The sequence below is a fragment of the Anabaena azotica FACHB-119 genome, from assembly GCF_014697625.1.
In the GTDB taxonomy this organism is placed as follows: domain Bacteria; phylum Cyanobacteriota; class Cyanobacteriia; order Cyanobacteriales; family Nostocaceae; genus Trichormus; species Trichormus azoticus_A.
In genome coordinates this window covers 1-115343 of sequence record NZ_JACJSG010000003.1, presented here as the reverse complement: position 1 = coordinate 115343, position 115343 = coordinate 1, and the positions used below count along the sequence as shown (strand labels likewise).

At 41.2% G+C, this 115343-nt stretch carries 88 protein-coding genes, 1 pseudogene and 1 riboswitch (1 of these 90 running past the window's edge); of the genes and pseudogenes, 39 read left to right on the top strand and 50 right to left on the bottom strand.

Features of this window, described 5'->3' with window-relative positions; translation table 11 throughout:
• The 6 genes from H6G83_RS03010 to H6G83_RS02985 form a co-directional block, all read right to left on the bottom strand.
• Window positions 1-2353 carry the 5' portion of a beta strand repeat-containing protein gene (locus H6G83_RS03010; RefSeq protein ID WP_190466745.1) on the bottom strand. Its footprint begins 143 nt before the window's first position, so the window shows 2353 of its 2496 coding nt (coding positions 1-2353); its start codon is at window positions 2351-2353; the stop codon falls past the left edge of the window.
• A gap of 156 nt (window positions 2354-2509) precedes the next feature.
• Window positions 2510-3811, bottom strand: a complete 1302-nt coding sequence (locus H6G83_RS03005; protein ID WP_190466742.1) for a hybrid sensor histidine kinase/response regulator — start codon at window positions 3809-3811, stop codon at window positions 2510-2512.
• Window positions 3808-6558, bottom strand: coding sequence for a CHASE2 domain-containing protein (locus H6G83_RS03000; RefSeq protein ID WP_190466740.1), 2751 nt, complete (start codon window positions 6556-6558; stop codon window positions 3808-3810). The genes H6G83_RS03005 and H6G83_RS03000 overlap by 4 nt, the downstream gene beginning before the upstream one ends.
• Window positions 6559-6805: 247 nt before the next feature.
• On the bottom strand, window positions 6806-7720 hold the full coding sequence (locus H6G83_RS02995; protein ID WP_190466737.1) for a DUF928 domain-containing protein: 915 nt from the start codon (window positions 7718-7720) through the stop codon (window positions 6806-6808).
• 303 nt (window positions 7721-8023) lie between these two features.
• On the bottom strand, window positions 8024-10573 hold the full coding sequence (locus tag H6G83_RS02990; RefSeq protein WP_190466734.1) for a CHAT domain-containing protein: 2550 nt from the start codon (window positions 10571-10573) through the stop codon (window positions 8024-8026).
• A 957-nt stretch (window positions 10574-11530) separates the two neighbouring features.
• Window positions 11531-12790: an alkaline phosphatase PhoX gene (locus H6G83_RS02985; protein ID WP_190466731.1), complete on the bottom strand. Its 1260-nt coding sequence runs from the start codon at window positions 12788-12790 to the stop codon at window positions 11531-11533.
• A 604-nt stretch (window positions 12791-13394) separates the two neighbouring features.
• On the opposite strand from H6G83_RS02985, the gene H6G83_RS02980 reads away from it, so the two are divergent.
• Window positions 13395-13700, top strand: coding sequence for a YkvA family protein (locus tag H6G83_RS02980; protein WP_190466726.1), 306 nt, complete (start codon window positions 13395-13397; stop codon window positions 13698-13700).
• A gap of 120 nt (window positions 13701-13820) precedes the next feature.
• The gene (locus H6G83_RS02975) at window positions 13821-15551 is read left to right on the top strand and encodes an ABC transporter ATP-binding protein (protein ID WP_190466723.1); all 1731 of its coding nucleotides are present in this window, start codon (window positions 13821-13823) and stop codon (window positions 15549-15551) included.
• Between the two features lie 419 nt (window positions 15552-15970).
• On the opposite strand, the gene H6G83_RS02970 is transcribed toward H6G83_RS02975, so the two are convergent.
• The 25 genes from H6G83_RS02970 to H6G83_RS02850 form a co-directional block, all read right to left on the bottom strand.
• Entirely contained in the window at window positions 15971-16354 is a 384-nt protein-coding gene (locus H6G83_RS02970; protein ID WP_190466720.1) for a hypothetical protein, read from the bottom strand.
• A gap of 405 nt (window positions 16355-16759) precedes the next feature.
• Complete coding sequence (locus H6G83_RS02965; RefSeq protein WP_199328298.1) at window positions 16760-18184, bottom strand: O-antigen ligase domain-containing protein; 1425 nt, start codon at window positions 18182-18184, stop codon at window positions 16760-16762.
• Window positions 18185-18420: 236 nt separating this feature from the next.
• Window positions 18421-19359, bottom strand: a complete 939-nt coding sequence (locus tag H6G83_RS02960) for a glycosyltransferase family 2 protein (RefSeq protein ID WP_190466716.1) — start codon at window positions 19357-19359, stop codon at window positions 18421-18423.
• 289 nt (window positions 19360-19648) lie between these two features.
• Window positions 19649-20656, bottom strand: a complete 1008-nt coding sequence (locus H6G83_RS02955) for a glycosyltransferase family 2 protein (RefSeq protein WP_190466713.1) — start codon at window positions 20654-20656, stop codon at window positions 19649-19651.
• A 230-nt stretch (window positions 20657-20886) separates the two neighbouring features.
• Window positions 20887-22032 carry a glycosyltransferase family 4 protein gene (locus tag H6G83_RS02950; protein ID WP_190466710.1) on the bottom strand — a complete coding sequence of 382 codons (1146 nt, stop codon included), beginning with the start codon at window positions 22030-22032 and terminating at the stop codon, window positions 20887-20889.
• 388 nt (window positions 22033-22420) lie between these two features.
• The gene (locus H6G83_RS02945) at window positions 22421-23395 is read right to left on the bottom strand and encodes a glycosyltransferase family 2 protein (protein WP_190466707.1); all 975 of its coding nucleotides are present in this window, start codon (window positions 23393-23395) and stop codon (window positions 22421-22423) included.
• Complete coding sequence (locus H6G83_RS02940; RefSeq protein ID WP_190466703.1) at window positions 23358-24377, bottom strand: glycosyltransferase family 2 protein; 1020 nt, start codon at window positions 24375-24377, stop codon at window positions 23358-23360. The genes H6G83_RS02945 and H6G83_RS02940 overlap by 38 nt, the downstream gene beginning before the upstream one ends.
• 52 nt (window positions 24378-24429) lie before the next feature.
• A complete protein-coding gene (locus tag H6G83_RS02935; RefSeq protein ID WP_190467033.1) occupies window positions 24430-25611 on the bottom strand; it encodes a glycosyltransferase family 4 protein in 1182 nt (393 codons plus the stop codon).
• A 268-nt stretch (window positions 25612-25879) separates the two neighbouring features.
• Window positions 25880-27046 carry a glycosyltransferase family 4 protein gene (locus H6G83_RS02930; protein ID WP_190466700.1) on the bottom strand — a complete coding sequence of 389 codons (1167 nt, stop codon included), beginning with the start codon at window positions 27044-27046 and terminating at the stop codon, window positions 25880-25882.
• A 4-nt stretch (window positions 27047-27050) separates the two neighbouring features.
• Complete coding sequence (locus tag H6G83_RS02925; RefSeq protein WP_190466697.1) at window positions 27051-28460, bottom strand: glycosyltransferase; 1410 nt, start codon at window positions 28458-28460, stop codon at window positions 27051-27053.
• A 20-nt stretch (window positions 28461-28480) separates the two neighbouring features.
• The gene (gene hepA, locus H6G83_RS02920; RefSeq protein WP_190466694.1) at window positions 28481-30301 is read right to left on the bottom strand and encodes a heterocyst formation ABC transporter subunit HepA; all 1821 of its coding nucleotides are present in this window, start codon (window positions 30299-30301) and stop codon (window positions 28481-28483) included.
• Window positions 30302-30606: 305 nt separating this feature from the next.
• Window positions 30607-31341, bottom strand: a complete 735-nt coding sequence (hepC, locus tag H6G83_RS02915; protein ID WP_190466691.1) for a heterocyst development glycosyltransferase HepC — start codon at window positions 31339-31341, stop codon at window positions 30607-30609.
• Window positions 31342-32519: 1178 nt separating this feature from the next.
• The gene (locus H6G83_RS02910; RefSeq protein WP_190466688.1) at window positions 32520-34745 is read right to left on the bottom strand and encodes a GumC family protein; all 2226 of its coding nucleotides are present in this window, start codon (window positions 34743-34745) and stop codon (window positions 32520-32522) included.
• Window positions 34746-34905: 160 nt separating this feature from the next.
• Window positions 34906-35994: a glycosyltransferase gene (locus tag H6G83_RS02905; protein WP_190466685.1), complete on the bottom strand. Its 1089-nt coding sequence runs from the start codon at window positions 35992-35994 to the stop codon at window positions 34906-34908.
• A 284-nt stretch (window positions 35995-36278) separates the two neighbouring features.
• The gene (locus H6G83_RS02900) at window positions 36279-37592 is read right to left on the bottom strand and encodes an NAD(P)H-dependent oxidoreductase (RefSeq protein WP_190466682.1); all 1314 of its coding nucleotides are present in this window, start codon (window positions 37590-37592) and stop codon (window positions 36279-36281) included.
• Window positions 37593-37783: 191 nt separating this feature from the next.
• Window positions 37784-38353: a dTDP-4-dehydrorhamnose 3,5-epimerase gene (gene rfbC, locus H6G83_RS02895; protein WP_190466679.1), complete on the bottom strand. Its 570-nt coding sequence runs from the start codon at window positions 38351-38353 to the stop codon at window positions 37784-37786.
• 161 nt (window positions 38354-38514) lie between these two features.
• Window positions 38515-39345: a phytanoyl-CoA dioxygenase family protein gene (locus H6G83_RS02890; protein WP_190466676.1), complete on the bottom strand. Its 831-nt coding sequence runs from the start codon at window positions 39343-39345 to the stop codon at window positions 38515-38517.
• A gap of 12 nt (window positions 39346-39357) precedes the next feature.
• Window positions 39358-40395, bottom strand: coding sequence for a glycosyltransferase family 2 protein (locus H6G83_RS02885; RefSeq protein WP_190466674.1), 1038 nt, complete (start codon window positions 40393-40395; stop codon window positions 39358-39360).
• A 37-nt stretch (window positions 40396-40432) separates the two neighbouring features.
• Window positions 40433-41386: a glycosyltransferase family 2 protein gene (locus H6G83_RS02880; RefSeq protein ID WP_190466671.1), complete on the bottom strand. Its 954-nt coding sequence runs from the start codon at window positions 41384-41386 to the stop codon at window positions 40433-40435.
• A 191-nt stretch (window positions 41387-41577) separates the two neighbouring features.
• Window positions 41578-42606 carry an NAD-dependent epimerase/dehydratase family protein gene (locus tag H6G83_RS02875; protein ID WP_190466668.1) on the bottom strand — a complete coding sequence of 343 codons (1029 nt, stop codon included), beginning with the start codon at window positions 42604-42606 and terminating at the stop codon, window positions 41578-41580.
• 496 nt (window positions 42607-43102) lie between these two features.
• Complete coding sequence (gene lhgO / locus H6G83_RS02870) at window positions 43103-44314, bottom strand: L-2-hydroxyglutarate oxidase (RefSeq protein ID WP_190466664.1); 1212 nt, start codon at window positions 44312-44314, stop codon at window positions 43103-43105.
• 111 nt (window positions 44315-44425) lie between these two features.
• Complete coding sequence (gene rfbF / locus H6G83_RS02865; protein WP_190466661.1) at window positions 44426-45199, bottom strand: glucose-1-phosphate cytidylyltransferase; 774 nt, start codon at window positions 45197-45199, stop codon at window positions 44426-44428.
• Window positions 45200-45606: 407 nt separating this feature from the next.
• On the bottom strand, window positions 45607-47793 hold the full coding sequence (locus H6G83_RS02860; protein ID WP_190466659.1) for a tetratricopeptide repeat protein: 2187 nt from the start codon (window positions 47791-47793) through the stop codon (window positions 45607-45609).
• A gap of 138 nt (window positions 47794-47931) precedes the next feature.
• Entirely contained in the window at window positions 47932-48711 is a 780-nt protein-coding gene (locus H6G83_RS02855; RefSeq protein ID WP_190466656.1) for a PP2C family serine/threonine-protein phosphatase, read from the bottom strand.
• Window positions 48712-48845: 134 nt separating this feature from the next.
• Window positions 48846-49520, bottom strand: a complete 675-nt coding sequence (locus tag H6G83_RS02850) for a vWA domain-containing protein (protein ID WP_190466653.1) — start codon at window positions 49518-49520, stop codon at window positions 48846-48848.
• A gap of 602 nt (window positions 49521-50122) precedes the next feature.
• Between H6G83_RS02850 and H6G83_RS02845 the strand changes: the two genes are divergently transcribed.
• The 12 genes from H6G83_RS02845 to H6G83_RS02790 all read left to right on the top strand — a co-directional run bounded on the left by H6G83_RS02845 (window position 50123) and on the right by H6G83_RS02790 (window position 62331).
• Window positions 50123-51499, top strand: a complete 1377-nt coding sequence (locus H6G83_RS02845; RefSeq protein WP_190466650.1) for a response regulator — start codon at window positions 50123-50125, stop codon at window positions 51497-51499.
• A 65-nt stretch (window positions 51500-51564) separates the two neighbouring features.
• Window positions 51565-51726 carry a hypothetical protein gene (locus tag H6G83_RS02840; RefSeq protein ID WP_190466648.1) on the top strand — a complete coding sequence of 54 codons (162 nt, stop codon included), beginning with the start codon at window positions 51565-51567 and terminating at the stop codon, window positions 51724-51726.
• Between the two features lie 109 nt (window positions 51727-51835).
• On the top strand, window positions 51836-53089 hold the full coding sequence (locus H6G83_RS02835; RefSeq protein ID WP_190466644.1) for a hypothetical protein: 1254 nt from the start codon (window positions 51836-51838) through the stop codon (window positions 53087-53089).
• 134 nt (window positions 53090-53223) lie between these two features.
• On the top strand, window positions 53224-54057 hold the full coding sequence (locus H6G83_RS02830) for a hypothetical protein (protein ID WP_190466641.1): 834 nt from the start codon (window positions 53224-53226) through the stop codon (window positions 54055-54057).
• 215 nt (window positions 54058-54272) lie between these two features.
• Window positions 54273-54986 (top strand): hypothetical protein, encoded by a 714-nt coding sequence (locus H6G83_RS02825; RefSeq protein ID WP_190466639.1) that lies wholly within the window; start codon window positions 54273-54275, stop codon window positions 54984-54986.
• A 263-nt stretch (window positions 54987-55249) separates the two neighbouring features.
• Window positions 55250-56830, top strand: coding sequence for a CPBP family intramembrane glutamic endopeptidase (locus H6G83_RS02820; protein WP_190466636.1), 1581 nt, complete (start codon window positions 55250-55252; stop codon window positions 56828-56830).
• 554 nt (window positions 56831-57384) lie between these two features.
• The gene (locus H6G83_RS02815; RefSeq protein WP_190466633.1) at window positions 57385-57609 is read left to right on the top strand and encodes a helix-turn-helix domain-containing protein; all 225 of its coding nucleotides are present in this window, start codon (window positions 57385-57387) and stop codon (window positions 57607-57609) included.
• A 3-nt stretch (window positions 57610-57612) separates the two neighbouring features.
• A complete protein-coding gene (locus H6G83_RS02810) occupies window positions 57613-58044 on the top strand; it encodes a helix-turn-helix domain-containing protein (protein WP_313934949.1) in 432 nt (143 codons plus the stop codon).
• A gap of 1 nt (window position 58045) precedes the next feature.
• Complete coding sequence (gene lpdA, locus H6G83_RS02805; protein WP_190466629.1) at window positions 58046-59473, top strand: dihydrolipoyl dehydrogenase; 1428 nt, start codon at window positions 58046-58048, stop codon at window positions 59471-59473.
• Window positions 59474-59576: 103 nt separating this feature from the next.
• On the top strand, window positions 59577-60464 hold the full coding sequence (gene trpC, locus H6G83_RS02800) for an indole-3-glycerol phosphate synthase TrpC (RefSeq protein WP_190466627.1): 888 nt from the start codon (window positions 59577-59579) through the stop codon (window positions 60462-60464).
• A gap of 320 nt (window positions 60465-60784) precedes the next feature.
• The gene (locus H6G83_RS02795; protein ID WP_190466624.1) at window positions 60785-61033 is read left to right on the top strand and encodes a DUF5340 domain-containing protein; all 249 of its coding nucleotides are present in this window, start codon (window positions 60785-60787) and stop codon (window positions 61031-61033) included.
• 155 nt (window positions 61034-61188) lie between these two features.
• Window positions 61189-62331: a pyridoxal-phosphate-dependent aminotransferase family protein gene (locus H6G83_RS02790; protein ID WP_190467029.1), complete on the top strand. Its 1143-nt coding sequence runs from the start codon at window positions 61189-61191 to the stop codon at window positions 62329-62331.
• Between the two features lie 279 nt (window positions 62332-62610).
• Here the strand turns inward: H6G83_RS02790 and H6G83_RS02785 are convergent, their stop codons facing one another.
• Together H6G83_RS02785 and H6G83_RS02780 are read right to left on the bottom strand one after the other, a co-directional pair.
• Complete coding sequence (locus H6G83_RS02785) at window positions 62611-62838, bottom strand: DUF2949 domain-containing protein (protein ID WP_190466622.1); 228 nt, start codon at window positions 62836-62838, stop codon at window positions 62611-62613.
• A gap of 505 nt (window positions 62839-63343) precedes the next feature.
• Window positions 63344-63865: a DUF192 domain-containing protein gene (locus H6G83_RS02780; RefSeq protein WP_190466617.1), complete on the bottom strand. Its 522-nt coding sequence runs from the start codon at window positions 63863-63865 to the stop codon at window positions 63344-63346.
• Window positions 63866-64233: 368 nt separating this feature from the next.
• Here H6G83_RS02780 and H6G83_RS02775 point away from each other — a divergent pair, with 368 nt between their 5' ends.
• Window positions 64234-64827 carry a PDDEXK family nuclease gene (locus H6G83_RS02775; protein WP_190466614.1) on the top strand — a complete coding sequence of 198 codons (594 nt, stop codon included), beginning with the start codon at window positions 64234-64236 and terminating at the stop codon, window positions 64825-64827.
• Between the two features lie 16 nt (window positions 64828-64843).
• Here the strand turns inward: H6G83_RS02775 and H6G83_RS02770 are convergent, their stop codons facing one another.
• Together H6G83_RS02770 and H6G83_RS02765 are read right to left on the bottom strand one after the other, a co-directional pair.
• A complete protein-coding gene (locus tag H6G83_RS02770; protein ID WP_242044391.1) occupies window positions 64844-65833 on the bottom strand; it encodes a DNA-methyltransferase in 990 nt (329 codons plus the stop codon).
• 36 nt (window positions 65834-65869) lie between these two features.
• A complete protein-coding gene (locus tag H6G83_RS02765; protein ID WP_190466611.1) occupies window positions 65870-66118 on the bottom strand; it encodes a helix-turn-helix domain-containing protein in 249 nt (82 codons plus the stop codon).
• A gap of 244 nt (window positions 66119-66362) precedes the next feature.
• Window positions 66363-66571: riboswitch (cyclic di-AMP (ydaO/yuaA leader) on the top strand.
• Between the two features lie 302 nt (window positions 66572-66873).
• On the opposite strand from H6G83_RS02765, the gene H6G83_RS02760 reads away from it, so the two are divergent.
• Window positions 66874-67116: a hypothetical protein gene (locus tag H6G83_RS02760; RefSeq protein WP_190466609.1), complete on the top strand. Its 243-nt coding sequence runs from the start codon at window positions 66874-66876 to the stop codon at window positions 67114-67116.
• Window positions 67117-67270: 154 nt separating this feature from the next.
• The gene (locus H6G83_RS02755; RefSeq protein WP_190466606.1) at window positions 67271-68422 is read left to right on the top strand and encodes a precorrin-8X methylmutase; all 1152 of its coding nucleotides are present in this window, start codon (window positions 67271-67273) and stop codon (window positions 68420-68422) included.
• A gap of 141 nt (window positions 68423-68563) precedes the next feature.
• On the opposite strand, the gene gloA2 is transcribed toward H6G83_RS02755, so the two are convergent.
• Window positions 68564-68950, bottom strand: a complete 387-nt coding sequence (gloA2, locus tag H6G83_RS02750) for an SMU1112c/YaeR family gloxylase I-like metalloprotein (protein ID WP_190466603.1) — start codon at window positions 68948-68950, stop codon at window positions 68564-68566.
• Between the two features lie 321 nt (window positions 68951-69271).
• On the opposite strand from gloA2, the gene H6G83_RS02745 reads away from it, so the two are divergent.
• Together H6G83_RS02745 and H6G83_RS02740 are read left to right on the top strand one after the other, a co-directional pair.
• Complete coding sequence (locus H6G83_RS02745; protein ID WP_190466600.1) at window positions 69272-69784, top strand: DUF3122 domain-containing protein; 513 nt, start codon at window positions 69272-69274, stop codon at window positions 69782-69784.
• A 141-nt stretch (window positions 69785-69925) separates the two neighbouring features.
• Window positions 69926-70165: pseudogene (locus H6G83_RS02740) on the top strand (type I restriction endonuclease subunit R); the annotation flags it as partial.
• A 95-nt stretch (window positions 70166-70260) separates the two neighbouring features.
• Here the strand turns inward: H6G83_RS02740 and H6G83_RS02735 are convergent.
• A complete protein-coding gene (locus H6G83_RS02735; RefSeq protein ID WP_190466595.1) occupies window positions 70261-70719 on the bottom strand; it encodes an avidin/streptavidin family protein in 459 nt (152 codons plus the stop codon).
• A gap of 692 nt (window positions 70720-71411) precedes the next feature.
• Between H6G83_RS02735 and H6G83_RS02730 the strand changes: the two genes are divergently transcribed.
• Genes H6G83_RS02730 through H6G83_RS02720 form a run of 3 tightly spaced genes read left to right on the top strand, consistent with a single transcriptional unit; the run spans window position 71412 to window position 79502 of the window.
• On the top strand, window positions 71412-72926 hold the full coding sequence (locus tag H6G83_RS02730) for a restriction endonuclease-related protein (RefSeq protein WP_190466592.1): 1515 nt from the start codon (window positions 71412-71414) through the stop codon (window positions 72924-72926).
• Window positions 72916-76341 (top strand): pPIWI_RE_Z domain-containing protein, encoded by a 3426-nt coding sequence (locus H6G83_RS02725; RefSeq protein WP_190466589.1) that lies wholly within the window; start codon window positions 72916-72918, stop codon window positions 76339-76341. The genes H6G83_RS02730 and H6G83_RS02725 overlap by 11 nt, the downstream gene beginning before the upstream one ends.
• 2 nt (window positions 76342-76343) lie before the next feature.
• Window positions 76344-79502: an RNaseH domain-containing protein gene (locus H6G83_RS02720; RefSeq protein WP_190466586.1), complete on the top strand. Its 3159-nt coding sequence runs from the start codon at window positions 76344-76346 to the stop codon at window positions 79500-79502.
• Between the two features lie 143 nt (window positions 79503-79645).
• Here H6G83_RS02720 and H6G83_RS02715 read toward each other — a convergent pair whose 3' ends face one another.
• Window positions 79646-80014: a hypothetical protein gene (locus H6G83_RS02715; protein ID WP_190466581.1), complete on the bottom strand. Its 369-nt coding sequence runs from the start codon at window positions 80012-80014 to the stop codon at window positions 79646-79648.
• Window positions 80015-80115: 101 nt separating this feature from the next.
• A complete protein-coding gene (locus H6G83_RS02710) occupies window positions 80116-80457 on the bottom strand; it encodes a hypothetical protein (RefSeq protein WP_190466578.1) in 342 nt (113 codons plus the stop codon).
• Between the two features lie 578 nt (window positions 80458-81035).
• On the opposite strand from H6G83_RS02710, the gene H6G83_RS02705 reads away from it, so the two are divergent.
• Together H6G83_RS02705 and nifH are read left to right on the top strand one after the other, a co-directional pair.
• Window positions 81036-82169: a substrate-binding domain-containing protein gene (locus H6G83_RS02705; protein ID WP_190466574.1), complete on the top strand. Its 1134-nt coding sequence runs from the start codon at window positions 81036-81038 to the stop codon at window positions 82167-82169.
• Window positions 82170-82502: 333 nt separating this feature from the next.
• A complete protein-coding gene (nifH, locus tag H6G83_RS02700; RefSeq protein WP_190466572.1) occupies window positions 82503-83477 on the top strand; it encodes a nitrogenase iron protein in 975 nt (324 codons plus the stop codon).
• Between the two features lie 656 nt (window positions 83478-84133).
• On the opposite strand, the gene H6G83_RS02695 is transcribed toward nifH, so the two are convergent.
• The gene (locus H6G83_RS02695) at window positions 84134-84298 is read right to left on the bottom strand and encodes a hypothetical protein (RefSeq protein WP_190466569.1); all 165 of its coding nucleotides are present in this window, start codon (window positions 84296-84298) and stop codon (window positions 84134-84136) included.
• Window positions 84299-84400: 102 nt separating this feature from the next.
• Here H6G83_RS02695 and H6G83_RS02690 point away from each other — a divergent pair, with 102 nt between their 5' ends.
• The 3 genes from H6G83_RS02690 to H6G83_RS02680 all read left to right on the top strand — a co-directional run bounded on the left by H6G83_RS02690 (window position 84401) and on the right by H6G83_RS02680 (window position 85915).
• Entirely contained in the window at window positions 84401-84946 is a 546-nt protein-coding gene (locus H6G83_RS02690; protein WP_190466566.1) for a GNAT family N-acetyltransferase, read from the top strand.
• Window positions 84939-85157, top strand: coding sequence for a hypothetical protein (locus tag H6G83_RS02685; protein ID WP_190466562.1), 219 nt, complete (start codon window positions 84939-84941; stop codon window positions 85155-85157). The genes H6G83_RS02690 and H6G83_RS02685 overlap by 8 nt, the downstream gene beginning before the upstream one ends.
• A 155-nt stretch (window positions 85158-85312) precedes the next feature.
• Window positions 85313-85915 (top strand): DUF411 domain-containing protein, encoded by a 603-nt coding sequence (locus H6G83_RS02680; RefSeq protein WP_190466559.1) that lies wholly within the window; start codon window positions 85313-85315, stop codon window positions 85913-85915.
• A 195-nt stretch (window positions 85916-86110) separates the two neighbouring features.
• Here H6G83_RS02680 and H6G83_RS02675 read toward each other — a convergent pair whose 3' ends face one another.
• The 5 genes from H6G83_RS02675 to H6G83_RS02655 all read right to left on the bottom strand — a co-directional run bounded on the left by H6G83_RS02675 (window position 86111) and on the right by H6G83_RS02655 (window position 91411).
• Window positions 86111-86272, bottom strand: coding sequence for a hypothetical protein (locus H6G83_RS02675; protein ID WP_190466557.1), 162 nt, complete (start codon window positions 86270-86272; stop codon window positions 86111-86113).
• Between the two features lie 721 nt (window positions 86273-86993).
• Window positions 86994-88094 carry an ABC transporter ATP-binding protein gene (locus H6G83_RS02670; protein WP_190466554.1) on the bottom strand — a complete coding sequence of 367 codons (1101 nt, stop codon included), beginning with the start codon at window positions 88092-88094 and terminating at the stop codon, window positions 86994-86996.
• Window positions 88095-88098: 4 nt separating this feature from the next.
• On the bottom strand, window positions 88099-88983 hold the full coding sequence (locus tag H6G83_RS02665; protein WP_190466550.1) for a carbohydrate ABC transporter permease: 885 nt from the start codon (window positions 88981-88983) through the stop codon (window positions 88099-88101).
• Between the two features lie 3 nt (window positions 88984-88986).
• Complete coding sequence (locus tag H6G83_RS02660) at window positions 88987-89898, bottom strand: carbohydrate ABC transporter permease (RefSeq protein ID WP_190466547.1); 912 nt, start codon at window positions 89896-89898, stop codon at window positions 88987-88989.
• A 202-nt stretch (window positions 89899-90100) separates the two neighbouring features.
• A complete protein-coding gene (locus tag H6G83_RS02655) occupies window positions 90101-91411 on the bottom strand; it encodes an ABC transporter substrate-binding protein (RefSeq protein WP_190466545.1) in 1311 nt (436 codons plus the stop codon).
• 16 nt (window positions 91412-91427) lie between these two features.
• Here H6G83_RS02655 and H6G83_RS02650 point away from each other — a divergent pair, with 16 nt between their 5' ends.
• From H6G83_RS02650 to H6G83_RS02630, 5 genes are all read left to right on the top strand, one after another.
• Window positions 91428-91604 carry a hypothetical protein gene (locus H6G83_RS02650; RefSeq protein WP_190466542.1) on the top strand — a complete coding sequence of 59 codons (177 nt, stop codon included), beginning with the start codon at window positions 91428-91430 and terminating at the stop codon, window positions 91602-91604.
• A 1238-nt stretch (window positions 91605-92842) separates the two neighbouring features.
• Window positions 92843-94036: an MFS transporter gene (locus H6G83_RS02645; protein ID WP_190466539.1), complete on the top strand. Its 1194-nt coding sequence runs from the start codon at window positions 92843-92845 to the stop codon at window positions 94034-94036.
• Between the two features lie 354 nt (window positions 94037-94390).
• Window positions 94391-96412, top strand: coding sequence for an ATP-binding protein (locus H6G83_RS02640; RefSeq protein ID WP_190466536.1), 2022 nt, complete (start codon window positions 94391-94393; stop codon window positions 96410-96412).
• 77 nt (window positions 96413-96489) lie between these two features.
• Window positions 96490-99876 carry a PAS domain S-box protein gene (locus tag H6G83_RS02635; protein WP_190466533.1) on the top strand — a complete coding sequence of 1129 codons (3387 nt, stop codon included), beginning with the start codon at window positions 96490-96492 and terminating at the stop codon, window positions 99874-99876.
• A 137-nt stretch (window positions 99877-100013) separates the two neighbouring features.
• The gene (locus tag H6G83_RS02630) at window positions 100014-100391 is read left to right on the top strand and encodes a response regulator transcription factor (protein ID WP_190466530.1); all 378 of its coding nucleotides are present in this window, start codon (window positions 100014-100016) and stop codon (window positions 100389-100391) included.
• Between the two features lie 75 nt (window positions 100392-100466).
• Here H6G83_RS02630 and H6G83_RS02625 read toward each other — a convergent pair whose 3' ends face one another.
• From H6G83_RS02625 to H6G83_RS02615, 3 genes are all read right to left on the bottom strand, one after another.
• On the bottom strand, window positions 100467-101015 hold the full coding sequence (locus H6G83_RS02625; RefSeq protein WP_190466528.1) for a hypothetical protein: 549 nt from the start codon (window positions 101013-101015) through the stop codon (window positions 100467-100469).
• Between the two features lie 607 nt (window positions 101016-101622).
• Complete coding sequence (locus H6G83_RS02620) at window positions 101623-103464, bottom strand: P-loop NTPase fold protein (RefSeq protein ID WP_190466525.1); 1842 nt, start codon at window positions 103462-103464, stop codon at window positions 101623-101625.
• 57 nt (window positions 103465-103521) lie between these two features.
• Entirely contained in the window at window positions 103522-103683 is a 162-nt protein-coding gene (locus H6G83_RS02615) for a hypothetical protein (protein ID WP_190466522.1), read from the bottom strand.
• Between H6G83_RS02615 and H6G83_RS02610 the strand changes: the two genes are divergently transcribed.
• A complete protein-coding gene (locus H6G83_RS02610; RefSeq protein ID WP_190466519.1) occupies window positions 103677-106202 on the top strand; it encodes a cyclic nucleotide-binding domain-containing protein in 2526 nt (841 codons plus the stop codon). The two genes, H6G83_RS02615 and H6G83_RS02610, sit on opposite strands and share 7 nt — an antisense overlap.
• Before the next feature lie 9 nt (window positions 106203-106211).
• On the top strand, window positions 106212-106334 hold the full coding sequence (locus H6G83_RS35775) for a hypothetical protein (protein ID WP_277876272.1): 123 nt from the start codon (window positions 106212-106214) through the stop codon (window positions 106332-106334).
• 7 nt (window positions 106335-106341) lie between these two features.
• On the opposite strand, the gene H6G83_RS02605 is transcribed toward H6G83_RS35775, so the two are convergent.
• Window positions 106342-107400 (bottom strand): hypothetical protein, encoded by a 1059-nt coding sequence (locus H6G83_RS02605; protein WP_199328297.1) that lies wholly within the window; start codon window positions 107398-107400, stop codon window positions 106342-106344.
• A 730-nt stretch (window positions 107401-108130) separates the two neighbouring features.
• Between H6G83_RS02605 and H6G83_RS02600 the strand changes: the two genes are divergently transcribed.
• The 4 genes from H6G83_RS02600 (at window position 108131) to H6G83_RS02585 (ending at window position 110601) form a co-directional block, all read left to right on the top strand.
• The gene (locus H6G83_RS02600; RefSeq protein WP_190466515.1) at window positions 108131-108571 is read left to right on the top strand and encodes a SufE family protein; all 441 of its coding nucleotides are present in this window, start codon (window positions 108131-108133) and stop codon (window positions 108569-108571) included.
• 12 nt (window positions 108572-108583) lie between these two features.
• The gene (locus tag H6G83_RS02595) at window positions 108584-109495 is read left to right on the top strand and encodes an alpha/beta fold hydrolase (protein ID WP_190466512.1); all 912 of its coding nucleotides are present in this window, start codon (window positions 108584-108586) and stop codon (window positions 109493-109495) included.
• 366 nt (window positions 109496-109861) lie between these two features.
• A complete protein-coding gene (locus H6G83_RS02590; protein WP_190466510.1) occupies window positions 109862-110278 on the top strand; it encodes a XisH family protein in 417 nt (138 codons plus the stop codon).
• On the top strand, window positions 110266-110601 hold the full coding sequence (locus tag H6G83_RS02585) for a XisI protein (protein WP_190466507.1): 336 nt from the start codon (window positions 110266-110268) through the stop codon (window positions 110599-110601). Before H6G83_RS02590 ends, H6G83_RS02585 begins: the two co-directional genes overlap by 13 nt.
• 444 nt (window positions 110602-111045) lie before the next feature.
• Here the strand turns inward: H6G83_RS02585 and H6G83_RS02580 are convergent, their stop codons facing one another.
• On the bottom strand, window positions 111046-111594 hold the full coding sequence (locus H6G83_RS02580) for a GNAT family N-acetyltransferase (protein ID WP_190466504.1): 549 nt from the start codon (window positions 111592-111594) through the stop codon (window positions 111046-111048).
• 611 nt (window positions 111595-112205) lie between these two features.
• Here H6G83_RS02580 and H6G83_RS02575 point away from each other — a divergent pair.
• The gene (locus H6G83_RS02575; protein ID WP_190466500.1) at window positions 112206-114989 is read left to right on the top strand and encodes a M16 family metallopeptidase; all 2784 of its coding nucleotides are present in this window, start codon (window positions 112206-112208) and stop codon (window positions 114987-114989) included.
• Window positions 114990-115343 lie beyond the last annotated feature (354 nt).

The following is a 115343-nucleotide window of genomic DNA, read 5'->3' as shown; positions in this document are numbered from 1 at the left end:
TCAAGTTGCCAGTCCTGCGGAATGTACTGATGTCGCGGGTATCAGACCAATGGCGATCGCTCCCCACCGACAGATAGGGATTTTGTGGGATTCCACCCCGTCCTGTAGCCACAAAACTACTACCTTGACTATCCGCGCAGCCTGTAGAAATTTGCTGCGATGGGTCTGTGACATTTGCTGGTAGTTCAACTAAACCAGAGTTAGGATCAAGACCAATATTATTGATTTGCACCTCACCACTTACCCCAAATTGGGAACTGGCGGTGATATCGTTTTCCGGGGTAAGTTGGGGACGATACTCCAGTCCAAAGATGCCTTTAGTAGTCAGTTGAATTTTCCCGCCATTGCCTTGGAAGGCATTAGCGATAATGTCACTATTTTCTAAACCAATGATGAAGGGTGCGTTGATATTCAAATTGCCGCCATTACCTGTCCCGCCTGCTTCGCTTGATATCTGGCTACCCTGTCGCATAATTATAGTATTTTGCACCTGCAAGTTGAGATCACCACCCTCACCAGACTGTGCCGAAGCTGTAATCCTACCACGATTGTTGAGAAAAATAGAATCAGCGTTGATGCGTAATACCCCAGCATTACCGCTTCCCTCATTCTGGACATTGATTAATGCACCATCGCTAACAGTTAATTTGTCTGTATTAATTGTGAGGCTACCAGAGTCTCCAGTGGGTGCATCTGGAAGTTTAAACTGTTGACGCAATGATTCATCTAAAATACTGGCAGAGGAACTAATGAGGCTGGGATTGCGGGAACCTGGCACATTACCCCTGACTTCAATTGAGTCAGTAGCATTAATTACTAAATTACCACCATTGCCACTCGCAAATGTAGAGGAATCAACTCTGCCTCCATTGCTGATGATGAGTCGAGTCGTATCTATTTGCACATTGCCAGCATTGCCTGTAGCAAAACTAATAGAACTAATTGAACTGGGGACAAATAATCCCGGTATAAATCCATCTAATTCTATTAACTCAGTTGCCTTGACAGCTACATTTCCCGCCGCACCAATACCCAAGCTGCCAGCACTAATTATTCCACTATTCACAACAGTTAACTGTCTAGTTGATATATTGATATCTCCAGCCGAGCCAACATTGTAGGTGGCAGTAGAAATGGAACTGGCAATGAGGTTAACTGGTGCAAAACCAATTAATTTCAATGAATCACTAACGTTTATGGTAATATTGCCGGATTTACCCGAATCATAGGTGGAAGTAATAATTCCTCCCCCCTGCTCCAATACTAACTGTCTAGTCGTAACTGTAATATCCCCATTATTACCAGCAGCCAAGGTTTCATTCCGCAAGCCGCTGATGATCAAACCATTAGCATCAGTTCCCATCGCCTCAAACAATTCAGCCGCTTTGATGTTAATACCTCCAGAAGATTGCGAACCCAAGTTTTGGATTAAAGCAACTGACCCATCAGTTAAACTGACTTGCGCTCCCTGCATTTGAATTGCTCCGCCACCAAAACCACTAGCATCAGCTAAGGCTTGTTGGGACAAGCGAATATCTCGAAAACTCTGCACATTGTCATAGTTAAATGTCCCACCCTCAAAGCTGACGGTTCCAGCACCAACGCTGCCTAACTCGATGCGTCCGCTTGTGGCTTTGAGATTACCTCCCACTAAACTGATATCCCCACCAATCAAGGCTAAGGTTTTTCCTGGTTTTACTCCTAGCTGTGTTGCGGTCAGATTGCTTTGTGGATCAATAGGTGAGTAAGTTGGATTGGCTGAATTAACTAGTTTTAAGTTATGTCCTGTACCCTCGACCTGAATCGGTTTTGGGGTTGTGCCAAACTGTAACCCCATCGGTACGGCTAGGGTGAGTATTGGTGCGCCAGAGGTGGGGGAAATACCAAATTCTGCACCATCGGCAAACTTGATGCTATTGGCTGTGCTACCCACAAATGAGCCACCGATATCTAACTTGGCATGGGAGCGAAACAGGATGCCTGCGGGATTGAGTAAAAATAGATTGGCACTGCCATTAGCTTGAATTAAGCCATCAATATCGGATATGTTACCGCCTGTGACACGGCTGAAGATGTTTTGGATATCTGTGGCGTTGTTGAAGACTGCCGAGCCTTGGCTCTTAATGGAGAATTGGCTGAAACTGTGGAAGAGATTGTTTCCGACACGAGTGCCATCGGTAATGGTGAAGCGATCGCCATTTTGGGTAACGGTAGTATTAACTGTGCGATCGGAAATAATATCGGCTTTAGCACCGTGACACCACAAGCATACCGTTCCTAACGATAGCAATAAGCAATGTCTCAATATGCCTACGCTGTTGAACCAACCCAATAAGGTAGAGGGTTTCTGCATCTCCCAATCTCCACATATACCTAATACTTAGTCTTCCCGCAAATCCCCTGATACCTAACATTAGGAATCATTAGCACTGAGAATTACATCTGGGTACTGGGTACTGGTTTAAAAGGCTTTTTTTATATGGCTTTGTTCTGAAAATTTGTACCTTCTTCAGCTGAAATCTGCTGTAATTGGCAAACTAATCATAAACTGCGTTCCCACGCCAGGGGTTGATGAACAGCTAATCTGTCCGGAATGTTTATTAACAATAATTTCGTAACTAATTGCTAATCCTAATCCTGTACCTTTACCTACAGGCTTTGTCGTAAAAGATTGCTCAAAAATTCGAGCTTGCACTTCTAACGGCATACCACAGCCGTTATCTTGAATACAAATTGTCACGTTTTCTCGTTGAGAATCTACTGATGTGGTGATATGGATAGTAGGTTGATTAGGTGCAATTATCTCCTGATAATTCTCGTATTTGGGTTCATCAAAAGCATCAATGGCATTAGCAACTATATTCATGAATACCTGGTTAAGTTGCCCTGGATAGCAACTGATTGGCGGTAAATTCCCATACTCTTTGACAACTTTGATTTCAGGGCTATTACCTTCCCCTTTCAGGCGATGCTTTAATAACATCAAAGTGCTATCAATTCCTTCATGAATTTGAAACTCTACCTGAGATGCGATATCGGCACGAGCAAAGGTTCTCAATGATAGGCTAATGTCCTTGAGTCGGTTAATTCCCTGGTTCATTGATTTAATTAATTTAGGTAAATCCTCATGGATATATTCTAAATCAATTTCGGCAATTAAATCCTCAATTTCTGGGTCTGATTCTGGTAATTTCTGCTGTTGTAAATCTATTAATTCCAGCAGACCCTTTGTATATTCTTCTATATGGGATAAACTACCAGCAATAAAGCCGATGGGGTTATTAATTTCATGCCCAATTCCTGCTACCAATTGTCCAAGGATCGACATTTTTTCACTTTGAATTAATTGGAGTTGCGTTTGTTTTAATTGTTGTAGAGACTGGGTTAATTCTGCGGTGCGTTTTTGTACAGATTCTTCTAATGTGCGGGTGAGATGGGAGATTTTTAAATGTAATTTTAATCGGGCAATTACTTCTTCTTGTTGGAAGGGTTTGGTAATATAATCAACTGCACCCATTTCCAATCCCCTTACCTTGTCTTTGGCTTCAGCTAAGGCAGTCATAAAAATAACTGGAATATTTTCTGTAATTGGATTTACTTTTAACCGCCGACAAGTTTCAAATCCATCGATACCCGGCATCATTACATCAAGCAGAATCAGATCGGGATTGGCATATTCTGTCTGCTCGATCGCTGATTCGCCATCTGTAGCCATCAGTGCTTTCCAGCCATATCCCTGAATCGCTTCTGATAGCACCTTGAGATTATTCGGATTATCATCTACCAAAAGGATATGCACTGGTCTAGTCATTTTTGTAACTCCTTTGTGATATGGGATTTTAGGAACTTACGGATTTTTGCTGTCTGGAAATTAGCAGTAAATTTGCTCAACTCGGCTGCAAAAGCAGTTAATTGAGTGTTTGTTTGAGTTAGCTCTTTTATAGTTCCCTCGATCGCCTGAATATCTCCCATCATGGCCAAGTGATATAGTTGTTGCAAAATTTCTTGGGATGGTATAACCCATTCACTCTCAGGTGTCTGAGTTTGAGGCGAGGATGGGGGTGGTGTGGATGGAGCATAAATCCAGTTCAATTTCAGTGCTGAACGTATAGCATTGAGTAGTTCTTCCCTATTCAGGGGTTTTGGGATAAATGCGGTTGCGCCTGCTTGCAAACTACGCTGACGATTTTCCTCAAAGACGTTAGCACTAGAAACAATGATGGGAATAGCATCGCTTAGTGGATGCTTTTGTAGATGAACCATAAACTCAAACCCATCCATATTAGACATAGCCAAATCTAGCAGGATGATATCTGGGTGGTTGGCGATCGCCATTTTCAATCCCTGTTCGCCATCGTTGGCTTCCAAGGTGCGACAACCAACTTCCTGCAACAGGCTACTCAAAATCGCACAATGGTGATCATCATCATCGACAATCAAAATTTGCGGCGCATTACCTTGAATACCGATGATTTTCTGGTGGGTTGGCAAGGGGGAAGCATCTACATTCTGCCAGTCATGAGAAAGTGGGATTGATAACTGTAAATCTAGCCAAAATAAACTACCTTCTCCAGGTTGACTCTGTACTTGAATTTCACTCCCCATCAAGGCGGCGATTCTTTGACTAATAGCCAAGCCTAAGCCAGTACCTTGAGAACGCTGTTGTGCTGAACCTACTTGTTCAAAGGGTAAAAATATCTTTTCTAGTTGCTGTCGGGACATTCCTATCCCGGTGTCTTCGATTTGGAAGCGGATTTTAGTGGACTGGGGATTGGGTTCGGTGTCTAGTAGTTCTACTTTGAGTGTGACGCTACCTTTGTCTGTGAACTTGATGGCGTTACCTAATAGGTTAATGAGGACTTGTCGGAGGCGCTTTTCGTCTACTTCAACGGCTGGTGGTAGGCGATCGCTTATATAAGTTTCAAACCTAATTCCTTTCTCTTCGGCTCGGATACCGCAAATTTCCGTAATTCCCTGGAGGAAGTTAGGTAAATATACAACCGTCGTCACCAAGTCTAATTTACGGGCTTCTATTTTTGACAAATCAAGAATGTCATTAATTAGCATCAGGAGATGGGAGCCGCTTTGGTGGATGATTTTCACTCTTTGCTGGTTTTTCTCACTCATTTTTGGTGATGCTTCTAACACCTGAGCAAAACCCAAGATGGCGTTAAGCGGTGTGCGTAGTTCATGACTCATATTAGCCAGAAACTCGCTTTTGGCTTGGTTAGCAGCATCAGCAGCTTGTTTGGCTTCCATCAGTTGCTGAGTTCGTTCTTGAACTTTTAACTCTAGGGTTTTGGAATAATCTAGTAGTTGGGCGTTGGCAACTTCTAACTTCTGCTGTTTATAGGCGTTGGTTGTGGCGATAACGCTACCCAAAAATGCAGCTAAGGCGGGTGTGACTGGTATCAAAACACCAGCTAAAAACAGCCCATAGCTAGCCCCAAGGAATCCCCCAGTTATCGCCATGCTAGCCCAGAGAATTTTACCGCCGGGAATCTGGCGTTGGTAACGGGTACTACCTAAGCACCAACTACCCACCGCACCAATTACACTCCACAAAATGATCCAGTATGAAGTCTGTAACCCAGAAATCCCCTGGAGGTTGGTTTTGCCAGTTTTTGCGCCTCGCACCAGTTGCAGGGCGATATTGGCATGAATTACTACACCTGGGGTAGGTCTTTGGGCGGATAGCCCAGCAGAAAAAGGGGTGCTGAAAAAATCGTTAGTGCTGGAGGCTGTTGAGCCGATAAATACCATGCGATCGCGCAGCAAATCTCTGGGCATTTTACCCGCCAACACATCGCGCATGGCAACTGTGCGAAAGGCTGCTTCTGAACCATGCCAATTGAGGAGAATTTGATAGCCGCCCAAATCAGCTTCTGTATAACCTGCATCCTCATGTTTAAGCGGAACGTAGGTTGCTTTACCCAAACGAAATTTCTGTTGCTTCTCATCAACAGATTCAAGGGTGATTTTTTCTGCTTCTAGATATTTGAGGGCTACTAAAGCCGCTAATCCCGCCTTGATTTTACCCTGGTCTTCCACATCTTCCGCCGTGAGTAAAGCGCGACGCACAAAGCGATCGCCATCTAACACCAAATCAGCTAAACCCACTTGTTCGCGTTTTTTTAGTTCTGGTGGAGGATTGACACGCTCACCAGTAATTTTCTCAACACCTATTAAATTAGGAGTAGTCCGAAAAACTTCTACCAGTTCCTCATATCCCCGGCTTTCTGGCAAATCCCGATACAAATCCAAACCGATAACACGGGGTTGCTGTTGTTTAATTTTAGTCAGTAACTTTGCTAACGACCAATCGGGAACAGGCCATTTACCCACCGATTGAATATCTTTTTCATCAATTGTGACAATGATCACTTCATCGGCGATCGCCTCAGATCCTCGCTGACGCACCCATTGATCGCGTAGTCTCCATTCCAGTAAATTAAAAAACCCCCATGATTGCCCAACAATCACTGTCACAGCCACAATGGGAGTAATAATTAAAATGCTGCGATTGCGTTTTATGAAAGCTTGGAGTTTGCGCCACATATTTGCTATGGGTGTAGGGGTATGGGGGTTTATGGGTATGGGGGTATGGGGGTTTATGGGTATGGGGGTATGGGGGTTTATGGGTATGGGGGTATGGGGGTATAGAAGTTTAGGAGTTTAGGTCTTCAAAACCCTTATACCCTTACACCCTTACACCCCTACACCCCTACACCCCTACACCCCTACACCCTTACACCCTTACACCCCTACACCCCTACACCCTTACACCCCTACCCCCCAGGGCTGTTTAATTTGCTACTACAGGAACGGTAGCAATATCCTTCAAGCTAACTGAGGAAAGTAGTTCTTGCCATTGCTTGACGATGGTTGCATTCTGAGGCTGGGCGGCTTGAACTGCTGCTAATGTAGCTACGCAGTCATACCACACCCCATTTTTACCCAAAGCAGTTGCTAGCTTGAGAGCATCTTTTTGCTGCATAGCCGTATTTACTTCCGCGTTAGGTTGGATACGCTGAATCCAACCGTCTACGTAAGGTGTACTGGGGCTGAGTTGTCCATCCACTTTCAAAGCTAAGAACCATTGGTAATTTTTGCCAACAGCTAAAGCAGGTGCATTGGCGGGCAATTCTACAGCCATTACTCCTGATTTCCCAGCTACCGGAATGGTCATTTGATGCTGCATATTACCAGCTTCATCCTTGATACTAAACACAGCTTCTTCTGCATTCGTAGCAGGGATATACGCCATAACTGTAGGACGTTCTAAAACTGTAGTGCCATAAAAACTTTGTGGCAAAAGGGCAATGAGGGCGGCTGGCCCTGTTGCAGCTACAGTCCCTGGATGTAATTCATAAGTTCCTGTGCGGGAAGCCCCGCCTGCGGCTTGTCTGGGGGCGCTATTGCCTTTAGCTGGGGTAAAGATATTGCCACGGGAAGCCCCGCCTGTGGCTTGTCTAGGGGCGCTATTGCCTTTAGCTGGGGTAAAGATATTGCCACGGGAAGCCCCGCCTGTGGCTTGTCTGGGGGCGCTATTGCCTTTAGCTGGGGTAAAGATATTGCCACGGGAAGCCCCGCCTGTGGCTTGTCTGGGCGCACCGTTATTGATAGGTGGCGTGAATGTGACTGCATAGGCAGTAGTCCAGATACTACTAGCCATCAGAGCTGCAACACTCAAGATACTAGCTAAGTAACGATGTTTCATTTCTGGTTAATGGTAATATCAAATACATTGTTGAAACTGTGTTCCAGAACTCTAATAAATCAGTTATCAGTTATCAGTTATCAGTTATCAGTTCTAACGGTGTATGGTGGGGGATAAACAAGCGTCAAAATACGCTTTCCACCAATTGGTGTTGTGTTTCACCAACCTATTTAACTGATAACTGTTTACTGTTCACTGTTCACTGTTAAAAGAGATGTATATTAGCATTTATAAACAACTTTTCACGTAAATACCATAAAGAAAATAACATTTTTAGGAATTGACCTACGCAATGTTACTGAATTAAAGCCAATTGCCAACCAAAACAAAGGCTGACCAAAAAAATGGGTCATAGAAATCAGTTTGACGAATCAGGTTGATTTGAGCTTGTCGTAATGCTTCGGCTTTAGTCTTGTTGGGTTGGCGTAATTGGTCGTAGAAGCGAATCATCAGCATTTCGGCTGCCTTATCTTTGACTGGCCAGAGGGTGGCGATGGTGGAACTTGCGCCGGATTTCACAGCTAAACCCGCTAATCCCAGGACGGCGCGGTCATCACCTGTGGCTGTATCGCAAGCACTCAGTACCAGCAGTTCTACAGGTTGTGAGGAATTACTCCCACGATTTTTTAGCAGTTCGGCTAGTTCCTTGACGTTGACTTGTCCATCCCAGGTAAGTAGGTATGTATCTTCGAGACGAGAGCTAAATTGTCCGTGGGTGGCTAGGTGGACGACATTGGCTTGAGTAGATTTTATGCGATCGCTCAACGCTTTATTAGTAAATTTCTGGTTGAGTAACATGGAAGATGGGACTTTTTGGGAAATCTGCTGCACTTCTGATTCCACCGCAGGTAAGGCACTAAACCCAGCACGAGATTGACTGATACCAGCAACGATCGCTTTAATTTTGTTTTGCTGCAATGATTGAGTAGCCATTAGTTGCAATCCAGGCGACAAAGCAATGGCATACTTTTCAATTAGATATTGCTTACCGTCATACAAAGCCGCCATTGGAATGTTACGTAACTTTCCATCCAAAACAAAAACTAAAGTTTTACTATCTTGAAAGGCTTGCTCAATTTCCCCTGGACGAATTAGCCAGTTGTAAATTTGTTGCGAAAATCGCTGTCTATCTTTGGCATCGGAGACGGGGTTGAAGGCTACCAGCAAATTGTCCAAAGTGCGGTTAATCTCAGCTGAAGATGTTTGGGTGGCATAATAACGCAGAGGTTTTCCGGCTTGGGAGAGAATCACCGCTAGGCGATCGCTTAAGATAATAGGATAGATAACTGTGGCGGTAGGGTCAACTTGGTCAATTTGTCTGGCTCTATCCAAACAGGCTTCACGAAAAAAGTTATCGAGTTCCGCGACTTGCAGCGATTCAATTAACTCACGCGCCTGGATCAATTCAGCCTGAGTTGGTTGATTATCAAGCAGTAAACCCACCAATTCCCGGTATACAGGTTCTACACTTTCCCGAAAAGAGAATTGCACATCGGAGTTCACCGCCACTAAATCAGAACGTAGCGCCTTTAAGGCTTTGACGGCTTCTGTGTAGGCGGCAATGGCTTTGGTGCGATCGCCTTGTTGTCGATACAATTGTCCTAAGAGCCATGCCGATTGTGCAATGATATCGTCTGCGGCAATTTCACGGGCAATATTTAGGGATTTCTTGGCTAATTCTTGAGCTTCTGCCCACTGTTTGGTGCGACGATAGAGTTGTCCCCATTGATGTAGAGCATAGGCTTCGGCGGCTGCATCTTGAATTTGTTGTGCAGACTTGACGGTGAGGGTCATGAGTTGCGCCTGTGCTTTGATAGGTAGGATTTGCCCAGAGTTAGGTTGTTTGTTGAGGGTAGAGACAAAATTTATAGCTGCGTAAAGAGAATCACGACTGGGGGGTAATTCTTGCAGTTGTTGCAGCAGTTGAGGCGCAAGGGATACAGCATAATCTGGTTTGTCGTAGTCGAGGAACAGTTGCCACCGAGCTAACCGCCCTTGTAAACTATCACCGGGATTGGTGGCTAGTTGTTCAGCCTGTTCAAAGTAATCTAAAGCTGCTTCTGGGTCTTGTAAATTACTAGCGTTTTTGCCCAAACCCAGTAAAATAGAACTTAATTGCGGTTTAGCATCAATTTTCTGGGCTATAGCTAAACTTTGCTCTAATACCTCTTGATTTTGACGATCGCCAATTTTTTGTAGCGCTAAACCTAGCGATCGCAAACTAATAACTTTAACTTCTGAATCTGGCATTGCTGCCAATTTCTGGGTTAGCGTCTGCAATTGTTGTTGAGAACGACGATAAAATCCCAGAGTTTGTAAAGCTTGTGCCTGATTAATCTGAGTCCCCAAACTACCAATTATATCACCCGCCTGTTCGTAGAATTTTTGCGCTTGTTGCCAATTGGCAAGGGCAGTTTCCCCATTGCCAAGATGTAGTTGTAACTTCGCTTGAGTATTGAGTACTTGCGCCCAAATAATCGCATCAGCAGGTTGAATTGTTTGCAAAAGCTGTAAACTACGTTCAATCGACTGCTTGGCAGTTTCCCATTGATTGAGTTCCTGTAGTGCCAGGCAAAGGTAGTTTAAACTCAGGGCTTCATTTATGCGATCGCCTTGGCTACGATAATATTGTACGGACGCTTGCCAAGCTGTAGCTGCTTGGGCAAATTGTCCCGAATGGTAGAAATTTCGTCCCTGTTCTAGTGAGTTGGTAGCTTGGGCAATTGTCACATTCCAGGTGCTTGTGGGTAATTGCACAGATGCTTTTACAGATGTCATCGTCACTGCTAGACACAAGCTGAAAATACTCAAGCACACATACAGCCAACGGTGTTGTTTGATGAGGAATTTCATAAATAATTAATCTTGCCCAGCTACTAAATTTGTTTTTTGTAGGATAGGTATATTGCTTCTTTTATTCATAGGGCGCTCATAATGCCCACCCCACAAGAGTCACCCCTTAATTTAGCAACGCCATCTCGCTATCTTCATTAATTAGAGTTCCCCGTATTCGATTTTTCCTAACATCAACCTGACTTTTCTGTTTCAGTTGTCAAACATCAAAAATAGTCATCTTACAACTTGCACCACTCTGTTATTGCGAAAATCGCAGCCCGAAACCCTTATGATTTCGTGGGGTGGGCATCGCCACTAGCTTATTTAGGACTTACGCAATTGTCATAATCAAACTAACTGTAGGGTGCGTCAGCCCCAATAATTTCGTACAGATTTAAGGATTTTCCACATCTGACGCACCCTACCCATGTGCCAGTTGCGTAAGTCCTGTTATTGAGAAGGTGCAAGATTTCAGATCCCCCTAAATCCCCGTTAAAAAGCAGGGTAGTTTCATACAATCAGAGAAAAAAACTCGTTTGTTTCAAAGCCTCTCCCCCCGTGGGGGAGCCAGTGCGTTGCGGGGGTTCCCCCCGTTGTAGCAACTGGCGTGAGAGGTTTGGAGAGAGGGCAAAATCTCTACTACAACACCAGAAATCAGAACTTATAAATTTTTCTTTTTCTGTATGAAACCACCCTGCTTTTTTACGGGGGGTTAGGGGGGATCAAAACGTTGTAGGACTAGGTTATCAGACTTGTGTGTACACCGTAGCCGCGTCGGGGAGAGGTTATCGAAAAATTGATTTTAATCCTGTTCCCTGTCCCCTCTATAGTTACCTGACTTTTCACGGGATCTGGAAGACCTCTCTCCTTGTAGGAGAGAGGCTTTGATTTCTCCCCCTTCCCTACAAGGGAAGGGGGCTGGGGGGTTAGGTCTGACGGAACGCTTTTCCACATAACGTGAAAAGTCAGCTATAGTTACCAAGGCCCCCAAATAGCAAAGGTTATTCCGGGACTTTGTATGTTGACAAACATTGTCTGACCATCGGGGGAGAAGCAAACCCCAGCGAACTCTGATGTGTTGAGGGCATTCTTAGCAAACTTGTAAAGACTACCACTAGAAGTAATGCCTAGAATGTAATCCGTTCCATCCCCATCTTCACACAGGAAAATGTCTCGGTTAGGAAAAATCACCAGATTATCTGGATTGTCTAGAATACCAGAATTGTTAGGTTCAATATACAGTTCAACGGTGTTATTGCTAGGCGAATAACGCCAGATTTGCCCATCTCCAGAACTACCCCCACTCTTGCAAGTAAAGTAGACATAATTATTGCCATAAAAGATGCCTTCCCCACCAGAAAATCTGGCAGCACCTTTGTTATACCCTTCTGTTCTGACGGTATCAGAAGTAGGATCAGGATTGTTAATTTGTACCCATTCCACCGCTTTTGGTGTATTTACTGGGAATCCTGTAGCTGTGTTAACTCCAGACGACCCAGTAATTTTTAAGGCGTATAACAAGCCACCAGCACTCAAGTTGTTGCTTTGGTTGGGAACAAAGCGGTAAAACAGCCCATCCCCCCGGTCTTCTGTCATGTAGATATAGCCCGTGTTGGGGTCTACAGCAGCAGCCTCATGATTAAAACGCCCCATTGCGGTTAAAGGGACGGGGTTAACAAAAGTAGTTGCACTACTGGGAACTTCAAACACGTAACCGTGCTTTTTCCCGTTATTGGTTTCAAAGGTTTCCTCGCAGCTTAACCAAGAATCTGAAGGTGTAGACCCACCAGCACAATTACGCAGGGTTCCTGCTAGAACTCCTCGATGGTCTACTAGGTTACGGGAAGAATTAACGACTAATTTAGTACAACCGCCCCTAGCAGCAGAGTTGTACTTACTGCTATTAGGAGCGCTCAAACCATTGCTAGAAGTGGAAGTGAGTTCATGATTGCGGATGAGAATTGTATTACCATTAGATCCGGCAAAAGCACCCATCCCATCGTGACCACCAGGAACTTTATAACCATCATTCATGGTTTGACCTGTTTCGGATAGTCGGCGATAAGTAAATCCAGATGGCAAATCTAAGACTCCGTTGGGGTCAGTTACTAAATTTCCGTAAGGCCCAGCAGCAATCACAGGTTTAGCATAGAATGCTTGCAAAGGAGATAGGAGGACAGCACCAGTAGCCGATGCTCCTGCCATTGTGAAAAATTTACGTCTCGATATATTCAATGTCTACTCCTCACGTTTTATCCAAAGTTTTATCTGTTACAAATAACCAGCTTCAATTATCTACAGCAATCATTTTCTTTAAATTAATAAGAGGTTAAAATCAGATTATTTAAGATAGTAAATACATCTGAATAATGTAGATATTTCTCCTATTTTTATAATGTGGAAGAACAAGATAATGAATTTACGGACTGAAGAAATCAAGGTTTGTAGTCAGGACTTTAGTCCTTAGAAAAGGACTGAAGTCCTTACTAAGAACTCAATTGTGATCACTTTACATTACTTATTAAGTAAACATCCAAGAGTCTGTCTCTTAAAAATAAATTTATTTAAAGTAATTAATAAAACATATACATTGCTGCTAGCAAAATTTGTTCAACCCATACAGGTCGAAAAGAAGTATATCTATTGGTGAAAATGCTGAGAACGCAAATATATCAACAGACTGACAAAATAATGCCAAAGCTTGTATATATTTAAAATTGATTAAAGGTAATTTCTGTATAAATCTCAGTAGTATCTTCCAGACTAAGTAGGACGGTTATTCCCACCGGAATTTTCTGGAGTAATTTGTCAGAATCAAAGGTAAATAGAGGGTTAAAGTATGAAGTTTTCCATCCAAGCTGTGTATAACTGGTATCGTGGTTTGTTGCGTAACCCCAAATATCGTTGGTGGGTCATTATAGGATCATTAGCTTATATTCTCAGCCCAATTGATATTGCTCCAGATTTTATTCCCTTTGTGGGAGAGATTGATGACTTTTTTGTGTTGTCAATTTTAGTTAGTGAAGTTTCTGGGCTGGTGCTGGAAGGTTGGAAAGCACGTAAGGGCGAACCTAATACCGATACCACAGTAGAGTCTACTGTTAGTGAAAAAACAGTTGATGTTGATGCTGTGTCTGTTAAGTAGTCAGTGGTCAGTTGTCAGTTATCAGTTGAATAAATAGTGAATGGGTATTTTTGTTAGGCTGAAACTACACAAAAGCTGGTAGCGTCAAACAAAGGACTATATTGTTGTGGATGTGACAGCTTGAAAACTCGTTCTAATTACTGGCAACTGCTACCCTATATTAGACCCCAGTGGCAGAATATCACTAAGGGGCTTGTCGGCATTGTGGGATATGTGCTGGCGACGTTGACTTTAATTAATTTTGCAGGTAAGTTAGCCAATCCTTTTGGACAAGGTAATGTAGTAGCGATCGCTCAATTAGCAGCCATTTTAGGCTTAGTGTTTCTTGTGCGGGGCTTTTTTCAGTCTGTACAAGACATTTATATGTCGAAAGCGGCTTTACGGGTGGCTTTTCGTCTCCGCCAGCAAGTTTACACCCATCTACAAAAATTAGATTTAAGCTACTTTGAAACAGCTAAAGCAGGTGATTTATCATACCGCCTCACCGAAGATATTGACCGCATTGGCGAAGTAGTCAACAAATTATTTCACGATTTTATTCCCTGCGTCTTGCAGTTGGTAGCCATCCCAATATACATGATATACCTCAACTGGCAACTCACCTTAGCCACCGTGATAGTTGCCCCGTTGATGGGAATTTTAATTGGCTGGTTTGGGGAAAGGTTACGTAAATATTCCCTGAGAAGTCAAAACCGTGTATCTGATTTGTCAGCAATTCTCACAGAAGTTTTCAGTGGAATTCGTTTAATTCGCGCATTCGCGGCGGAAAAGTACGAAATTGCCAGATTTAGCCGGGAAGCAGAACGCAGTTTTCAAGCCAAATACTCGACAGAACGTCTTAAGGCAATCCAAATTCCCATTGTGGGATTTTTGGAAGCTTTAAGTGCATTATCCTTGCTGATGGTGGGAGCTTGGCAAATTCAGCAAAATAATTTAACAGTAGGTGAATTTTTCAGTTATTTAGCCGCAGCCGGGTTGTTAATTGACCCCATCGGTCATGTCACGAACAATTACAACGAATTTAAGCAAGGGGAAGCTTCGGTTGACCGGATTTTTGAATTGATGGCGATGCAGCCTACGGTTGTAGAAAAGCCGAGTGCAATTACTCTCCCGGCGGTGAAGGGGAAAGTGGAATATCGCAGCGTGACATTTGCTTATAAGCCAGGGGAACCCGTCTTAAAAGATATTAGCTTATTAGCATTTCCAGGGGAAGCGATCGCACTTGTCGGTGCTTCCGGTGCAGGTAAAACCACTTTTGTCAACCTCCTCCCCCGTTTTTATGACCCCTCAACCGGACAAATCTTGATTGACGACATTGATATCCACGATGTCAAGCTAGAAAGTCTGCGTCAACAAATTGGCATTGTTCCCCAAGAAACCGTGATGTTTTCTGGCACAATTGCCCAAAATATCGCCTTTGGCAAAGAAATATATGATATGGAAGCCGTGGTGACTGCGGCGAAAATTGCTAACGCCCATCAATTTATTACCCAACTACCAGAAGGTTACAATACTTGGGTGGGTGAGAGGGGTGTAAATTTATCTGGTGGACAACGCCAAAGAATTGCGATCGCCCGTGCAGTGTTGCTGAACCCGCAAATTTTGATACTAGATGAGGCAACATCAGCCTTAGATTCTGAGTCAGAAGCCTTGGTACAGGAAGCTTTAGAAAGATTGATGGTAAATCGCACTGTGTTTATTATTGCTCACCGTCTAAGTACCGTGAGGAGGTGCGATCGGATTTTAGTTTTGGAACGAGGGCAAATAGTCGAATCAGGCAATCACGAGGAATTGTTAGCACTGGAAAATCGCTATGCTAGATTTTATGCCCAACAGTTTTCTTCTCTATGAAACGTTGAATTGACAAGCGTTGTTTTGACCTCACCCCCAACCCCTCTCCTACGAGGAGAGGGGAGTAAGAGGGTGAGGTTTTCGTTTCTCCTCCCTCTCCTCGTAGGAGAGGCAGGGTGGTTTCATACAATCAGAGAAAAAAGATTATTGTGTTTCAAAGCCTCTCCCCCCGTGGGGGAGCCAGTGCGTTGCGGGGGTTCCCCCCGTTGTAGCAACTGGCGTGAGAGGTTTGGAGAGGGGTCAAAATCTCTGCTACAAAACGAAAAATCAACACTTATAAATTTTTCTTTAGTTTGAAGCGAATAGTATATGAGCAATTATCAATCAATTGAAAGACTGGGATATATTTGGTTACAAAAAATGCTTTTTTTACTAAGACAAACAGCAGTATCACTTAAATTGAATAGTACGTTGTCAACCTAGTACACTAAGTTGCCAGTACCCCGTAATTGCCGCAAAGAGTTAATACAATACGGACAGTCACACTTAAATATTCTAATTGCTGCTTCGCTTTCTTCATCGGTGAAATCCAGTTCTGCAACTGTATTATCGGACGGACGCGATGAGACTATCATTGATTTAGGTGGAGGTGCAGCTTTGGGATCTCTTTCTGTGTCGCGAATACACACAAAATCTTTAAGACCGTGAGGATTGGTGATACAGGTACGACCATCATCAGTGTGTATTAATCGCTGTGTCAAGTTAACATTAGCATGAGCAGGATTGATTATCCCTAGCGTAGATATCAATGATGTGAAAATTGACGAACTAGCAAACAAACCAAGTATGAGTTTTTTGTTCATATCCTTCACAGGATGAATATAACTAAACGTCTAGGTTATGCGATTTATTATCAAAAATCAAGTCAATTACTAGAATAAATAATTTTGCGAAAGTCTTTCAATATAAAGATACGATTCATTCAGTATAGGTGTATATCCGCTTGCTTCAACAATCTTAAGAATGTTGCCAAAATGATTACAATCATTACGTCTTATATGTGTGGGGGTATAGGGGTGTAGGAGAAGAAAAAAGTGTTTCTTCTATATTTTGCGCTTTGCGTCGCCAGTAGGGTGGGCAGTGCAGCACCATATTATAGTTTTATAAGGTATAAATACACGGACTACACATACTTTGAAAATGTGCTTTGTACTGACGTACCCTACAGATAATGAATGTGTTGCTAAGATTTTTTAACTTGGTAAAATTCACGAATATAAATTGTTTGTTATTCGTTGATGTACATAATATTTATGTCCAGCTATAGCTAAGGCGATAAAGCACCAGAGTATTATCCCCGACAAGCCTAGCATGACACTACCTCCAGGGAGGGCTGCAAAACAACCGATGACAATAGAACGACAAGCAGCCATAAAAGAATCGAAGCGAAACTCAGTATATTGCAATATTTGATGTAAAACCAAAATTAGTCCACCCAGGTAAAAAATAGCGCCAAACCAACCCAAGGTGAAAAACATATCAAGGATACCACTGTCAATGACAATCGGTCTGAGGATGCCATCTTTATCGACAACAAAAGTATTTCCGATACCGTTACCTAGACCGTTGGTTAGTGCTTTGCCGATACCTTCTTCGTAAATCTTTTGCCTGACTTTAGCACTATCATCTTTTTCTAGATTAGTTAAAGTTTGCAGGCGAGAATTAATTGCATCCGCAAATGGTTCCATAGTTACTAATGGAATAACGCAAATTGCTATTACTAAAATAGTGACAATTAAGCGCATTTGTAAACGTGGTTTGAGTGAACTAAACATAGTCAGCAGTCCTACAAACCAGCAACCCCAGAGAGTACGTACCATTGTAAGAAGGAAGGATAAGTATCCTACCCCAGCAGCAGCAAAACTAAAAAGTCCGGTGGCATTCAAGAGTAATAATAAACCTGTCATCATTGTGACGGCAAACGGCCCAGGGGATGACTGAGTACCCCAAACGCGCAGACCAAGAGGTACAGGATCTCCGAAGCTAGTTAATTTTGTGCTGATTAGCCAGAATCGATCCCAATCAGGCGCAATCAAGTACTGTACAATTCCATAAGTTCCCATGACGAGTACACCCCAAAGGAATGTGCGCTGAATACTTTGTCGATATTGAGGATAATTTCGCCAATTGATAAATAAGTAAAAAGCAAAAGGAATAGGTGTAAACCAGTCCAACATTGACCTTGCCGCAGTCATGGGTGAGGTTTTTACCAAGCCAATCAGAAAACCATATAACACACCTAAAAAACCTAAAATAAAAGGTAAGCCACCTTGACGATAGGACTTAGGAAGGTCTCTAAAAAAGGTATATATAGGGACAAGACTAACTAGATATTGTGATAGAAGTATTAATCGAGACTCATCAAAACCGGAGCGATAATCAATTAAGCGAGAAATTAGCGGTGTTAAAAACCATATCCACCAAGTGAAACCTATATAAAATGTGGGATAGCGCAGATAGAAGAAAATAGCGATCGCCAAAGATAAAGCTATGTAACCTGGGCGAAAAATGCTACCAGCACCGATAGCAATACATAAGCTGGTAAATAATATAAAGACTGAAATTACTATCCATGCTAGTAGAGTGCTTGGCGTTTCTTGTATATAGGTTCTGCTAACAGAACTATTTGACATTATTTGCCTATTAATCACTAATAAATCTCCCAAATAAAATAATTCGTAATTTTTAATTAAGAAAGTTAGATATAGCCTGATTTGTGTGGTATAAATTACTGGATTTTAGGAAGTTAGTAAAAATTCTTAATTTTGAATTTTGAATTTTGCGTTCGCGGTAGCGTGTCGCAGACAAAAGTTCTGTTCGCGTAGCGTCTCCTTCGGGAGAAGGCGGGTTTCCCGCCGTAGGAAACTTTTCAAGACGAATTTTGAATTTTGAAAGTCTGCCAGCCTTGCCAACGTCCTTGGAGTGATGCTAGCCACCTGCGTCCTGCCAATAATCCTTCTTTTGGTAAACAACGAAACCACTGTATAAATCCCAGCGCTTCTTGTGTACCGACCAAAATAGCCCAGATGATGAAGACAGAACGCCGGATAGGTGGTAAGTGTTCTAGTAAAACTAGGGTTTCGTTGTGTACGGAATTAAGGATAGCGATCGCATTTAATCTGTCGCGTTTGTCTTCGTCAAAACGTTGTGCTGGATAATGATCTACTGCAATCATTGGATCGTAAATTAGCTTCCAACCGGCTCGTTTGAGTGTCAAGCATAAAGACATCTCGAAGTGAACTTGCGCTCCTGTACCCCGCATCCGCTCATCAAAACGCAGTTTGGCGATCGCACTACGGCGGAAACTCATATTCACACCCTTGAGGACATCTACCTCACGTCCTGCACCCACACCTATATGATGCTTACCAATTACACGTCCAAACCATTGGACTTGACCTACTAGTTCACTGCTACCATCATTCAGTAACTCATTGTTGAAATACACCCAGTCCCTACCACCAACACCACCAATACGACTATCCAGAAGGTAATAGCTTTCTATACGTTCTAGCCAATCAGTATGAGGTGCAGCATCATCATCGGTAACAGTAATAATATCCCCTTGGGCAGCATCAAGGGCAGCATTCAAAGCAGCCACTACTCCAGAACGTGTTACCGTCACTGTCCGTAATGATAAGGGGTCAGAGTTGTAATTTTCTAGTAGTTTCCAACTGTCCTTGTCAATGTCACGCACAACCACCAGCACTTCATTAGCAGGACGAGTTTGTTGTTTAAAAGCTTCTAAACAACGCATCAGGTCTTGAGGGCGACGGTAGGTAGGAATAATTGCAGTTATGGTCAACATAGAGTTATATACTGTATCTCTTGACTTCGGCCAGGATGATTTAGGGAGATGAGGGAGTGGGGGGAGATGGGGGAGATGAGGGAGTGGGGGGAGATGGGGGAGATGAGAGAGTGGGGGGAGATGAGGGAGTAACCCACCCCTAGCCCCTCCCAGGAGGGGAACAGGGAAAAACAACTGATAACTGATAACTGATAACTGATAACTGTCAACTGATAACTGATAACTGATAACTGATAACTGATAACTGTCAACTGATAACTGATAACTGATAACTGATAACTGATAACTGTCAACTGTCAACTCTCAACTGACTTATCCAACCTTTAACTATACCTTTTAGCCTTAATTCTGCGTGATGTTGCCATTCAAAAATAGGTGCGAGTCCCCAAGACAAAAGTAAAAGGCGCAATCTTAAAGCGGGTGAGTCGCCTAATTTTTTTAATAAATCAATTAGTTCTGCTCGTTCTGCCTGATTAAATATGGGAAGGAAACAATATGCGGAATGGATGATGGCAAATTTACGACGTTGTTGGTAAATAATTTTTGTATCCCAGCCACGGCTTTGAAAGGCTGGTAATAAACTTTCTTCAAAAATGCGAATATATCCTTTTAACTGCAAATGCTTGCGCTTGGAACGTGCTTTTTTCACATCTGTCCAAACTCGATAGCAAGCTAATATTTGGTCTGTATAGACATTGCCATAACCTGCATTAGCTATTCTGACAGATAAATCATAGTCTTCGACAAATTCCGGTCTGTCTTCGTAAAATCGTAGTTCTTGTAAGACTTTGCTGCGAAACATACAAATATTCGCTGCTACTCTATAGCCAGTAACTGAGGCTCGTAGTGCATCTTCAGCGTTTTGCATTTCTTGAGTTCTAGATACTCGTCTGATGGAACGATTTTCTCCAAACTCATTGATTTCCTGAACGGCGTTATGTGCATAACCAGCTTCAGGATATTTTTGTAGTAGTTTGACTAAAGTTTCTACATAATTTGGCATTAGCAAATCATCTGAATCTAATCGCACAATAAATTCAGTTTTGGGCTGATTCAAGAGCCAAGTATTGTTACCAGCTATACCAAGATTTTGAGGCTGTCGATAATAATGGAGTTGGGAAAACTTTTGACATAGTTGTGCCATTACTTCTGGTGTTTCATCGGTGCTGGCATCATCAGCAACCCACACTTCAACGTTGGGATAGGTTTGAGTGCAAGCACTATTAACTGAAGCTAGTAGATATTGAGCTTGATTAAATGTGGGGATACAGATAGCAACTGAGGGTAGTTGTGTCATAGTAATTAATTGTTTAATGTTATTTTTAATCTCATACAAAATTAATATGAAGCTGCAAATAATATGTTGAGAATAATGGAACGCAGATGAACGCAGCGAAAAGTTCTGTAGGAGGGTTTCCCTCCGTAGGAAACTTTTCAAGACAGATAAACGCAGATAAATCAATGGATTTTATAATTATGTGCAATCTCATATAAAATTGGTATCAAATATCGCAGTGAATGAGAGATTTAAGGCTGTAATTCTTCTAATAAATCAACATATTTTCTTGCCATTTGTTCCCAACTATGCTGTTGAGCGATCGCTCTGGCTATTTGACCCATTGTTTGTCTATGATGGCGATCGCTAGTTAGCAACATCATGGCTTTAGCTAAGGCTTCCACATCATCTGAGTCGGCTATAACTATCCCTGATTCCGGTGTGACTAAATCTGCTGCGCCTGTTGTAGCAGCCGTAATTACAGGTAAACCAGAAGCCATTGCTTCAATTACTACTAAGCCGAAAGGCTCGTAACGTGAAGGGAATACTAAGAAATCTACAGCTTTCATCAGTTCGGGGACATCATGGCGCAGTCCTAAAAAATGTACTCGTCCATGCAATCCCAAAGTTTCTGCTAATTTCAGATATGGGCTTCCTTCTGTAATTCCCGCAACTGCTAGATGTAAATCAGGCACTTGCACTAAGGCTTTGAGGACTGTATCTAAGTTCTTGCGCGATATTCTAATATCTCCAGCAAATAGGGCTAAGGGAACTCCTGTTGGTAGATTCCAGGTTGAGCGAGAGTTATTTCCTGGGGAAAATTCTTGCAAATCTACACCGTTAACAATCACCCGAATCTTCTGGGGTGGTACACCGATGGCTTGTAAATCTTCCGCCACTTTACTAGAAACAGCTACTACCACTCTTGCGCGGCGAAAAGCTTGTTTTTCCCAATGTGCATTTAATGCTGTGTATAACCACTGGTAAAAGTTGTATAAAAATCTGCGTGATTGTGTAGTTTTAGTGGATTTTGATTGCGTCTTTTGAGAAGTAAACTTCAACCAAGAACTATGGACAAAATGCACAGCATTCACATCACCAGAGGCGTGAGTAATTGCGCCATTAATTTTGATTACATCTAGCTGAGAACGATGTTTTTGTAACCAATTTGTACTAATAAAAGCAAAGACTATGTTACGCAGTAATTCTGTAGGCCATTGCTTAACAGAGATAGGAACCCAATTAACTTGTTCACTTTGTTGTAATTCCAAAGCTACTTGACTAGCTAATAAGGTGACATGATGACCACGGCGAATTGCTTCTTGGGCTATTTCATAATTAACCCGGCCTTGACCATCACCTTTAATTACATTGTGTGTAACGATAGTTAGTTTCACGGGATTGGGGAAGGGGGAAAGGGGAAGGGGGAAAGGGGAAGGGGGGATGAGGGGAAACCCACCCCTAACCCCTCCCAGGAGGGGAACAGGGAGCAGGGGAGCAGAGGAGCAGGGGAGAATAACAACTGACAACTGTCAACTGTCAACTGTCAACTGATAATGGGACTTAGACAAAAAGTAGCCAGAAAAACTACTCAAATGTATACACAGAAGGAATTTGACATCGTTTTGACTAATTTCTTGCTACATCTGGGTTTCAAGCATTTTTGAGCCTGTGGTGTATTTTCCTTTCCCTGTATGGGTTTGAGGTTTATTTCTGCCTCAAAAATGTTTAAGTCCCGATAACTGATAACTGTCAACTGATAACTGATAACTCTAGCCTTTAAAATCAAAATTTGGATGCTATTTTTGGGGGAGTAAAACTGAGCATTAACCCGGCTAGAGTCCGTAGTTTGATACTTTCTTTTAGGGAACTCCAAAAATAAGCACGTGCTTCTTTGAGGCGTTGACTACGCATTAAGCCGATGCCTAAAGTTGTACTGACGTGCGCCCATTGTTGCTGAAAGTATGGTTTCAAATCTGATAGACGTTCATCGGTCATAAACTGCTGATAGCAGAACATATCGGCTTGAGCTTTACGGATTTTTGCTTGGGGGTCTCGCTTACCACTTAGCATTGTGTCTGTTTGTTCATGGACACGATAACGAGTCAGTTTTTCTGGATAATAATAGGCTCCTAAACCAGAACGAGAACAAAGATAGTTTAAATATATATCCCATGAGCCTCCAACTTCAGCCGGAATGGCATTCCAATCAATTACATTTCGACGAATAACGGCGGCTGTGGCTGTGGATACGGATTTATCTACTAAGGCTATGCGAGAAAAGGGTTGATAGATACCTTCTTGGAGATGATTTCGTTTATAAAGTTGAGAACATTCTTGCGTTAATCTATCATCTATGTTTCCTTGCGCGTCCATGAGGTAATGATCGCAAAAAGCTAAAGCTAAATCGGGATTAGCTTCTAAGGGGGGAATTAGCTTGGCTAAAAAGTCTTTTTCCCACATATCATCATCTAGCAAGCTGGCGACGTATTTTCCTTGCGCCATCCTAAAGGCTTTGATGGTATTGGCAAACATCCCCAGGTTGCTAGAATTGCGTGAGAAGCGAATGCGTGAATCGTTAAAAGATTCAACTATTGCTTGGGGATTTTGTGGACTACAATTGTCGGAAACAATAATTTCAATATCGTCAAATGTCTGGTTGACTGCACTGGCGATCGCCTGTTTTAAATATTCTGGGCGATTGTATGTTGGGATAATCACACTAAGCAAGGGTTGCTTGTTTTCGTTCTTCTGTAACATATCCCTTTTCACCTAATAATTTACTAATAAATAAACTGCGGATGAAAGCAAACAATAATGCCGCGATCGCTCTCAGACTCAGCCTCTTTCTCTGCAAAACATATTTAAAATGAGCGATCGCTGCTTCTGGTTGTCCAGCTTTTAATAAATTCATGCCTAAATAGTGGTGAACTTCGATTAATCGCTGCTGGCAATGTGGATGTATATCTTTTATTCTTTCATCATTGATAAACTGTTCATAACAGAATAAATGATTTTTACCTTTGCGAATATTTATTTGCGGATTGTCTGTCATTGTATCTTTTATCTCATGTTCACGGTAACGAGTGAGTTTTTCGGGATGATAATAAGCTCCCATACCGGAACGAGAACATAGATAATTTATATACAAATCGTAGGAGCCACCAACCTCAAGCGGAATTACTTCCCAGTCTATAATATCTTTACGAATTACGGCAGCATTTGCTGAGGCTATGGACATATTTTCTACAGCAATTTGATAAAAAGGTTGATGAATTCCTGCTTTTAAATCTGCCCGTTTCCACACTCGCGAACATTCTTGTGTTAGTACATCATCTATTTGTCCATCAGTTGTGATCATGTAATGATCACAAAAAGCTACAGCTAAGTCAGAATTAGCTTCTAGAGGCGGAATCAGCTTTGCTAAAAAGTCTTCCTCCCACATATCATCGTCATGCAAACTGGCAACATATTTTCCTCTAGCGATGACGAAACCACTGATAATATTAGCAACCATACCGATGTTTTGGGGATGGCGAAAAAAATAGATGCGCTCATCTGCAAAAGCTTCGACTATTGGTAGAGGATTAACATCACTACAGTTATCACAAACGATAATTTCAATATTTTTAAATGTTTGGTTGACTGCACTTTGAAGTGCTTGCTGAAGATAATTTGGGCGATTATAAGTAGGAATAATTACACTAACTAATGGTGCTGATAATTGAGTATTTACTGACATAACCTTATACCAATTCAAAATTCAAAATTAAGAAAGTGAGACATAGCGTAGGTTAGGGGGTTAGGTTAAGGGTAGCTTTTTCTACATAACCTGAAAAGTCACCCTGATTTCTATCCCTAAATTCAGCGATCGCTTTGGCATAAATTTCTGCCAAACGCTGAACATGAACATCAATAGTAAATTCTTGTTGATACCAAGCTTGACCAGATTCGCCCATAAATTTAGCTTGGGAATAATTGGTGGCTAATTGGGCGATCGCAGCTGCTAATTGTGAGACATTGTTGAGTGAAACCAAAATCCCTGTTTTCCCATCTTGGACTTGTTCGGGGATTCCACCGACAGCACTAGCAATGACAGGTCGATAGCGGGCGTAGGCTTCTAAAGTTACAAGTCCAGCAGGTTCTGGCCAAAGGCTGGGAAATATGACAGCAAAGCACTGATGATAGAGTGTTTCTAATTGCTCAAAATTACACCAACCATGCCAAGTAATGCGATCGCTTAATCCCATTTTCTGGGCTAATCTTTCCATAGCTGGCTTATCCCAACCATCACCAGCAATATCTAAATGAATGCGGGAGTCGGTTTGCGCTAAAGCTTTGATTAGCCATTCTAAACCTTTGTCAGGAACAATGCGACCTGCAAATAAAATACGCTGATTTTGATGAATTTCTCGACTTAAAGGTGCGGTAGGACTTTGCGGAGGTTTGACACCACAACGTAGGGTAGTGACTCGATGTGCTGGTAAACCATGATGAATAATTTGCTTGCGGACGTAATCACTGTTAGCAATGATGGGAATTGGCAATTTTTTCAGGTTTTCTAAAGCACTAGCACTATTTTTCCAACTTTTCACAATCCTGTTAGGACGGCGACTACCACAACCATCGACTATATGACCCCAAGTACATCCTAAAGGCTGCATAGTGCGATCGCAAATTTGTTGACGGTCTGCTAAATATTTTGTGCCACTAGGACAATAGCAAGAATGGTTATGCAGTGTAAATATGACAGGGCATTCTTGCCGCCACTCAACTAAAATTTCTGGACTATGGAGATGTAATAACTTGACTTGCTTTTGGTCTAAATTTTCTATAGAAGTAATGATGCGATCGCTAATTCCAGGCAGAGAAGAAAGTGCTAAAGTTTTTACATAAGTTTCAATCCCACCATTGCCGTGAACACTGCCTTGAAAGCAGTGATAAATCATTTCACCATCGAGTAATTCTAACTTCATATCCTCATCCATAAAATCTCATCACTTCCTCTACACCAATATCCAAATTAATCAGAATACATAACTTCAAAAAATATGCTTTTGCGCCTTCGCGTCTTTGCGTGAGCTTTAAAATAAACTTCTCAACAACACCAAAGTATCAATACAATAATCCTAATCCATCAAACCGCCAAAACTATGAGAAATTAATTTATAGCGTTTTCTAGTCTGCTGAGTTACAAATCCATCTGCGTTCAATTATTCTTGCTTCTCACTATGGTAAGAAAAGCTATAAACTCAACTGCTCAACAAATATTTTATTTAATGTTTGCTGATAAACCTCTGGCGTTTGTTGTGCGGCTGTAATTCTAGCAGCCTTACCCATTTCTACAAGTTTAGCCTCATTTTCCGCTAAAAATACAAGTTTATTTGTGATAGCTTCTATATCTCTAGGAGGTACAACAAAACCATTTACACCCTCATTCACAACATCCGCAGCACCGCATTGCGAAGTGACAATTACAGGTAAACCACAAGCCATTGCTTCTAATGCTACCAAACCAAAACCATCTTCAACGGAAGGTAAAACCAGTACTGAAGATTGACCAAATACTTTGGTAGGATCAGTCTGACTAAAATTCCATATTTCCTGTTTAATATTCGAGTTTTGGCTGAGAACATTTTCCATGAATCTTCTTAAGCCACGGGTGGAAGCGCCCCCAACTATTAACAATTCCGAGTTAGGAATTTTCGCTTGAGAAAAAGCATTTACTAAATAGGGTAAACCCTTACGCGGTTCAATTGTTCCTACATACAGAACGCGAAAAACATCATCAGTTTTGGCTGTAGGGCGGAATCTCTCAGTATCTACAAAAGGAGTAAGAACAGCAACTTTTTCTGCTGCAAATCCTGCTTTCACGAAAGTTTGTTTAGCAACTTCCGACAACACAATAATTAAGTCCGCCTGCTGACACTCATTGGCAAATCTTCGCAGCATCATCGGGTTCATGGTTGCAACTGTACTATCAGCAAGAACTTTTAACTCTTGTTGAATTTGTTGCTGCATGAAAGGAAGATAATTATTCAGGCAATATAGCCAAGCTTTCGCACCTTTGGCTTTAGCAGCTTTAAACCCTAAATTAGTTTGACCAGCTACCCCCATAATTAAATCACAATCTTGTGATTTTAATTGCTGATTAACTTGGCGGTCAAAATACAAATCACTCAAAAGAACAGCTAAATCATTGCGACGGCGCAGGATAGGAGTAGATAGTAATCTTTGACTCCATTGAGAATTTCCTAAAGGGAAAACCGGAAAATTTGTTTGGGGTGTTTTATTACCAGAACAAAATACAGTTAAATCAGCTAGGTTTTTTAAACCTGTGGCTGCATTTGCTAAACAAACTCCCTGTCCACCTGCACCTAATGAGGTGTTGCACGTAAGAATAACTTTCATAATTTTATTTAGGAATTATTGTTTTTGAGCAAACTTCATCGAAGATTTGCAAATAATTTTTAACTAAGTTGATATAACTAAGTTCTTCGTGGAGATGTGAACGGTCAAACCTCAAGGAATTACCAGAAAATTTCGCTGTTGCTACAGTAGCTATTACTTGACTCATAGCCTCTATATCTGTTGGTTCAACTAGCCAAACCCCTGGTTTATCTTGTAGATAATCCCAATTTTCTCCTTGAGGAACTGCTGCTAAAATTGGTCTATCTGTCATTAAATATTCATAGGTTTTACAAGAAATTCGCCCGCCGGATGAGCCATCTGGACGATTTGGTAAAGTGATGAATAATAGGTCTGCTTGTCTAGCTAATTGAATTGCTTGAAAATGGGGTAAGCTACCAGATACAGACACTACATCTGTCAAGGTTTGATTTTCTAAAACCCTCTGGACAACAGATTCGGGAAAGCTGTTTCCATAAACTGCTAGATGGATTTTATCTTGCCATTCAGGATGTTGAGTTAATACTTGTTGAATAGCTTTACCCGCAAAAACTGGGCTAGAACTTCTATAGTCAATTGTGGCTCGTTGATAGTATCCAAGTTCCATCCAAGCTTGATATAGCTTTTTGAGAAAACTTTTTTCTTGATTTTGATGGTAAAACTGATACCAACCATTCATACCGCCAGTATAAACTATTTCTAAGTTGCTGTCATTAACTGGGGTAGAAATAGGTGGAGTAAAATCTTGAGGATCAGCACCACAACGGATTAAATGCAGTTTGGATTTATGTGGAGGAGCTAGTCGATTTTTAACTGCATCTAAATTGAATTGAGAAACATAAACTGTGGCATTAGATTGACGGACATAAAATTCTTCTAACCAATTGTCTAAATGATGATGCAGCCAACTCATAGCATTTGGGTGCATATCAGTGCAGGTTGGTGAATCATCTAAGCTCAAGATTAAAGGCAAACCTGTGAGCCATTTGAGGACAATTCCTACTAAACCTGCTGAATAAGGCATCATCAACACAAAAATCGCATCAGGTCGTTGTTTTTGGATGAGTTGATAGCCTTTAATAATGGCAGGTAATACCCAAAAAATATGTGGTTCTGGCCAAATTAGCCAGGACAAAAATTTATCTAGTCGCAGCTTGCCGAGTAATTCAATTAATGTCTTGGGATACCAAGTTTCGGCATAATTAATGTTAGCTTCTGGATTGAGTGCAGCATTTTTGGTTCCGGTGAGAACTTGCAACTGCCAACTGTGTTGAAATTGTGCTAATAATTTCTGAGCGCGGTTAGCAATTGGGGTTGTTAATGGTGGCAGGTCGTAAGTTAGACAGAATAAAGTTCGCTTTGACTTGCTACTATTAGAGAGGCTATTTAAAACAGCCGATGAGTTGAATTGATTCATGACATTAATGTTGAGGATATTTAATCAGATTGAGTTGCTTCATACTGCATTTTGTGGTATTTCCACAGTTTGCCTTTGAGTTCTAGTAATTCTTGATAACGACCTTGTTCGACGATGCGTCCTTGTTCAAGTACGACAACTTTATCGGCTTTAGCAATTGTGGAAAGTCGGTGAGCGATCGCAATTACTGTTTTCCCCTGAGACAGCTTGTCCAGAGATTGTTGAATTAATCGCTCTGAGACTGAATCTAAGGCGCTGGTGGCTTCATCAAGAATGAGGATTTCGGGATTCCGCAACAATGCACGCGCGATCGCAATCCGTTGTCTTTGTCCCCCAGATAAGCGCACACCGCGATCGCCTAAATTAGTGTCAAACCCTTGCGGCATTTGTGCGATAAATTCCAACGCATTCGCTAATTTAGCTACTTCCCGGATTTCGGCTTCACTCGCTCCTGTTGTGCCATAGGCAATATTGTCTCGAATAGAAGCGTTAAAAATGAATGTGTCTTGACTAACAATAGCCATCTTGCGGCGGAAAGAATTGATTTCCAATTTTTGTAAATCAATTCCATCAACTAAAATTTGCCCTTGTGTGGGGTCATAGAAGCGGGGAATTAAATCAGCTAGCGTAGTTTTACCAGCACCAGAAGACCCTACAAGTGCTGTAGTTTTACCACGCTCAATAGTCAAAGTGATATTACTTAATACTAAATTATCGGCGGTGTAACCAAAGTCAACAGATACTAAATCAATTGACCGCTTTAAACCTGGAAATTTAAGCTTGCCATTTCTCAAGTAAGGCTTATCATGAGTCTGTAAAATACCTCTGATATTTTCTAACGAACCTTGCAAAGTATTGAGAGCAGCAAAGGTTCCATTAATATCTTGAATGTTGGGAATGACTCTCACTAAGACAAAGAAGAAAGTCAATAATGATGCAACTGGTAGTGTAAAAGTTGTGAAAGAAATGACAATTAAACTAATTAAAGCTGTAGTTGCTACGCCCTCAGCTATCGGTCTAACCATCGTCCAGGCCATTACAACCTTGATTGCTGCATTCAGTTGATTTGTACTCGCTTGGTAGAAACGCTGACGCTCAAACTCTTGTGTGCTAAATGCTTGCACCGTGCGGATTCCGTTGATAAACTCGACTGCGATCGCTGTAAATTTAGCGTTAGCAGAGGAAATGCCAAAACTGGTTTCTCTTACCCGTTTATTTAGTGTCGATAACCCCACTCCCAGCAGTGCGAATATGAGAACGGAAATAATAGAAAGTTGCCATGATAAAGAAAACATGACAACAAAATAAACACATACAGTCAAAATTCTAGTGAATAAGAAAGCTACGCCACTAAAGCTTTGTTTTGTTCTTTCAATTTCTGTGGTTATTATATTAATAAGTTCACCAGAATTAGTTTGAGAAAAGTAACTCAACCTGAGAGATTGTAATTGCTCAAAAATTAGCTTATGTAAGCTATCAGCCAGATGAAGTTGCGCCGATTCTGTATAAATTGCGCTAAAATAATTGAATGTAGCCCGCATCCAGGTACTCAACAAAATGAGTAAAGATATCCTGTATATAGGGCTAATTGACCACACATTAGAAGTCAAAATCATATCAACCCAACCAATTCCCGTTTCAATCGGTTGGTTAGGAGTAGTCAACTTTTGTAAGAATGACAGCAAAAAGCCAATACTCACCCCTTCAAAACTGGCAGCCAGAAAGGAAAAGATTACAGCAAGAATAGCTATTTTGCGGAAACTTTTAACCTCTTTCAAGATTAAAGAGTTATCTTGCCAAAACTTAGTTAAATTAAAGAAATTACGTTGTGCTTTTGGCATTTTTAGATGCGTGGGTTATTTTCTAAATCAACTTGGAAGGTGAGATTTTTTTGTTTAATAGCGGCAAATAGATTATTCACCGAACTAAGCAGAATTTTTAGGAAGCTTTGTTCTTGGTTAAGGAAGTAGAAAGGAAATTATACTGAATAAAAACTCTAATCAATTTAGTATTTACCCTATGATTTCCTTACTTCAGGACAAAGTTAAGTTTTTGTTTAGAGTCTATACCGTTTCTTGGTAAAGATAAACTTTATTCTTCACTGTAGAGACGTTCCATCCAACGTCTCTACATAATTTATTGGGCTTCAACGTACCATTTCAGATTCTGTTGGTACTTCCCATGAATCGGTAATTATTGGTAGTGTATTTACCTGTTGCTTTCCTGATAAACTGTTTTGTACTGCATCTTCTAAAGTCCAACAATTAGATTCTGTTAAACTCATTTCTCCCCGCAGTACATTCCATAACTTTGGTAGATGATATAAACCAGATTTTTTGAGCAAAAATCCTAAAATTTTGGAGTCATAATGGCTAGTAGCAGAAAATTTAATTGCGCGAAAAAGTTTACCTTTTTCTCCCACACACCACTCATAAGTAAATATTGGTTCTGGTGAGTCCATCCGTATCAACATTACCAATGCCAGCATCATTGGACTAGTTAATAACAGCAATACAAAAGCTAAGAGCCAGTTAATTAATTTCCCGAACCAGTTACCTGATTTAGGTAATTTGCTATGAGTGGGTCTACTTAAAAAGATAGGCTTATTTGCTTTATTACAGGCTTCCGCCCAAAACATCAGCAAAGCCTCACCTAATTTGCCATCTATACTCACCAAATTTACCGAGGAATGTTTTAAGCAATTAACTAATAGTTTTTCATCCTTTAGAGATGGCAAATATGGCTGTTTAACTTTGTCAGAACATTTCACCAACAACTGGCCTCGTCGCCATTGAAGTGTGTACTGTAATGAGCAATAATTTTGATTTTGTGGAGTCGCTAACTCGTAATTCTCAACAGTTGAAACTATTACGCTTGTCATAATGTCTTTGGATTTATACAAGTTAAATCGCTGAGATGATATCAAAGGCTGTCAATGCCAAAGACTTTGATGTGAATTTCGTTCTGCTCGCAAAAGCTATTTACGTTAGGACTTACGCACCAAGATTGTTTGTTGGGATTGGGTGTAAGGGTGTGAGGGTGTAGGAGTGTAAGGGTTTTGAACACCTACACCCCTACACCCCTATACCCCTATACCCTTGCCCAAACCCTTGATTTTTCGTCTTCATGCGTAAGTCCTAAAATGGTAGAAAGCGCAAGTCAAAAAATTAGATGCTGTTAGTGTTACTCGGTACAAAGAGTTGCCGTATTATTGAGAAAGGTTGGAATAAACATAATGTGAAGCTAGCTCGAAAACATTGATTTTTGTATGGCAATGGTTGATGTGGAAGAGTGTAGAGCAAATTAACCTAACCTTTTCAAAAACAATTAGTCTTCCACAGTCTTTGGTCACTAGACTTGACATTTATGTTTAGTTACAGATATCTACCTTTATACTAAATTTTAGAACCATAGTCAAATTTTGACTTGGAAGCATTTGAACTCAATTTCCATCTCTAGGATATAAGAAACGTAGAGATAACTATATGTCTAAGGCAACTCTTCATTTATTCTTTAAATATTCAATGACTTAAATATATTTTTATAAAAATGTGATAAACATACTTAAATATTTTAGACAATTCAAGAATAATATATAACGTTTAAAAAGCTTGTTTATTACATTATTGTTATTTAATTTAGACATAAAATGTAGATAAATTTTATTGATTTATCTAATAGTTTATTTATAAAAAATAAGGGCTAAAGTATTTACCTTTTAAGAAACAAGGCAGGAGGCAGGAGGCAGGAGGCAGAAGGGAAGAGGATTTTACTTGTTTCTTTCATTCGTAGCGGGTGGCAGTGCCGCCAGTGCGCTTGCTCCTAAGAAACACAGGTGACAGGTGACAGGTGATAGGTGACAGAAAGAAAAAAAGGGAATAGTTGTGTTTCTTCCTCTATACCCCTACACCCTTGGGTTTCTTGAGAGTTATCCAAATTTTAACCTTATTGATAATGGAGCCAGAAAAACGAATGTGCGATCGCACTTCACAAACAGGCGATCGCACATTCAAAAAAGGGGTCTAGAGGCTGGAGTATAGATTCTCCCTCATCTCTCAATTACTTCTCCACAGCCTGTTCCAAAGCAAAACGGTATTCCCTAGCATAAGGTACATAAGTGCTATCAGAATTAGAAACCCCGTTAGCCACAACACCAATCAAATTTAACCTGCTCAACATAGCTGTAGCTTGAGCGATTTGATTACGAGTCACTTTACCAATACTCGCCACCATAACGACACTGCGACAAGATGAAGCAGTCAGCAACGCATCTACCAAACCTAAAACTGGTGGCGCATCAATAATCACCACATCGTAATTATCTTCAAACGCTGTCATCAACTGTTTCATGCGTGGAGAACTCAAGAGATTAGCTGAGTCACTAGGTGATGGGCCAGCCGTCAAAATATCGATGTAAGCAGAACCAACGTTATGTACACTAATCTGTTCAGGTAAAGTAATCTCGCTAGCTAATAAAGTTGATAACCCCTGCTCATTGGGTAGATTGAGATGTTGGTGCAAACTGGGGTCGCGTAAGTTTGCATCAATCAGTAGCACTCGTTTATGTAAACGGGCTGCACTCATGGCCAAACCCAAAGCCAGACCTGACTTACCTCTATCAAGCATAGGCGAGGTAATCATCAAAGACTTTAAGCTAGATACAGAATTGAGCAGTTCAATATTTTTGTAAATCAGATCCAAAGATTCCCAACGGATAGAAGATTTGAGAACCTCAACTGTCCAAGGCCCCAACACTTCAGGCTTACCAAAAGGCAACTTGATCACTGATTCTCTAGTTTTAGTAGCCGGCAATTTAGGAGTAGTTCCCAACAAAGGCAAAGCAGTTTGTTTTTCTAACTCAGCAGTAGTGTGAACAGAATCATCAGAAGCTTCGCGAATAAAGGCCGCAATACCTCCCAACATTAACCCAACAACAGCACCCAACATCAAATTCTGTTGGAGATTTGGGCCTAATTTCACACCTAATTGGGGTTCTTCCACAACTTCCCAATTAAACCCACCTTTAGCCAATTCTTGACGTAATTGCTGTTCTGCTCGCAATAGTTGCTCTAACCTTTCGCGGCTAAATTGCAATTGTGGTTGTATGCGATTGTAATAAGCTAATAAAGGCGGGAAACGTTTAATTTCTAAACGTATTTGATTTTCTTTCTGTGCCAAAGTTTGGTCACGAGCAGTTAATGAAACTATGGTTGTCTGCGTTTCTACTAATTGACCAGCAAGATTCAAATCAATTTCACCAAACTGTCCCTGTTCTAACAGTGGTTCACCTGCACCGAAGACATTAGCAGATTTACCCCCTAAAGTTCTGCTTACTTCTTGTTGCAATAATTGCTTCTGGCTGTCTAATTGTTCTTTCAGCTTCTGCACACTGGGAGTTTCATCAGTAAAACGTAAACGTTCCTGAGCTAACGCCAATTCTGTTTTTTGAATTTCGTTGAGTAAGCCTTGGTAGCGGGCTGACTGACTCAAGCGAGAAGTTACCAAAGCATTTTTGGGAGAACGGTTTAATTGCTCTTCTAAAGATTTTTGCTTTGCCAAAGCCTCTTGATAAGCAGAACGAGTCGTGCGACGTTCTTGTTCAATATTATTCAAAGCATCTTCTAGAGCCTTGGCTTGGGCTTCTGGGTCGATGAGGTTCTGGTTTCTACGAAATCTTTGTAAGTTAGTTTCAGCCGCATTAACTTCTTCGCTAGCTTTGCTCAACTGCTCTCTAATTACTTGTAGACCTTTTTTGAGTCGAATATCCTGTTGCTGTTTGTTGTATTCCACATAGACTTGACGCACAGCAGCGAGAACATTTTGAGTCCGTTCAGGATCATTGGCGGTATACTCTACCTGAAAAATTTTAGTAGCGACATTATCATCTTTTGTCCTCAGTTGGCTTAAGCCCAAGGTAGTTTTAATATCAGCTACAGTAATATTTGGATATTGCGATCGCAATTTCGACACGGCTTTTTCAATCAGTCCTGTACTCTGCATTAAGTTCAGTTGAGTAGCAGTGTCTATCTGTATATCTGGTTCAAGAAACTGAGCTTCTGGAGTCCCGCCTTCTTTCTTCCCTTGATAATTAGGTTCTACTAACAATTGCATCGTGCTTTTGTAGGTAGGCTTGGTTTTAACAGTAATCAGTCCTGCTATGGCAATTGTTGTTAAAAATGCCATCAAGAACCAAGGAGACCTACGCAGAAAAACTGAAAAAAGTTTGCCATAGCTTGGTTCTGAATCAATGCTGTTTATATTTGTACTTAAATTAGTTTGAACCACTTTTATAATCCTTGTGTTCGAGACGCTAATTAAATAAGGGAGTGGGACATAGAAGTTATCAGTGAACAGTTATCAGTGAACAGTGAACAATGGAAATAACCTGACAACTGATAACTGATAACTGACAACTGACAGCTGTCAACTGACTCAGCACTTTTAACTAATTGAGACTACAGGTTTGGGCAATAACTCGCTCAACTTTACTAAAGAAAACAGGCTCAGAAAAATTATTCACGGCATGATTACGTATATTTTCATAGTTCCAATTGATTTCTCCGGACTCTAATAATGCCATTTGTAAAGATTCTGGTGTTTGGCGATTAAAAAACACTCCAGTCTTGCCATTTATTTGGGTATCTAAGACTCCACCTGCGCCAAAAGCAACAACTGGTGTACCGCTAGCATTAGCCTCTACAGGAACTAAACCATAGTCTTCTAAAGCAGCTACTATAATAGATTTGGCTTTGGAGAATAATTCTTTACGTTTGCTGTCACTGACATGACCGACAAATTTAATATTATCTAAAGCTTTGGACTGTAATCTTTCTCTTTCTGGGCCGTCCCCAGAGATGATTAACGGCCATCCCAGCCAATTAAAAGCCTCGACTATGATATCGAGCCGTTTGTAACTAATCATCCGTGCTGAGGCTAATAAATATTCATCTTTTGTATCAGAATAAACGAAGTTACTGGTATCAATTGGATAATTAATCATTATGGCTTTTTTGCCGTAAATCTTTTCAATCCGACGAGCAACAATGCTAGAATTTGCAATGTAAATATCAGGTTCTTGAGCGTATTGTAAATCTACATTTCGCATCAACTGAAAGATTTTTTCGATTAAAGGTGATAAATATCTATAATCGCTATATTCTCTGAGATAAGTTTCTGTATCCCACAAGAAACGGGTGACGTTATGGCAGAAACAAATATGTTTAGCATCCGGTCTTTTTCTGACTGCTTTGGCGAAGCTAGTACTGCTACTAATAATTAAATCGTAGTCTTGCAAATCTAAGGATCGAAAAGCTGGAAAATACAAGGGAGCCATGAGCCTAAAATATTTGGCTGCACCAGGAATTTTCTGTAAGAATGTTGTGTTGACTATCCGCTCACCCATATCGATGGTTTTCTGCGGGTCATATAATGAGGTAAAAATATCTGCTTGGGGATAGCGTTTGCACAGCAGTTCAAATACCCGTTCTGCTCCACCGCGTTGAGTGAGATAATCATGAACTAGAGCAACTTTCATATTGGTCTAAATTAGTAAAATTCTTTCATTAAAGATATTTCAGCAGATATTGTTCATTTTTTTAGTATTTTATATGATATTTTTTTACGGTTTTTTGATACATTTATCTCTATTAAAAATAGAGAGTGAATTGTGGATTTATATCTGAATATAAGCAAAATTTTAGTTATATTTAGATGTTGCAGCCCTCCTTATGAAAACAAGGAGGGCGATTGATAAAAATGCGATTTAGTTTTAGTAGGGTGGGCAATACCCAGCAGCTAAATTTATTAATTGCGAATTAATTAACCAACAGTTACTAGCACTTTTTCTGGAGCAAAATATTTATCTTGCTCGGCTCGTAGTTGGTCACAAAGTCTGCCTTCGGGTAGTTCTACATCATCGTATGTAAGAACTTGATCCTTGGGAATGTCTCGTTTGAGACGACAGCCTTCAGCTAGACCCATTGGTAAGAGTTTTTGCTGTTGGACGATATCGGAATTTTCACATTGTCCATAGGTCATGTAGAAGCCAATACCATCTAGGGTTTCTCCGGCTTTGAGGTCAATTTTGGCTGTAGTGACCACATCTACTAAGGGGCCAGCTAGGGGAGCCATTACCGCATCTTGGAAAAGGACAACACGAGCTACAGATAAGGGGACTTCAAAATGGCAGAGGTGGTAGGGAGTGTAGAAGCTATAGAGGGGGCCTTCGCCTAATTTGTAGAGGTTGAGGTAGTGGCGTTGTTTGGGGTCGTCGTGAGTAGCAAGGACATATACACCAGGGCCGGGTTTTGCACCAACGACGTAATCAACAATACCGCCTAGCTGCTGGAGTTGTTCTACGTCGTACAAATTGGTGATTTCTTCAACATAACCAGTGAAGTCGTATCCCAACATCCCCCGCTTGGCTACTTTCATTCCTGTGGCGTTAGCAACGATCGCTTGCTCAAAGGAAATTTTGCTACCATCAGCAAAGCTAGACACCATGTAGGGTTTTTGTCCCCAACGTTTAGCAAAGCCTTCTTGAGTGGTGGGGTTGCGATAGGGGTCTTGTAGTCCTTTGATGTTACCGCACAATAGGGGAGTCAGACCGATACTTTTCACGAAGCGGTGAAGGTTCATCTGTACGCCTGGTTGGTCGCCATCACAGGCGCTGAGAATTACGCCAGCCTTGTCAGCATATACTTTCAGGATGGGGCCGATAGTACCGTCGAGTTCAGCATTCATCATGATGATGTGTTTGCGATGGGCGATCGCTTCCATCACCACATGAGCGCCAAATTCTATAGCACCAGTAACTTCGATAATTGCGTCAATCCCATCAGCTTGACAGATCAGTTTAGCATCTTCAGTAATGGCATACTTACCTTGAGCGATCGCACTTTCCAATTCGCCCACAGAGTCCACAACTTGAATATCTTCAATTCCAGCTTCTGTATAAGCCCGTTTCGCGCCATCAATACTCCGGTTAGAGATAGCAACTAATTCCATTCCCGGAACCGAATTAATAATTTGATTGGCAATACCACGACCCATAAAACCAGCACCAATCATTCCCACTTTCACAGGATTACCCGCAGCAGCACGAGCTTTGAGAGCATTATCAATAATAATCATTTTGCGTAAATTCCTTTGACAGTTATCAGTTATCAGTTATCAGTTATCAGTTATCAGTTATCAGTTGACAGTTGACAGTTGACAGTTATCAGTTGACAGCTATGATTAGTTTTCCTCCTCTGCTCCCCCATCTCCCCAATCCCCAATCCCCAATCCCCAATCCCCAGTCCCCAGTCCCCAATCCCCAATCCCTAACAAACCGCTTCTACAGGGTCTGGGCTACCAATTGGTAATGTTTCTAACAGAGGCCAGTTGGCATCTTTTTCAGAAATTACAGTTACTTCTAAAGGCCATTCAATGTTAAAAAATGGGTCGTTGTAACGTAATCCTTTTTCATATCCTGGTGTATAAAATTCACCAACTTGATAAACAACTTCTGCATCATCAGTGAGGGCTTGATAGCCGTGAGCGAACATTTCCGGCACATATAAAGCACGACGGTTTTCAGCAGTAAGTTCTACACCGATGTGTGACAAAAATGTTGGTGATTCAGGACGCATATCAATAATTACATCGTAGATAGCGCCTTTTATACAACGAATTAATTTTGTTTCTGCGGCTGGTTTGAGTTGATAGTGCATACCGCGCATTGTGCCTTTTTTAAAGTTATAAGATAGGTTACACTGAGCAACTACTGGTTTTAAACCATGCGCTGCAAATTCATTAGCGCAAAAAGTTCTGGCGAAAAAACCACGATGATCTGGTTTTTCTTCTAAGTCAATAATAAATGCGTCTTTGAGTGCTGTGGTTGTAAAAATCATGGTTTTCTCGAATAGAAATTCTTTAAATCAGTTATCAGTTATCAGTTATCAGGTTATTTCCACTGTTCACTGTCCACTGTTCACTGTCCACTGTTCACTGATAACTGTTCACTGTTAAAGTCAGTAATTACTAACAATTAGTATTTACACAGATAATTCAGCTAAACAGGAACTTTCTTTACATCTGGTCTAGCAAAAGTATCATCCCAATATTGGGTACAAAGTTCTGGTCGCTTGGGAGGATTAGCGGTGTAAACAAAAAATAATGCTGACCTTTCCTTTGTGCGGAGAGTACCGTGATGTAATGCTGTTCTAGGGTCAGCAATTAATACTGTTCCTGCGGGGCCTGGACAAGATTTCCAAGCTGATTTGGGGATAATTTCTGCTACTTGTTCATCGTTTAAACCTAAGTAGCCGGACTGCTTGAGTTTTTTGTCAATTCGGTAAGCATTCCTATTAGGGAAAGAGGTTAAATGTAGGGGAATATATTCAAAAGGACCTTGTTCTTCATCTACATCATTTAAATAGATGATGATTTTCACCATTTTACGGTCTTCTGAATCTTTATGCCATAGTAATGTGCCGAATTGGTCTTCATTTGGTAGGTCTTTGCGTAAGTGTACACCCTGAAATGTTACGGGAAGACCAAGGTAGTTTTCGGCGATTTTCATCAGTCGCGTTTCTTTTGCCCAATTGGCGAATTGCTGTATGTCTGTAACTGTATAAATGTATGGTAAGTTGGATAAATGCAACTTGCTATTAGCTGACATTTGTGCTAATTGTTCTTGAGCAGCTTTTAGCATTTCTGCGGTGGATGATAATCCTAATTCCTCAAGATTTGTGATGTAAGCTCCCTCTTTTTTGAGGGTGTTAACAATTAGGCGATCGCCTGCATCTAACTGTGGCAAATTCCTCTTATATTGCCAAACCCTTAGCTGATAGCCTAATTCATATTTCAACCCAGCAATTATTGGTTGCAGCTTGTGTAACATAGCAACACCTACCTATTTATTAGTTGATTTATTAGCCTGAATTGGCTCATTCTCAAAACGTAACTCTTGAGATGTGGCTTCACTAGCTTCTGCAAGGTTCATCTCTCTCAAAGGAATGAACTCTAAAGCGGCTACGCTAACCAAAGCTAGAAATGGTAAGACTGTTTTAATAGCAGATATAGGCCATCTTCTCAAAGCACCTAGAAAAACTCTCAAGTCCACTTCTTTAGAATTTTGCAAAAGCATCCGCCTGCAAAATTGTTTAGAATATCCGGTTTCCTCAAGTTTTAAAATAACTTCCGGTATATGTTTGTATTGCATTAATAGTGCTGACTTTGGCTCTTTTTGCCAATAACTTACACCAACAATACATTCTAAATAAGTTTCTTTGGTGACAATAACACTACCACGCGCCGCACAATAACCAGCAATATATGCTAGAGATATCCAATTATTAACAGCATCAGGCCAATGTTGTAGAGCTTTTTTCACTAACTCAGTACGGTAGATACTAGCAGTGAGGAAGATAACTGCACCGACACTTTTAGCAAAGCAATGTTCAAAGATAGCTTTACCATCACCTTTACCATCTTCACTATCAGCATCAAACCAACGATTACCAATAATTGTTGGTGGGAATACTGGTAAACCAGTAATCTTATTACGTCCAGAAAAGTTGAGGAATAATAATCCTAAATCTTGCTGTTCTTTGATTTTATTAATCACATAATTAACAGCCTTTTCTTGGATCGGATCATCATCCCCAATTGTCCAAACATAATCTGTCTGGGCAGCATTTAGGCAGTACATAATATTTTTCACTACGCCTAAGTTTTCTGGCTGCTTGTGAGATTTAAAGGTGATGTTACTCAGTTCGGTTTGCCATTTCTGAATAATTCTCTGTGTATTATCGGTAGAACAATTATCAGAAACTAGGATTTCACAATCAGATTCAAATCCCTTGATAGCTCTTGCTAGCCATGTGAGTTGTTTATCGAGTAACTCAGCGCGGTTATAAGTGGGGATGGCAATGGTCAATAATTTATTCATATCAAGGTAAAAGATATTTTTACTATAACTAAATAAATCAGCTTGCTTTAACTGGTTTTAATGAAGAAACAAATGCTTTTCTCATAGATACACTCATCAAAGACAAGTAAGAAAACATGAGATTTATTGCCAACATCGGCCAGCGTTTCAAAGCACCTAAAAAGATTATCCAATCGTTTTTGGCGATGATATTTTGCGAAATCATTTGCAAACAGAACTTTGGAGAATAGCCAAGTTCTAAAAGTTTGGCATAAACTTCAGGAATGTAAAGGTATCGCATCATGATTGACCACTTTGGATCTTTCCCCAAAGAACTAGCGTACATAGTACATTCTAAATAGGTATCTTGAGTAACTATTACACTGCCGTTAACAGCACAGAAACTTGTCCAATATGCTTGTGCTGCTAAGTTAATATGTGAAGATGGCCATTGTTGTAGAGCGCGTTGTACTAACTTTGTTTTGTAAACTGTTGCTGTCATAAAAAGTATACCACCGAAACTTTCTTTCAAGTGACGTTGCAATGCAGCTTTGCCGTTAGTAATAGGTTCATCATTATCGCTATTAAACCAGCGTTCAACAACAATTTTGTCTGTTATACTATCCCGCCCATAACAGTTAAGAAACATTAGTGATAAGTCAGGATTTTCGTTGATTTTTGTGATGACGTAACCCAAGGTTCTTTCTTGAATTGGGTCATCATCCCCAACCGTCCAAATATACTCACCCTTAGCAATCTCTATGCACAAAGTAATATTACGCATTAAGCCGAGATTTTCTGAATTTCTATAGGCTCTAAATGAAGTATTACTAAAAATTGGTTGCCATTTTTCTACAACTTCTGGAGTATTGTCTGTTGAACAATTATCAGAAATGATAATTTCACAATCAGATTCAAACCCTTTGATAGCTTGGTGTAACCAAGATAGTTGTTGTTCTAGAAGTGCTGCACGGTTATAAGTGGGTATGGCAATTGTCAGTAATTTATTCATTTGTCCCTCCATCAGATGCTAATTATTTCGTAGGGTGGGCAATGCCCACCACCTGCTGATTTAAAAGCTGCAAGATATCAGCCTCTAACTAGCGCAACTACGCGCCAGCAAAATATAGAAGAAACACTTTTTTCTTCCCCTATACCCCTGTGTTTTTTAAAAGGGGCATAAAATCTGCCTCAGACAAGTAACTACCTGATATTCCAGAAAAAGTCTTGGTTGATTTGTTCAGTACGAATTAGATACTCTAGCTGCTTTAAGCGTGTAAAGCCTCTAAATAAGAATGTGTCTTCTGTCATGTCTATTTGACTGAACAAATCGAATAATTGTCTAGCGCCTTTTTGCGCGTCCCAATCACATTTGAATCCAGGTAAAATCTTGTTGATTTTCTCAAAAGATACGCGGTAGCTGCGGTTATCTGCACCGTTATCACCAAAGGATAATTTACATCCGGGGAAGGTATCGGCGATGATTTCAGCTATTTCTTTAACGCGGTAGTTATTAGCAGTATCTCCGACGTTAAAGATTTGGTTATGAATAATATCGCGGGGTGCTTCTACAGCGCAAATGATGGCTTTGCAAATATCCAAGGCGTGGACTAATGGTCGCCAAGGTGTACCATCACTGGTCATTTTGATTTCTTTGGTAGTCCAAGCCAAGCCTGCTAGGTTGTTCAACACGATATCAAACCGCATTCTGGGAGAAGCGCCGAAAGCAGTAGCATTCCGCATGAAGGTGGGGGAGAAGTCATCATCAGCTAGGAGTGTGACATCCCGTTCTACCAAGGTTTTACATTCTGCGTAGGCTGTTTGGGGGTTAACTGGAGATGCTTCTGTAACATCACCTTCGGTAGCTACTCCGTAAACGCTACAAGAAGACATATAGACGAAGCGCCGAACACCCATTGTTTTGGCTAGGTTAGCGAGGCGTACTGAACCTAAATGATTGATATCGTAGGTGATATTTGGTGCTAGCTGTCCGGTGGGGTCGTTGGATAGTTCCGCCATGTGAACTATTGCTTCTACACCTTCCAAGTCTTCGGGGGTGATGTGGCGGATATCTTTGTTGAGGGTTTTGGCGGTAATTTCTGTACCGTTGTATAGCCAGCCTACTTTGTAATAACCAGTATCTACGCCAATAACTTCATGACCGCGTTTAATTAATAAGGAAGGCAATAAACAACCTAAATAGCCTTCAGTTCCAGTTACTAGAATTTTCATTTTTGGTAATTTCTTTGTAGGGAAAAATTAGTTTGGTAAATGAACTAACTGAAACTAACTAATATCTAATACCAAATTCGTTTAATTACTTGTAATATGCTGCGTTGTCGCGATCATGGGTAATAGAAGTAGTAAGGGCTGAAGCCCTCACTAGGAACTAATTAACTCATATCTTGCACCACTCTGTTATTGCGAAAATCGCAGCCCGAAACCCTTATGATTTCGTAGGGTGGGCAATGCCCACCACTAGCTTCCAATCGAAGGTGCAAGATGTCAGTTAACCTGAGTTCGACGGCTGAAAAAACCCCACTTCCATTCCTCTCTCCTAAGAGGAGAGAGGCTTTAAAAGTCTAATTTATCGTTGATATTTCATACTCTACACTCCCTTCTCCTCGTAGGAGCGAAAAGTCTGAGCGCCGGCTTCCGGCGATCAGAACTTTTCAAGACAGAGGGGTTGGGGGAGAGGTCAAAACCGCACTGGTCGAACTCAGGTTAATTAACTGACGACTGCTGGCATATCTGAGTGCTGGGCAATTTGTGCGGCGATCGCTTTTCCTATTTCTAAGGAAGAGGTCGCGGCTGGTGAAGGCGCATTGCAGACATGAATGGAGTTGTTACCAGGGACGATGTAAAAGTCGTCTACTAGTTTGCCATCATCCATCAAAGCTTGGGCGCGTACCCCTGCATGGGTGGGAACTAAATCCTCGGCTTGGACTTCGGGAATGAGTTTCTGCAAACTTCTGGTGAAGGCGGCTTTGCTAAAGGAACGGATGATTTCTTGGATACCTTCGTCGGCGTGTTTGGCGGCGAGTTTCCAAAAACCAGGGTATGTCATTACCTCAGCAAAGTCTTTCAGGTCGAAGTCGGTTTTGGTGTAACCTTCGCGCTTGAGGCTAAGAACAGCATTCGGCCCGGCGTGGACGGTTCCATCAATCATCTTGGTGAAGTGAACGCCCAGGAAGGGAAATTCGGGGTTGGGAACCGGATAAATGAGAGTTTTGACCAAATAGCGTTTTTCGGGGGTGAGTTCGTAATATTCTCCCCGGAAGGGAACGATTTTTGCCTGGGGTTGTACACCGCCTAATTTAGCGATGCGATCGCTGTGCAAGCCCGCACAATTGATCACAAAGCGGGTTTCAAAGTTACCTTGATTAGTTTCCAGTACGTGATGTTTACCATTGGGGGAAATCTTCAGTACCTTAGTATTTAGGCGTAATTCTCCACCTTGTTGTTGAATCAACTCGGCGTATTTTAAACAAACCTGCTTATAATTAACAATACCAGTGGAGAAAACCCGGATTCCACCTACACAACTTACGTGAGGTTCAATTTCCTTAACTTCTTGGGGACTAATTCTCTTAACTTCTATCCCATTTTCTAAACCGCGTTGGTAGAGGTTTTCTAGGCGTGGCAGTTCTTGCTCATCTGTCGCCACAATTACCTTACCGCAGACTTCATGGTCTATGCCATATTCTTGGCAAAATTTTACCATTGAGTCTCTACCATCACGGCAGAATTTGGCTTTGAAACTCCCCGGCTTATAATAAATACCAGAGTGAATTACCCCACTATTATTACCTGTTTGGTGAAAAGCCCACTGGCTTTCTTTCTCTAATACTAAAATCCTGGCTTGGGGATAACGCTTACTTAAAGCCATCCCTGTAGACAGTCCAACTATTCCCCCACCGATAATGGCAAAATCGTACATTGGTATTATTGCACTTAAAATTACACTAAAATTAGTAAACAATACCTTACATCAGAAATCAAATTTATGTAGGACAAAATGCCAAACCTTTTTGATTTCTTTGTCAAGATATTACCAAACTTTCCAAGGAGCTTGGTTATTCTGCCATAAGTCTTCTAAGTAGTTTTTATCTCGCAAGGTATCCATTGGTTGCCAAAAACCATTGTGTTTGAAAGCTGACAACTCTTCCATATCTGCCAACTTTTCTAATGGTTCTTTTTCCCAAACTGTAGCATCTTCTGCAATCAAATCTACCACTTCTGGTTCAAGGACAAAATAACCACCATTAATCCAAGCACCATCACCTTCCGGCTTTTCCCGGAAACTGCTGATTTTGGTTTGTTCCTGTCCCAAAGAAATCGCTCCAAAACGTCCGGCTGGTTGGACTGCGGTGAGTGTTGCTAAGGTCTTTTGTTCTTGATGAAATTTTACTAATTCAGTAATATTAACATCACTAACACCATCACCATAGGTAAAACAGAAAGTTTCATTACCAATATGTTCGCGGACACGCTTTAAGCGTCCACCAGTCATGGTGTTATCACCTGTATTCACCAAAGTTACTCGCCAAGGTTCAGCGTAACCAGAATGTACATTCATTTGGTTAAAACGCATATCAAAAGTTACATCAGACATATGTAAAAAGTAGTTAGCAAAATACTCTTTAATGACGTAACCTTTGTAACCACAACAAATAATAAAATCATTAATGCCGTGGGCGGAATATGTTTTCATAATGTGCCAAAGAATTGGCTTACCACCAATTTCTACCATCGGCTTAGGTTTGATGCTGGTTTCTTCGCTGAGGCGTGTACCGAGTCCTCCAGCCAAAATTACTGCTTTCATATAATTACCTCACGATGTGGAGAGAGATTAATTTGGTAAATTTATAGCGATGAAGCGGATGCACTGGAAGAAAAATTCGTAGCTAATATTTTTTTCTTCGTACATAATTTAACGGTTATTTAGGGCTTTTGTATAAAGAGAAGATAAATATCGATATTTTGTATGTGAAAGCTTGATGAATATAAAAAATGGTAATTGGTAATGGGTAATGGGTAATGGGTAATTGGCTTATGGCTGCGAATAAAGTCTGTCCAATTGCTTACAATGTAGTACCTATTTGGTAACTAATTGCTAACATTAGCGACCACCAATTACCAAAAATACAACATTATAAGTATCTAAACAGACAATATACCAGTCTTTTACCAATTACCAATTACCAATTACCAATTACCAATTACCAATGACTATTGACTATTATCTGTACCTGTATATCCCCACATGGTAGAACTTTGGAATAAAGCATTACATTTGCTATCATCAATGATACAGATACTGCTGAGTGCTTGTTGATAACTTTCGGTATCTTCTTGTTCTAAAGCTAGTTTGGCAGCTAGTTTTAAATCAGCGAGTGCTTTAGTCTGATTTGCGCCAGATATATTATTAGTAATTTGCCCTAGTTCATAGCGAACCATGCCGCGTTTGAGATATACTTTGGCAAGTTTGTCATTAATTTTTAAGGCTTGGTCAAAATCAACGATCGCCTGCTGATACTGCCATGTAGAATCACCGCTATATTGAGCGATTTGGTAGCGGACAGAACCACGTTGAAAATAGGCTTCAGTTTTGCTGGGGTTGAGTTTAATTGCTCGATCAAAATCAGCGATCGCTTGTTGAAAATCCCTGATAGTGTCGCCACTATACTTAGCAATTTGCGATCGCACAATCCCCCGACGGATATAAGCTTCCGCTTCATTAATGTTGAGTTTCAAGGCATGGTTAAAGTCGGCTGTCGCTAATTTATACTGTTGGTCAGGATCATTACTATACTCAGCCATCATCAAGCGGGCATTTCCCCGATTCACATAAGCCTTAAATTCCCCTGGATTAACCCGCAAAGCTGCTGTATAGTCTGCTATTGCGCCCTCGTAGTCTTTGAGGTTGTAACGAGCATTACCTCGATTAATCAAAGGCTTGGGATTCGTCGGTTCCTGTTGAATAGCTTGAGTAAAATTGTCCACCGCCTGCTTATAATCGCGCTCTTGGTAAGCAGTATGACCTTGTTTATAGTAATCTGTAAAACTCAGGGTGTTACCATTAGCTTGTTGAGGCATCAGGGCTTGTTGAGCATAGTTATTTTGGGAAACTAGAGGACGAGTGAATTTCGTCACCATATCCAAGTAACCCAACACCCCCAAACCCAGTACACAAAAGATTGCCGGATAAAATTTCCCTTTCCAGCGATGACGATAAGGTGAAAAGCTGGGGGTTGATAATTGCCAGTTGTTTTGGTATGCGGGTAAAACAGGCAGTGGAATAGCAGGTTGATTTCCCTGGGTGTATTGCCGCTTTTTCGGCATCCGGGGACGCAGATGTTCTCTATTTTCAATCGCCAGAACTGAGGGAAACGGGTCACGTCCACCCAAGCGTAGAGTTCGTTCACACCAAGGGCAACTGTGCAGGTGATTGCTGTAGCGATGTTGACTATTAGCGGTGCAGGTAACTAGGGCATCTTCCGCTTCCGCTATCGCTGATAGCCAAGCCTGGGCGTTAGGGCGGATGTCTGGGTCGTGATGACCATCCTCAAAACAACGCAGAAACAGCGCTTGTAAGCCCGGATGCAGCATTTCCCAAGGCGGGGCGATGGGAGTCGGGATATAAGGTACTTGTCGCCTTTGGCTATAGGTGAAATGTCCGGCAGCAATTCTGGCTTCGTAAGGCGGCGGTTCGGGGATACCTTGATAAATACCAGAAAAGGGATGCGTACCTTCCATCAACAGTTGGAAGATTAGCACCCCTAAACCAAATAAATCATGACTGATTTGGCGATCGTGGTGAGCAAAAATTTTATTTTGTAGTTCTGGGGGTGTAAACTCTGGCTTACCCACAGGACAACGGTAGACATGATCATTTTCCGGGTCTAGTACTTGGAAAGAATCAGTATCTACCAAGGTAACTAAGGCGGTGTCACTCACCAGAATGTTTGATTCGTTGACATCACCCACACAATAACCGCTATTGTGTAACGCCGCAAAAGCCGCCGCCAAATTTCGCGCCGTGCGGAGTAGGTATTGATAATTAAAGAGAGGGCAATGTTGACGGCGAGTCCGGGGGTTATAAAAGTCGATGATGGGGCGCATTCCTCGAATGCGCGGCATCAAAAAACCGATAACGCGCTCTTGTTCATCTGCTGACCATAATAATTCTTGCGGCCAAGCAATGGAAATATGCCCCAAACTAGCCGTAGGGTTGTCCGGTGGGTTAGCCAGCATCGCCTGTAACTTATGAGCATGGGCAACTGTCGGCTTATGATAAACCTTCGCCACACAATCACCCGCCGACGGCACAGCATAAATACAAGCTTCACCGCCACGCCCCAAACTAACGCTGAGGCTGATAATCTCTTCCTGTGGAAGATAACGTAATACCTTCATGATTCGATTAGGGTTAAGGGACTGGGGACTGGGGAGATGAGGGAGTGGGGGGAGATGGGGGGCAGAGGAGAATAACTAATGACCAATTACCAATTACCAATTACCAATTACCCATTACCAATGACCCATTACCAATGACTATTGACCAAAACACCCAATAATCAATGTCAAATCATCATCAGTACGTTGTGTAATTCGCTCTGAACCTAAGAATTTCACTAACTGTTCTTTGGCTTCTGCTTGATCCTGCGCTTTTTTCACAAAGTCGAATAAGGGAAAAAAGAACGGTTTGTGAGGTTCCCCAACAACCATATTTAAAGCCAGCATTTGCAGTCCGTCGGTGAGCAGGGCTACATTGACTATGGCTTCGCGCCATAATCGCATCTGGGCTGTATCTAATGCACCTGGTGAAGTTAAAAAAGTTGTCTCGTTGATATACTCGCCGTTGTCTGGTAAGGTGAGGGCTAGTAAGTTGCCTGCACGATCCTTGGCAACGGCTGTACCATCGCCGACTTGTACGGCGGCTACCATTTCCGGTGAGGCGATCGCAATAATTAAAGTAGTGGCTAAATCCTGGGGCTGTTGTTTACAAGCTGCTGCTTCATCTTCCACAGCTTTTTTTGCCGCCAACAAGGCATCCGTTAACAGCAATTGCACAGCTTCATCATCAGTTAAGGATTTTCTAGTAATCTCTTTGAGCGATAAATTCTCAATGGCTGTCTCCACCGCCACCATCGCCCCGACTTTCCCTTGACTTGCAGAACCCGCGCCATCTGCGGCTGCAGCCACCAACACATTCCCCGGCAATAACTGCCAGTGGTGAGCATCCTGACACAGCTGCTTATTTTTGATGTGGCTTGTACCACAGACAGAGGCGGCGACTACCTGCCAATGAGGGTTCTGTTTTGATGTTTTCATATATTTGTTTTGTCAGCTAGCTGTGTAAGTGTCAAGCCGCAAACTGCTTTTAATCAGTGAACAGTGAACAGTGAACAGTGAACAGTTATCAATGATGAACGTTGTTTGTACTGATAACTGGTAACTGATAACTGTTAGATAGACCCCCAACCAATGGGCGGTAGTGCTACCTGTTCGTCAATTTGCGAATGGGAAACTGCCGACATACTAGCCGATAACCAAACAAACATCTCAATAAAATTCAGCCCTTTCAGTTTTAATGGTGTCCGCACGGCTATTTGATTTAACCGCGTCATGTTGGCATTTTCTACACCCACGCTGAAAAATGCCACCCGCTTATTTACCTCATCTCCTTGCAGACGCAGCGCCGCTTGCTCTACTAGATGATCTAGTTCACCTTGCGGCTCACCATCCGTAATCATAAACACCCAAGGGCGATAGTAAGCAATCCCATTAGCACGATATAATGATTTGCGTTCTTGCACCATATCCAGTGCTTTATGAATACCCGCCCCCATACTGGTTAATCCTTGCGCTGTCAAAATAGGTGGGTTAAATTGATCGGCAGTTACAAAGTCTTGTACCACATTGATATGACTATCAAATGTTACGATCGCAATTTCTACCCGTCTGGCTGCTATGGAATTTTTCATCAACTCATCTTTCAAACTCAGCAAGCCCTGATTTAACGCCTCTATCGCCGCGCCTTGCATCGAGCCAGATGTATCCAGCAACAACACGCAAGGACAGCGTGGTTCTGGGTTCTCCGCAAACTCTACTAATTCATCTAGTACTAACGTATCATTCATAACGTTTTTTGTTATGTTATAGTCCAAAGCTCTATTTTCCTTTCTTCAAAGTATATAGTTTCCACAGCCGAAGCCGACAAGACCACAGGTAGATGTTTGACAGTAGATGATTGAATATTCATCCAAAAGAACACTTTCACCGCCAGTTCTACACCTTTTAGAAAAACTTAATCGAAATGTAGAGTAAATCAGCAATCACAAGTCCTCATTAGGGACATTAACCCATCTATCAAAATTCATATATAGCAACCACAGAATATAATAAATGATTCGCTTTTGCCTACACATATTTTTAAAGATTTTGTGTGGAATCTTTATTTTTATATAGAAAAATAAAAATTAAAATTGAATAAATCATCATGAGAAAAATACCTAATGTAACTAATACGACTTAAACTCAATTTTGTCCTAACATTTTGAATTTAGATAGAGAGTAAGCAAATTAACCACATATTAGATATTTAGAATATTCAAATTGTCAAATATCTGGCAATTTTCTCAGACTTAGATTTAGCAACAGCTAGTAAATTCGATAATAACTTGATATTTTCCGTTTTCTTTTTGGACATAATACCTATTTGTTTTCAGAAAACAACAACAATATGAATAATTACGGTACATTTACAGCACTACGTCCTCATAGTTTATTAAGACATTTATCGAGTTGTTTTGACACCACTTGTATACAAGCATTGTGCAACTCAGTTACTTGGTCAATTTACCTAGAAGATGGCACAATCACTTATGCTACCCATTCAGTAGAACCATTTGATAGATTAGAAAGACATCTACGCCGCCTCAGCCAGCAAATTCCCCAAGTAACTCACGAAATTCGCTTGCAGTTACGCTTGCTGTTTGAAACTGATGCACAAAATAACAGCAATACAATTAATCAACCACCTGAGTATCAAGCTATTCATTGGCTGATGAAACAAGGATATTTGGATACAACACAAGCTACAGTCTTAATTCAAGAACTTGTCAAAGACGTAATTGAATCATTCTTGTTAATTAAAACAGGTACTTATGAATTAACCAACTCACAGCAGAAACTGCCAGAAATTTGCCGAATTGATGTAACCAAAGTTAGCGATCGCTGTCAACTGAGATTACAAACTTGGCAGTCTTACCTACCCAAAATTACCTCTCCCTACCAACGTCCATACCTGTTGCTTGACAGCAAAAAATCTCCAGAATTACAGCCAAAATTAACTTACTGGATGAAGGGTTTCAGCCTACGTCATCTAGCTATAATTATGAATCAGGATGAAATTCAACTAGCACAAAATTTGTATCCATATATCCTGACTGGAGATATTATTTTACACGAACCAGATCCCCCATTTGACCAATTACCAAAAATTTTGGCAGAATCAAAATTTACTCCTAAATCTACAATCGGATTACTCAACAAAAAATTAGTAGATACAGTAGTAGAAATCAGTAGCAATGCTACGCCCATTACCCCCACACTGGCTGTAGAGAATTTAGCGCCTTTAGTCCGATTACCACAAACTTATACTCCTGCCAATACAAACAATCAGGAACTAACATTATCAAATACCACAAATTCAGTTCCCGAAAGAGTAACACCCGCTACCAGAACGAATCAACAACTATATAAAATCGTTTCTGTAGATGATAGTCAGACAATTCTTAAAGAAATCAGTCGGTTTTTAGAAAGTGAAAATTTTGCTGTAGTTGCTATCAATGACCCGCTTAAAGCCGCTATGTCAATTATTCGACACAAACCAGATTTAATTTTACTGGATTTGAATATGGCTGGGATTGATGGTTATGAATTGTGTAAAATCATCCGTAACAATTCAATGTTTAAAAAGACTCCGATAATATTTGTTACAAGTTCTAAGGGATTGGTTGACAAAGTAAAAGCCAGATTAGTTGGTGCATCTGGATATTTAACTAAACCTTTCACCCGTGCAGAGTTACTAAAGATAGTTTTTAGACACTTAACTTAGTGGCCTGTCTCATTAATTTTGCCCTGTTGTAGGTGTTCAAATCCCCGACTTTTTTAACAGGTGATTTGTCAAGAAAATCTAAACAGAACAAAGCCACTCGAATACACCCAGATGAGGCGATCAGCTACGCTGCGGGGAAGGCGATGGTCTACGACCGACCGGAGGCGATCAGCGTTCGCGGAGCGTCCCGTAGGGAAGCTGGGCGGAACGCCATCGCCATCAGTTAGTAAAATATTAGACTTAAGTCTAATAGTTTTGGCACTGTTATTAACAGTATAGTATATATTTATACGAGCAACATCTAGATTTATCTACAAATTGGGTACTGGGAAAAACATGATTAGAGAATACCAAAACCAAGGCAAAAAGACTAATACGGATATTTCCATCCCTACACTTAAAAACCCAGTACGTGGTTTTGGTTTAGAACCATTGGATACTTCACCTTCAGTATTGCCAGAGGCGCAAGTTATCGACAAACCCCCAGGTCACGACATCAGTAAAATCCCACTGCGTCGCCCAGAACAGTCAATTAGCCAGCCTCAAGACTGTGACGAACAACATTTTCGCATAGTACAGCAGCTATTCCGCAGAATGGAAGCCGAGAGAATAAGCCGGTCGTATGTGCAACCAGGAGAAATGTCAACGCCAGAGGTACAACAATCACAAACTAAACCTTTAGTTGATATCATTACGCCTGTAGTACAACGGCAACAAGCTTCCCAGCAACAACAGCAACTAAATACTGATGCTGTACAACTCAAATGCTCCCAATGCGAGGAAAAAGAAAAGCTACAGCTTCATGCCGATGAGGAAACACAACTTACGAGTGATGATTTAGATGAGCAAGTGCAACTAAAAGCAAATGGAGACAATCGAGCAAAATCGATTCAGCAGTTAGCCGCACAAGGATTTAGTGGTTCTGCCACAACAATACCTCACCTCAATCAAATTCAGCTATGGCGAGATACAGAAGATAGTAATCAGGAGAGCTTCTTTCAGCAAGAAAATCTTTATGCACAGTCTGATGATGCGTTTCAGCGTCCTCCCAAACGACCTTCATCAAAAAAACCTAATGAAAATAATTGCAGGCAAATTCTTCATGACATCTTAGTGTTACTTCTTGGCGGAACTCTTGAAAAAGTAAATCTTTCAGTTCCAAAGGGACAAAACCCAAGATATGTATCAAAAGGTATGATAGAACGCTATTATCAAATGCTTTATGATAAAGAGCTTTATAAATACTATAGAAATATACCAAAGGAGGGAATTGGCTCTTGGGTAGGGCATAAAGAACTTTATCAAAAACTTAAAGATGCCTTGGACAAGCTTGTTAAATCATGGGAGAACGATAATTGTGACAATTTGGACAAAATCAGAGACGCAACTAAAGCAGAAATAAAAAAAGCTATCGAACTGGCTAAAAAGTGGAGGAATGTAAATGCTCCAGAAAAACCTATAAATGCTGGTGAAGATGATGCCCAGTTCAACTTTCAATTTGACTTAAGTTCTATAGTGGAAGGACTGGGAAAGCTGTTAATGTTACTTTGGTCGTTAGCAACTGGAGGAGAGAAGCAACCAAGTTATTAGCTATGAATCTTTGAGATCAGTATTTTATCAGATAATTTTAATTTGATACATTTAAATATGTGGAAGAAGAATTATGTCTTCTAGTACTACTTGAGGTTAAATAATTTTTACTTGAAAAGTGAAAAGGGACAATAATGGAAAATAGTGATGAGGTAAAAAACGAAAATTTGTGGAACAACTGGATTCCTCGTAAATGGATTCAAGGATTATCTTTACCCACATTAAATTGGACAAGACCTTTTTTAGCAATGATGGGATTACCATTGAAATTGGTGGAAGAACCCGATGTTTGGACAGCAATATATGTTCAATCAATGGATGAGTACAATACATATATAGAACCTTTACTAGAACTAGAAGGAGAACAATATGATAAAGAAGATTTGAAAATAACGCTAATAACTTTTAACAAAGCCTTTCAACAGCTAGCAATTCAGCTAGGTAGTAACGTTGCTGTTGATCTGGAACGTTGGGTTCAACGCCATTTTTTAAGCCACGAATTCGATGTTGCAATGTTTGACTGGTTATGTGTTCTACGAAATGCGTACTTGCCTCAAGGAACGAGAGAAGACCAGATCCCACCTCCAGATGCTTTAATTCCACTTTTAGATGATATTGAAGAGATTATTTATTACGGAGTTTACGGTAGTCAATACGTACTACAACATATGAAATTACCACCTCCACTAGAGGAGATGGAAAAAACAGGGCAGGTTGTTGTGTCTCAGGAGGTATTGCAAGTTCATCGAGTTATTACGCAGGAATTAACAATGAGAGCTTTGAATATGATTGCAAAAAAACTTAATGAACAAGAACTTTCAGAAGTGATGGCATGGGCTTTATCTCAAGCTGAAGCTAAAATTGTAACTTCTCCAGAGAATTTATGTGGGGATAGATATTTACAAGTTGATCCACCGTTATTTGATTTTCCATCTGTTCTTGACATTCCTATTTCAGATGAAAAATAAATACAGCAGTTTTGCTATTCGTGAAATACTGTAGAGACGTTACATGTAACGTCTCTACATGGTTTTGGGTTTTACGCTTGTACCTCATTTACCCAAAATATGCTGTATATATTAGAAGAAAATTCAACCTCTATCTGCTTCGTCATCAGGACTTTCAGCACAACAGAGGATAGCCCTGTTGTGTCACTATCGCGGTAGTATAAGTATAGTCAACCATGCAAAGAAGACAAAAATTACTTGATGATATAATCGCCGCTATTGATGATCCTTATGGCGATACTTGTATGAACAATTGTTTTCGTGTTCTTTACGGGCTACCTAAGGATTTGCAACTAGAACTCGCCTACTTTATGATGTCACGTTATCTTCCTATTTTTGAGAAGAAACACCCTGAGATTACAGTACCAAGACAAATTATCAGTGATATCTCCACATATTTTCAGACATATGGTAGAGGAGTAAATATGCCTAGCGTAAAATCCTTTACAGCAGAAGTTAGCTATGAATTTAGCTGTGATGGTGTCTTGCTGGCTTATTCTCATCCAAATGATTTATTCACAGTCACTTCATCCTGTACTTGCGCTATTGAACGTGTGATTAATGCTCGTCGAACTAACGTGTGGGAAGCAGACGATCCTGAAGCCTGGGAAATGACTCAAAAAAGAGAATATGTTCCCCAAGAACGTATACCTACATTTAACGCCGCCGGATATGCAGTTTTTGCTAGAGAATGGGAAGAGGTGGTGACATGGCTCAAACAAAAGGAAATTTGGAATTATCCTGATGAAGTTAATTTAGATTTGTTAGAGCGGCAGCTAGAGTATTGGATAGATAATATGTATGTTTTAATAGTGCCAGAAATTGCCGAACTATTAAGTCAACAACCAGATGAGGATGAGTTTTTCTTTAATGATATGGACGATGAGTAATTCATCGTTAAGTTATCAAGAAATAAAAATATTATTTGTTGAGAGACTATTTATAAAGTAAATCTTAAGTAGGAGAGGCAAAAAGCGGTGTGGATATTCCTTCCGCTTTATTACCGTTGCGTTATGGCTTGAGTCTAACGCACTGCTAGATCAGATGGTGCGTTAGGCGCACTTTGTTGAAGCTCATCTGTCCACCTATCGCTGTTTGTTGCGATAATTTCTAAGGGGGACACGTTCTCCACTGGTTTGTCAAAGGGGGATAGATGAGCATCAAGCGGGTGATTTTATTTTTTGTACTCACGCCGATCGCAGCTTATTTAGCGATTTCGTCTTTATTTAGTAGTTTGCAAGAACCACAGTTCCAAAGCCGCTTGGAACTGTACCAAACCAATATTGCACTGCAAGCACAAGCTTGGCAACCAGAGGATAGTAACGATGATAGTCCTCAAGTAATTCGAGAGGCGATTCTTGGGGAAAAGGCTTTGGAAAACGCCACCAAGCAATATGAAATAATCCGTCAATCAGTGCAGAGTAATTTGCAAAAAACTCAAAACCAACTTGCACAACTGCGTTCTCCATCCCCAAAGGCTACAGCGCCTAAACCTTTACCAGATAAGTCTCCCAGTACTTCAATCTCTGGGAATGATCAACAAAAACAGTTGCAGCAGTCTCTAGTGCAACTGCAAAAATTTTCGGCTGAATTAGACTTAAATCTAGGAATTTTGCAAGCACAACAAGGACAAATTCAAACAGCCATCAAAACTTGGGGTGATTTAGAAAAGCGGTTAGAAAATTCACAACTCAGTACAGACATTGAGAAAACTGCGGCGGCGCTAGCTGGACTGTGGAATGACCCACCGCAACTTGTTCCCAATTCTCAACAGTTAATTCAAAATAATTTACAAGGCTGGTTTCGTTATACAGCTTTAATTCAACTATACCAACTCCAGCAACGACAAGAGGCTTTAAGCGAAATTCAATCAGCACAACAAGAAACTGCGACTCAAGCATTGTTCAAATTAGCTTTAATTGCTACTGTCCCTAGTTTGACGGCTTTGGCTGGGCTGATACTGTTAATTTTCTTAATTGCACAACGCTTGCTCAAGGGTAAAGAATCCTTGTTAGGACAATATGCTGATTTAGCTTGGTCAACACCTTGGGATGCAGAAACAATTCTCGCAGTTTTTGTGGTGGGCTTTTTCTTCATGGGGCAAATTTTTGTGCCTTCTTTGTTTATGCTACTGCCCATACCACGCCCGCTAGTTGATGTCAGACTGCAAGCTGTTTCTGTCTTCGTCACCTACCTCTTAGTAGCTGCTGGTGCGCTGTCAGTTCTGTATGTCTCAATTAAACCCTATTTCCCCTTACCTAAAAATTGGTTCCGCTTCGAGTTCCAAGATAATTGGTTTCTATGGGGACTAGGCGGTTATTGTGCGGCTTTACCCATAGTTGTGATTGTGTCTTTGATTAATCAACAGCTATGGCAAGGGCAGGGTGGTAGTAACCCGCTATTACAACTAGCATTAGAAAGCCGAAACTTTACAGCATTAGGGATATTTTACGTGACAGCTGCGATCGCCGCCCCTTTATTTGAAGAAGTCCTATTTCGCGGCTTTTTATTACCCTCCTTAACTCGTTACTTACCAGTATGGGGGGCAATTGTTGCCAGCGCTACCTTATTTGCGGCGGCTCACCTAAGTTTATCAGAAATCCTCCCCCTGACTGCTTTAGGCATAGTCTTAGGCGTAGTCTACACGCGATCGCGTAACCTCCTCGCCCCCATCCTCCTCCACAGTCTCTGGAATAGCGGTACATTATTGAGTCTGTTCCTCTTGGGCAGTTGACAGGTGACAGGTGACAGGTGACAGTTGACCGAAGGCTTCTTCCTTTCCCCTTTCCCCCTTCCCCAGTCCCCAGTCCCCAGTCCCCAATCCCTAGTCCCCAAACAAAATTTAGTAACTTCCGCACCTCAAAGGACTTGCAAGGATGGCTTATAGATCCAGCCTGGACGGGAATCTTTCGATAGCCATAACGGGTGTTCATAGTGAAAACCGATTACCGTGGCTTCAAAGCAATAGTTAGGTCGTCCACTCCCTCGGTGTAGGCGTTTTCAACTCTATCGCCTAACTCGAACTTGCGGGGTGGGAGATGGGATAGGGGGAAGAATCGGGTCATGGTCTACCCCCTTGATGTGCAATATTTTGCACTATAGTCTGCGAATAGCTCTAGGTGGGCGAGAACAAAGGAATCTGCTAGCATTGTTTAATACCTGTAATCGGTTAACAAAAGGCGTTGTGTTTCTTCTTGGCGGGAGAGAACAACGCCTTTGTCTATAATATTTTACTATTTGCTATTGACAAGCGTCAACGGGTTAACGCATTATAAATACATGAAGTCCATGAATCTAAAAGATTTACGGAAAAACCAGAACTTGCGAACAGTTGATGTTGCTAGCCGAATTGGTATAGGTGAATCGACTGTAAGAAACTGGGAGAAAGGAAGGACGGTTCCGAAGTTAAGACTTGATCAACTTCTGGAACTCTTAAAACTATACAAGTGCAGTTTTGATGACTTGATTTCAGCCTTTAAAAAATCGCAGCAAGAGCAACCAGGAGGTGATTAATTAGTGCGCCTAGCCTACCAGTACCGACTAAGACCAACAAAGCAACAAATAGCCACCTTTGAAAGCTGGCTAGAACTTTGTCGCCGTCAGTATAACTACAGGCTGGCGGAACGGTTTAACTGGTGGGAGCAAAATCGTTGCGATATTGACCGATGCTCATTGGAAGTTTGTCACATACCACAACTAAAAGACAAACCCAACTACTACAGTCAAAAACGCGACTTAACCAACACCAAAGCCTTACTACCAGATTACAAAGATATTCCTTCCCACACCCTGCAAGACGTAGTAGCGCGGGTGGAAAAGACTTTTGATAGGTGGCTGAAGGGAGATATTAACAGTAAAAAATCTGGTTGGCGCAGCCTCTGGCAGAGAAGGAAAGGGCGGGGCGGGGAGTATGTCACAATAGATAGGCGAAGCACACGGGGAAACTAACGTGAGTCATGAATTTGATTACGATTTAGTCATAATAGGCGCTGGTGTAGGTGGACATGGCGCAGCCCTACACGCTGTCAGTTGTGGTCTGAAGACGGCGATCATCGAAGCAGCAGACATGGGGGGAACCTGTGTCAACCGAGGCTGTATTCCATCGAAGGCGCTGTTGGCTGCTTCTGGACGTGTGCGGGAATTACGCGATGCCCATCACCTGAAATCTTTGGGAATCCAGATTGGTAATGTGGAGTTCGATCGCCAAGCGATCGCCAATCATGCCAATAATCTCGTTGCCAAAATCCAAGGGGATTTAACCAATAGCCTTAAACGTTTGGGAGTCGATATCATCAAAGGTTGGGGCAAAATTGCCGGGACACAAAAAGTCACGGTCACAGGAGATGGTAGTGAAAAAACCATCACGGCTAAGGATATTATCCTTTGCCCTGGTTCTGTACCCTTTGTCCCTCCGGGTATTGAAGTAGACGGCAAAACTGTTTTCACCAGCGACCAAGGCGTAAAATTAGAAACCCTACCTGATTGGGTAGCTATTATTGGTAGTGGTTACATTGGTTTAGAATTTTCGGATATTTACTCAGCTTTGGGTTGTGAAATCACCTTGATTGAAGCCCTCGACCAGTTAATGCCAGGGTTTGACCGCGATATTGCTAAACTTGCGGAACGGGTGCTAATTACGCCCCGTGATATTGAAACTAAAGTCGGGATATACGCTAAAAAAGTTATTCCTGGTTCACCAGTAGTCATTGAATTGGCAGACTTCAAAACTAAGGAAGTTGTCGATGTCATCGAGGTTGATGCTTGCCTAGTAGCTACAGGACGCATCCCAGCTACCAAAAACCTCGGTTTAGAATCGGTTGGTGTGGAACTTGACCGCCGCAACTTTATTCCTGTGGACGATCGCATGGCAGTGTTATCAGCTGGGGAAGTAGTACCCCATCTTTGGGCGATAGGTGATGCTAATGGCAAAATGATGCTAGCACACGCCGCCTCCGCCCAGGGCATTGTCGCTGTCGAAAACATTGTCGGACGAGACAGAAAGATAGACTATCGCAGCATTCCCGCCGCCGCATTTACCCATCCAGAAGTCAGTTATGTCGGTTTAACCGAAACAGGTGCGAAGGAACTAGGACAAGCTGAAGGTTTTGAAATTGCTACCAGCAGAAGTTACTTCAAAGGTAACTCCAAAGCCTTAGCCGAAAACGAAGCCGACGGTATAGCCAAAGTCATCTACCGCAAAGACACAGGAGAAGTTTTAGGCGTACATATTTTTGGTTTACACGCCTCCGACCTCATCCACGAAGCATCCGCCGCCGTAGCCAACCGACAAACCGTCCAAACTCTAGCCCATCTAGTCCACGCCCACCCAACATTATCAGAAGTGTTGGATGAAGCATATAAACGAGCGATCGTTTAGGTGACAGTCAACAGTCCATAGTCAATAGTTCACAGTTAAAACTATTGACTATGGACTATTGACTATGGACTAATGACTAATGACAACTGACAACTGACAAACAATGCAAATCCGTCGCCGACAACCAAGCCCTGCTGTAAATGTATCAATATTGCGTTATCATGTCGCCTTACCAGATTCAGCACCAAACAATATTTTGGAAGAAATTGTCTGGCATAAGGAAATAGAAGTTACCCAATGGCGCGAGAAAGTGCCTTTGCTAGAACTACAAAAGCAAGCGCGGAATGTACCACCAACCCGTGATTTTATCGGTGCTTTAAAACAAGGCAGAACTACACCAGCCTTAATTGCTGAAGTGAAAAAGGCTTCCCCCAGCAAAGGAGTGTTTCGCGAAGATTTTGACCCAGTAGCGATCGCCTTATCCTATCAACAAGGCGGTGCTAGTTGTCTTTCGGTATTAACGGATGCTAAATTTTTCCAAGGTAGTTTTGATAACTTAGCAAAAGTCCGTGCTGCTGTAGATTTACCGTTACTTTGTAAGGATTTTGTCATTTATCCTTATCAAATGTATCTGGCACGGGTTCAAGGTGCAGATGCAGTATTATTAATTGCCGCCATCCTCAGCGACCAAGATTTACAATACTTCATCAAAATTGCCAATGCTTTAAATATGGCAGCTTTAATTGAAGTTCACAACCTAGAAGAGCTCGACCGTGTATTAGCTTTAGATGGTGTATCTTTGGTAGGGATTAATAACCGCAATCTAGAAGATTTTTCTGTAGACTTGCAAACTACTTGTGAACTTTTAGCAGTTAGAGGTAGCCAGTTACAAGAACGCGATATTCTAATTGTGAGCGAGTCGGGATTACATAACCCGGAGGATTTGAGTTTAGTATCCCAAGCTGGCGCTAGCGCCGTGTTAATTGGCGAATCATTAGTCAAACAACCAGATCCAGAAATTGCGATCGTCAACCTTTTTTCCATTAGGTAGGGAACAGGGAACAGGGAACAGGGAATAGGGAACAGCAAAGCAGGTAGGTATCAAGGTAAAAAAATTAATTCTTCATCCCCCTCATCTCCCCCATCCCCCTCATCTCCCCTATCCCCCTCATCTCCCCCACCTCCCCCGCTTGCCTCCACGTAGAAATTATGGGATGTTTGAATACTAGCCCTGGTATATTCCAGGTGCTGAACTATTTTTTGCTATATCAGAAAATATAGTTAATCTTTATTTAATGTGTAAAAATTGACTAAAGAGCATCTACCAACCAAGCATCAGAAAATCCCTACATAAAAATAACCCTAGACTACATGGAGCAACTTCCCCTACCATCGCCCATTCACTACGAACTGATACTACAACTATTAGAAAGACAAACCATGTCAGCAGCCAGCCAAAACCCTGAACTGCGACATCAGGTTAATCAACTAATTATTACTTTGCGAAAAGCCGCAGCCCAGCAAAAGCAACTGGAACAAGCTTGTAAAGTTTATTCTTTAGATATAGAACACCGTTGGTCAATCAATCATCAAAGTAAGGAAGTTGCAACTTCTGATTAGTGGGGAGTGGAAAATGGGGACTGGGGACTGGGGACTGGGGAAAGATGGGAAAAAAATTATTAACTCTTACCCCCTGTCAACTGTCAACTGTCAACTGTCAACTGTCAACTGCCTCCTACCCAACTATAAATATTTAAGCCGTTAGACTTATGTTAATGATGCCCGGCCCCACGCCAGTGCCAGAGGCTGCCTTACTGGCATTAGCCAAGCACCCAATTGGACACCGTACTAAACAATTCAGCGAGATTTTGGCAGAGGTGACAGCAAACCTGAAATGGCTACATCAAACTGAAAATGATGTACTGATGCTAAATGTCAGTGGTACAGGTGCAGTAGAGGCGGGAATAATTAATTTTCTCTCATCAGGCGATCGCATTTTAGTTGGTGCTAACGGTAAATTTGGTCAACGCTGGGTAGAAGTTAGCCAAGCATACGGGTTAAATGTAGAAACAATTACGGCTGAATGGGGCAAACCCTTAGATCCTTCAGTATTTGCCCAACAACTCCAAGCTGATACCCAAAAGCAAATTAAAGCCGTCGTCATCACTCACAGCGAAACCTCAACGGGTGTGTTGAATGACTTGGAAACCATCAACCGCCATGTAAAAGAACATGGTACAGCTTTGATAATTGTCGATGCTATTACTAGCTTAGGTGTGGTGAATGTGCCTGTAGATACTTGGGGGTTAGATGTAGTAGTTTCTAGTTCCCAGAAAGCTTACATGACCCCACCAGGGATAGGATTTGTTTGTGTGAGTGCCAAAGCTTGGGAAGCTTATCAAACTGCCAAATTACCAAAATATTATTTAGATTTGGGTCAATATCGTCAAGCAGCAGCAAAAGATACTACTCCCTTTAGTCCGCCTGTGAACTTGGTTGTGGCGCTACAAGTCACCTTAAGGATGCTGAAAGAGGAAGGCTTAGAAGCGATATTTACTCGACATGAAAGATTAAAAAATGCCACCCGTGCAGCAATTAAAGGATTAAATCTGCCTTTATTAGTAGAAGATAGTTTTGCTAGTCCCGCGCTGACGGCTGTAGTACCGCAAACAATAGAAGCCGATAAAATTCGCTCATTTTTGAAGCAGCGTTTTGATTTAGAATTAGCAGGCGGTCAAGACCATCTAAAAAACAAAATATTCCGTATAGGTCACTTGGGATTTGTGAGCGATCGCGATATCCTTAGCTGTATTGCCTCCCTAGAAGTTGCCCTCGCTGAACTCGGTTATACAAACTTCATCCCAGGTGCAGGTGTAGCCGCAGCCAGTAAAGTTTTGAGTACAGCAGTTGACAGTTGACAGTCAGTTGTCAGTTGTTATTTTCCCCTTTCCCTCTTCCCCTTTACCCTTTCCCCTTTCCCCCTTCCCCTTTCCCCCTTCCCCTTTCCCCCTTCCCCTTTCCCCTTTCTCCCCCAGTCCCCAATTAAAAAAGCGAGTTGAATAATTCACTCGCTTTTTTGGTTTGTTCCTATTTAGATAAGTAGAATAGATGGCAGTCAAATTTATACGCCTCAGTCTCGGCACAAGACAGAGTGTTTGTAACATACATTCAATCTCCTACAATGAGACATTTACACCTTACGCTGTCTCCAACCAATCATAAATCTTTTCTAACTGATCCAAGGTAACTAAACCGTATTGCCAAAGAATCATAGGTAAAGGCCCTGGGTCTTGCTCTCGATGACGTAGTGCCACTGCCAACGATGCGGCGGAAATTGATAAATCTTCCTGTAGAAAATGAATTAGCCTTGAATATGTAGATGGCGACATCTGTAACTCACCTCCTGGTTGAGCCTGAATTTTCATGAGCGTGTTTTCTTGCTTTCTTGTAGCCTGCAACTATTACTTCACCAGTGAATATACCATTACCGGATAATCAGACGAGTAATCTTGCTTAATCCGGCAAACAGAACTATTTTTTGCGGAAAAACCAGAAAAGCATACCTAATCTTGGCTTTTACCTCGTATAGATGCTTTATTCTCCAGCTTTTACTTGTTCTGGTCAAATAGGTTTTATCTTTTTTTACTTTAGTGTTTGGCTTAAATACACGTTCAGTAATAAAGATTCCATAGCTAATACTGCCTTATGAACAACTAATTACACTTATGCCAAAAGGAAGATTTTTTGCCTAAATTTTCTCTAGGCTAAAATTTTACTTATAACACTGTAGATTTTGCTGCCGTTAAAGCATACTAAATAGTAACCTGATAATTTCTTGTTTACCTGTGCTTAAGGTTTTTTTTACAAAAAAATCATAAATTGTGAATTCAGTTTTTGCTTAATTACCAAACATCCCACTCCTGAACAATATCAATTACTGGTATTCAGGAACTCAATTTTAATACTATCTCCAGTCCGTAAATTTAACTCGGCTGCCCTTCCTGCGCGTAATTCAATCACTGTATCAATGGGGACGTTAGGGCCATACGTGGGACAAGGCTCATTAGCACAAGGAGGTGCAGCAGCTTGAATATACTGCACTACACCGTTTTGCAGAAAGACCATATCCAAAGCAACAGGTACATTTTTCATCCAAAATGTGACCGGTTGAGGCGAAGAAAACGGAAACAGCATTCCTCGGTTATCAGGTAATGCTGGGCGATACATCAGACCCATTTGTTGCTGTTCTTGAGTTCTTGCTACTTCTAGCTCAACAACTGTACCATTAGGAACAGTGGCTTTGGCAGAAATTGGCAGTGTTTGTCCAGCACTAGTTACTACCGCAGGTGGGGAACTAGCATTATCTGTAGGAGTTTTGGCTGTGGTTTGCGAAGAACAAGCCATGAGTAAAATACTGAAAAGGATGGGAATTAAAGTTAACCAACGTATCATACAATTTGCAATTTGGTAATTTAGACTTCGATTTTACAAAAATTAAACGAAAAAGCCCACGTTTACTAGTCGTATTTTTTGCCACGCTAACAATTAGAGACTGAGAATCGAGTATGCTACTCAGGCAGATCCTTATCCCGCAAGAATCATCGCTATATCCGGCTACCCACATCTTGCAAGCATGAGAGAATCTTGGATTAGGGAAATACTGGTGGCTTTTTCTAAGTTTTTCAGAAGTGTTTTTGTGAATACGGAGGTTAAATGGTAATAATATCTAAAATTGTTACAAGGCTGATACCGATAGAACAATACCTACAAAGATGCGGTAGGTTCATATATCGCTCAAATTACACTGTCTCTATGTATTTATGAAAATTGTTCAAGAGGTTTCTTTAATCAGTATTGGGAGTTTTGCGGAATCTAGTGATTGGTCTATTATTCGTGCTGAAATTCGTGATGCTATCTCTGTGATTGTCCATCCTTCAGGAACAGCCAGCTTTACCATTAATCCAAAAAAGCATGGTAATGGTGTTAAACCTATTAAAGAAGCCTGCATGATTGCATTAAAAGATAGCTTTGGCTGGAGGCTAGAAACTGCAATTAATTATGCAACTAAATCTCCAGGCAAGGTTGATGCAACAAAGGTTATTGATAATCATCTTTTTGCTCTTGAGTGGGAGACTGGTAATATTTCCTCTAGTCATCGAGCAGTTAACAAATTAGTTCTTGGATTACTACGTGGTATTTTTCTAGGCGCTGCTTTGGTACTTCCCAGTCGGAAGCTTTACCCTTATTTAACTGATAGAATCGGCAACTATGAAGAGTTGGAGCCATATTTTGATGTTTGGCGGGCTGTTCAGTTGCCAGAGGGTTTTTTGGCAATCTTTGTAATTGAACACGATTATTTAGATAGCAATGTACCAACGCTTACCAAAGGAACTGATGGTCGGGCGTTGATTTGAAGTCTATTACCTATGTTCAATAAGGAATTGATAGCTGTGAAGCAGTTGTTGTTCTTTGCTTTGATTTCTTGTTTCCCCTTGCTGATTCCCATTGTTCAATAATTCCGTTAGCCAAATCAGTTAATCTTTCTACGGCTGGAGTTGTCTCTCCAATTTCTGAACCAATCCAATAACGTTTTAATTTTTCCGCCGCATAAAATGTAGTGCCAGATCCACCAAATGGATCAACTACAATTTGCCCTGGATTAGATGCCATTGCAATGATTCTTTCTAACATAATGGGGGCAAGTTCGTTAGGCGCTCTTTTTTTGTGCTGACGATGCCGAACTGGTGGAATATCTGCCCACATCTCCTCTGCTAATGTCCACATCACTTCAGTAGAGTCAACTTTAGAAATATCTTCCCAAATATCTTCCGGCGCATCCCAAACATCCATTAAGTTGATACCTTTTTCGTTAAGTTTTTTGCGGTGTCCTCCATAATCACGAATTTCTCCACCGCAATGTCGGCAAACTTGAATTGGTGTGTAAACTTTGTTGAAGACTGCTGGTTCCCCTTTGGTGTAATAAAGTAGTCCATAGTGAGCCGGAGACATCTTCTTCCCTCTCGGAAAAGCTTTTGGCATTCTGCAAGCAATCCAATGTCGAAAAAACATTCCTTGGCGATTGAGATATGCACCATACTCGATGCACCATTTAGGTAAGTTGAATACAAACAAGCTGCCACCGTTCTTAAGTATACGAATGCTTTCACTTAACCACTGTTGCGACCATATTAAGTATTTATCAGTATCTAGGCGATCGCTTACACCTGCTCCATATTCTTTACCCAGATTAAATGGTGGATCAGCAAAGACAACATCTACAGATTCACTCGGCAGTGATGACAAAAGTTGTAGGCAATCTCCTTGATAAAGGATTCCATACTCGCTTTGATAAATCTGTTGCAATCCTCGTTGAGTCGCAACATCAGTAGTAATGAGTTGAAAAGGCAGCATTGATGTCATCTTGATTACTTTTGTAATAGCTAGAGTCTACAAACTCTATTGTCGATTGTCAATAGAGTTTGTCATAGTAGATGTACTACGCGGCTGATATGGTTTTCCAGTGGGTTGATTCTTATATCTATCTACTTCAGCATTTTCTATATAGTAGTAACGCCCAAGTTTGCTAGCTACGATTTGACCATTTTTAATTAAGTCATGTACTCGTTGACGGGAAACACCAAGTAATTTAGCAGTTTGAGCTACAGAGAGTAATTCATGACTATTATTACCAGTAGAGTCTATCATATAGAGTATAGAATGAAACCTGAAAACAACGGATAATTTTTGTAGATATTGCACCCTCAAGCTTAACTCAAGTCTTGTAGCAAAAGTTTATAAATAAACGTAATTTTGCCAAGGCGATCGCATTCAGTGAGAAATCTTCATTGCCATAGTTGCAGGATTGAATGAGTACCTTGGATGCGATCGTATCTTTTTGTTTACCAAGTTGTCATTTTGTAGCGAAAAAAGTTAGTATTTCAGAGAACAAAAATTAGTCTGCCTAATCCATGTTTACCCTCAATAATTTATCCACAGGGTTAACTAGGAGCGGAGGAACCAAGTTTGGGGCGTATCTGCCAAAAAAGCTCAAGCTAAGGTGTGAACAGTAAACTTCAAATCTTAGACTAGAGCCTTTAGAGAAGGACATCTCTCAGTCCTAGCCCGTCAGCTAACTTCGTAGGCATTGAGAGGAGATTGAACGAGCGGCATTTATCCAAATTATGCCTGTCGTCAGTATCCTTGGCTGGTATACGCTTCGTTCTACCTGCCCTTGTTCTGGAAGACAGGATTTCATAGTCCATGTTTCTAGAAATTGCGGCTGGATTTGTTGCCTTGAGGTACATTCGACTATGTTTTTGCAGTTTTGGTAATTGGTAATTGGTAATCGGTAATGGCAGAAAACAATTACCAATTCGCTATTATTTATTACCGACCAAAGCAACCATTTTATAAGTAATTAGCTGAAGTTGATATTCTTTGCCAAGAAATTAGGAGGAAAAATGGCAATTAAGAATCGTAATTTTTTTACCCATGTTAACTTTTTACCTGAGCATAAATTTAAGTTAATTGGAGAGCTTGCAGGTAAAAAACTTTTATTAATTGGGAGAACTAAAGCTTATAACGATCCCATTGTGGCAGCCAGTCAGAGTAATGAGCCTCATCAAGAAGATTTATATGCTTACGACCTCTACGAGTTGATGAAGTGTAATCACGAGCTAGTTAATTTGACCGGAGAAATTTAGGGAATAAAAGAGAGTAGGGGCATACAACCGTAAGCCCCTATATTATCTTTAAACAGTTGCTGAATCAAAAATTGGTATAAGTTAAGAGAGAATTAACCGAACTATACTAAAAAGTATAAACATAGGTGATACCCTAACAAATGACCAATGACTAATGACCAATGACAGTTTAACGATTAAAGAACTTACCCAAGCGGTGGGAGGCGGTATCACTCCCCGAATGGTGCGACATTACCATGAGTTAGGGTTGTTACCGCAGCCTGTGCGATCGCCTAGCAATTACCGTCTCTACAGCCAAAAGGATATCATTAGGTTACAGCGCATTGTCGCTCTCAAGCAGCAAGGTTTCCAACTCAACCACATCCGCAACATCTTGGAGATGGAACCAGAAGCAGATACCAATGCCAATTTCATCGCCCAGTTACAACAACAATATCGCGCAGTGATGCAGCAAATAGCCCAACTGCGACAAACAGCTTCCGCTTTAGAGGGATTATTAGGACGCGATCGCCATTGTCAAATCATGCAGGCGGAAGTATTAGCGCAACTCAAATTACTAGAAGTGGAAACTCAAGCTGGGTTAGGGGGCTTGGCGGAACTTTGGCATGGTTTAGATGCAGAAGTACATACCCACCCAGAAGTGTTTGCCGAGTCTTTGCAACATATCCTACCAGATTTATCACAGCGATCGGAAATTGAACAACACCTAATTTCTCAATTAGTGTTGGCTTGTGGTGATGTTAGCTTGGTATCTTTTATGAGGGTGAGTAAAGGAGCCATCGCTGCTAGCCGTCAAGCCTTGTCCTCAGCCTGCGAGATTGTTGTGGATATTCCCACAATTGCGACGGCTGTGGATCAAACAAGGTTAGTGCATTTGGGCTGTAAACTTACCACCTTAATTGATAATACCCATATTACCACAGCGATGGAGGCGGAAGTAGAATTTTGGCAGCATCAACATTGGCGCGAAAGGTTAGCAAAAGTTAGTCAAGATTGCATAGTGGTGATTGGTTATGCACCTTCAGTACTTTTAGAAGTCTGCACTCTGATTAACCAGCAAAAAATTCAACCATCATTAGTTATTGGAATGCCTATTGGCTTCAGTCATGCTCCCGCAGCCAAAAGGCAACTCATGCAACAAACAATACCTTTTATCACTATTGAGGGAACTATGGGAGGCGGATTGTTGGCTGCTACTGCTCTCAATGCTTTGGTGGAATCATTAATTGAGAAGCCAAATTGTCATTGTTATTTACAGGATTTCTCTGCTGGGAGAGGTTATACCAATTCAAAATTCAAAATTTAAAATTCAAAATTAAGAAAGTGAGACATAGTATAAGTTTGGGGCTTTGCATCTGTATCATATTTTTTGTGAAATGGTATTAGCGATCAGCGTTGCTCTTGTGGTTAGGCGATCGCTCTTAATTCAACAGTCAATGAGCTATTTTTAAGCCTCATAAATTTCCAAAGGCAAGTTATCAGGGTCTTTAAAGAAAGTAAATTTTTTGCCTGTAATCTCGTCAATCCTAATATTTTCTGTTTCTATATGATACATTTTTAAATAAGCAATAGTCTCTTCTATATTCTCAACCCGAAAAGCTAAATGTCTTAAACCACAAGCTTCTGGATCACCTACTCTTGGGGGAGTATTGGGAAAAGAAAATAATTCAATTTGAGTATGATCATTAATACGTAAATCTAATTTATAAGAATTTCTTGTGGCTCGAAACGTCTCCTGAATAATTGCCAAACCTAGCACATCCACATAAAATTTTTTTGAGCGATCGTAGTCTGAACAAATAATTGCTATATGGTGAATATCGCAGATTTTCATAAAATGCCTAAAATCTCCACACATTTTTATTACAGAAAATAACATACTCCAAATAAATAAGTAGAGACACTTAGTTAAATATACAGCATATTTTGGGTAAATGAGGTACAAGCGTAAAACCCAAAACCATGTAGAGACGTTACATGTAACGTCTCTACAGTATTTCACGAATAGCGAAACTGCTGTAAGTTTGTAGTCAGGACTTTAGTCCTTTCAAACCCAGCAATAAAGCGATAAATCGCTGACTACGAACAACAACTCATTTTATATTTAATTATGTCTACCTACTTAATCCTTTTAATTGGTTCTGTATACTAATATATGAAGCGAAAATTTCCCTCCTTTATCTGGCGTTGTGTCCTAGTAATTCTTCTAGCGTTGAGTTTGAGCGGTTGGACTGTAGAGCCAGCCCAAGCGCTGCTGCGCCAACATCATGATTCTCCCGGCGTTTTGCGCTACCACTCGCAAGTTTCTATCCTAGACGAATTTGGATATGCTTGGCAGGTGCTACTGTTCAAACAAAATTACAATAATCCAGTTCGAGATTTAAGGTTACGCTTGGTCGCATTTCCGGGTGTAGTGGAAATTGCCCACCCCCAACCATTAGAAATTGAGGCAGCAAGTGGAAAATTGTTGACGGCATCCGATGTTTATGCTTTAACTGCACCAGCCCCTAATGTTGGTGAATATAACTTAATTGATGTTTTACCCCAATTGCCCACTACCGATGCACTCAAACTTCATGTGCCAGTCAAGGGGGAAAAGCCATTGGTTCTCAATATCCCCAAATCTGTCGTCACTGAGTGGCAATGGTTAGTTACAGAAATTGATTAATATCAAGTTCGCTGGTAATGAGTACATCGCTAAAAAACTGGAAAAACCTCCGCGCCCCTCTGTCTTGAAAAGTTTCCTGGGTCGGGCTAACCCTCCTACAGAACTTTTCGCTGCGCTAACCTCTGCGTTTAAATACACTGATTCTGTTCTAACGGGGATGCGTTCTTGGAGCATGACTTTACCGTAACCACTGGTCAAATAGAGCGAGAAATAGCGCTTGATGCTTTTCCCTCGCCGGAACAATTGTGGCAATGCTACTGCCAATGGAAGGGAATTGACAACCCACAGCAAGCGATTATTACCCAGGAATACTACGACGATAGCAGTGGTAAAGTACCCCGTTACTACCAAGTAAATGCTATCAATCGTACTGTTGAAGCAAGTATACAATTATTGTCCAAGCAAATCAATAGATTTTAGAAAAACAAAACTTCCTCATCTTGGTTAAGCATGAGGAAGTTTAGATAGGAATTTCGCTATTTAGTTAAGCTCTCTTTGGTAAAGATATCTTTATTCACATAAGTAGATTGCCAATTATTTTTAGGGACTGTTCCTAGTGTAAGCAACCAAGTCGTAACTAGTTTATTTTGTTGCAGTTGACCTGACCAAGTAGTAACAGAATTACATTTAGACAACTCGTTTGTCCAAGAAACTACGAATCCAACCAAAGGAAGGTTCGTGCGTCCTACTAATGGGAATTTTCCTTTGGCACAGCCACCTTGGGAGACAGCGGTTTCATAATAACCACTAATTTGTCCGTTTTCTTCATTGTTGATAGTCAATTTTGATCCTAACTCGTTAGACCAAGTTCCTACCAAAGTGGTTATAGGAATTTGACTTTGGGTTGCCGATCCACACTCATCGGCTACAGCAGAAGAAGCAAACATAACGAAGGAAAAGACGGCTATTATTAATATTTTTACGATCTTGTTCATTTCTACTTCCTCATTATTTACATTGAACAAAAACATTTTTCTTGGGGTATTAGTAGCATCAGAACAGAGGCAGGGAGCAGGGACAGCAAGCCTTCCCCCTATAAGTGGAACGGAGCAGAACATAGGTACAAGCCCCGCCCTTCTTTGGCGCTTGACTTTCTTCGGAGTTGAGCTTCCGTCTCGATTTTCCCCCTTGCTAAGTGCAAGAGTGCAAGAGAAGCCCCTTTTCCTCTTGCTGACATGAGCAAAATTTTACCCTGTTGAAAAGCGTCAAATATCAAGTTTTTTGCATAAATTAATATAGATGCGTGTCAACCTTTTTATTATCTAGCGAAGAGTATCTTGATATTTACCAAATTGGTTGGTACTAATTTCTAACTTTTTTGGTATTGTATTCAGAGAGCTTACCATAAGTAAGCAATTTACCGTAAATATTTTCTATGAAAAGCAAGAAATTTGTTACATGGATGGCGGCGGCGATCGCTACTCATTTTTCATAGTCCAATCAGCTACACCCTAGCATGGGCGATCGCACTCTTGTTAACAGGATTGAGATTATAACTCGTTGTGGGTGTAGCTTTTCAGTAATATTGTTTCAATTTAGACCGCAACCTTAATCTTATTCAGCAAAAGCTATTGACATTGTAATTTACATCGTTTAGTGTAAACAGTTAATGATGTAAATTAAATATATGGAATTTGAAGGTGTGCGTCAATGGCAGGGAACTGCTGAGGCACTGACAAAAGAACTTAAACGGCAGATTGAACACCTGAAACTGTCAGTAGAGCCACCAGCCTTGCGAACCGTGCGGTCTTGGAGAGCAAAGCAACTTTTATCACAACCGAAAGGACAAGAATTTGGATTTCGTCAAATTTTGGAGGGATTGGCAACAACTTTACTATTAAAGAAGGGTTGGACGCTGGCGGCGATCGCGCAAGTATTGCCTTCTTTCACAGATGATACTTTGGAGATGCAAATTCTTGCCGAAGCTCAAGGTCAAGATCCTACATGGCTACCCGCAATCACTGCAACCCCCTTGCCATTACCTACTGGACAAAGACCAGCAACGGATCTGGCTGAAGATGCTGTAGTTTTGTTAGCGCAGGGAATTATGCGCCAATATGACCGACTGCTACCAGGACAACAAATTGTCCGTCAAGAGGATAGTACATTGCCACCAGAACTTTATCAAGCAATGTGCAAATTGGGTCGTCTGTATATTGAAGAAGGACAATGCGATCGCGCTGCTTGTGTACATACTGTCTTAGATAACGCACGCTACCCGCTTGGTTCTGAGCGTTGGGGGTTAGGAATTTTTCACCAATCAGACTTTCGCTTTGCTAACGCAACCATCATCGATCCAGATTTGCGAGTTCCCACCTCAGACTGTGCAGAGATTGCCAACCTCAGTGGCGGTTTTGGGGAAAATAATGTTATTGAACATCGCCTTTATACTGAGTTATGCGACGCAACCCAACGATTGGGTGGTCGCCGCCAGCACAAAGCCTATACGGCATTACGAGAGTTGTTTGGTAGGCATTCTCTGATTGGACAACACCAACTATTAGATTACTTGGTTAAGAATGACTTAACTCCTTTACAGGGAATGATTCTTGAGAGATTTTTCGACCTAGTACCGGATATCTGGTTAATTGATGGTTTAGCAAACCGTTGTGCATACTGCGGTACACTGATGCGACCTCATCCTAACAATAAACTATTTGCACAAGGGCGCTGTCCCATTCGCCAGTGTATTGGTCATGAATTGCCAAAAGTATCCGACAAACTAGATCCCAACGAAGACATTTTACGCATTGCCAAGCCGCAAATTCTCACCTACTGGACAGGCCCAGCTATTGACGAATTAGCCATATTTGATACAGCCAGACAAAACGGACTAGATGCGGAACTTTATCCAGAGTCGGATTTATGCGATATATCAATTAACGAACGAGCAATTGGCATTGATGCTAAATCTTATACAAGTCCGGTGACTTTGGCTTTGCGTCTCAACCGTAGTATTGGGGGACTGATTTATTATCGCCGTCGGATTTTGGCTGTGAGCGATCGCTTAATTGAAGATAACCCAAGCTACATTTCCACCCTTAAATCAACACTTGATAAAAAAGGTGATGCAGCCAGTTTAGAAATTATGTCAGTTTCCGCCGTCATTGAGTTTATAAAGAAGATGCCTTATGCGAACTAAACCTGATTTTTGGAAAGGTGCAGAGCGAATTTGTTGGCTTTGCGTCTTCATGGAAGAATTTATCGGCACTAATTCACTGGAGTATGCACCAGTAGTTATGTCTGGTATGGCCAGCATTTTAAATGCACCTGCATTTGCACAAGCTCGTCAAGCTATTTTCAATATGCGGCAGATGTCTCTGGCTTATGTAACGCACCAGTCAGTTAAACACGCGATCGCTCTCTATAACAATTATCATTACTCAAACAATACTCAAGGGACGTATGAAATTGATATTGAAACACTTCAGTTTCAAAGGACTGACGCTTTAGAAGATTCGTTAATTACAAAGGCGCGGCAAATTCTCAGTTCCCCTTTGCCCTACGATACCTATGGTTTTATAGTTGCCGATCCTCGTCAGCCAATGGCTGTGGCGTTAGGTGAAGACTCAACTTCCGTGAAGTTAGACATTCCGCGTATCTCTGCGCCGATTGCTGCACGTCGTACCCATTCCCTCAACCGCCAACCAAGAGGAAAGATTCGCATTCCCCTAAAAGAACTGCGTGATTTGGCTCGGAAAATGGACGAACGTGAACAGCAATATCCTGAACGACGGACTGGGAACTGGGCAGAGCGCTTTGAACGCTTTGACCTGATGGTGTCGGAGGCGGGAAAAGGACTGCGGAAAGAAGATGATGTACTGGAATTAGCGGATATCAAACACTTAATTGGTTTGCCTGGGTCGGGTAAAACAACCTTACTGGTGTTGATAGCTGTCTGGTTGGGGCTACATGACTATAAAGCAATGTTTGTGTTTCCTTCAATTGAAGTTGCTAGACAGTACATGGCTGATTTGGCATTTCATCAAGTTAAGGTGGGAATGCTTGTCGGTCAAGGTGATGAAACTCGTCGTCGCCATGCAGATAATATTGCAGAAGCGATCGCCGCTACAGGAAACAATGGTGGTTTTGCTTACACTTTAGAACAGGCAGAAGTTTTTGGGCTGAACTGCGTTCTACCAGCCTTTTCCACTGCGGATATGTCTTTGTGGGGGTTTGGTTATGCACCTTGTAATGAGATATTGCAAGGAGGGGGGAAACAGGGAAAGATGAAAAAATGCCTGTGTCCCCTCTGGACAATGTGCGGTCGCAACAAAGCACAACGAGATTTATTGGATGCTAATATTTGGGTTGGTCATGTGCGATCGCTCGATACTCAAATATCACCCCATGCGAGTTACGAACAATTACGATATTTTGAATTAATTGCCCGTACCTTTGACCTAGTTGTTTTCGATGAAGGCGACATGGTGCAGAAAGTCTTAGATGATTATGGCGCGGCAACTTTAAGTATTTCTGGCTCAAAACACTCAATTCATAGAGTCATTCTCGAACAAATTCATAATCGCTTTGCTCGTGGTGAAAACTATCGACTATTTGACCGGGATATAGAACTTTACAGTCGTGACTTAGCGGAATTTGGCAATCATAATACCTCTTTGATTACCACCATCCATAATATGTCAGCGTCGCGGGTAAAAGAACGCTATGAAAATCAATTGTTGACTGTATTACGAATTGTTAGCGAACTCTTGAATATTCTGAAAAAATCCACTAAACAAGATGAAATTGATGAACAAGAGGTAAAAACTGAAGTTACCAGAAGTCGAGCGTTAGCTGAATTTTGGGAAAAAGCAGCATATAATGCCTTTTATGACCGCACAGGTGTGAATAACCCTCAAGATTTTAAAGCTGATTTTTGGCCTCATTATATAGGCATAAACAGAGAAACCTTAGAACAGGAATGGGAAACTCTTATTCAGCATTTTCGCCGCTACTTAGCAGAAAATCTGATTAAACAACGTGATGCGATTGTCCAAGAAATTATCGAATTATTTTTCAAACTCTGTTTTCCCAAACATCAATTAACTATCGAAGCCGAGGATTTAATTAAATTACTAATAACTGTTACATTCGTAATTTTGGGTTATCAGCGAATTGTACCAGGCACAAGAACAATGGTTGCAGAAGGCTTCATTCGTGATCCCATTGTAGAATCTACTGCATCACCAGAACTAAGAAAATTCATTCCAGAAAGCATTTTAGGTTCATTTTCTGGTGTGCAATACAGTTTTTTCAAAGCACAAACAACGCGCACTGCTGCGAGAAATATGGAATTATCATACATTACATTTGTAGGTGCGCCTCGGATGTTAATGCACCGCTTTCATCGATTGTTAGAAGCAGATAATGGACAAGCTAGTCCAGCTATTTTAATTACCTCAGCCACATCATTTTTACAAGCCAGTCCAGCCTATCATATTAACGCCGGGCCACATTATTTACTCAAAGCACGTCAGTCAAAAAATCATACATCAGCAAAAAGCATTTATCGTTTCAAATGGTTTCCAGATAGCCAACGTGGTGATCAACCTCTACTATACAGTGGCGCAGGCGATCCCGAACTGCAAAAACGGAATCTTCAGCTGATGGTAGATGCTCTTGTCAAAGGAGGAACTACTAAATCTGAAATTTATAAAGCCATGAATAAATTTGATGTCAAGTCTGATATTCGTCGCAAAGCCGCTTTAGTTGTTAACAGTTATGACCAAGCTCGCCATATTAAGAAATACATCAATAACTATTATCCTGATGTTGGTAGGCATACAAAAGCAGTTGTTAACTCTTTGAGAGAAGGAGAACAACCAAAAGATTTTATCACTTCTGCTCAATGTGAAGCATTAGGAGATGATGAAAACTGTGACATTCTAATTTTTCCCATGCTGGCAATTGGTAGAGGTGTCAACATAGTTTTCACCAAAGGGGACAGGAAACTAGATGCAGCAATTGGCTCTATTTACTTCCTCACTCGTCCTCATCCTACCAAAAATGATATGCAGCTTTTGTACAGCTTGGCAGGACGAGCAACACAAGAATTTGATAGTCGAGTTTTTAGTGAAACAGAAGATTTGAATGCCATAGCAACAGCTTGGCGACAATCAAGAAAAGACCTCTGGTTAACTGCTAATAGATTGTTACGTGAACCCTTAATGGCCAGCCGTTTGGGGACTGAACTATTCAAATCATTTACGGCTAATCAAATGGTAGCTATTCTGCAAACAATTGGTCGAGGAATGCGGAATGGATGCCCAGTATCAGTTTACTTTGTTGATGCAGCTTGGGCTAAAAAATCAACAGAAGATAAACCCGACTCTGGACGAGATAGTATGCTGGTTCAGATGCGAATTATTTTAGAAGAATGTGTGAACCATGAAGACCCCGTAATTCGAGAAATTTATCAAGAACTGTATGGCGAATTTCTAGAACCTTTACAGCGCATTCAAGGAGTAATTTATCCTGGTGAATTACATTCCTTAGAAGAATTGGCGGATGAAGAAGCAGGTTTTGACGAGTTTTCAACACTATTGGAGATGTAAAAATGATTAACGATTTTGATAATGAAATTGAATTGGAAGAAGATTTATTGGCAGAAGAGGAAGACGAAGAAACTGAAGGTGATTTCGTCTCAGATACATTGTATATTCAGCAAGGTGCAATCAAATCAATTGCCAAATTTCCTCTAGCTTTTACAGTACCAGATAAACTACCTCCAATTATAGTAGAGGGGTTTACTCTTACTTGGACAAAACCAGCTTTGCAATGTTTCGGCAAGATTCAACAAGGAGCTAATGTCAAAAATATTCCTTATGGCTCATTGCGGAATTTTTTACAAGTAGTATTAAAAGATGCAACACGAATTGAACCAGAGATAGGTCTTAGCAAATATGCCTTGAATTATGCTAAATATGCTGTCAATGCTGTACCAGAACCCTTTGTTTACATTACTGGCGGCAATGAAGAAGAAATAAATAGAATACTTCGCCCAATTATTAATGATTGGTTGACAAACTATCTCAAACCATTTGCTGAGAAGGAAGATATATCAATAGACATTATTGAGAGCTTGAAGGATTTGCAAGAAAGAGGAGAGTTAATAACAGTTTCTCCATTCAAATCTCAAGTATTACCTTGGGCTTGGAATAAAGAGACGGATACAACTCAACCTAAAGATAAATATGCGTATCGAATGCTTGCAGATTATGTGGCTCGTCAAATTGCTGGACAAGTTATTTTTCCAGATTTAAAGCCGATGAAACGTGTTATTTTCAGCAGTGGTACATTTACTTCTGGTATTGCAGAACTGATCACAGATCCGATTTCTTTGGATGGCGCAAAAGGAAAATTCAGTTTTGTAGTGAGATTGGAAGTTGTTACTTACCCATCTTTACATCAACCTTTATTAAAAGTTGAAGTTTCTAAACGTCGCTGGTTCACCCATTTAAAAGCTCCTAAATATGACCGTAGAAAGATTAGCGGTTTCATCTTTTCTCAAGAGCATACTGATAGAGCCTTTAGCTATCAAGTAAGATGCGAACAAGACAAAAACGGCAAAAATGGTAAAACTAACAAGGAAGATTCGGTAAAATTGGTTTGGAGAACAGATAAAGATTTTGAAATATTGCGGAGAGAATTAAATTTGGGGTCATCTTGTGATGGACAAGAAATCGCTAGAGGTTTAGCCTCAACTAATAGCTGTGAGGTACTTCTAACTTACCGTAATGGGCTACAAGATAATTCAGAAGAAGACGAAGAAACTTTTGAAACCTACGGGATTGAAACAGGTGTCCCAGAGCGCGATAAATTAGATGCGTTTGAGGCGATCGCAAAAATTATTCAACCATTAGGAATCGAAATATTTAAGGATTACAAAAAAATAGCATCTACCCACAAACTAGATGATACAGCATCGCGCATGATTAATCTTCCTACACTGCTTGGTGGTGTTTTGGAAGCTCTGGAAACAAATACCAACTTGGAATTTACTCCGAAATATTTCGATCAATTCAACGAGAAACAAATTGATGACTTACTAAGTAAATACTTTAGCATTCGCTTAGAAGGTGTTCATTGGGGAAGAAAAGCTCTGCAATTTAGCAAACCTACACCTAATCAGACAGATGATCTCCAAGCCATTATTCAGGCAAACCAAGCAGCAATGCAGCGATTATATCCGAATGAACGACCTTTATTATTTATATTTTATGAAGCTCAGTTACAAACTGAAGCAAAACTGTTGCAGAAAGTTACTCAAGTTTTGTGGGGTAATACTCTTGACATAGAAATTAGTCGCTTGCCAGAAGATACGCACGGGCCAAGAGAAAGTTTATCAGGAAAAGATTTGAATGCTAAAGAGCGATCGCGTGAGCGAATTAAAGCATGGGAATCTACTGCACAACAGATTGAAAAGCTCAATCAGCCAACTTTCTGCTTAATAATGGCACGACAGTTTTATCCAAATCCTAATGGTCAAAACACTGTTAAACCTGACGATAAAGTTAACAAACCTTCAACTCGTCAAGCATTAGCAAAGGTTGGTGCTGCTGTGCAGTTTTTACTACCTATTGAAAAAACAAGGACAACAAATCGTCTCAAACTTGCAGACTTTTTCCATCGGATGCAGTCAGCACTGAAAGATTTAATTTTTGCTCATTCTGGTCGCATTGATGATGTCAAAGGAAAAGTTGATAAGTATCTGCAAAATATTCCCCCAGAAGCTAGACCAAAAGAAATTATTGTAATTACAATTGTCCGTAAACAAAAAGGTCGCGTTCGTGGTAAAATAGAAGGTACATTTTTACCAATAGCAATCCGCATCAATGTAGATACAGGTAAATGTGAATTTTGCTGTGCTTATGATAGAGGAAATTTAGTAATCAGTTCGTGGACGAGTTTTTCTGATGGACGAGCTTTTGTTGCTGAACTTACTCCTATTAAACTGGCTGATAAAGAGGAAGTACGCAAAACTCGATTCATGGACTTTGTGGAACAGGTTGTTTCCGATTCTGTGAAAGGAGGGAAGCAACCATTGGTTATGATTGATTCTTCCAACTGCGTTCAACTATGGCCTTGGTTAGCTGATATTAGAATAAATTCTAATCAAATTAACCTTGGTAATAAGCATGAAAACATGGAGGTTAACTGGCAAGGCGCACGTATAATTCGCATACGCCAAGAAATTGCCCCTGGCATTATTGAGAAAAAAGCCAGACACTTAATAGAAACCTCTGTAGAAGATACCAGAACTAAAGAGGAACTAAAGAAGCTGCCGCATACGCGGGAAATTCCTTCGGCATCTAGTGCAACTGGCTTATTTCGACTCAGCGCGACTAACCAAACTGGCTGCGTAGCTTATCTATCTGTGGCGCGTGAATCACCACATCAATATACTCGTGGTCAAAGTTGCTATCGCTCAAACTACAGTCTAGATAAAAAAACTGGGTTACTCACAAAACAAGCTCCTTTTACTGGTCGCTGGCCTACTCCCAACCCCCTGGAAATTGTTGTTACCTTACGTCAACCAGAAGATAACCCTGATGACTTAGCAGCTTTTGTGGAGTCACTGCGCTACGGCTTTGGTCACTACAGTGATTGGACTGCTTTACCTGCTCCCTTATTTTTTGAGCGTGTTGTGCGTGACTATATTAGCGATTTTACTATTGAAGATGAAGAAACCGAGGATGAAGACGCAGATTCTTAGACAGAATATCTAGAATAAGGGTGAGTTGTATATTGTGCGATCGCCTACCTGACAATAGCTAATCGCACAATTTTTGATCTGCTGATTTGCCCACTTCTCAAGTTATTAAGATTGCTTTTTTTCGCCCCAACACAGTTATTTGGTTACGTATTGAGTGCGTCGTTATCTAACCCAATTTCGTCGATTTCGATTATCCAAGGTACGCCTAAATTAACTGGCGGAGTAACACTAATACTAGCTGTATTTGCAAATCGCCTTAAATTCTTAGTGAAATAGGGAATACTTGTCATGATGTTCTGATAACTTTCCATATCAGGACAAATCATAATTAATACAAGAACACCGCTATGAATTTTGAAATACCAATGACAACTAGCCAATAAAATACGGGCTATGCGGTTACAAGCCAAGAAGAAACTTTTTTTAGTTGCTTCTTCGAGTTGTCTAATAAGTATTTTACTCAATAATATTGTTCGATTTGAAGGCAAATCATCTGGATGAATGTGATTCATAATTGTGTGGAGTAAGGGAGTAACCCACCCCTAACCCCTCCCTGGAGGGGAACAGGGGGATGAGGGAGAATAACTGTTGACTGTGGACTAATGACCAATAACTAATAACTAACAACCCAAAGCAACTCTAACCATAAATGTGGATAGTTTTGCTTTATTTGTGACATGGGATATCGCATTAAATTTGTAGCATTTAAACAGACAACATCAACAAGCCCTACATAAGCTGCTACTTCTTTAAGTAAGTTTTTTTGGGTGATTAAAGCAGTTACCAATTTCTCAGGACAATAAATTCCTATGTATCTCGCATTGGGAAGAGGCTTGTTCTTGAGTTGGGGTGTAATTACTCTGACATAACAGTGGCGAATTAATTCCCAAACGCGGGGATGAGTATGTTCAATAATCACGTTAAATTGTTGAGCTAAGTCTTCTTCGGTAATCATGTTTGACTCCAATAAATATAAGGCTAAAAATAGTCCTGTTCTTTCATATCTGCACAGCAAATATTCGATGGTGCAGAAAGATTAAATACGGTATATTCATCTATCATGAAATCATGATTTGCGATCAGGGCGATATTTACCCACCTGACCAAATTGGTTGGTATTTTCTTCAGGTCTATCTTGCTTATCTATCAAGCATCAAACCGAAATTTCGCCAAGAAAACTGTATTCTTTGCTTCATTTTACCAATTTAATTGGTAATAGCTAGGGTGTAATATCTGCAAGTTAATCGTGGAAAATCGCTGTGTATGGGCGATTTACTGTTATGTGAATAGGAGATTTTAAATTGTTAATTTATCAAGTTATTATACTTACTAAAAAATATTTAAAAAAAATTTCTCTGGGGCAAGTAAATTAGCAAGCTGTATGTTATGCTTGACGTATAGGGAATCGAAAGAGCGAAAGAATATTAGGTTTTGGAAAATATTGGTTGGATTCCAAACCTTTACTTTTACTCACAGTATATATATAAGGTAAATCCGCGACGGCTTTGTGTAAATGTAGAACTAAAGAAGCCAATGAAGCAGGATAGTAACCTCAGAAATAACTTGAAATCAATCAGAACACGCTTAGGAATGAGCCAGCAAGATTTGGCAAATATAGCTAGTGTGACTCGTCAGACAATTAGTGGTGTAGAATCAGGACAATATGCCCCTTCAGTGGCGATCGCACTACGTTTAGCTAAAGCACTTGGTTGTCAAGTTGAGGATCTATTCTGGCAAGACCAAGATTTACCGCAAATTGAAGCCATACTGGCAAAACCTGTACCGCCTAGTCAGTCAGTGCGTCTGAGTTTAGCCAGAGTCGGCGGACAATGGATAGCTTACCCCTTATTGGGTAAAGATGCCTTTCGCCAAGATATGATTCCGGCTGATGCAGAGGGTGCAAGTCAAACAGGTGAAGGTAAAGTCAGCTTGAGGCTGTTAGACGATAACTTAGAAGCACTGCATAATACAGTTGTCATTGCTGGTTGTGCGCCTGTAATTGCCCTGTGGGCAAGAGCTACAGAACGTTGGCATCCACAATTACGAGTGCATTTTACCTTCGCCAATAGCATATCTGCGTTGCAGAGTCTTTGTGCAGGTAAGGCACACATTGCCGGAATGCACCTATACGACCCAAAGACCGGAGAGCATAACTTACCATTTGCTCGTGAAATCTTGGCTGGAAGGGAAGCTGTGTTAATTACTCTTGGTTTGTGGGAAGAAGGGCTATTAGTACCGTCTGGTAATCCCAAGGGTTTTAAGACCCTGAGTGATATAGTAGAAGCACAAGCAACCATTGTCAATCGAGAAGTTGGTGCTGGTAGTCGAATGCTATTAGAACAAAAACTGCAACAAGAACAGATACCGTTTCAAGCAGTGAAAGGATTTGAGCAGATTGTTACCAGCCATCAAGATGTTGCCCAAGCGATCGCATTCGGATTAGTTGACGCAGGTATTAGTACAGCATCCGTCGCCGCTACCTTCGGTTTAGGATTTGTACCTCTGCATCAATCTAGATACGACCTAGTAATTCTCAAAGAGTACTTAGAAGAAGCCCCTATCCAACAGTTGTTGAGTACATTAGGCCATCGCATGGTTCACTCACAATTAGAAGTCCTCGGCGGCTATGACATCAGCAAAATTGGCGAAGTTGTAGCGACTATATAGGATTAGTCATTGGTCATTAGTCATTAGTCCATAGTTATTCTCCTTATCTCCCTATTCCCCTCCTGGGAGGGGCTAGGGGTGGGTTACTCCCTCATTTGTTTTACTCTTCAGTCCTTTGCGCCTTCTCTACGAGACGCTGCGCGAATGCGTGAAATAAATTCTTACTCTCATTCAACAACGCCAAACCTTCTTACTTAAAAATTCCCACCAACAATATGTATTCAACACTCATTGCTGTAGCAGTAGAACGCGCACCGCCAAAGACGTTCTACACAGGCTCAAACTGTCCCTCGCAGACCCACAAAATCACAATTACTTGGAGACTAAATCATCATGTCCGACGAAAACATTAGACAGATTGCTTTCTACGGTAAAGGCGGTATTGGTAAATCTACCACCTCGCAAAACACCCTCGCTGCAATGGCGGAAATGGGTAAGCGAATTTTGATTGTGGGATGCGACCCCAAAGCAGACTCTACTCGTTTGGTGCTGCACTGTAAAGCCCAAACCACCGTGTTACACCTAGCTGCGGAAAAAGGTGCAGTAGAAGACCTCGAACTAGAAGAAGTCGTGATCGAAGGCTTCCGTGGTATTAAGTGCGTTGAGTCTGGTGGCCCTGAACCCGGTGTCGGTTGTGCTGGTCGTGGTATTATCACCGCCATCAACTTCCTTGAAGAAAACGGCGCATACACAGACCTAGACTTCGTATCTTACGACGTATTGGGGGACGTTGTGTGTGGTGGTTTCGCCATGCCAATTCGGGAAGGGAAAGCGCAAGAAATCTACATTGTTACCTCTGGGGAAATGATGGCGATGTTTGCGGCTAATAACATCTCTCGCGGTATTCTCAAATATGCACATTCCGGTGGCGTGCGCTTGGGTGGCTTGATTTGTAACAGCCGCAAAACAGACCGCGAATGGGATTTAATTAGTGAATTGGCTAGACGTATTAGCACTCAGATGATTCACTTTGTACCTCGTGACAATATTGTGCAACACGCTGAGTTGCGTCGGATGACTGTAAACGAGTATGCGCCTGACAGCAACCAAGCAAATGAATATCGCGCCTTGGCGAGCAAGATTATCGATAACACTTTTATGGCTGTTCCTACTCCTCTAGAGATGGACGAGCTAGAAGATTTGTTGATTGAATTCGGTATTCTCGAAAGCGATGAACAAGTAGCCAAACTGACCGCCACAGCACAAGCTCAAGATGAAAAAGAAAAGAGACAAGAAGATGCTGAAGGCGAAGCATTAGAAGCCCTAGCAAAAGGTAATGTAGAAATCGTTTCTAGTGAGAAGAAATAGATTGATTGTTGGTTATTAGCTGCTAGTTAATCTAGTTGAACATTGGGTGGTTTATTTCCTCCCACCCTACCTACAAACATTCATCAAAATCTGGAGGTATGTTATAGAAGTAAACAAGTTTTAGGTGTTTTGCCTTACCGTTTCCGCCATTTTTCAATCGTTTTTATGCGGAATTAGTACTTTACTTTTATCTATCTTTCTCTGCTACGTTGGTTGTTTTTCAGTGAATGGGAAAGCTTTGTTTCCCATTCCTGATTTTTCTTTATAAGAAAAGTTTAGTTGCTGATAATTTATTTATAATTTACTGTAATACAGTATATTTTGGGTAAATGAGGTACAAGCGTAGAACCCAAAACCATGTAGAGACATTATATGTAACGTCTCTACAGTATTTCACGAATAGCGAAACTGCTGTAATATCATACCAAGTTGTGTTTAAAGATGTTTGTTTTTGCAGGCAAGGGAGCAACCCACCCCTAGCCCCTCCCAAGAGGGGAACGGGAAGTAGCGGAGAGTAAGATACTATCTTTGACTGCAACATAGTATCAACAACCTGCTGTTGATGGCTTATTTATGCCAATTCGCAACTGAGAAACTTAACCTTGACAATAAGATACTTTCACAACTATTCCCTGTCCCCTGTCCCCTGTCCCCTGTTAATAGTCACTGTCAGCCACACAGATCCCTTTACATTTAATACCGTTCGTGGCGGTGCGTAAACAATGAGGACAGAGTATTTTTTCGGTTTCTGTTTGTTGATTTATAGTTATAATATTGTCTGCTTGTGATTTATCGTTTTCGTTCTCAAGTTTTACAGTCATAGGAATAGAGTAACTTTTAATAATTTACTTTTTACAATTTATAACACTCCAGTCGAATCTATCACAACATAAAGACCTTTGTTTGTTGACCAATCTCAAATTATGCTGCAAGAAGTAACCACTTGGTATTTAGAAATGTTAGACCCCAAGCAGCTACGTCCATCTACTCCAGGGGACTATCAATTGCGAATTGAACAAGCAAAAATTCCTTCACCTGAGTTTAGCCGCTTTCTTTATACTAGTGTAGGCGGAAATTACTATTGGATTAACCGCTTAAGTTGGAATTACGAGCGTTGGCAAATTTATCTGCATCGACCAGAATTGGAAACTTGGGTAGCATACATTTCGGGTACACCAGCCGGATATATCGAACTAGAAAAGCAACCAGAAGATAATGTAGAAATTGCTTATTTCGGCATTATGCCCCAGTTTATAGGGCAAAGGTTGGGAGGATACTTACTTAGTCAAGGAGTAAAACGCGGCTGGGAAATGGGAGCAAGACGAATATGGGTACACACTTGTAGTTTGGATAGTCCTTATGCACTGAGAAACTATCAAAGTCGAGGCTTTGAAATTTACCAGCAGGAACTGCATATTGAAAACACACCAGATAAACCTATTGGCCCTTGGCTCGGTGCTTATGGGTGAGGATGACTATCCCACAATTACCGTAGCGCCTGAGCGACTAGAGACGAGAGTGCGATCAGCTACGCTCTTGCGGTTACGCGATCGCTCCTATGAGGATATTTGCATTCCCCTCAATGCGGTAGACTTGGATTGTCATCATATTCCTGAGCGCAGACTTAGGGTTAATCAACCAGATCCTTATGGGATGGAATTGGATGTAATATCAATATAGGACTTACGCAACTGGCACTTGGGGTAGGGTGCGTCAGATTTAGAAAATCCTGTGATGTTTACGAAAATATTGGGGCTGACGCACCCTACAGTTAGTTTGATGATGACACTTGCGTAAGTCCTACAATATTAAAAAACTTCTGCGAGGTCTTAACAATGCACGAACGCTTTTCTACTTGGATGAGTAAATTGTCAAGTTATTTATTCCTAGTAATTGTGACTATTGGGATTTTAGCAATAACCTATGGCACAGCCAATTTATCAAGCAAAGCAGAAGAGGTTACAGGTATTAACCATCCACAGATTTTAGGCAGCAATTCTGTATCATTAATCAACGTCAGTCTTTGGGACAAGCAAACCGAACCTTATTTAGGAACAAGAGACATTAAAGTTTATCGCAGTCCCGCTTGTGGTTGCTGTGGTGCTTGGGTGGAACATCTACGCCAGCAAGGGTTTAACATCCAAGCAGATATCAAAACCGATGATATAGAGGCAATTAAACAAAAGTACAACTTGCCTCAAGAGTTAGCATCTTGTCACACAGCAATTATTGATGGCTATGTGATGGAAGGGCATATTCCCGCCGACGATATTAAGAGTTTTCTTCAACAAAAGCCGCAAGTTTTAGGTTTAACTGTACCAGGGATGCCTATAGGAACACCAGGAATGGAAATGGGAGATAAAAAACAGCCATTTACAGTTATGGCATTTGATAAAACAGGTAAAGTTACATCGTTTAAAGAGTATAAATCCTATTAAGAAAGCACAATGGGTGAGGAGTGAAACTAAAAAGCCCTTGAAGGGAGTTCCAGATAAAAAACCTTCAAAATTTAGGGTGTGTCAGTACGAGAAAAACTGATTGTACCCAGAAAGTATTTATACTGACGCACCCTACTAACTTTAAATTTATACAAGTTAAATATGCTCAACTGGAATTATCTACTTGCTGGCAATTTACCACAACATTATAGGTAAACCAGCAATGACAGCAGCAACACCTGACCAAAGAATAAAACTTTCAATATCTACTTCATCCAAAGCAAGACTCATTTGTTGCATGACTGAGAAAAGAGATGCTGACAGCAATGTGAAGAATGTTAAGTATTCTATAATCATGTTTTATTTTCCATATTTTCAGCTAAGTTAAACCTGATTATTTTCCACAGGATACAGGAACTTATAGCGGATTGCGATCGGATAGAATACAGATTCATCTGCGTCCATCTGCGTTCATCTGCGTTCAATCATTTTTTCTGTACCTCACTGACTTGAAAACCGCTATATGAGTAGAAATATCACTCATTGAATTGCTATCCGCCGCTCAAGTTAATCAATATGAGAAATGAACAATGTGGAGAGAATAGCGTAACTGGCAATCAAAACAACAAAAGGTAACATATAAATCTCCTTGGGAAGCACAAAATAGTATATAGGCTTAATTTATTGATGATTTTCCCAAACCACATCTGTTAATTAGGTTATTTTCTCAAATAAGAACTATGCCAAATGAATCATAACCAGGACTTACGCACCAAGGTTATCTGTTGAGACAGGGTGTAAGGGTGTAAGGGTTTTAAAGATTTACACCCCTATACCCCTATACCCCTACACCCTTGCCCAAACCCTTGATTTTTCGTTTTTATGCGTAAGTCCTAATAACAATAATATCTACTGGCGTGGCAAGGCTAAAATGTGGCAATAGATTTGAAAAAATTGAACGCAGATAAACGCAGATAAACGCAGATGAGTGGGGATGCACAGATGTGCGTCCCTACAGATAATGGATGTGTTGCCAATATTTTTTGAATTGGTATTAAGTTTAAATATTCATGTCTTGCTAGCCCCTCACACCTAACATTTGCCGCTTGACAAGAGCATGACCAGACTCAACATCAAACCAATGAATATTCTCAGGGGGCAATGCTAGGGTAATATCCTCGCCACTCCAATTTTGATCTATTGGCAACAAAGCACGTACTGTTAGCGCTCCGGTTGGTGAACCTTCAACCCTGACGCTGACCAAATAGTGCATACCCAAGTTTTCCACTAAATACACTCGCCCTCGGATAGTTTGGGTATCACCGCTTTGAGCAATGCGGACATTTTCTGGGCGGATTCCCAAGACAATCTGGGGTGGTACAATGGGTATATCTGGCAGGTGTACTTGGAAGTTCCCCAGTAGGGCGTATCTTCCCTGACAGGGTAGAGTCAGCAAGTTCATTTGGGGACTGCCCACAAATTCTGCTACAAATAAGTTAGCTGGATGGTTATAAATGCGGTCGGGTGGGTCAAGTTGCTGTACGTAGCCATTGTTCAGCAAGGCTACTTTTGTGGAGAGCGTCATCGCTTCTGTTTGGTCGTGGGTGACGTAGACTACTGGCACTTTTTGGGCGGCGAAGATTTGCTTGAGGTCGGCTCGCACTCGTTCGCGCAGCAGTGCATCTAGGTTGCTTAACGGTTCATCTAGCAGGTAGACATCGGCATTACGCGCTAAAGCCCGACCGACCGCAACACGCTGGCGTTGACCTCCAGACATTTGCCCAGGCTTACGGTTCATTAACTCTTCTAACCCCAAAACCTCGGCTACTTCTGCTACCCGCCGTTTAATTTCTGCTGGTGGTACTTTTTTCAGCTTCAACCCAGAAGCGAGATTTTCGTACACCGTCATGTGGGGATAAAGTGCATAGCTTTGGAATACCATTGCAATATTGCGATCGGCTGCTCGCTTATTGGTGACATCCACATCGCCAATTTTGATTTGACCACGAGTAGGTTCCTCAAGTCCAGCAATCATGCGTAAGACGGTAGATTTACCACAACCGGAAGGGCCGAGTAGAGTCAAAAATTCATGGTTATCTACAGTTAAGCTAACATCTTTGACAGGGATGACTTTGGGATTATAGGTTTTATTTAAATTTTTGAGTTCAAGTTTAGCCATTTTTCTATCCTTTTACAGCGCCAGCAGTCAAACCTTGGACAATTCTGCGTTGGAAAAACAAAACTAGTAAAACTAAGGGTATAGTCCCGATGACAGTTGCAGCCGCGATGGAGCCGTAGGGAATTTCATATACGGTTGCACCACCTAATTGAGCAGCAGCCACGGGAATTGTTTTCAACTCTTCGCGGGTCATAAATGTCAGAGCGAAGATAAACTCATTCCATGCAAAAATAAAGGTGAGAATCCCTGTTGTGACTAGGGCGGGGAGGGTCATTGGTAGCACAATTTGCCACAGCAGTTGAAAGGTGTTGTAGCCATCGACTCTAGCGGAATCTTCCAAGTCCTTTGGTAATTGCTCGAAAAAGCTTCTGAGGACTAAAATTGTCAGGGGCAAATTGATGGCAGTGTATGGTATAATCAGCGCCAAATAGTTGTTACCCAGTCTCAGGGCTTGAATAATTTCTAACAGTCCTAAAAACAATAAAATTCCCGGAAATAAAGTCACAATCAGAATGCTGGCGAGGATAACTTTTCCACCCCAAGGGCGTAACCTTGCCAGGGCATAAGCAGCAGGTGCGCCGATCGCTAAAGCTACAGATGTAGAGATAATAGATACGAAGGCACTATTAAAAATATATCGCCAAAATGGACGGCGAGTAAATAACTCAATGTAATGATTGAAAGTAAATCGCGTCGGAAAATAGACGGTAGGGACGGCGGCGATATCTTCATTGACTTTAAACGAGGTGAGCAATTGCCATAAAGCCGGTGCTAGGCTGAATAGCACCACTAATACTACTGCTATGGGTAGCAAGATTGTTTGAACAGAAAACTTGTTGCCCCCTGTTCGTTTTGGAGTTGTGGGAGTTGCTTGGGGTGTTACACTCATAGGTTACATGGCTCCTGATGATCTGGCACGAGATTTGTTAAGTAAGAAACTAGCGATCGCCACAGCCGCAATTAAAATCAGAAATGTCACCACAACCAAGGCTGCACCATAACCAAAATCTAAGTAGCGCATCACTGTAGAATAGATGTACAATGACACCACCTCCGTAGCGCCACCAGGGCCGCCCCCAGTCATCACCGCAATCAAGTCGAAAATCCCAAAAGCTTGAGCAAACCGAAACAGCACGGCAATTAAAATTTGTGGTAGCAGCAAAGGCACAGTAATATTGCGGAATTTTTGCCAAGCATTTGCCCCATCAACCGAGTAAGCTTCATAGAGGTCTTGTGATATCGACTGTAAGCCAGCTAGCAGTAAGATACTAATAAATGGTGTAGTTTTCCATACATCAGCAAACACCACTGCGATCATCGCCAGCGTGGGATCTCCCAACCAGTTAATTCCCGTGTTAATCAGCCCCAACCGTCGCAGGATATCATTGACAACACCAAACTGATCGTTAAAAATCCAAGCCCATGCCAGACCAATCAAAGCAGTAGGCAAAGCCCAAGGTAAAATAGCGATCGTCCGCACAATACCCCGACCAAAAAACGCTCGATTCAGAACCAGAGCAATTAAGAGTCCTAGCAGTAGTTCCGAGATGACCGAGGCTGTAGTGAATACCGTTGTTGCCCATAAACTCTGCCAAAAACGACCATCCCCAGCCATCCGCACATAATTATCCAAACCAGAAAATACTGGTTGTAGTTCCGTTCCCAGATTCCTAGTAAATACACTTAACCAAAATGCCCGTAAAATTGGGTAGGCAAATACAAACAACAGCAACAGCAGTGCAGGTGCTAGTAAAATCCAAGCTGTGCGTTGTTCCCGACCTCGGAGTGTTTGTGAATTAGTCATTAGTCAGTTGTCAGTTATCAGTTATCAGTTATCAGTTATCAGTTATCAGTTATCAGTTATCAGTTATCAGTTATCAGTTATCAGTTATCAGTTATCAGTTATCAGTTATCAGTTATCAGTTATCAGTTGTCAGTTATCAGTTATCAGTTATCAGTTATCAGTTATCAGTTATCAGGTGATGTTCACTGTCAACTGTCAACTGTCAACTGTCAACTGTCCCTAACAGCCTGCGCGTTTCCGCCGCCGCCTGCTGCATTGCTCGTTCAGGAGCCATCCGACCAGATAGGGCGGCGCTGAGGTAACGTTGCAAAATGTCTGATGTTTGAGCATACTGGGCAATTGGTGGACGCAAAACTGCATTGTTCACTACTTCCAATAGTTGGGGATAGTGGGGGTATTTGGCAACAATCTCTGGGTCTGTAAACAATTCTTGGCGACTGGGTACAAAGCCTGCGGTCAAAATAAATCGGCGTTGTGCTTCTTTGCTGGTAAAATATTGGATTGCTTTCCAAGCTTCTTCGGGATGTCTAGAGTTTTTGGCAATCCCTAAACCCCAGCCTCCTAAACAAGCAGCCCCCGTCTGGCCAGGAGCGTGAACCATTGGTTTTATGGCAATTTTGCCCTGAATTGGCGAATTTTCAGCTTGGGCTAAAGGCCAAGCGTAAGGCCAACTGCGTAAAAATGCTACTTGACCACTTTGGAATAAGCGCCGGGTATCTTCTTCTTGATAAGTTGTGACTCCAGGGGGTGAAATGCCTTCCCTCACCGTACTACGCAGAAACTCAATGGCTTGTAATGTTTCTGGTCGATCTAGTCCCACTTCCAAAGTATCGGGATTCACCCAGAAGCCTCCAAAGCCTTCGAGAACTTCGATAAACATCGCCACCAGTCCTTCATATTGGCGACCTTGCCAAAGATAGCCCCAATTCACTTGGTCTTTCTTCTGCAAGGTTTGGGAAATTTGTAGCAAATCTTGAAAGGTTTCTGGGGGCTTGAGTCCTGCTTGTTTGATTAAATCTTCTCGGTAGTAGAGCATTCCCACATCAGAACGCATAGGAATGCGGTATAGTTTGTCTTGGTAACGTCCCCCTTCTACATCTTTAGCCGAAAATGCTGCTAACTCCTGTTGAGAAATGCGATCGTCTAGGGGTAGCAACCATCCAGCAGCAGCAAACTTGGGTGTCCAAATGACATCCATGTTGATTAAGTCATAGGGGGATTCACCTAAGATAAAAGATGAGGTGTATAAGTCTTCTAGTAAATTAGTTGCATTCGGCCCTTCAACTAGGTTAAGGCGAATGCCTGGGTTGGCAGTTTCAAAGTCTCTAATTAATCCCTGTCGCCAAGGTTGAGCATCAGGGGCGGTTATTAACATATTCAGGGTAACTGGTTGCTGGGCGAGTGCTACCCAACTAAACAAGATGACACCTAACAGGGTTGCTAGGAAGGCTCCTACAAGCAAAAAACCTTGTTTGCGGATGAATTTCAGCTTGTTTATTGGTCGGTACAACATTATTAAGTAGGTCGTTGTGAATATTTATTGTTGGCAGGAGGCAGGAGGGAAGCAGGTTTCAGCTTATTTTACTTTTCTTGACATAGTTCGGTTTTTCCACGTCGTTCTACTGAATGTAGCGATCGCTAGCACTTGGGGTAGGGTGCGTCAGATGTGGAAAATCCTTGAATCTGTAGGAAATTATTGGGGCTAACGCACTCTACTGGCGTGGCAAGCCTAAACTTGTGCATTAGCGAAAAATCTATCATCTTGTTCATCTGCGTTCATCTGCGTTCATCTGCGTTCAAATTTATCCAAACCTATTGCCACATTTTAGCCTTGCCAGTCCACTACAGTTACTTTGATTATGACACTTGCCTAAGTCCTATTAATATAGCGATCGCTATTGTTAATTACTGAGAAATGAGAGCATGAAATATCTTAAAAATGAATTATTTTGCATTGTTACTTTTCCGCATAAATCTTTACAAAGAGTGAATAAAAAAAAATAAAATTCCCAAGCTGTACTTACTCTTATAGAATAAGCAGCTTTGTTGCAAATAAGGTAATTTTGTGCTAATAAATGAAACATCTACATTATTCCCTTCAAACAGAAAGAAACTGTCTATTTGCCCAGTTAACCCCTACTGTTATAGATGTAAATTAATTTCTTATGACTGATACAAGCAACTTTCTAAAGATAGAGTTAACTATCAAGAAGCAGTTCCGCAAGTAATAGAAAATCTAATTTCTTATATAAATATTTATTGCTGGTAAAAAGTTTACTATTTTTAATATTTAACTAACTGTTTGCAGCTAAAATTCTCAATAGAGGGCGAATCAAAATTTTCTCCCTTGGCTCCTCAACCTCTCTCAGAGGTTGTCGGAAAAGTCAAAAATTATACTAATGCTCCCTATCGATAACGCGATCGCCTAGCTTGTGCTTTGCACTCAGAACTTCTCGTAAGTACCTATCACTCACTGGCAAACTGCTGTATAGCAATGATAAATGGCTTAATGGGACTTAGACAAAAAGTAGGCTGAAAAAATCATCAAACGTATACACCAAAAGATTTTGACATCGTTTTACCTAGTTTCTTGATATATCTGGGTTTGAAGCACTTTTGAGCCTTCGGTGTGTTTCCCTTGCCCTATATAGGTTTGAGCCTTATTTCTGCCTCAAAAATGTTCAAGTCCCACTAAGAGGAGGGGAAACAGAAGTAGCGCAGAGTAAGATACTATCTTTGACTGCAACTTAGTATGAACGCAGATGAATCTGTATTCTATCCGGTTGCAATCCGCTATAAGTTATTCACTTGTAGTTTAGCCTGAGAATGATTGAAAGATTTTGCATCCTACCGGAGTAGGAGGATAAATTTTGCTGCTTTCCTATTAGTGGTAATATTCGGGTTACTTGTGTAATCACCCATCTGAGTCACCAAGATAAACCCAATGAAATCAGCCAACGAATCAGAAAAATTCGAGCGACGTAAACCAGTTTTTCAAGAGCTAAACTTTCAAATTATCTGTGCAGTCGGCTTAATAGCTGTGCTGGGAGTTTCTAGTGTAACACCTGCTTTTCCTGGGTTAGCCAAAGCCTTGGCTGTAGATCCTCAAAACCTGGGGTTACTGATCACAGTGTTTACATTACCATCTGTGATTTTAGGCCCCGTAATTGGTGTACTTGCTGATAGATTAGGTAGGAAAAAGATTATTGTTCCTTCACTACTCTTATTTGGCATCGCTGGTACGGCTTGCGGTTTTGTCGGGAATTTTGAATTACTGCTGTGGTTGCGTTTGTTACAAGGAATTGGTGCAGCTTCTTTGTTATCTCTCAGTATTACCTTGATTGGTGATTTGTATCAAGGGACTAGACGCACTGAGGCAATGGGTTTCAACGCTAGCGTCACTAGTATTGGCACAGCTAGTTATCCTACAATTGGGGGAGCGTTGGCTACGTTGGGCTGGTATTATCCCTTTATTTTGCCGATAGTCGCTCTACCGATTGGATTGTTGGTACTATTTGGTTTAGATAATCCAGAACCAAAAGGCGATCGCCACCTCAAAGAATATTTAAATAATGCCACAAAAGTATTAAAAGACCGTCGATTATTGGGTCTTTTTACCGCCAGTGCTGCTAATTTTGTACTACTCTATGGCGCTTATGTTACTTATCTACCACAGCTAATTAGTGATGAATTTAAAGAACCACCAGCAACAATTGGCATATTATTATCTAGTGTTTCTGTCGCAATTACAATTACAGCTTCCCAATTAGGTAGGTTAGCTAGGAAATATCAACCCACAACTTTAATTAAAGCATCTTTTATTTTGTATGCTTTTGCTCTATTCCTGATTCCCTTGATGCCTAGCACTTGGTTTTTATTAATACCTGCGACAATTTTTGGCATCGGTTTAGGTATGGGTTTTCCCAGCATCCAAAACCTATTAACCGATATAGCACCAAAAGAATATTTAGCCACAATTGTTTCCGTCAACGGCACATTTTTCGGAATAGGGCAAACCTTGGGGCCGCTTTTGATGGGTATAGTTTTTGGCTTTGGTGGAATTGATAGTGTATTTTATGCAGGTGTAGGGTTTGCGATTCTCATCTTCTTTGTCTTTAGATATTGTACTTGTATGTGATGGTCTGTTGACGGTTGACGGATGATCGGAGAACAAAGTAAATAAGCGCACATATGTACCTCCCTAAAACAACGGACACCGGACTAGTCAAATCCTCTATCTCTACAACTTGATTTACTATGGCAGTTTAACTTTAACAGTGAACAGTCTCATTACATTCGCCCAGGCTTAAGTTTACACTAATGCCCCACCATAGGCCCTGGCTTACTGATAACTGATTTAACGTTACACTGCCGATTTTTTTGGGCAGACTAATACTGAGAGTAAATTGATATATTTTTAACTTTTGTGGCAGTAGTCACTGTGTTGATTGAAATCTGCTCATTCAACCATAGACTTTAGATAGGGTGCTTTATGTCTGTAGTTAACCTCAAAAAGATTCTGAACAAGAAAGAGTTACTGGCTCTGCTGGAGGACTTAGTTAACGAAATCAACGTAGCCGTGAGTGTAGAGTTGGTGGATGGTACACCAATTATCTGCATTGGGGAGCAAACTGCACAAAGTCGCTACCCAATTGAGGTGTCAGGAGAAATCATTGGTTGGGTGGTTGGCGAAGCAGGAGCAAGCATAGTAGCTAATTGGCTGTCATTTGTAGGAAAACAAGAAGCGGAAAAGAAAGTACTGGCTAAAGAATTACTGGAGCGATACCAGGAAATAGATTTGTTTGAGGATATTTCCACACAACTGACCAGAAGTTTAGATACTAGACAGATTGCTCAACTTGTGCTTCAGGAATTGCATCAGCTAATTGAATCATCTGCGGGCATAATTTTACTGTTGAGCGCAGATGGAAGTGCCTTTGAGGTGATTGCGGAATTTGGCAGATTTTTTCACCTCAGCCAACCGCAACCAGATAAAGGAATTATTGGCTACATTGTGCAAACTGGGCGGGCGGAGCTGATCAATAATGTACAAAGCGATGAGCGAATCGATGAGGAAAAAAACGTCAACGCCTTAATTTGTGTGCCATTGAGAGCAAAAGAGCGGATACTAGGAGCGATCGCTATCGGTACAACCAAAACCGAAGCATACAAAGCCGAACATCTCAAACTCGTGAGTATCTTTGGCTCACAAACTGCGATCGCCATTGAAAAAGCTCTACTCTACGAGCAAAGCATTCAAGCCACCGCCCAAGCTCAAGCCCAGACAGAAAAACTGCAACAAGCCCTGCATGAGTTGCAATTAGCCCAAACCAAATTAATCCAAAGTGAGAAAATGTCGAGTTTGGGGCAACTTATGGCCGGAGTTGCCCACGAAATCAACAACCCAGTTAACTTTATTTGCGGCAACTTGAAATATGTTGCCGAATATGCAAAAGACTTGTTACACCTGCTGCAAGAATATGAGAAATTAATCCCACAAATGCCGCCGGAGTTAGAAGTAGAATTAGATGCCATCGACCTGGAATTTATTAGAGAGGATTTGCCCAAACTCTTAGATTCAATGAAAATAGGTAGCGATCGCATTGTGGAAATCGTCAAATCCTTAAAAAACTTTTCCCGCCACGATGAAGCAGAAATGAAAACCGTCAACATCCAAGACGGTATCAACGGTACACTAATGATTCTCGGCCATCGCCTCAAATCCACCCCTCACCATTCAGCAATTGAAGTCATCAAAGACTACACAGACATTCCCTTAATTGAATGCTACCCCGGAGAGTTAAATCAGGTGTTCATGAACATCTTGGCTAATGCTATTGATGCCTTAGAACAGTCAATAGTCAATAGTCAACAGTCAATAGTCAATAGTCAACTGTCAACTGTCAATAGTCAACTGTCAACTGTTAACCATGAAATTTTGACTACACCCCAAATCACTATTCGTACCGAAGCCATAGATGACCAATGGGTAGTAATTCGCATTGCTGACAACGGCCCTGGTATTCAGCCAGAGATCATGGAACGCATTTATGATCCCTTCTTCACTACAAAAGAAGTTGGTAAGGGAACAGGGCTAGGTATGGCGATTAGCCACCAAATTGTAGTAGAAAGACACAGGGGAATTCTTAAATGTCGTTCTCAACCTGGACAAGGGACAGAATTCTGGATTCAAATTCCTGTTCATTGTTCGGCTATGGATGTTGCTCCCCAACGTTACTCAATTTCTGACCAGAAAGACACAGCCCCACAAAATAGCGACTCAGAAAACTTCATTCCCTCAAATACCCCCATTCTCCGACCGCAAGAATTGCTCAACCGCCATGCTCAATTGATCCGGCGACTGGCACAACGTAATTCTTCCTTAGAGACTACATCATCTGAAGATATTTACCAAATTTTCCAACGTCACCCCATTTCGTTGAAGCTTTACGCCACCTTGTTGTCCTGTTTCTATAATCTTCAACCTACTCATAACCCCAATCACATAGATTAACATTTTGCCACCGTGAATATCGGTAACAACAATGTTCCTGTCTCCTACTCACATCTACCAATCAGGAAACCACAACCATGCCCAGCGAACTTAATGAATATAATCACCTCCTGTGGGAAAAATGTCCCGTTGGTCTAGTATTATGGAACACACAGGGTCAGCTAATTGATGTTAATCCTACTTATGCTGCTATGTTGGGGCATACTGTTGCCGAAATCCTTAACCTCAACTATTGGCAAATTACTCCAGACACCTATATTGCCACTGAGCGAGCCTTGGTAGAGAACCTGGAACAGAATGGTTGTTATGTCCCCTATGAGAAGGAGTACATACACCAAGATGAACACCTAGTTCCAGTAAGAGTTTCCAGTGTATTGATTGAGCGCAATGGGAAGCAGCTAATCTGGTCGAGTGTAGAGGATATTAGCGAACTCAGACAAGCTCAACAAGAACGCCAACAGACCGAAAAAATCTTAAAACAGAGCGAAGCAAGATACCGCTCTTTGATAAAAACTAATACACAAATTGTTTGGATCAGTACACCGGAAGGGATTGGCTTTGGACTGGAAGACTGGATGGCTTACACAGGGCAAACTTTAGCTGAAGCTGAAAACGAAGGTTGGATTGATGCAGTTCATCCTGATGATCGTGATTATACCATAGAAGCCTGGGGTATTGCCGTAGCCAACCTCAGCCAATATCAAGTTGAATACCGCATTCGCGGCAAGGATGGCAACTATCGCTACTTTTGGGTGTGGGCCGCTCCTGTGATTGAAGAAGATGGTATTGTCCGGGAATGGATAGGAACTTGTACAGATATTCACGATCGCAAATTAGCAGAAGCCGAAAATCAGCGTCTCAAAGAACGATATCGCTCTTTGGTAACAGCTAGTTCACAAATTGTGTGGGGGGCTACTGCGGATGGGCAAGGGATCAGTACTGAACTGGCTACTTGGATGGCTTATACAGGCAGAAGTGAAGCTGAGATTGCGGGTTGGGGCTGGGTGGAAACCATTCACCCTGATGACCGTACCCACACCTCACAAGCTTGGAATACAGCCTATAGCAACCGCAGTATCTACCAAACCGAGTATCGCATACTTGGGAAAGATGGTAATTATCGCTACTTCTCTGTATGTGGTGTTCCGGTCTTGGCCGCAGATGGCAGTATTCAAGAATGGGTAGGTACTTGCACCGATATTCACGAACGTAAGTTAGCAGAAGCGGAAAATCAACGATTATTAGATATGTTGAACCATTCCAGCGATGCCATTATAGTCCGCGACATGAACGAGAAAATCTTATACTGGAATCAAGGAGCTGAAAGGCTCTACCATTGGACGCGAGAGGAAGTGATAGACCAGTATATTTACGCTTTTCTGAAAAAAATCTTTCCTAAACCCAAACAAGAGATTACAGCCGAGTTATTGCAGCAAGGCAACTGGGAAGGAGAGGTGCAACACCTCACCCATGATGATCAGCTGATTACCGTACAAAGCCGATGGACTTTACAACGAGATGCCAATGGTCAGCCCTGCGCGGTGTTAGAAATTAATACTGATGTTACTGCTCGTAAACAAGCCGAAATCGCTTTACGGCAACTGAATCAAGAATTAGAAGCCAGAGTTGCCGAACGGACTGCGGCACTACAAGATACCCTAGCGGAAGCCCAAGGTTTAAATGCCATTTTGGATAACTTGGCGGACGGTTTGTTAGTAGTAGATACCACAGGACAAATCACCCATTTCAATCCTGCGTTTTTAGCGATGCACGGATTTACAGCCAATGACCTCAAGGGACATTATCGGGACTTGCCAATATTTGGTTTAGCAGATTTAGTAGAACGAACCCAGTCCCGTCCCGGTGACGTATTTGCGGCGGAGGTGGATCTGGCGAAGGAACGCATCGGTCAAGCTGTAGCGACCGCCATATTTAAGCGGAAGGCGGATAATGAGCCTGCTACCTGCTTTGGTTCGGCGTTGTTAATTCGGGATGTGACGGTGGAAAAAGAAATTGACAAGATGAAGACTGATTTTATTTCCACGGTTTCCCATGAGTTGCGGACACCGCTCACTTCCGTCCTGGGTTTTGCTTCCATCATTCAAGAAAAGCTACAAAAAGATGTCTTCCCCGTACTGTCTACCGAAGACCGCAAGCTACAAAAAACCATCAAGCGCGTAGCTGATAATTTGAATATTATCGTGTCGGAAGCCGAAAGACTGACATCTTTGATTAACGATGTTTTAGACATCGCCAAGATGGAAGCGGGAAAAGTAGAATGGCAAATGCAGCCTATAAATCCGGGTGAGTTAATAGAATGGGCCAGCAATTCCACAGCCGCCTTATTTGAAAGCAATGGTTTGCAACTGATTAGCGAAATTGATTCCCCATTGCCGCAGATCATAGGCGATCGCAATCGTCTGTTACAAGTCCTCATCAATCTCATTTCCAACGCTGTCAAGTTTACTGAATCTGGTTCTATCACCTGTCGCGTCAAACAAAGCAGCGATGGTGTGTGTATCAGCGTCATCGATACAGGTATTGGTATTGCACCCGAAGACCAGCCGAAAGTATTTGAGAAATTCCGCCAAGTTGGCGATACCCTCACCGACAAACCCAAAGGTACAGGGTTAGGATTACCTATCTGCAAACAAATTATTGATCATCACGGGGGTACAATTTGGGTGGAAAGTGAACCAGGCAAAGGTAGCACATTCTCATTCCTCATACCTACTTATGCTAGCGATCGCCAAACAAATACTCATCTCAATCTCGATGCCCTAGTCAAACAACTCAAAGAACACGTTATCACGACTCACACTGTACCAAACCAAAAACGCAAAACTATTCTCATTGTCGATGATGATGCCCACATTCGAGAATTACTACATCAACAACTAGAAAACGAAGGCTACAATGTCCGCGAAGCTAAAGATGGCATGGAGGCGATTCAACAAATCAAAATCATCCATCCCGATTTGATTATCATGGATGTAATGATGCCGCAAATCAACGGTTTTGATGTAGCAGCTGTCCTCAAAAATGACCCCCAAACCGCAGACATTCCCATCATTATCTTATCAATTATTGAAAATAAAGAAAGAGGTTATCACATTGGCATAGACCGCTATCTCACCAAACCCATTAACACAGAGCAACTCCTCAACGAAATCGGCTCATTGCTGACCCAAGTTACATCTAGTAAAAAGGTCTTGGTTGTTGATCAAAATGAGTCTACTTTAAAAACCATTTCCGATGTCTTACAAGCTCAGGGCTACAACGTCATCGAAGCCTCAGATCCCCAAGAATGTATTCACAAAGCTCTGTCAGCTAAACCTGACATGATCATCATTGATTCTATCTTCTCCCAAGAAGCCGACTTTGTAAAGACCCTCAGATTTGAAAAAGACTTAGAAAATGTCTTATTCATCTGGGGGTTAGGGACTGGAGAGATGGGGGAGTAGGGGAAAAGGTTAAAGGGGAAAGGGGAAAGGAGAAAGGGAAGAATTTAAATCCTTTACCCCTTACCCTTGTCTCTTTCTCCTATCTTCCCCCAATCCCCAATCCCCAGTCCCCAGTCCCTAATCCCTAATCCCCAACTATGAACCAGAAAATTCTGATTGTTGACGATGAACCTAATATTGTGATTTTAATGGAACAAGCCTTAGAATCACTAGAAGAAGAAGGCGTGGAACTTTTAACTGCCAGAAATGGAGTAGAAGCTCTGGAAATTATTAAAACTGAAAAACCAAATCTGGTATTTCTCGATGTGATGATGCCTAAAATGAGTGGTTTGGAAGTTTGTCAGCTCGTTAAAAATGAACTGGAAATGACTGATGTCTACATTATTATGTTGACAGCAAAAGGACAGGAATTTGATAAACAAAAAGGAATTGATGTTGGTGCTGATTTATATTTAACTAAACCATTCCGTCCCAAAGAAGTGTTAGAAAAATCTATCCAGATATTGGGTATTTGAAGAAATTTTTATCTTTAGAGATTATCGGTTGTAGGGGTGTATATCTGTCATAGGTGTCATAACCCCTCACCTATACTACTTAGGGCGATCATAATGAGCTTTACTTTGACCATCAAGCGTTTCCAGTACCAAAACTTCCTGACCGTTGTCGTTCTTTTCTAAAGACCAGCTATAGGTTTCTACTTTAGCTGTATTGCGGCGTTGATAGGTGTTGGAGGCGCTACATTGCTGACCTTTAACAAAGCTGTTGCTAGGCTCAAAAATTAATTTCTCACCGTCTATTTTGACCTGGCCCTTTTCTTGAATAAATAAGTACGAAGCGCAATCATAGGTGCTAGTTTGCAGTAATCTGGCACGCTCGTAGTTGCCATTGGGTGTGACTTTGAAGCGATCGCTAGAACCATTCGGTTGTGCTAATTCTCCAGTATAGCCTTCTTTATGTTGAATTGGAGATATCCGACGATAACCCCATTCACCTTGTAGTTGACTTGGTATCCCATCCGCACGACTAATATGAGGAATGGAAACAAGGCTAGCTACAAGGGTCAAATTTAGGGTTCCTTTAGCAATGCGAACAAGGGAAGATGTAAGAATTTGTGCCTTATTGTTAAGTTGCGATCGCATAACCGTTTAGTTCTTCAGTTGAATAGTTTTGTGGGTAGAAAAATCTGTTTGTTAAGACATCAGCTATAACTTAGGAACTTATGCAGTTAAAATCAGGTTATACCAATTTTTTCTGAAGCTGCGCTAAATAAAGCTTCAAGAATGAAATCGTCACAAGTGAGAGCAGTAATAACCGAAGGGGTAATAGTTTTAATACCAATTCTTGATGAAGTTGCGCTAAATAAATTATCAGGACTTACGCACCAATGTTATCTGTTAAGACTGGGTGTAAGGGTGTAAGGGTGTAAGGGTGTAGGTTTTGAAGGCTTACCCCCCTACACCCCTCTCTTACAAAGTTCTGATCGCCGGAAGCCGGCGCTCAGACTTTGCGTTATACCCCTATACCCTTGTCAAAACCCTTGATTTTTCGTTTTCATGCGTAAGTCCTAATTATGTAGAAATTGGCAGGTCAATCTCTATAGCCAGAAATAATGTGCAGGTTCATCAAGAGACGATATAACTAGCTAGCAGAACTTGGTGAGATAGTATGCTAGAGGGATTTTTGGCAATCTATCTAATGGTAGAAATAAATAGTGAGCGATCAGTCAAAATTATTTTTAAATTAATACTAATCATTACCTCTTGTATCTTTTATTTCCTCTTCATTCTCTATATCTATGCCATATAGAAACTTTGCTCTAATAGCATTCAGAGAACTGCCCTTTGCCAAAATAGTTATAGCCTCTTTTAAGCGTTGAGATGCAACATCACCCATCTTAAGGCAGTATCTAACCATCCTAACTAAGCCAGAATCACCTTGTTGAAGCCATTCAACATATTCTTCGATAGTACAGTTATTTAAAAACTCAATATCTTCGTAAGACCAGGGTTCGACGTATGATAAATCACTGTAATTATTTATTATTTTTTTCAAAACTCCAGTAATATCACGATTTACATCAAATTGAGATATTTTATTTTCTAATTCTAAGTTCAAATCATAAAAATTATCTACTTTATTTCTTAGACTTTTCAACAGGTGGGGTGGTGATTTTCTAATCATATGGGCTAATAATTGTCTTTTATATTCAAGGATATCTTGTTTAATATTCAAACCAATATCAACGGCAGTATTTTCTATTTTTTCAAATTCTTCTATAGTTAAATCAAGATGATGCTCTTGAATAAAAGTAGTTAACCTTTGACAAATTTCTTGGCTGGAATCTTGAAAAGAATTATAATAAGGTTCCCAAATATAAGAGGATTTTTCAATAATTTGTTTTTGCTTTTCTCTTACATTAATGAAATCATACTTTCTGATAAATTCCTCATTATTGTAAAAATAGCTTTCAACCATTTGAATAATTTCTTTATCAATTTCTAAAACATTATAACCTAAATAACTTAGGTAAGATATTGTACTTATTCTATCATCCAAATCTTTAATATTCTCTCCACTATTTATAAATGAATCTATTAAATTTGAAATTGTTTTAACACTAATTTTTCTAAAGCCACTATAAAAATTTATATCAAATCTTGCCAGTACAATTATAATAATATTTATAATTATTTGCTTACGTAATCTTGGGTGGCAATCTGGTATTAAGCTTATGATTTCATCAATTAACCATTTACATTTGTGTATAATGCGAATATTTCTTGTATAAGTTTTTTTAAAAACTTCTAAAATTGTTTCTATATCATGACTATCTTTTTCAAATACAACAAATAAATTTTCTTCTACTGTTGGTTTAAATTCGGCTTCAAAATCAATAACTTTTTCTCGATATTTTGTAAGAACATCTTTCGCATTTTCCCCAAGAGAGTCTTCGTCATAAATCAAAATTACCTTACATTCTTTTCTTTGAGCTATATTCTCAACAAATCCGAGTATTTCATCTAATTTTAGATTAGATGTTCTTTCAAGATCGTCAATACATATAACTGATTTACTTATCTTCTTATTGAAGAATAAATTCAGCCCTAATGGTATAACTGAACCTGATAATGAAAATGTGATATCTTGCTCCTTAAGATTTCCCAAATTAATCTTAGATATTGTTTCAGAATTATTTAAAATAAAATCCCGTATATGTTTTACTTTATTTACAAAAAAATCAAAAATATTTTTTTTGATTGAAGATATGTTACATATTTTATTAAGTATGTGGATACTTTCAGATGATTGAGATAAACTTTTTTCGTTTGGGCTTTCTTGATAGTTATTAAAATTTGTCAATATTTGTATTTTTAGCTGTTCAATGGAAGATAAACCAAATACAGAAGCATAATAATATTCCTGCTTGCACTCAGATAGAAACTCCTGTACTATGTAGCTCTTTCCCACACCCCATTTACCTTTGATAGCAAGCACTTTATAATTTTTATTATCTAAAAATTTTTTGAGAATAATTTTTATTTGCTCTCTGTTGACTGTAGAACTGGTTATGGTTGATTGCTCAGTCATAATAAGTTACAAACTCCAATAAAAAAAGTTTTGTTTTCCAATGTATTAATTTATCAACTAACTACTGCGACTAAAAAACACCGCCGCCGCCACAATTAAACCCAAAAGCACTAAAGGAACCCAAAGGTTCGGTAAATCAGATAAACTCATGACATAGCTATGATTAGGGATATCCCTTTTATACAGCAAGCAGCCGACGCGGAGAAACCAGGATGACATCTCCAGATACAGTTATATGGCTACAAGAGCGGACAACTTTAGGTATTCTCTCACCTGCGGCACTGGATGCGATCGCCCAAGTTCTGGAACCGCAAACCATACCCAAGGGAACTACCCTAGTTGCAGAAGCCACCCCCCCAGCAGCACTTTACATCATCCAAGATGGACAGTTAGAAAGCGAGACTAGTAATCAAAATAGTTCAGTTTTAGCCCGTGGCTTCCTACCAGGGGCAGTAATTAACCTGCAAGAATTACTCTTAGATGAACTCACATCATGTAAAATTGTTACTCTGACAGAATCTCATGTCTGGGCTGTACCTGCGGCTAAATTTCGGGACTTAATTAGCAAATATCCCGAAATTACCAAAGCCTTTTCTCGTCAGTTGGCGCAGGAACTAGCACAGGTAACATCTGCATTAACTTACGAACAGGAACGTTCTGTGGCGTTGCGTCCCTATTTAGTCACCAAAGCGCAACGGGGAATTGTCGGGACAAGTCGTTACGCCGTGCGTCTGCGGGAACAAATTCGCGAAGCTGCGGCTGATAGGAAGTCAACAGAAATATTTGGTGAACCAGGGTTAGAGAAGGATAATATCGCCGCTTTGATCCATTTTAGTTCGCCCAAACGACGCGAACCAATTATTAAGGTCAATTGTAGCATTTTACAAACTAGCGGTGCTGACTTATTTGGTCGTGCTGGCGGGAAGCCTGGACTGTTGGAATGGTTGGGGGAAGGTAGTTTAATTCTCAACAACCTGCAAGAATTACCGCCTGAGTTATTACAACCTGTGGCGCAGTTATTAACCACAAATATGTATACTCCTGTAACAAGGGCGGGGGAACCCACGGCGGAACCACGCAGCAACAAAGCGCGAATTTTCATTGTTTCGGAAAAAACCGAGGCGAAAATTGAACGCTGTGTGGGACATATTATCAAAGTACCACCGTTACGGGTGCGGAAAGCTGATATTAAATCTCAGGTTGAATATTACACTAGTTTGTATGTGCGATCGCGTGGAGTTAGCAAACCCCAAATTACCCCAGAAGCTTTACGCCGCTTACAATCATACGATTTTCCCGGCAACCTCAAAGAATTGAAAAACCTGGTGGAACGGGCTATTGTTCAAGCTGGGGAACGTCGCGAATTAACAGAAGAAATCTTCTGGGCGGCGGAAACCAAGAAAAAGCAATATCGTGTCAACCTTTTAAACTTATATCCAGAGTTACGGCGGTTTTTGCGGAGTTCTTGGTGGCCTGACAAAATTAACTATGGTTTTACAGTGGCGGCGTTTGCGTTTGTTGTGGGTGTGTTGTTCGTGGGGCCGCAAACACGCGATCGCAATTTTGCCTTAAATTTATTTTGGGCTTGGTGGTGGCCTATCATCCTGTTTATTTTCCCCTTCTTAGGACGGGTGTGGTGTGCTGTCTGTCCCTTTATGATTTACGGTGAAATCACCCAAAAATTATCGCTGTGGCTATTCCCGCGCAAACTCCAACGCTGGCCGCGAGAAAATGCCGAAAAATGGGGCGGATGGTTTTTATTTGGTTTATTCACCTTAATTTTTCTCTGGGAAGAACTTTGGCATTTAGAAAATACCGCCTATCTTTCCGCCTGTTTACTATTATTAATTACCGCCGGAGCAATGATATTTTCTGCCCTATTTGAGCGGCGATTTTGGTGTCGCTATCTTTGTCCTATTGGCGGCATGAATGGTTTATTTGCTAAACTTTCCATGACAGAATTGAGGGCGCAACAAGGCATTTGTTCTGCCACTTGTACCACCTATCAATGTTACAAAGGCGGCCCCGAAAAAGGTGAAGGAAGGGAAACAGATGGTTGTCCCTTATATTCTCATCCTGCACAGTTGGAAGATAACCGAGATTGTGTGTTGTGCATGACTTGTCTCAAAGCCTGTCCCCATCGTTCCGTTGAGTTTAACCTGCGTCCCCCTGGAATTGAATTGTGGACAACTCATGTACCGCGTAACTATGAAGTTGCATTGTTGTTATTGCTGTTAGGGGGAGTTTATTTACATCGTTTACCGGAATTACTAAATTGGTGGGGTTTGCAACTTGATTTAACTCAATTTTGGCTACATTTGGGAATCTCAATTTTAGCTTTATTAACTCCGGCGGCTGTAGTTTTGTCAGCTTACGGTTTGATAAAATTATTCAATACTCGCCGTAAACCTCGACGCTTTATTGAACTTGCCTATGGTTATTTACCATTAGTATTAGGAGGAAATTTAGCTCATTATCTGCGTTTGGGTTTAGGTGAAGGAGGAAAGATTTTACCCGTAACATTTGCCACTTTTGGCTTAAGTGGTGAACAATTACCAATATTAGTAGCACACCCAGCAGTAATTGCTTTTTTACAAGGTGCAACTCTCATCTTTTCGGTGCTGTTGACAATATTATTGACTCAAAAAATTGCTCGTCAATCTTTCAGAGCTATGCTTTGGCAACATCTAGCAGCTATAATTTTAGGTGCTACTATGTGGGCGATTATTGTTTTTTAACAGTGAACAGTGAACAGTGAACAGTTATCAGTTAAATACCTTGGTGAAACACCACAGCAATTGGTGGAAGGCGTAGGATGGCGCTTCTTTATCCCCCACCATACGCCGTCAGAACTGATAACTGGTAACTGATAACTGTTCACTGATTTAATGGTGGTGCTAGAGGTCGTCTTCGTTTTCCACCGCCACCAATGCTATTAGGGCTATTATTATCAACAACTTTTAGCTGACTGAATAATGTATTTATATCATTAAAAAAATCACCTTTGTTCCCCGACAAACTGAAGCCGTAAGCTTGCTTAACTTCTTCAAGAACTCCAGATTCCATATTAATATAATAAGCATCCCAGGCTGCATCATCAACCACATAAGCACCATAATCTTGAAGGGCTTGGAATATCTTTTTACCTGGGATAGTTTTCAGTTTAAGACTTTTTTGTTTGACTTGAGGTGGAATAGCTAATAAGCTTCCTTGTACTAATGCCCGATTAGTACCCTTGTATCTTTTAGCGGCGTAAGAGTCAGCGCGATCGCCTGGATAACGAAAACCTTTTCTCTTATTAGAATAGTAAAGATATTTCTCTCCCCAGATTAACACTTTTAGAGCGTGAGCAATTGGTTTATTATTAGTTAATTCACCTTTACGAATAGAGCCACCAAAACTAGATAATCCAGAACCAAAATGCGCTCCTCCTCTACCATCACTATATATAGATACATCGGGGAAGTATCTCCAACCATAAATCGGCCCTCCTTGAACACATCGTGCTAATACACCAACTTGCACCAATGTTTTCCCATCAGGAAGTAAAAAAGCAGCCGCATTATTTGGTGTATTGTAAGGCTTAGTTGTAGCATCGGGAATAATTAAATCGTCAGGAATTGGCAAAGAAATATAAGCTGTATTCTTACCCTGACATCTTTTAGTCCAGCTACCTGGAGTGTAAAGGGGTCGTTTGGGATCGGTAGCTTTTAGCCTAAAAAAATATTCAGTATCAGGTGCTATCCAAGATGCTGGTTTAATGTTTGCAGGCACATATTTAGCCTTTGAGCCAATTGGTGTATTCCAAATTGAATTAGAGCTAAATGGTTGTAGCCAAGGGTCACGAGTATTTTGACGCTGAGTTTGTGCTAATACTCCTATGGAAGTTAAGGATAATAAAAAAAATAAAATCAACGAAATAATTTTCTTGTACATAAAAGATTTCGCCAAGTTCCTAAATTGATTAAATCGCAGATTATTAGCAAGTTAATCTTGAAATCTCTCCTCCTGAAAAAAGTAGGTAGCGGCTATGTCTTACCAACCATGATACTTATATATCAAAATCAAGCAAGTATGAATTTTATATGTGGTTGTCTTGCTTGTGGTTAAGTCTTACACTCTTAGAGATGATTTATAAAGTAAATCTGAAATTGTAGTGGAATGTCTAGACTAAATTTGTGCATTAGCAAACTCTTGTGGGATGGGCATCTTGCCCGTCCAGTGCAGGCAAGATGCCTACACCACAAGAAAATTTTTTGCAACCTTTTAGCCTAGACACGCCAGTAGTAGCGTGGCAAGCCTAAACTTGTGCATTAGCGAAAAATCTATCATCTTGTTCATCTGCGTTCATCTGCGTTCATCTGCGTTCAAATTTATCCAAACCTATTGCCACATTTTAGCCTTGCCACGCTAGTAGGGTGCGTTGAAGCAGCGCTTAACGCACCGTATTTGCTGGTGCGTTACGGCTAATTCCTCATTTCGCCAACGTTCAAATCCTGACATAGCCGTAACACACCCTACTTAATATTTACTAAACCCTTACACCCTTACACCCCTAAACCCTTACACCCTTACAACCTGAGTGGGTAAGTCCTGACTGACTTGCAGCGATCGCTCCAAAGATAATCTAAACTCAAGGTGAGAACGATTATTCACACAAGCTCTTATGTCTTCCAGTTTGGATTCTTTACCACCTGCACTTGCTAAAATAGTCCAGCGCTTTCAACGTGCTACCGACCAAAAAAGACGTACCGAACAGTTAATTGCTTACGGTAACAAGGTCAAGGATTTTCCCCAAGAGGACAAAATACCGGAAAATAAAGTTCCCGGTTGTGTATCTCAGGTATACATCACTGCTGCACTCAATGATGGTAAGGTAGTATATCGTGCTGATTCTGATGCCTTCATCAGTAAGGGAATGGTTGGTCTGCTCATTGAAGGATTAAATGGACTGACTCCGACGGAAATATTGGAATTGACCCCTGATTTTATCCAAGCCACTGGTTTAAACGTCAGCTTGACACCTTCCCGCGCCAATGGATTTTACAACATATTTAAAACCATGCAAAAAAAGGCGTTGGAATGTAAGTTAGAAGCATCGGGCTGATGAGACAATGTTATGTCTACTAATTTGTTATCTACCACTGACCCTACTGGATTTGGTGGAGTAGTTAAAGAATTTCTCTGGCAATGGGAAAATCAACCATTACGAGTGGTGTATGAAACCCTTGGTCAAGGTTCACCACTTTTACTATTACCAGCTTTTAGCAGTGTATCTACCCGTCTGGAAATGGCGGAAATGGCTAGGTTATTAGCGCCCCATTTTCAGGTGGTAGCAGTAGACTGGCCGGGGTTTGGCGAATCTTCCCGTCCCAGTTTAGATTACCGACCAGAAATTTATCAAAAATTTCTCGCAGATTTTGTTCAAGCTGTTTTTTCAACCCCCATCACCGTGATAGCGGCTGGTCACGCAGCTAGTTATGTGTTACAACTGGCGCAAAAACAGCCGAATGCTTTCTCCAAAATTATTTTAGTAGCACCCACTTGGCGCGGCCCTTTACCAACAATGGGTGCAAATCAACTCTTAGCGGGGATGGTGAGAGGGTTAGTGCGATCGCCTATTGTGGGACAAGTCCTCTACAAACTCAATACCACACCCTCATTCTTAAGTTTTATGTACCGCCGTCACGTTTTCACCGATGCGGATAGACTCACACCCAGTTTCATAGACAAAAAGTGGCAAACAACACAACAACCTGGAGCAAGATATGCTTCGGCGGCTTTTGTCACAGGTAATATCGACGCTGTACACAACCAAGCTGATTTTTTGGCGTTAGTGCAGTCTTTATCTGTACCCCTGATGGTAGTTATTGCTGAATCAAGTCCACCCAAATCACGCGAAGAAATGAATGCGATCGCCGCACTACCAGGAGTGCAAAGTGTAGTAGTTCCCGGTTCCTTGGGACTGCATGAGGAATACCCAGCCGCTATTTTTTCCGCCATTGAGGATTTTTTATTCCCACCACGTTAGGTAACTCATATCTTGCACCATTAGATTATTGCGAAAATCAAAGCCTAAAACCCCTATTATTTCGTAGGGTGGGCATTGCCCACCACCTGCTTATTGAGAAGGTGCAAGATATGAATTAGGTAATGAGTTAACAGTTATCAGTTATGTTCACTGATAACTGTTAACTGACACACCCAACCCCTAAAATTCATCTTGCAGCATAGCAAACTATATCTCATTAAACTGTTTGTTGAATTCTGTTGCCGATAGCAAGTAGTAGAAATATGTATTATTAAATAAAATATCTTATTTCTCCGGGTATATCAATCAGATTTGTCCTCATGAGTTTGCTATAATAATGGACGAAAAAGACTTAAGTTTAAGTTAATGGCTGCTAAAGACATTTTTCATGATGCAGTTAGGAAAGGGCTAGAAAAGGATGGTTGGGTAATTACAGACGACCCTCTAAGAATTCGATCAGGTAGAGTTGATATGCAAATCGACTTGGGAGCAGAAAGAATCATTGCTGCTGAGAGAGGAGCAGAAAAGATAGCGGTTGAGATTAAGAGTTTTACTAGCCCGTCGAATATTTCTGAATTTCATATGGCGTTGGGTCAATTTCTTAACTATCGTGTTGCTTTAGAGGAACAGCAGCCTGACCGTTTTTTATATTTAGCAGTTCCGCAGAGTGCTTATCAAACATTTTTTAACCTGCCATTTGTGGAAACTATTATTGAACGTTTTCAACTTAGCTTGCTAGTTTATGATCCAAACAATGAGGTGATTTTAACATGGAAAAAATAGAGCAATATCGGACATATATCCAACAATTACTAATTGAATATGCTAAGGGAAGTCCATCAGATGATGAGGTGGAGACAGAACTGATTTTTGACACGGAACGGGATCATTATCAGGTTGTTTATACAGGTTGGAAAAATCGCCGCCCTATGTATGGTTGTGTTTTACATCTCGATATTAAAAATGATAAGATTTGGATACAGTATGATGGAACTGAAATTGGTATCGCTAATGAGTTAGTTAATTTAGGAGTTCCAAAAGAAGATATTGTTCTAGCATTTCATGAACCATTGGTGAGACAGTATACAGGTTTTGCAGTTGGTTAAATTTATTAATTCGCGCTGGAATTTTTATGGCGATCGCAACGCACTCTACAATATCTTTCAAGAAACACAGGTGACAGGTGACAGGTGATAGGTGACAGAAAGAAAAAAGGGAATAGTTGTGTTTCTTTCATATTTTGCGGGAGCGTTCATCGCGCCCTTTGATAGGCTGATAGATTACTGTTATAGCAGTCGCCTGATAAATTAGGACATTATCTAATCTTAAAACCTATCATTTCCAAGACTTTCAGCCCTGTCCCCTGTCTGACTTTTCACGGGATCTGGAAGACCTCTCTCCAAACCTCTCTCCTACAAGGAGAGAGGCTTTGATTTCTCCCCCTTCCCTACTAGGGAAGGGGGCTGGGGGGTTAGGTCTGTCGTTAGCTTTTCCACATGACGTGAAAAGTCAGGTCCCCTGTCCCCGGCTATAACTGACACACCCAGTCCCTAAAATTCATCATGCAACATAGCAAACCACAGCTCGTCTACCCAGTTGTTCTTAAACCACAAACTCTTAATAAAGTGACCTTCACGACGCATACCCACCCGTTCTAATAACTGAATAGAAGCTATATTTTCTGGGTCGCAGTTAGCGCGTACTCTGTGCAATTTCTGCTGCTTAAATAAATAATTCAATAAACAAGTTACTGTTTCCGTTGCATAGCCTTTCCCTTGATGTTGACGCGCTAAAGTAAAGCCAATTTCCGCTTGTTTGCCATCATCAGCTAAAATACAGAAAGCACAGTCACCAATCATTTCCCCTGTTGATTTAAGTTCAATGGCTAGCTGATACCACTCACCTAAAATACCAGGGGTTAAATTCTGCAAAGATTCGATAAAAGCTGCGGCTTGTGCTTCTGAATAAGGTATATCCCAACTTTGATATTTTGCTATTTCTGGAGCAGAGCGATAAGTGGCGAATGCTATCTTATCGCTAATTTGAAACTCACGCAGTAACAAGCGTGGAGTTTCCAGCTTAAGAGTAAATGAAGACATAATTTTTGGTAAAAACTAACTAGTGGACTGACACGACTAAAATGTTGCATAAATATAACTCTTGTGGTGTGGGCATCCTGCCCGCACCGGACGGGCAAGATGCCCATCCCACAAGAAAAAAATCATGCAACATTTTAGCCTTGCCACGCCACTAGTGGACTGACACGACTAAAATAGTTCATTAACCAAAAATCTATCATCTTACTCATCTGCGTTTATCTGCGTTTATCTGCGTTCAATTTTTTCCCCAATCTAATGGTAAATTTGGCGTTGCTGAATCAAGATATGAATTTGTCTCACGCAAAGGCGCAAAGGCGCTAAGTTACAAAGAAAAAGGAAGGTCATTTTGCGATTTCATATTCCAATTCAGCAACGCCGTAAATTTTAGCCTTGCCGAACAAATTAAACAAACAGAGCAAATAGCATGATTGCCTGCTAAGTGGTTGTGATGTATCAAGCGTAACTGCATTTTCCGTCAACCGTCAACAAATTTTGCAAGTCAAGCCGATAATAGCGATCGCTAGTTACACTGATAAACGAAAAACTTTTACGGTGGTGTGTGGTTTCATCTTCTGGGACTGTGTTTGATAACTTAAAAAAGTAAATCGTCTATGAAGCTACGTCTATATATGCTGATAGGTTTTGTCCTCAGCCTGCTTCTGAGTATATTGCCTATTGCTGGCAATTTTACTTATGCTGCTGCACCTGCAACAGAGGTTGCACCTGTTTCTGGGTTATCCTTGACCCAGGGAGTGCATAAAACTGTTTTAAATAACGGTTTAACGGTTCTCACCAAAGAAGTACATACTGCACCTGTGGTAAGTGTGCAGGTTTGGTATAGAGTTGGTTCCCGAAATGAGCAGAAGGGAGAAAATGGGATTTCTCATCAGCTTGAGCATTTAATGTTTAAAGGTACGAATGACCGTCCAGTGCAGTTTGGACGGTTATTTAGTGCTTTGGGTAGTCAATTTAATGCTTTCACCAGCTACGATGAAACGGCTTACTTCGGGACAGTGCAGAAAGACAAACTCAAAGCACTGCTGACTCTGGAAGCAGACCGCATGGAAAATTCTCTCATTGGTGCAGAACAACTGACCAGTGAAAAAAAGGTGGTAATTTCTGAACTACAAGGGTATGAAAATTCACCTAATTATCGCTTAAGTCGGGCTGTGATGCAGGCGGCTTTCCCCAACCGCGCCTATGGTTTGCCTGTGGGTGGAACTAAAGCCGATGTGGAAAAGTTTACAGTAGAACAGGTACGGAATTATTATCAAACTTATTACAGCCCAGATAACGCCACCTTGGTAATTACGGGAGATTTTGACACAGCCTCTACTCTCAAAGCTGTTAAGGATGCGTTTGGTAAATTACCCAAGCGAGGACAGGCGGATAAGCAGACAAGGGAAGTTGGGAATAACAAGACTCCTGTTTCCCCAACTGGGGCAAAAGCGCCAATTGTGCTGAAGCAACCGGGAAGTGTATCCTTAATGCAATCTGTGTATCCGCTACCAGATGTCAAACATCCTGATGTACCAGCAATTGATGTCATGGATGCCATTCTCACCGGGGGACGTAGTTCTAGACTATATCAAGCTTTGGTAGAATCTGGTTTAGCTAGTTCTGTCAGTGGTGGTGCAGCAGAACTAATTGAGCCTGGTTGGTATGAGATTAATGCAACGGCTGCTCAAGGGCAAGAGTTAAGCAAAATTAACCAGGTAATCAAAGCCACTTTGTTAGAATTACAACAAAAGCCTGTTTCCCCAGATGAATTAAATCGGGCGAAGACACAACTGCAAGCTTCCTTTGTCTTGGGAAATCAGGACATTACCAGCCAAGCTAGTCAACTGGGATATAACCAAACTATCACGGGTGATTATCACTATATTGAACAATATTTGGCGGCGATCGCCAAGGTTACAGCCGATGATATTCAACGGGTAGCCAAAACCTACCTCAACCCCGCTAAAGAAACCATCGGCTATTTTGAACCAACCCAAGTAGATGGTCAAGCCGCCAGCAGTGGTGCGCTTGAAGGTCGCACTGTCGAGAATTTCAACCCTGGTAAGCCTGTAGACCCGGCAGAATTGGCTAAATATTTACCTCCCGCCACCTCAACAACCAACACCAGCAAACAATCTTTACCTCAGCAATTTTCCCTCACCAACGGTTTGCGGGTACTCTTGTTACCCGACCATAGTGTGCCTACTGTTAACCTGAGTGGACAAGTTAACGCCGGGAGCGAGTTTGATACCAATCAAAAAGCTGGACTAGCTAATCTGACTGCTGGTAATTTATTGAATGGGACAAAGACGAAAAATGCTCTAGCTTTAGCCCAGGCTTTGGAAGACAGAGGAGCCAGTTTAGGGTTTAGTGCGACTCGTGAAGGTGTCAGCATCGGTGGTCAAGGCTTATCAGCTAACTTACCAATATTAGTCCAGACTTTGGCAGATGTATTACAAAATGCCTCCTTCCCCCAAGAACAGCTAGAACTTACCCGCCAAAGGGCATTAATTAGCCTGAAAGCGCAGTTAGATGATCCTAATAGTCTGGGAAGACGGGTATTTCAGCAAGCAATTTACCCAGAAAACCATCCCTTTTACAGCTTCCCCACAGAGGCGAGTTTAACAAATATTAGCCGTGAAGATGTGGTTCGTTTCTACCGTCAACATTACCGACCAGACACGACAACCATCGCCATAGTTGGAGATTTTGAACCAGACAAGGTTAAACAATTACTCAACCAATCTTTGGGTAAATGGCAAGCAATTGGTCAACCGCCTACGGTGAAGGTAGCTAATGTGTCATTGCCTGAAACTTTGACCAGGGTGAATAAGGTAATTCCCGGTAAAGCCGAGGCTGTGACCTATCTGGGTTACAGTGGAATTTCCCGTAAAGACCCGCGTTACTATGCCGCATTAATACTGAATCAGATTTTAGGCGGGGATACCTTATCTAGCCGCTTGGGTACAGAAGTGCGCGATCGCCTGGGTTTGACCTATGGTATTTACAGTGGGTTTGCGGCTGGTGTCAACCCTGGCCCCTTCCTGATTCAAATGCAGACAGCGCCCACCGATGCAGAGAAAGCGATCGCTAGTACAATAGCTTTACTCAAACAGTTACGCGAACAGGGAGTGACCCAAGCAGAAGTCAACACAGCCAAACGCACAATTACCAACAGCTACCCTGTAGAGTTGGCTAATCCTAGTGAGGTATCTAGCATCATCTTGGATAATTCTGTGTATGGGTTGTCAGCCTCAGAAATCCGAGAATTTCCCCAACGCATACAAGCTGTAACTATGGCTGACGTGCAGCAAGCAATTAAAGACTTGATTAAGCCAGAAAATCTAGTAGTTGTCACAGCCGGGCCTGGAAATACCACACCTGGCGGTGGCTGATTTTCTTGACATTGACCCCTCTGCAAACTTATCCCCGTTTTGGGGAGAGGTTTGCAGAGGGGTTTTTTAGATATGACTTACGCACCAATGTTATCTGTTAAGACTGGGTGTAAGGGTGTAAGGGTGTAAGGGTGTAGGTTTTGAAGGCTTACCCCCCTACACCCCTATACCCCTATACCCTTGTCCAAACCCTTGATTTTTCGTTTTCATGCGTAAGTCCTATTAGATATGAATGAGTATCTGAGGTGGATGAATGAGTAGTTGAGGTGGATGAATGAGTAGTTGAGGTGGATGAATGAGTAGTTGAGGTGGATGAATGAGTAGTTGAGGTGGATGAATGAGTAGTTGAGGTGG

Excerpts from the sequence above, each read along its gene's own strand:
- H6G83_RS03005 (WP_190466742.1), bottom strand. The coding sequence starts at position 3,811 with ATGACTAGACCAGTGCATATCCTTTTGGTAGATGATAATCCGAATAAT.
- H6G83_RS03000 (WP_190466740.1), bottom strand. The coding sequence starts at position 6,558 with ATGTGGCGCAAACTCCAAGCTTTCATAAAACGCAATCGCAGCATTTTA.
- H6G83_RS02995 (WP_190466737.1), bottom strand. The coding sequence starts at position 7,720 with ATGAAACATCGTTACTTAGCTAGTATCTTGAGTGTTGCAGCTCTGATG.
- H6G83_RS02990 (WP_190466734.1), bottom strand. The coding sequence starts at position 10,573 with ATGAAATTCCTCATCAAACAACACCGTTGGCTGTATGTGTGCTTGAGT.
- H6G83_RS02980 (WP_190466726.1), top strand. The coding sequence starts at position 13,395 with ATGAAGTTTTCCATCCAAGCTGTGTATAACTGGTATCGTGGTTTGTTG.
- H6G83_RS02970 (WP_190466720.1), bottom strand. The coding sequence starts at position 16,354 with ATGAACAAAAAACTCATACTTGGTTTGTTTGCTAGTTCGTCAATTTTC.
- H6G83_RS02965 (WP_199328298.1), bottom strand. The coding sequence starts at position 18,184 with ATGTCAAATAGTTCTGTTAGCAGAACCTATATACAAGAAACGCCAAGC.
- H6G83_RS02960 (WP_190466716.1), bottom strand. The coding sequence starts at position 19,359 with ATGTTGACCATAACTGCAATTATTCCTACCTACCGTCGCCCTCAAGAC.
- H6G83_RS02955 (WP_190466713.1), bottom strand. The coding sequence starts at position 20,656 with ATGACACAACTACCCTCAGTTGCTATCTGTATCCCCACATTTAATCAA.
- H6G83_RS02945 (WP_190466707.1), bottom strand. The coding sequence starts at position 23,395 with ATGTTACAGAAGAACGAAAACAAGCAACCCTTGCTTAGTGTGATTATC.
- H6G83_RS02940 (WP_190466703.1), bottom strand. The coding sequence starts at position 24,377 with ATGTCAGTAAATACTCAATTATCAGCACCATTAGTTAGTGTAATTATT.
- H6G83_RS02935 (WP_190467033.1), bottom strand. The coding sequence starts at position 25,611 with ATGAAGTTAGAATTACTCGATGGTGAAATGATTTATCACTGCTTTCAA.
- H6G83_RS02930 (WP_190466700.1), bottom strand. The coding sequence starts at position 27,046 with ATGAAAGTTATTCTTACGTGCAACACCTCATTAGGTGCAGGTGGACAG.
- H6G83_RS02925 (WP_190466697.1), bottom strand. The coding sequence starts at position 28,460 with ATGAATCAATTCAACTCATCGGCTGTTTTAAATAGCCTCTCTAATAGT.
- hepA (WP_190466694.1), bottom strand. The coding sequence starts at position 30,301 with ATGCCAAAAGCACAACGTAATTTCTTTAATTTAACTAAGTTTTGGCAA.
- hepC (WP_190466691.1), bottom strand. The coding sequence starts at position 31,341 with ATGACAAGCGTAATAGTTTCAACTGTTGAGAATTACGAGTTAGCGACT.
- H6G83_RS02905 (WP_190466685.1), bottom strand. The coding sequence starts at position 35,994 with ATGAAAGTTGCTCTAGTTCATGATTATCTCACTCAACGCGGTGGAGCA.
- H6G83_RS02900 (WP_190466682.1), bottom strand. The coding sequence starts at position 37,592 with ATGATTATTATTGATAATGCTCTCAAAGCTCGTGCTGCTGCGGGTAAT.
- rfbC (WP_190466679.1), bottom strand. The coding sequence starts at position 38,353 with ATGATTTTTACAACCACAGCACTCAAAGACGCATTTATTATTGACTTA.
- H6G83_RS02890 (WP_190466676.1), bottom strand. The coding sequence starts at position 39,345 with ATGTTACACAAGCTGCAACCAATAATTGCTGGGTTGAAATATGAATTA.
- H6G83_RS02885 (WP_190466674.1), bottom strand. The coding sequence starts at position 40,395 with ATGAATAAATTATTGACCATTGCCATCCCCACTTATAACCGCGCTGAG.
- H6G83_RS02880 (WP_190466671.1), bottom strand. The coding sequence starts at position 41,386 with ATGAATAAATTACTGACAATTGCCATACCCACTTATAACCGTGCAGCA.
- H6G83_RS02875 (WP_190466668.1), bottom strand. The coding sequence starts at position 42,606 with ATGAAAATTCTAGTAACTGGAACTGAAGGCTATTTAGGTTGTTTATTG.
- lhgO (WP_190466664.1), bottom strand. The coding sequence starts at position 44,314 with ATGTACGATTTTGCCATTATCGGTGGGGGAATAGTTGGACTGTCTACA.
- rfbF (WP_190466661.1), bottom strand. The coding sequence starts at position 45,199 with ATGAAAGCAGTAATTTTGGCTGGAGGACTCGGTACACGCCTCAGCGAA.
- H6G83_RS02860 (WP_190466659.1), bottom strand. The coding sequence starts at position 47,793 with ATGAAGGTATTACGTTATCTTCCACAGGAAGAGATTATCAGCCTCAGC.
- H6G83_RS02855 (WP_190466656.1), bottom strand. The coding sequence starts at position 48,711 with ATGAAAACATCAAAACAGAACCCTCATTGGCAGGTAGTCGCCGCCTCT.
- H6G83_RS02850 (WP_190466653.1), bottom strand. The coding sequence starts at position 49,520 with ATGAATGATACGTTAGTACTAGATGAATTAGTAGAGTTTGCGGAGAAC.
- H6G83_RS02845 (WP_190466650.1), top strand. The coding sequence starts at position 50,123 with ATGAATAATTACGGTACATTTACAGCACTACGTCCTCATAGTTTATTA.
- H6G83_RS02835 (WP_190466644.1), top strand. The coding sequence starts at position 51,836 with ATGATTAGAGAATACCAAAACCAAGGCAAAAAGACTAATACGGATATT.
- H6G83_RS02830 (WP_190466641.1), top strand. The coding sequence starts at position 53,224 with ATGGAAAATAGTGATGAGGTAAAAAACGAAAATTTGTGGAACAACTGG.
- H6G83_RS02825 (WP_190466639.1), top strand. The coding sequence starts at position 54,273 with ATGCAAAGAAGACAAAAATTACTTGATGATATAATCGCCGCTATTGAT.
- H6G83_RS02820 (WP_190466636.1), top strand. The coding sequence starts at position 55,250 with ATGAGCATCAAGCGGGTGATTTTATTTTTTGTACTCACGCCGATCGCA.
- H6G83_RS02815 (WP_190466633.1), top strand. The coding sequence starts at position 57,385 with ATGAATCTAAAAGATTTACGGAAAAACCAGAACTTGCGAACAGTTGAT.
- trpC (WP_190466627.1), top strand. The coding sequence starts at position 59,577 with ATGCAAATCCGTCGCCGACAACCAAGCCCTGCTGTAAATGTATCAATA.
- H6G83_RS02795 (WP_190466624.1), top strand. The coding sequence starts at position 60,785 with ATGGAGCAACTTCCCCTACCATCGCCCATTCACTACGAACTGATACTA.
- H6G83_RS02790 (WP_190467029.1), top strand. The coding sequence starts at position 61,189 with ATGATGCCCGGCCCCACGCCAGTGCCAGAGGCTGCCTTACTGGCATTA.
- H6G83_RS02785 (WP_190466622.1), bottom strand. The coding sequence starts at position 62,838 with ATGAAAATTCAGGCTCAACCAGGAGGTGAGTTACAGATGTCGCCATCT.
- H6G83_RS02780 (WP_190466617.1), bottom strand. The coding sequence starts at position 63,865 with ATGATACGTTGGTTAACTTTAATTCCCATCCTTTTCAGTATTTTACTC.
- H6G83_RS02775 (WP_190466614.1), top strand. The coding sequence starts at position 64,234 with ATGAAAATTGTTCAAGAGGTTTCTTTAATCAGTATTGGGAGTTTTGCG.
- H6G83_RS02770 (WP_242044391.1), bottom strand. The coding sequence starts at position 65,833 with ATGACATCAATGCTGCCTTTTCAACTCATTACTACTGATGTTGCGACT.
- H6G83_RS02765 (WP_190466611.1), bottom strand. The coding sequence starts at position 66,118 with ATGATAGACTCTACTGGTAATAATAGTCATGAATTACTCTCTGTAGCT.
- H6G83_RS02760 (WP_190466609.1), top strand. The coding sequence starts at position 66,874 with ATGGCAATTAAGAATCGTAATTTTTTTACCCATGTTAACTTTTTACCT.
- H6G83_RS02755 (WP_190466606.1), top strand. The coding sequence starts at position 67,271 with ATGACCAATGACAGTTTAACGATTAAAGAACTTACCCAAGCGGTGGGA.
- gloA2 (WP_190466603.1), bottom strand. The coding sequence starts at position 68,950 with ATGAAAATCTGCGATATTCACCATATAGCAATTATTTGTTCAGACTAC.
- H6G83_RS02745 (WP_190466600.1), top strand. The coding sequence starts at position 69,272 with ATGAAGCGAAAATTTCCCTCCTTTATCTGGCGTTGTGTCCTAGTAATT.
- H6G83_RS02735 (WP_190466595.1), bottom strand. The coding sequence starts at position 70,719 with ATGAACAAGATCGTAAAAATATTAATAATAGCCGTCTTTTCCTTCGTT.
- H6G83_RS02730 (WP_190466592.1), top strand. The coding sequence starts at position 71,412 with ATGGAATTTGAAGGTGTGCGTCAATGGCAGGGAACTGCTGAGGCACTG.
- H6G83_RS02725 (WP_190466589.1), top strand. The coding sequence starts at position 72,916 with ATGCGAACTAAACCTGATTTTTGGAAAGGTGCAGAGCGAATTTGTTGG.
- H6G83_RS02720 (WP_190466586.1), top strand. The coding sequence starts at position 76,344 with ATGATTAACGATTTTGATAATGAAATTGAATTGGAAGAAGATTTATTG.
- H6G83_RS02715 (WP_190466581.1), bottom strand. The coding sequence starts at position 80,014 with ATGAATCACATTCATCCAGATGATTTGCCTTCAAATCGAACAATATTA.
- H6G83_RS02710 (WP_190466578.1), bottom strand. The coding sequence starts at position 80,457 with ATGATTACCGAAGAAGACTTAGCTCAACAATTTAACGTGATTATTGAA.
- H6G83_RS02705 (WP_190466574.1), top strand. The coding sequence starts at position 81,036 with ATGAAGCAGGATAGTAACCTCAGAAATAACTTGAAATCAATCAGAACA.
- nifH (WP_190466572.1), top strand. The coding sequence starts at position 82,503 with ATGTCCGACGAAAACATTAGACAGATTGCTTTCTACGGTAAAGGCGGT.
- H6G83_RS02695 (WP_190466569.1), bottom strand. The coding sequence starts at position 84,298 with ATGACTGTAAAACTTGAGAACGAAAACGATAAATCACAAGCAGACAAT.
- H6G83_RS02690 (WP_190466566.1), top strand. The coding sequence starts at position 84,401 with ATGCTGCAAGAAGTAACCACTTGGTATTTAGAAATGTTAGACCCCAAG.
- H6G83_RS02685 (WP_190466562.1), top strand. The coding sequence starts at position 84,939 with ATGGGTGAGGATGACTATCCCACAATTACCGTAGCGCCTGAGCGACTA.
- H6G83_RS02680 (WP_190466559.1), top strand. The coding sequence starts at position 85,313 with ATGCACGAACGCTTTTCTACTTGGATGAGTAAATTGTCAAGTTATTTA.
- H6G83_RS02675 (WP_190466557.1), bottom strand. The coding sequence starts at position 86,272 with ATGATTATAGAATACTTAACATTCTTCACATTGCTGTCAGCATCTCTT.
- H6G83_RS02670 (WP_190466554.1), bottom strand. The coding sequence starts at position 88,094 with ATGGCTAAACTTGAACTCAAAAATTTAAATAAAACCTATAATCCCAAA.
- H6G83_RS02665 (WP_190466550.1), bottom strand. The coding sequence starts at position 88,983 with ATGAGTGTAACACCCCAAGCAACTCCCACAACTCCAAAACGAACAGGG.
- H6G83_RS02660 (WP_190466547.1), bottom strand. The coding sequence starts at position 89,898 with ATGACTAATTCACAAACACTCCGAGGTCGGGAACAACGCACAGCTTGG.
- H6G83_RS02655 (WP_190466545.1), bottom strand. The coding sequence starts at position 91,411 with ATGTTGTACCGACCAATAAACAAGCTGAAATTCATCCGCAAACAAGGT.
- H6G83_RS02645 (WP_190466539.1), top strand. The coding sequence starts at position 92,843 with ATGAAATCAGCCAACGAATCAGAAAAATTCGAGCGACGTAAACCAGTT.
- H6G83_RS02640 (WP_190466536.1), top strand. The coding sequence starts at position 94,391 with ATGTCTGTAGTTAACCTCAAAAAGATTCTGAACAAGAAAGAGTTACTG.
- H6G83_RS02635 (WP_190466533.1), top strand. The coding sequence starts at position 96,490 with ATGCCCAGCGAACTTAATGAATATAATCACCTCCTGTGGGAAAAATGT.
- H6G83_RS02630 (WP_190466530.1), top strand. The coding sequence starts at position 100,014 with ATGAACCAGAAAATTCTGATTGTTGACGATGAACCTAATATTGTGATT.
- H6G83_RS02625 (WP_190466528.1), bottom strand. The coding sequence starts at position 101,015 with ATGCGATCGCAACTTAACAATAAGGCACAAATTCTTACATCTTCCCTT.
- H6G83_RS02620 (WP_190466525.1), bottom strand. The coding sequence starts at position 103,464 with ATGACTGAGCAATCAACCATAACCAGTTCTACAGTCAACAGAGAGCAA.
- H6G83_RS02610 (WP_190466519.1), top strand. The coding sequence starts at position 103,677 with ATGACATCTCCAGATACAGTTATATGGCTACAAGAGCGGACAACTTTA.
- H6G83_RS02615 (WP_190466522.1), bottom strand. The coding sequence starts at position 103,683 with ATGTCATCCTGGTTTCTCCGCGTCGGCTGCTTGCTGTATAAAAGGGAT.
- H6G83_RS02605 (WP_199328297.1), bottom strand. The coding sequence starts at position 107,400 with ATGTACAAGAAAATTATTTCGTTGATTTTATTTTTTTTATTATCCTTA.
- H6G83_RS02600 (WP_190466515.1), top strand. The coding sequence starts at position 108,131 with ATGTCTTCCAGTTTGGATTCTTTACCACCTGCACTTGCTAAAATAGTC.
- H6G83_RS02595 (WP_190466512.1), top strand. The coding sequence starts at position 108,584 with ATGTCTACTAATTTGTTATCTACCACTGACCCTACTGGATTTGGTGGA.
- H6G83_RS02590 (WP_190466510.1), top strand. The coding sequence starts at position 109,862 with ATGGCTGCTAAAGACATTTTTCATGATGCAGTTAGGAAAGGGCTAGAA.
- H6G83_RS02585 (WP_190466507.1), top strand. The coding sequence starts at position 110,266 with ATGGAAAAAATAGAGCAATATCGGACATATATCCAACAATTACTAATT.
- H6G83_RS02580 (WP_190466504.1), bottom strand. The coding sequence starts at position 111,594 with ATGTCTTCATTTACTCTTAAGCTGGAAACTCCACGCTTGTTACTGCGT.
- H6G83_RS02575 (WP_190466500.1), top strand. The coding sequence starts at position 112,206 with ATGAAGCTACGTCTATATATGCTGATAGGTTTTGTCCTCAGCCTGCTT.